Genomic DNA, 115,343 nt, shown 5'->3' with positions numbered 1-115,343 from the left:
CCCGCAACGAAACAAATCATCAATGCAAAGCAACCATCCTCGCTCGCAACACAACCAAATCGTCGCAACACAATCAACTAGCATCACAACACAATCAAAGCCAAACGCAACGCAACCAATTCAGCCGGCAACGCAACCAACGCCCTACGCAACACAACCAACAAACCTTCGGCTCCGAAAAGAGCACTACTCTACAAAACTATTCTCCCGTACCATGTCTTTAATCTAACAAAGTGGGTATAATAACCATAACTACCCGATAACTAGAAAGGAGTCAGCGGCATGAAAAAAATCCATTCCATCTTACTCGCATTCATAACAATCATTTTGCTCGCGCCTCACGCCTCGGCCCAAACAGCATTTACCGCAGAAGCCGAAGCCGCACGCGTCGACGATATCAAGTTCTTCGTCGAAAACTTCTACTATGGAGACATTCCGGAAAACCTTCATGCCATGACGACCATTGACGAAATCATGGGCGCGCTCGACGAATACTCGCGCTACATGTCAGCAGACGAATATATGGATTATGTTGCAGCAGTCGGTGCCGACGACGTAGCCCTACATAACCTAACAGAGCCCGCTGTCACATCCGCCATGCTCTACGGCGACATCGGCTATATAAAGATCAATACCTTCTCGAACAACATGGACAAAGCCGTCACAAAACACTACTCGAACCTAAAAAAACAAGGCGCTGACAAACTCATCATCGACCTTCGCTACAACGGCGGCGGCTACGTCGAAAGCGCCGAAGAACTCCTCGGTCACTTCGAAGGCGTCAAAACAGCGTACGAAATGAAAACGAGAGAAGGCACGACAACCGTTAAACCCGTACAATCGAAAATAAAATTCCCGAAACAAACTTATGTACTCGTCAACCGCTACTCGGCATCCGCATCTGAAATCGTGGCGGCATCCCTCCAAGACCAAAATGCCGGAATCATCGTCGGCGAAAGGACAAAAGGGAAGGGCACCATCCAATCGTTCTTCGAATTCGAAGACGGATCAGCACTCAAACTGACAATCGGCGAATTCACTGGACCAAAGAAATCCAAAATCCATAAAAAAGGTATCGCGCCTACGATCGACTGCGAACACGATCAAGAGCTTTCGATCATCCATGCGCGGTTGCTAAAAGACTCGCTCGCACAGAAAAAGTATAAACAAGTCGACGATCTACAAGGCGTTGCAGCAGACAAAACATTCCACATCCATTTCACACAAAAAATGAACCTTAATGAAGCAAACACGTCCAATAAAGTAGAACTCATTAAAGTGGGAGGTGTCGCAGTCCCGATTTCACTTAAACCAAATGGTACGGATATGCTCGACATCAAGCCGCTGAAACAAATGCAAAAAGGCGGTTCCTATTTCCTCGTCATCCATCCCGGCTTCGCAAACGACACCGGCCGGACGACAAAGCACGGCATCTTCACACCGATAACGGTGAAATGAATCCAGCAAAAGAGGAAATATGTACAACCGATTCAACTATGCTATAATCAACGAATGTAAATTCAATAAAGCAGGGGTCTGGCACCATCGGACCCCTGCGTAAGCATTTCAATTTAATCTCAAGCACTACCTAATAAAAGCACTCCCATTCAGAAAGGAACATTACCTATGAATAACAAAATGTGCGTCGTCGGTCTTGGCTACATCGGCCTCCCGACAGCAGTCATGTTCGCCAACAGTGGCCTCGAAGTCCACGGCGTCGACGTCAACGAAAAAGCAGTCAATATGATCGCCAACAAGCAACTACATATAGAAGAAAATGGACTCCAAGAACGTCTTGACCAAGCGATCGACAGCGGTAACCTTACTGTTTCCACAACTCCAGTCGAAGCAGACGTCTACATCGTCGCCGTTCCGTCGCCGATCAATCCCGACAACACGGCAAACTTGGAATACATCCGCCAAGCGACAGCATCGATCGTGCCATATTTAAAACCAGGCGCACTCGTCATTCTTGAATCGACGGTTCCACCGAAAACAGTCGAAAACGTTATGTTACCTGAGCTTCGCAAATCTGATCTAATTCTCGGCGAAAACCTCTTCGTCTCTCACTCGCCTGAACGCGTCATCCCAGGCAAAATCTTCGAAGAGCTCGTCAACAACGACCGCATCGTCGGCGGTATCACACCGGAATCCGCCGAAAAAACGAAAGCGCTCTACAAAACATTCGTTCAAGGTGAAATCCACTTGACGGACGCAACAACAGCTGAACTCGTTAAAGTAATGGAAAACACATACCGTGACGTCAACATCGCGTTCGCGAACGAACTTGCGAAAATTGCAGAAACAATCGGCGTCGACATTTGGGAAGCGATCCGCTTTGCAAACTTCCACCCGCGCGTCAACATCCATATGCCGGGACCTGGAGTGGGCGGACACTGTATCGCTGTAGATCCATGGTTCCTAGTCGAACTCAACCCGGCTAACGCTGAAATCATACACAAAGCCCGTCTCACAAACGACGGCATGCCGCAATTCGTCGCTCAAAAAGCGCAATTCCTTCTTGACGCGAAAGGCATTACAGACGGTAAAGTCGCAGTACTCGGACTCGCATTCAAAGGCGACGTCGACGACATGCGCGAAAGCCCGTCCCTTAAAGTGATTGAAGCATTGCAAGAGAAGGGGCTGGAAGTGAAATCATTCGACCCACACATTAAAGAATTGCAGCACACGACTCAACAAGCGACACTCGAAGAAGCAACACAAGACGCTGACCTGATCATCTTGACGACGGATCATACCGACTTCAAACAGCTCAGCCCGAACACACTCACAACAAAACAACCGAAACCATTCATCCTCGACACGAAAAACGCACTCTCTCGAGATAAATGGGAACAAGCCGGATTCCACTACTTCAAACTTGGAGACGGCTCACCAGTAGGAGTCATGAGCTAAATGAAAGAAACCATACTCGGCGTCGACGTCAACACAGAGAACTACGATGAACTCATCCCAAAGCTCTTTCAAAACATCGACGCCAAAAAGAAATCACTCATCGTCGCCATCAACCCTGAAAAGTTGATGAAGGCAAAAGACGACCCAGCATTGAAAGCCTTGCTGAACCGTGCGGAATTCCAAATTCCGGACGGCATTGGCGTCATTATCGCGTCCAAGATCCAAAAAGGCAACATAACATCCCGCGTAACCGGTGTAGATATGATGGACCGAATTGTGAGGGAAGCAGCCCGAACAGGAAAGTCCATTTTCCTCTACGGCGCGAAGCCGGGAGTGGCGGATCGAGCAGCTGCTAAACTGATCGACACATACCCAGATCTCAAAGTCGCCGGCACACAGGACGGCTATGAAAAGGATACGTCAAAAGTGATTGCGAAAATCAACGCCGCACAACCTGATATACTATTCGTCGCAATGGGATCCCCGAAACAGGAACTATGGATTGAAGAGCATCGCGATAACCTGCATCCGATCCTCTACCAAGGAGTCGGCGGCTCATTTGACGTTCTTGCAGGCAATATTAAACGCGCACCTGCCGCATTTCAAAAAGTTGGCGCTGAATGGCTATATCGGTTATTATTGGAACCGAGCCGCATTAAACGGCAAATGAACTTGCCAAAATTCCTTTTTGAAATAATTCGCCGAAAATAAACAATCATACTTGTAATCTAGTAAAACTGGTGATAGAATACGTAAGTGTAAGGATAATTTCCTCTGTAGCATATATTATTAAACGCCACGCAGGACGAAAACGGTTGGTTGACCGCACAAAAGGCCTTGAACAGCTCCCATCTGTTCAAGGCCTTTTGCCTTTCTAAGACTGTTGATCGCTATTCAATATGAACCTTGCTAGAAGAACAGTATTTCTTCTAGTAAGGTTCTATTTTATTCATAGGTATAATAGATTCAGTAAGCTTCACTTATATTTGCAGAATAATAGATTCAAGGGGAGTCAAAGAGGGACAATCAACCATATTTAAAACAATTTTTTCCTATTACGGTTCTATTTCTTTTATTGCGGTAGTAGATTCTAAAGCATGGCCAAGCTATAAAAAAATTACTAATATATCCAAGGAGAGAACTTCCAAGAGGTCCGTACCTCTTGGTGTACGGGACAAACAGAAACAGTAAGATAATTAGGATGATTTAAGACTTTTGTTGAAATATGATAGAAATACTTGATATATTTTTAAGATAAGGTAGAATAGTAGAAGCAGCGGAAAATTACATAGGGTTTGGGACTTGCAATCTAGCAAAATACCAATAAGTAATTGACATCCCTGCTGCTAGTATCTATACTTTATTGTGTAATGGCTTCTACTTCCATTTTGCCGTGGGGTAGATGACAAATTTTATTTCTTATTAGAGGAGGAAATTATTCAATGGCTAACCAACCAACGAAGTATCGCAAGTTTGTAGTTGGCGCTGCATCAGCTGCATTAGTAGCATCTGCAGTAGCACCAGTAGCAAGCGCGAAAGATTTCTCAGACACAAAAGGCAACACACACGAACCAGCAATCGATGCACTATCTGATGCTGGCATCATCACGGGTTACCAAGATGGAACATTCAAGCCTAACAAAACGTTGACTCGTTCTGACGTAGTTAAATTGATGGGTAAATGGCTTGTATCTGAAGGCTACGAAGTACCTTCTGACTACAAAACTAACCCACGTTTCACAGATTTGACATCTGCTTCAAACGATGAGCTTCTAAAATATGCTGCAGTTGTTAAAGACAACGGCGTATTCAACGGAAGCAACGGTCGTCTTCTAGCAGGCGACAACATCACTCGTGAAAACATGGCAGTTGTACTTGTTCGCGCGTTTGATACAGTAAACGACTTCAACCTAGTTGAATATGTTCAAGGTCAAGACTTCAAACAAGAAGTAACAGACCGTAACGCTGCTAAAGCTGAAGCTCGCACAGCGATCGATGTCCTAGACTTCTTCGACATCACAACTGTTGCAACTTTCAACCCGAAAGATACAACAACTCGCGGTCATTTCGCATCATTCCTACACCGCGCACTTAACACTGACTTCTCAAAAGTTACTGGAGTGGTAACTGGTGTTGAGTCAATTAAGGCTGTTAATGCAACAACTGTTGAAGTGAAATTTGTCGAAGGCGTAAAAGACATTAACTCACTTAAATTTGCAATTGAAGGTTTGACAGTTTCAAACGCAGTAGTGAAACAATCAGATGCTAAAACAGTTATTCTTACAACTTCTGCTCAAGAAGGCGGAAAGAAATACGATGTTACTTTGAACGGTGACAAGCTTGGATCATTTGAAGGAATCTCTGCACTAATTCCGACATCAATTAAAATGAACACTACTTCTGTCCAATCAAAAGTTGGTAACGAAGTAATTCTTAAAGCTGATATCGGTGTGAAAGAAGCTAATGTTCCTGTAACATTCAACGTAACTCCAAATGCTGCTTTGAATAAAGCTCAAGTTGAAGAAGTTTACACGGATGCAAATGGTATCGCAACATTCTCATACACTCAATATACTAACGGTGAAGATTTCGTAACTGCTTACCCAACAGGCGCACCAACGAAGCGTGATTTCGCAACAGTATACTGGGGTGTTGATACTATCCTGACTATCGAAGAAGATAAAGCAGGAGCTTCAGTTGCTAACGGAACGAAAAAAGTATACACAGTTACTTACCTTGATCCACAAACAGGACGCCCAGTGGTGAATCAAGATCTAAATGTTTCTTTCTTGGAGAACATTGATGTTGATTATTCAGCGGTCGCTAAAGCAACTGTTACTAACCCGAAAACAGGAGTGACTAAAACTCCATACCAAGCAAAGTCAGGTGCTAAAGAAGAGCTTGTAATCACAACTGACTCAACTGGTAAAGCTACATTTGTAGTTTCAGGAACTAACGTTGCTGTAACTCCATTCGTATTTGTTGATAAGAAAACATCAACTGTAAACAATAACAGAGGCAATGGCATCTTCGATAAAGAAGAGTTGATGCAAGCAGCTTCAAAAGTAACGTTTGCAGGTGCACAAGTGAACTATGCATTGACAGTTACACCAGTAGGTGACGCTGAAGCAGCTGCTGGTTCTGATAACGGTCGTGTATATAAAGTAGCAGTTACTAACCCGAACGATAGCAACAAACCATATGCTGGTGGTGTAATCAACGTATCACTTGATGAGTTGATGGAGCGCAATATGAGTACAAATTCAAAAGCGCAATTTGAAAATGTTGGTAACAGCAAAGCTGTAACTCGTACTGTTTCTAAGTACGGTGGTGACTTTGGACAACAGGCTACTATCAAGTTGGATGCTAAAGGTGAAGCTTCTTTCTTACTTTATGGCAACAACAATGATCAAGGAACTCCAGTAGTTTGGATCGACCAAAACAACTCTCTAAACACACAAAGTGGTGTGCTTGAAGATGGAGAGCCATCTACAAAAGCAGCTACAACTTACTTCCAACTTTCCCGTGTTATTGGAGCAGACTTGTATGCTCTAAACAATGCAGGTAAAGCAGTAAAAGATTTCCCACGTGGAGACAGTGCAACATTCACTTTTGATTTGACTAACCAAAGTGACAGCGCGTTTGGAAATTACACTGGTAAAGTAACATTTGAAATCCGAAATACTGGTGCAAACGCTCTTACACTACAAGAAACTGATGATGTTCTTTATGACCAAAACGGTCAAAGAATTGCAAACCCAACTACAATTGAAGTGGGCGGAGCAATCACAGTTACTACAAACGTTGTAAACGGTAAAGCTAACCTTAAGCTTTACTCAACTGATGCTACTTCAGCAACAATCTATGCTTCAGCTGTAACTGGTACAAACTGGTCTGGCGATGTTCGCAACGATAATAAATATGTTGCAGCGGAAGTCTTCACTGCTACATTCAGCGGCGAATACGTACCAGCTAACTTCACTGGAACTGTAGTAGGTGTTGACAAAACTAAGCAAGAAGTTACATTGCGTTATGGTTCAACTAACTATACATTATCCTACAAAGGTGCAGAGTACTACTACAATACTTCATCTGTACAAAGTACACTTGCATTCTTTGAAAGCCGTTTAAGCAATGGTGACCTTGTAACATTTACAAAAGGCGATGGCGATAAAATCAAGAATAAATTCGACATCATTAAAGATGAAACTCAAGTTGTCCCAGTAACTGACTTGGCATTCACTGATACAAACCCAGTAGCTGGAACAGTTGCAGGAGAAATCAAATTCACAGCAACAGAAGGTCAAATTTACACAGTTGAGTTAGGAGATACTGTGATTGCAAAAGATGCATCAGGTAAATATACTGTTGCAAACACTCCATATGTAGAAGATATGGTGATTACTGTAACTGCAGATAGCGGAGATTACTCCGAAACAACTACCCTAAAAGTTGTTGATAATAAATCAGCTTCTGAAGCTGAAGCTGCAGCTTTTACAGCAGTTACTAATGCTATCAAAACTAACACTTGGGCTGGCGTAACTCCAGATACTTTTACAGCTGCAGGTATCACGGGTGTTACTCTTGGAAACATCGCTAAAGTTAAAAGTGATTTAGTAGGAGCATATGAGTCACTTGGAAGAGATTTGACTAAAGCTGAGATTCAAGAAATTATTACTCCAGGTGAAAATTCAAATCCTGGAACACCTGAAGAGAGTGTAGTGACTGTGCAAGATTTGAATGCTGACTTGCAAGAACTAGCACCAGGAATTTTCAATGTGGTAGTAACTGAGGCTAATGCAACATCAAAACTTCAAGCCACAAATGAATCTGTATTAGTATTAGAGGTACCTAACAAAGAAACAATTGAATTAACTTATGACGCTGAAAAAGGTAACTTTGTTGAATTTGCTGTACAAGGTTATACTAAAGCGGAATTGTTAGCTGCAAAGGTAACATTGAAAAAATAATAAGCAATAAAACAAGCCGGCCATTGCCGGCTTGTTTTATAACGATTTTTATGAGCAAAACATATAGGAGGCTTGTTTAATGAAACTATCATATAAAGTACTTTCAACTGCGTTTGTCGCTGCGCTGGCTACGGCGTCAATTGTCGCACCAGCACCTTCTTCAGCGGCTGAAGCTTCAGTTGATCAGATTGTTGTTAAAATGGGTGAGAAAAACTACTCTATCTCACTAATTGATTATGCAATTGCACAATACAAAGGTCCTGGTGATCAATTGTATGATTTTATAGCTGATGGTTCGGTATCAGCAATCGCATCAGAAAGTAAATACATCTCTCTTATAGACTATGCAATTGCTGTCTATCAAAATGATGGTAATACCTCTGCAGCGATTGAAGATGCTGCAGCTATTTCTAATGAAACGTTATCGACCTTCGAACTTTTTAAAGGATTTGACGAAGAAGGTAAACCAATAACTGAAGAGATAGTGGGTGACAAAGCTTTTGAAGTTCTATCAATTTCTGCAGTAACCAAATCAAGTATTACAGTAAAGTCTGATGCCCCCCCCTCTTCTACACCAACAGCAAAACAATTTAATGTAACTGTTGGTGGGGAAAAGGTTGAAGTTGCTAAAGTTTCTGAGCAGACTGACGGTTCATTGCTTCTAGAAGTTGATTTAACTGGAAAAAGAGGTACATTAGTTGTTAATGAAGTTACATTTGAAGACTATATTGTTGATTACCTTACAAAACTATCTGTATATGTCGGAAACAATCATGTTTTAACGGTTTCCAATGGATTAAGTACCTCTTTATCTGAAGTGAAGGGCATTTATGCGGAAATACTTAAACCAGCTTTAGAATTTTTCGTCTTACAAGGACTTTCTGTAGATGCTTCATTCATTACTGACGTTGAGACAGCTGTCAAGAAAGAAATTACTGAACTTACTGGAGAGACAGTTATGTCTAACGTAAGACTAGCTGATCTAGATGGTAAAACGATTTCTATTACATTAACAGGTTATGAAGCTGAAAATCCTGAAAATGTAAAAACATATGATTTTGAAATATCCTTTCAAAGTCAATTAGATTGAAATTCTATAGTAAAATTAAGTCAATTTTTTTTGGTCGATATTTAGTGTAAAAGAACTAGCCAATTAGCTGGTTCTTTTTTAGTTCAATATTTAGTTTTTTCACGGAATGTCCACCCCTGTGTTAGAATATAACTATAGATAATATTAAGCAATATGCATTATGGGGGAAGCAAATGAAAAAACAATTTTCACGCCAACAATTATTCAGAGCCACACTTGCCGCAGCTGTCGCAACAGGAACTATTGTAGCAGTAGCACCATTGGAATCCGAAGCATCTAAGTTAGCGATGTCCGACATTACGAACAATCAACATAAAGAAGCTATCAAAAATTTACTAGAAAGAGGTATCGTGAAAGGTTTTCCGGACGGAACATTCAAACCTGGCCAACAAGTGACACGAGGACAAGCAGCTAAAATCATTGCACAAATCCTTAACCTAGATACACAAAACGTAAAAGATCCAGGCCTTATGGATGTGTCCAAGGAAAGTCAATACTATGGAGCGATTGCGGTCCTTGTCAACAAAGGTATTATTTCGGGTTATGAAGACAAAACATTCAAACCAGGAAACCCTTTGACACGCGCCCAAATGGCGAAAATCCTTGCCGTTGGTTTTGGATTCAAAGAAGAACCATTTAGAGAAACACGCCTTGTAGATGTTAAATCAACAAATTGGTATGCAGGCTATGTTCAAGCACTTCTTACACATCAAATTACTAGTGGGACGTCTGCAACAACATTTTCACCCGGTGAATATGTAACGCGTGGGCAATTGGCTTCTTTTGTTATTCGTTGCGAAAAGGAAGCTCTCGGAAAGAACGAAGTACCATCACAACCAAATGAAGAATTGCCAAAGAATGAAGAGACAAAGCCGGAATTGGAACCAAATGAAAATAAGGACACGACCGGGCAACCCAATCAACCAGGTGGTAAGGATAATCAAAACGGTAGCTCACAACCAGACAAAGATGCAGGGCAAAATGGAAGTAATCCATCGGACGGAAAGACTGACCAAAATAGCGGTTCAAAACCAGGTACTCCTGGTGACAATGGATCTGCGAAGCCGAACGGGAACGAAGGGACTTCTTCTAACGAACCTTCCAAAGATAAAGATGCAAAATTAACACAGGCAGAAATTGAACAAAAATATGCGGCATTGTTAGATGATATACAAAATAGTGCAAGCAGTAGCCTTGACAGTCTCGTAGATTCTGCGATAAATGAGTATAATGAATTGAAAAGAAAAGGAGGAGAAATTAAAATTTCTTCATTATATAATTCATATTCAAGTGCTGCCAATAACCTTGAAGCCAGTACAGATGCAGCAATGAATAGTGTTTTACAATCAATGGCTGCAGATCTTATTAGCAATGGCTATTCAACTGAATCCGTAAAGAGTATCTCGGATTCTTACAATGCATCGAAAAAAAGCATTAAAGATAGCTTGCTAAGTGGGATATTAGGGAATTTGTAATTAAATAGGGTGGCATTAGGAAGACCCGCATACGTGGGTCTTTTTTATTTGTTAAATGAATCAACAGTATAGCCGCCATTACACACGTAGTCTATAATTAATGTACTACTAAAAGAGGAGAAAAAAATGAATAGACTTCTATCTTATTTCTTGCCTATTGCTCTACTGTCAATGTTATTGCATCCGGATGGGGTTTTTGCTGAGGGCCAAAAGGTGGATGATTTCGAATATATACCTGATCCTATCGAAACTGGTGACGTTATCGTTAAAGTGATTGATAGGTTTGGAAACTATGAATATGAAGCAATACCGGAAGCTGAATATACACAATTGAAAGCTCTCGAGTCGACGAATCCATATAGGATTTCACCGTTCCCTCGGATTGAGTTTGTTCAAAAAGAATATATCCGGTACGTAGATCCATTCCAGTCGAATAATCCGCCGCTTTCGTGGGGGCCGGACCGTATCGGTTCTTCCGTTCTAGCAAATTCAATATCGGGTTCAAATGAAATTATTGTAGCTGTAGTGGACTCAGGGGTCGATTATAATCATCCTTTTTTAAAAAACAGAATGGTAAGAGGTTACGACTTTGTCTCCAATGATTCTGATCCGATGGACGTCCATGGACATGGCACGCACGTATCCGGGATTGTCGTTGACTCGACATCAGATAATGTGAAAATCATGCCGATCCGCGTTTTGGATGGACAAGGGCGGGGCAGCGATTTAAATATATCTAAAGGGATTCGATATGCTGTCGATCACGGAGCGCATGTTATTAATATGAGCCTAGGTGGTCCAGGGCCATCCCCAATGATGAAAGAAGCGATTGAATATGCGGTAAATAAAGGGGTACAAGTCGTTGTAGCAGCAGGAAACAATAAGGCTGACACAAAGCATTACTATCCTGCAAGTGACGAGAAAGCAATTGTAGTTGCTGCGACGAATCAAAACGATCAACCTGCCTATTTCAGTAATTTTGGAACGAGTATTGATATAGCCGCTCCTGGTGAATCCATAAACAGCTCGATTATCGGCGGCGGTTATGGAGTACAAAGCGGGACGTCGATGGCGGCTCCATTTGTCAGTGGGGTGACTGCATTGCTTTTATCCGTAAACTCGGAGGCTAGTAAAGAGGATATCGAGGATCTCCTTTTTATGTATACGGACGATAAATGGCAGACTGGCCGTGATATTTATTACGGTGAAGGAATAATCAATATAACGAACTACGTGACGTCTACTGAACCTCTTTCTGTCATCAGTCCAAACGCTTATTCTCAACAAGCTGAAAAAGTTGAGCTAAAGGTGATTCTTGAAAACGCTGTAGGGAAGACGTTATATGTAAAAATAGGTGGACAGCAGCTTGCTCAAAGAAAGGTTACACAAAATGGCTTTCAAGCGTTGACCGTTCCATTTGATAAGATTGAAAGTGGAAACTATACAATGGAAGTAGGTATTGATAATGGACAAATTCATAAACAGATTCCTATAACAATTACGAATCATACGAATCAGTTTTCTATAAAGGATACCGGAGGAAGCTCGGATACCTCTTTTGAAATAATCATTTATGGAATAAAAGATGGCGAGGTAGTGAATGAGAACTTACATCCGACTGCTACCCCACTCTATCATTCGGGCTCAATTGGGGATACTGCAGTTATAGACGGTATGGATGTTAACGAACTGAAAGAAAAATTAGATTATATTGTAGCGGTTGCGAAGAGTGCAAATCGGGACACCCCACTATATGTACGAGAGTTAGTTACAAATGGCAACCATATGTTTGAACCGACAACCATTCAAAAGATCGCATTCGAGAATAAGTTGTCAGCTAGTAATCCAAATGCAATGTATAAAAATAATATACAGCTATCATTTAAGGGAACGCTCTTGCCTAAAACACTGTTATTTATGACCCCGAACAGTGAACAGCTTGTTATGTACGTCGAAAGAGGCAATCATTTAGTAAACTTCTTCTCGGAGGATTTCTTCTATAGTGAGTTTACAGGTAATGAGAAAGAGCTTAACTTAGCTGTTACTGAGCAAAATACCTTTGAATATAATTTCATCAGTAATTCAGATGGAGTTGGAGCGGACGGTTTCATGGCAGGTGACTATGCTTATTTACGACTTTATATGTCACTCGATCCATTCATTGAAGTTGGGGATCAGGCACTGGAACAAGGCAGCAATACATTCCGCATTAAAAAAGGGGACTATCGCGCTTTACTATCGCATTACGTAAAAGACAAAAGGGAGCTTGTCGTCTTTCGCGATATTAATGAACAAACAGCACTGAGGAATTCTGTATTCAACTACGGCGGGACAATAAAAGGCGAATTTCTTATCAATTATTTAGCAGACGGATTAAGCGGAAAAATTTTATACAAAGATGGATTTGGAAATACTCTTTACACAAATTCAGGCTACTACGATTATCTCGGCTATGCGATGGAGCAAGGCGAATTCCAGCCAGCATTTGATACGGAGGTATGGAGCCGTGTAACGTTAACGGATGAATATGGTGAGCAGTGGCAGACAACAGTCCAGGGAGATAATGACTTTACATTTTCTCCAGCTGTTCCCGATGGAAAGTATACATTGAGCTTTAATTATGAAAATGATATTTATCCTGTTCAAAATGCAGTAGCTACAGTCTTGGTCGAGAATCGACAATTTGTCAAAGACGATTACTTCCACTTCGAATCAAAGATTGACATCCCTGTCGATAAAGTCTGGACTGTCACAGTTAATCGGGAATTTAAACCTGAAGAGGTTGTCAAAGCTGTCGTCAAAAAAGGAACGACCGTCCATGATACTTGGATAGAACAGAAGAATGAAGCTAAGCAATTGTTAATTCACCCGCTCACTCCTTATGAGTATGGGGAGCACTACGTAATTGAAATTCAGCTTTACAATGGAAAGAAATATAGAATGCGTTTTAATACTGTAACAAAATAGTTTTAATCACATTACTGTGTCAATGCTATTTGTTGTATCTGCTCCATAGGAAACCAACCATATGAAAGCCCATCGCTCGGAAACCCGAGCGATGGGCTTTTTAGCACTGGTGCCTTGGAACGATTAATCTTTAATCGTAAATTTCATTTTAATCGGCTGCTTCAATTCTTGTCCATTCCTTGATCTCACTGATTTATTAATGTATAGAAAATAGGTTTCTCCATTTAAATATCCACCTTCAGGAGCTTCTACTTTCAAGGATTTTTGATCGGCAAGAAGTGATACCTTTAGTGAATCTATTTTTTGCAAATCATACTGTACATAAATATTCGTATCGTTAACAGTCGTTTCATCAAGTTCATGCGTGAAGTGAATTGTCCAATTATGATGAGGATCGATATTCGTTTTTTCCTCCCAATTGTTATAATGTAACCCCTCATCTAACTTTGTTAGGTAAGCTGATGAAATATAATAATCATTTACTTTTCCATCGGTTGTTTTCACCGGATACCATACGAACTGGTTTACGCTATTTGTATTTAGATCATATGTAAAATCTCCTGTGATAATGAGTACCGTATCTTTTGGAAGCATTATACCTGGTTTAGCAGTACTGGGCTCCGGCCGGATATTCACATTAGTCGTCACCATAACTTTGTCTCCACGTTTCAAAGAATACGCTGAAAGATGGGGAGTATCTGGCAAAATATACGACTTCTTTAAGAAATCTATATTTTTATTGCTGTTTGGATCGTATTGAAAATCATCTGGGCTAAATGGAAACTGGGCCAGCTTAATGCTGCTTAGAAAGCTGGATTTTTCAATCAGAGCGAAAACTTTTTCCTGATAAGCATCTATATTTCTTGCACCGGTTAGTTGAATGATTGGACTGTTGACAGGTTTAGTGCCATTGTAAGCCATTACAGGAAAGTACCAATTTTCAATGACTTGTCTACCGGCGCCTTTTATGCTCGGAAGATCTGTTGCTGTGCGGTCATACATGTCGTTCAATATTTGAATGCCGGCGTTGATATTGTAGTATATATCGTTTTTCAACCTTTCTTGATTGAAGGATGGCTGATTGGTAATTTGCATTAAACCAATGCCGTTGTCTGCGGAGATAATTGGTTCACCGTTCTCGGTGAAGTGTTTCCAGCCACCGCTTTCTTTTGCCGCCACCGCTTTCACAACTTCAGGAGGAATTTCCGCATCCAAAGCCGCGTTTGTAAGTAAGCAGTTCATATGTTGATACGAGGGATTTGTATTAGGTTCTATATCCCCATATTTTTCACACTTTGCTGTCCATGTGAACTCCGCATGTGCTTGTCCAGAAAATAAACCGATTACCAAACAAGTGAACACAACAACCCTAAACAAGTGTAGTTTCAATTCTATCAAACTCCCATCGCTTTATTAAACAACTTTGATTATCATACTACTATATTGGTACAAGCGTTGCTAGGAGCTCAGTAATCCAGGAAAAACTATGAAAGTCATATAGTCCCTAGAAATATATTTGTTACTGAACAGTAAATTGAAGTTTGTAGTTTGAATTCAAAAAATCACCAGCCTCATTAGTGATTTTATTTGATAGTACTAAATAGTAATCGCCATATTCCCATGTAGTGCGTGGCTCAACTGTTAGTTTACTATTGTCAGTTAAGTTTAAAGAAACGCTATAAGTTTCGTTTGGAACAATATTGAAGTTTTTATTAAAAATAATAATAGACTCTTCAAAGTTATTATTGCTAGAAAGTGTATCGTTAAATGTAACCGTGAATACTTTATCATTTCCTACAATCATTTTCTTGAACTCGACAGGATTCGTTATAGAGAGTCGTCCAAATATGGTTTTATATCCTAAATGACTACTAACTTGGTTTGCTGCCATTTCCAGATTAATTAATCCCTCTCCGTAATATACATCTTTACCTGCATCGCCGAGATCGACGGTGGATAATTTTAGAAGTTCTTCTCGTTCGGCACTGGTGCTATGTGGAAGAAGTGCTTTAATCATTGCGAGAGAACTAGCAACCATTGGCGCAGAAAAGGAAGTACCGGAGACTGTAGTATAAAGATTATTCAAATCAATTGTAGTAATCATATGGCCAGGTGCTACAAAATCTACTCCTTTATTATATGTTGAAAAGTTAGCAATTTCGTTCTGCTCATTAATCGCTCCCACAGAAATTACATTCAAATAATTCGCAGGATAAATTGGTTCATTCGTACCCAGCGCCGTGTTTCCAGAAGATGCAACGACATTTATATTTGCTTTTACGGCTTTTTGGATGGACATATTTTCTAACATCGAATAACCTGTTCCTCCAAAGCTTAAATTCAATACATCTGCACCATTTTCAATTGCATAGTCAATTGCCCTAATCGAATCATATACGGTGATTGACCCACTGAAGTTTGAAGCTTTGATAGGTAACAGCTTTACATCAAATGGACCAGTTACCCCATCAATCCCAATATTATTATTGTAAGTTGCTCCAATAATGCCGGCAATCATAGTCCCGTGTCCATTGTTATCAGAAACGTCGTTATTATAGTTGATAACATTAAAGCTTGGCAAAATAATTTGTTCCGACAAATCTTCATGTCTTTTTGTTATGCCAGAATCTATAATGGCAATCGTTGGCGTATATACTTGTAGCTTAGATAAAGGCCAGAAAGTCGCGGCTTGTAAGTTTTCAAGCCACCAATGTGAATTGCTTTCCTTATATGGATCGATATCATCTGAATCAAAATAACGATAATAATTATATTCAACGTAAATATTATCCTTTGTTAGCTGTTCCTTTATATTCTCAATATCCACTGATGGTGGAAATGTTAATAATTCCACATTAGTCGTTAAAGTTTCGGTAGTATAGTACGAACTAATATTGAGATTTGAGGCAGTTTCGTCAGTAAAGACTAGTAATTGGTTGGGTGTATAATTTAAATTTTTTTCTGCACTGATTGTATTAAAGGGAATTATTAATAACAATAAACTTATCATTAATATTTTTTTCAATAGCATCCTCTTCTTTCAAAATAGTAATGAAATGACAAAAAGTATACAGAGAAGTAGGATGAAAAAAGGGATCGTTCTACTCTTCATCCTTTTGATGTCAATATTCTCTTTAGGTGAAAAATGTTTAACACGGTCATGAAATAAGGGTTTTGGATCAATATTGCAATGTATTAAGTTCTCTAGAAATTGATAGAATTCCTCGGGTGATTGCAAAAAAACTGAATCAATATAAATATGTGGGGCTTTCATTTTTAGTAAATAGCCAATTTGATAAGCATCTTTTGCAAAAGCTGTATAAGGGATGTCGATTTTTTGACCTTCTTTTGTATAAAGTACGAATGATAAATGTCTCCTTGTTTTACTAGTCTCAGACTTATAAGGAGCACCAACCTTTATTACGAATGCATCTAAATCTTTATAAAAATAATGTTCTGATTGTAGTCTTTTGAGGGTAACTTTATTATCTTCAAAAGAGATAGACCTTAAATTCCCTTTTACGATTAACTGAACAAAAAAGAAATAAATAATCAAAAAAAGAAATATTTTAGATAATAAATCAATCTCTATTAGTTCTCCTAATAGAATTATCATTATAATGGGGCTTATTAATGATAGTAAGACCAGGTGTAATATTTTATCCTTACTGTAAAATAGAGTATTCGTAATAATCCTCTCCTCCTATTAATTTTCCGGAAATAACCACACAAATGAAACTTTTCGTTCAAAACCGACTGTTCAAAAGCTATTCTTTATTATACTATATACCTAGGGGGGGGTAAAATTGGGAAAAAAGATTTTTATCAAATTAGGTGCATTCTTTTTATTCATCACTTTATTCTTGTTTTTAGCTCCATCATTTAGCCAAGCTACTGCGAATGATTGGAAAGAACATCCAGAACAACAAAATGTCTCACTGAATAAGCAATGGACCATTAAGTTCAGAGACAACGTTGATATTTCTTCAATAAAAGAAAGCAGTGTTTACGTTGAGGATAAAAATGGGAACAAGGTGCAAACAGAAGTTTACAGAGTGAACAATGGCGATACACTTATCGTAAATGCGCCTAAGGAAGGGTATGCTCCTAGTGAAAAATATACATTGTATATAAGTGAAGATGTATATTCGGCAAACCAAGTAATGTTAAAACAAAAAACAAAAATGGATTTCTATACTTCTACATCTACTGAAAACAGCGATGAGTTTATAATAAGGCAAGAGAGTAATAATGATGTAGTTTATACAGAAGGTACCGTGGTTATAGATACTCAAGCCTTAGACTCACTAGTACCTACTCCATATGAAGAAAATGAATTTACATTTGTAAATCCATCTTCGAACTTATTAAACATTGGAGTTAATCAAGTTATTATCCTGCCTGCAACAGTAGAATATCCAAACGGCTGGGCGAAAAAAGTAGTGAATATCTCCAGAAATAACAATCAAATTACTATTTCGACAGTCGAGCCTTCTATTGAGGAAGTCTTAGTCGATGTAGATTTTTCTCAAACAATTGATATTACTCAAGAAGATTTAGTTTTAGATCAATCTGTTCATCAAAATATTTTAGGTATGTCAACAACAACGGATGGCAGAGAAATTTATTCACTTCGAAACTTACAAAGCAATACTATAGGTACAATTGAATTTGGTGGTGGTTCGAATCCATACATTTCATTTAGCGATGTTGAAATTTCGATGCCCGATTCAGATAAGACAGTCATAATAGGTGGTAAAATTCAATTAACGGCGCCTAAAATTCATTATGATACAAAATGGTTATCAGTTAATCGTTTAGAATTAACAAGCGGAATTGCGACTAATTTAACAGCTAAATTCCAAACTTCATCTCAGGATTTTATCGATAAAAAAATTCCGTTAGGTCCTTCTATTCCAGTAACAGCGGGTGGTAAAATTGCGGGAGCAAGTGTACAATTCTTCCTTGCTGTCAGTGCTTCCGGTGAAGTATACCTTGAATATGAAGTTTCTAACAGTGCACATTATAATGTCGGTGTTAAAAAAACGGACGGTAAATGGAGCGCTTTCAATAAATCGGTACTTCAAGCTTCATCTAACCTGAGTGCGTTAACAGGTTCTTTAGAAGGCTCAATCGGACCTGGTATTAATCTTGATGCAGAAGTTCTACAATTTACACTAGGCGGTATTGATGTAATTGCTGCTTACAAAATTGGCTTAGAGGGGGAAGTTTCTGCAACGAAGTTCTGTTATCGAATCAGCCATGATATCTCATTGTGGGGAGAAGCCCGAATAGGTGATGAAGACGATGGTTTGTGGAATGTTAATCTTCCATTACTCACAAAAAATCTTGGGTTAGTTTCCAAGTGTGGTTTAAAAGATTTATTAATCAACTCAATTACAGTAGAAGCAGGTCAAGAAAAAACGTTAGCGGTTAAAGGTATCGATCACGGTCAACGTATTAAAACAATTGAATTACCAAGCGACAATATTACATTCGAATCAGAAGATCCAAGCATTGCAGATGTTACTATTTTTGGTAAAGTGATTGCAAAGTCAACGGCAAATGGGAATGATACTACTTACATTAAAGTAACTTATGATAATGGTGAGGATGAAGTCATCACAAAACGTGTAAAAGTAGTTGTAACTGCAGATGAAGATGGAATTCCAACAGCGCTTAAAGGTAAAGTGTTAGAAAGTAAAACTTCAACACCTTTAAATAATGTAAAAATTATTGTCACCGATGAGAATGGTAATTATGTAGCCGACACCTTTACTTCAGCTGAAGGTGACTACAATTTAAGCTTAACACCAGGACAATATAAATTAGCTTTCGTTAAGGATAATTTTAAAAGATTAGTTGTAAATGTTGAAGTTCATGAAGGTTCTGATCAACAAACCATTTCTATTAACACAGTGTACTTAACAGGCTCAAATGAGTTGGACGTAGGTACTGTATCTGGTGTAATTATTGATTCGGTTGACGGCAGCAAAATCGCCGATGCGGATATTTTCTTTAGGGAAGGCAGCAACGATATAGTAGGAGAAATTAGCTTTTCAACTTCAACGGATGCAAATGGCGAATACTTTGCAACATTACCAGCAGGCACTTACACAGCACAAGTATTCAAAGAAGGCTATGTATCTGGACAATTTACAGTAGTGGTTGTTGAGCGTGAAGATAAAACTAATCAAAACTACACAATTAGTAAATTATTAAATGCTTCAGAAATTCGTGTCATACTCACATGGGATCAGTATCCTCGAGACCTAGACTTACATTTATGGGGTCCAGGTAGCAATGACGAAACGTTCCATCTTTATTGGAATAAAATAAATAATGATAGCTTTATTCGGGAAAACGGCGCTTCATTAGACCGAGACGATAGAAGTAGCTATGGCCCAGAAACAATTACAATTAGCGAAATTAAAGATGGAATTTATACGTTCCAAATTCATGATTATTCAAATATGGACTATGGAAATAGTAAAGCCCTATCATTGTCCGGTGCAAAAGTAGCTGTATACTTTGGTGATTCAACAGTACCGGTTCGCGAGTTTTCCGTACCTTATGACGTGCAAGGTACTTATTGGAAAGTGTTTAATCTGATTGGTTTAACAGGTGAAATCATCCCCGTTAACGAAATCACAAATTCACCAGGCTTTTTAAACGAAGTAAAGCATGATAGTTTAAATGAAGTAGAAATAGGCTTCTCAATGCACAGGTAGTTTACCCTTCAAAAATAGACCGTAGACAATCCGCCAAAATCGGAATTTGTCTACGGTCTTTTTATTGATGAAGTTCATAAGTTATAGCTTAATAATCACATAATCCTACCGATAAAATAAAGAGGTACATTACAAAATTCATAAGTAAATAAAGAATCTAGTATACAGGAAGGATGGGAAGTCATGCAGATCGACTCGACTACAAAGAATAATGGAGGTACACAAACGTGAAGAAAAAGAATAGATTGAACATCTTTTCAGTTTTCGCAGTGATTGTTGCGATCGGACTCGTGACATTCGTTTTTAATGCAAAAGCAGCACTGACTTCCGATAGAAAGCCATATGAATATGACTTTAAGGAAAGCGCATCCGTCTACAATAGTTTTACAGGTGCGAAAGAATTAGAGATTACATTCGACAAAAACATTGCGGACGGCGATTTAACAACTCAATACGCTGGGAAAATAGACGTTTTCCAATTGGTCGATGGGGCTCCACAATCCTTGCCGATTATTAGAACAGCAGTCGCATCTGGCAATAAATTAACGATTACTTTTAAAAACCTTGAATACGTCGATTACTCCAAAGGGATGCAATTTAAAGTAGTCATCTCAAGAGGGGCACTCTATTTTGACCAACTAACGGATTATGAATTCCCATTTGAGTTTCATGACCTGCTTCCAGGCTTCAAATCGGTATTTGCTACGCCTGGAAAAACAGAGCTGATTAACACAAATATTTTCAAAAACAATGCACCACGCGATGTCATCCTGTACTTGCCGAAACTACATATTAATAAAATTGAAACGATCCACCGTCGTAATGGCGTGACAGAGGAAGAAACAAACAACCCTGCATTGACAAATATTGACGTTTTGACGGATCCTGCAGCAACAAGGTTAAAGGTAAAGTTTGATGGTTCCTCTCAACACGATCGTGACTTAGATCGCCGAACTGATTTGCAAGGATTTTCTATGGGACAAGCTGGGATTGATGCAATGATCTGTACGGACAGCAAAGAAGGAAAAGTGTGTAATTCTGCCGGTAGGGAATTTGCATTATCTGCATTTGATCAATTTGGCAGAAAGCTGACAGAGCGCTCTTTCAAAGTGAAAGTGAAGCCGACAGCAGAAGGAAGCACCCCTTCGAAAAATGAGTTTACAATGAATGACTATATCAAAACACCGGATAAAGCTTTTGGGCAACAAAAAACTCTCTATGATGTAATGTCAGACGCAAAGCTGTCAAAATCCGTTTTTGAACAGCTGCCGGTTAGTGAGTATAACAAGATTGGGGTCATCTATTCATTAGGAGATACAATCTCCGTCTACAATGAGGAACAGTTGATCATGGCACTCGAACATCCTGGCTTTAAGACAATTAAAATTGAAGGCAGCATGGATCTGAATGGATTGCCAAACGACACACTTACAATCGATCGAAGCATCACCCTGGAAGGTAAGGGACAAGTCGCTAATACATTCATCGGCAATGTCGTTCTAGGGAAAGGACAAGACATTGAAGTACGCCTTCGCAATATGAAAATCGACGGGAACTTGACGGTGGATGTCGGTGACAACGGAACGGCCATTTTGGAAGATACGACGGTTACTGGCACGACAACAATAACAAGTGGCGGCTCCAATTCAATCTATCTGTATGGCTTTACTTCTCCATATGGACTAGCTCTTGAAAACCGTAACCCTGTCCGAATCGTGAACTCGGATACAGTGAAAAAACTCGATGTTCAGCTCAGTGGAACTGGCGAAGTGACATTGGAAGGTGAATATCGTGAAGTCACATTATTCCAAGGAGCACACTTGAACTTTAAAGGAACAACCAAAATTGGTGTATTAAAAACCGCTCCGGGTGTCGCAGCAACAGATATCATATTTACAGGTTCAGGTGGGTCAGTTGAAATCAATGAAACCGGAAAGGAATTGCCTTCAAGCGCACCTGGGGAAATGGAAGTTGTCGAATTGTTATACCCAAGTGCATTGATTAGCAATGCTAGCGACTGGAGTACTCTAGGCGTTCAACTTTACTTTGACACACTGATGGATAGTGCTACGGTTTCTTCCATCACAAATTGGCAGCTAGTAGGAAATGAATTTGCGTCTGAAATCAATGTACGGATTGACACCATCGGCAATCTATTCATTGAAGGATTGCCGCTAGAAGAAGCGACAAAGAATATTGTCATCGAGGGCTCAGTGGCTAACAAAACATACAGAATCACTATGCCGATCACGGTTGAGAATTGATATAGGGGGCAATCCGATTGTTGAATCGATTGAAAGAAAAATACATTGTCATCACGATGATACTGATCCTCCCCTTGCTTTTGCCTTTTGCGCAGCAAGTAGATGCTTATGGGATTATCAATCACGAAAATGTCGTGGATGCAGGAAAGAATCATTTTATCGTTTTGAAGGAAGATGGCAGCGTATGGAGCTGGGGCAATCATACGTATGGCCAATTAGGTGCAAAAGTAAGTGAGGACTCTGTTAACCCGTTACCTGTACAGAAATCAGACGGGAATCGATTGTCGAATATCGTTGCAATTGCAGCTGGAGGAAATCACTCTGTCGCCCTAGATGCATCGGGTAAAGTTTGGACATGGGGAAGCAACTCCTTTGGGCAGTTGGGTCATAGTCCAGCAAATATAAAGAACGCTGCCCCGACTATCGTCATGGATTTGCCTAAAATTGTTGCAATTGCCGCAGGGGATAATCATACATTGGCGGTAGATGAAAGCGGAGTTGTCTGGTCATGGGGCAGGAATGCTTACGGTCAGCTTGGCTATTCAACTAGTGCAATGTCTTCGATTACTCCGAAAGCCATTGCAAATTCGAATGGTTTTTCGGATATCGTAGCAATTGAGGCGGGGGCAGAGCATTCGGTTGCCTTGAAACGGGACGGTACTGTTTTTGCATGGGGTCGCAATACAGTTGGTCAACTAGGAAATGGAGAAACAACTGATGTCAATACGACTCCAATGAAAGTTTCCGGATTGGTCGACATTGCGGAAATTGCCGCAGGCGATAATCATACGCTTGCTTTAAAGCAGGACCGTACGACAGTGTGGGCATGGGGCTCCAACTCTTATGGCCAACTTGGAGACGGAGGACGCGAAACGAAACTTCGACCGATCCAAGTGCAAGGTATCCAAAACGTGACAGCAATCACGGCAGGTGATAACCATACCATCGTCATCAAAGAGGATGGCACTGTCTGGACATGGGGCAGAAACACGTCTGGTTCAGGATCCTATCGGACAACTCCTATCCAAATAAACGGCCTGAATAATGCAGTAGCGATCGGTGGAGGGGGAGAAGCAGACAGCTTCACCCTCGCGGTAGCGGCGGATGGCTCCGTATGGAAATGGAATAAAGCATCATCTGACAGTACGACAAAGCTACCGATCTTCCAGAAAGTATCCGGTATTGATGATGTCATGAAATTGGACGAATTTCCATTCGTCCAAGGCAATCAAGTGTTGTTCCGCTATATCGGGAATTCGGGAACTGGAGATGTCAAAGTAAATGGCAGTTTCAACGACAATATTGACCTTCCGATGATCAATAAAGGCGGGAATGTATGGGAGCTTCAAGTTGAGCTACAGCCGGGCGAATTCCTTTATGGATTCAAAGTAAATGGAACTTGGACAGTCGATCCGTTGAACCGGGACAAGATGATTGATGATTTCGGAAGAACGTTCAGCGTGCTAAAGGTGGACCCGTATGCATCAGTAGGGCCAATCATTGATAATAAAGAAGTGACCTTCACGTATAGCAGCTTCGATGCGATCAATTGGTTAGAATTAGACGCGAAAACGGCATCCGTTTCAGTAGCAGGGAACTTCGGTGAAAATTATCATTGGATTGAAATACCGTTAATCAAACAAAAGAATAATATTTGGAAACTGACTAGAACTCTTGCACCGGGCGATTACTATTATTCCTTCTTTGTAAGAGATTCTCTTACAGGAGCTGTTCCTGAGAAACGAAATGATCCGTTGAATAGCGGACTTCAAACAGATTCACTTACCGGTATATCGCGAAATACATTTACTGTCTCAGAAGAAGTTCTAACTAAAATTCCAGTGTCGGGCATCAGTTTGAACAAAGGTCCTGATCTTGACTTGATGGTAGGGGAACAAGAAACTGTTGCTGCATACATTAGCCCTGCAAATGCGACGAATAAAAACGTAAATTGGGTGTCAAGCAAACCTTCTATTGTAAGTGTGGAAGCAGGCAAATTGACAGCTCACTCCAAAGGGACAGCAGTCATTACGGCATCCGCAGTCGATGGAGGAAAAATGGCCACCTTGACTGTCACTGTTCATCAACAGCCTAACGCAGTTTCATTCCCCCGTGTCGGATTTAAAGAATTTAAAGCAAAAACGGGGGTGGCACCGACGAAGACATGGTATGTAAAGTTTGGCAAAGAGCCGGAAATGAGTTCTATCAATGAAAAAAATGTTTATATTCTAGATGAAGCAGGCAACAAGTTCCCGATCGGTTATCAGTTAGGTGCTAACAGTACGCTTGAAATCCATCCGCTTAGTTCATACACATATAAACGCGGGGCAACGTATTACTTGTTCATCGAACCGACAGTGAAAGCGAAGTATACGAATGAGAACATAAAAGAACCTGTACAAATGAAATTCCAAATCGAACTATAACAAAACAGCCTTTCAATTGGGACATCCAACTGAAAGGCTGTTTATTATTTATCTTACTGAGAATATGAGCTTCGTCGGTTGCTTCAGGAACTCTCTCTTTTTCGTATCGCCTTTTAACTCCTTATCAACCCATAAGGTGTATTGCTTACCCGATTGATACAGTTTGTCTGGCACGACAAAAACGGATTTGCCATCTTCGCTTCGGGAAAGTGAAATCTTGACTTGTTTGCCGGTAGCATCATCTGTCAGTCGGATTGAGTTCGAGTGAAGGGTTTTCGGGTCCACTTTCGCATTGAAAGTAATCTCCCAGATCTTATGGCGCTCCACTTTCTGAATCTCTTTCTTCCAAAGGGTTGCAGGCTCCTGTTCAATTCCTCGAACTAGACTAACCATCTGGTCTTGAACTACGAATGTATACAACTCCTTCGAATCTGTTGTCACCGGAACATTTTCATATTCGCTCCACTCAGATAGTCCAGACAATGCCCCATCAAGTACATAACCACCGGAGGAACTATCGACATTGCTGCTTTGGTCAAAGCGTACGTTCCGGCTGCTAGTAGTATAATAGACAGTTCCAGTGGACATATCAGGTTGAATACTATAAGCAACAGTGCCATTTTGATATACTTCCGAGAAATATGGGCTGTTCAATGATTTCACTAATGCATATGTTCCAGGTTCTGAAATCATGCCAATCATATTATCTTCGCCGTATCTTGTTGGTTGAATAAAAGCGTAAAGTTTTCCGTTAATCCGGCTAATCTTTGCAAAGCTCATCAATTCGACTGCTGGCAATTCGATTTCAATCGGTTGCATAAAGCGTTCCTTTTCCCCGCCCCAGCCGATTTCAATCGCGTATGGCATTTTCTTCGACCATTCGGGATCGTTGAATTTTGATAAAGAGCTAGGATCGACTTTTCGAATAGTAAGGTTTGTCGTCGGGCTTTCCTTCATATTGATGGAGGAAATATGAATAATTTCATCATCCGCCATATAACTGATCCCTTTTTCAACAGCAATCGACTTTTCTGCTGAAGTTAAAATAATTTGTTGGGATTCGCCTGTCAGATGAATATTTTTAATTTGGGTTCCTTTCCAAAATGAAGATCCGTTTCTCGCAACAACAACTTTTACCGTATACGTTTTTGCTTTCTCACTTCCAGTTATAGAAAGCGAATAACGGATAGGGTCAGTGAAATCTTGTGCGCTCACACCGCTAATTTGCTCCTTGTCATCGACTGTAAAGATGGCATTCGAATTTTCGTCCTTCTCAATCTCAAATGAAGCTTGTAAATCGGTAACATCTGTACCTGTAGGAACAGTTACAAGGACTTCGCCAGTAGATTGATTAATGACTCCAAAAGTATTCAAGGACGGGAAACCGAAATTTTTTAGTAAAGCAATTTCTGCCGCATCCCCATAAAGACTGACATTCACAGGGTTGGAAGGTGCGCTTTCGATGCCATTAACAGTTTGTGTCACATAGTAAGCTAAGCCAGCACGCACATCTGTAAATTCTACCGCAGTTTCGTCAGCGGCTTTTTTCGATGCCATTAATTGATCATAAGCGTTGTACAAGTTGACGACAGTAGATGGATGCTTAAAGATTCCTACTTCAGTGTCGGATCCAATCGTTATCGTATTTGTACCGACCTTGCTCATCGGTTGCAAAGGTTTTGGCGGTGAGACGGTAACTGTCCGAATCTTATCATCGGCTGCTGAATTACGGTTTTGTGCTTTTACACTATACGTAATTGTATACGTACCTGGTGAAGGGAATGCGTTTATGCAATCGGGATCAGTGCATATATCCGGATCGATAGTCCGTTCGATTTTCCCTGTCAAATCCCCTTCCAAGTAATCCGATGCAGTCGCGCCTGGATCTTTGAATAAATATAGATCCAAAGTTTTTTCGTATTGATAATAAGGAAGTTGTTCCTCATTCCATACAAATGACAATTTGTCAGGACCTTCTAATGTGATGTGTGGGCGATCGGTATCAATGACTTCTACGATATTTGACGGTCCACTTTCGAACGTATTGACCGTTTGTGTCACGTAGTAGGTACCTGGCTTGACGTTTTTAAAAGTAAACGTCGTTTCGAGAGGTGTCACAAAGGCGGATTCTATTTCCTTTGTATTCTCGGTAACACCAGCAGTAGACAGTTCATACAAAGTCACTTTTGTCCGATTGTTCGCAGTTCCGGGAAAAATGTTTTTCACGCCCACTTCTCCCATATCAGCTGTACTTCCGATTGCGGTCACACTTTTTGGTGACACGATGACCGTACGCTTGTACAATTCTTTTACGACATCCGGATCATTTTCCGTCCAAGCGAAGTTGCCTGCTTGATCTCGTGTATTATAACTAACAACATACAGTCCCGGCTTTGATGTATCGATCACATCTCCGCCGATTAAGATGGGCAAATCTCCAGATGTGTCTACATTATCCGTCGCAGTCGCACCCTCTTCTTTGTATGTGTCACCAACGACTAATTTAATTGTTTTCTCTCCGTTTACCTTCAAACGTGGTGGAGTCGTATCTTTTACTTCATATCGAAGGGAAGGCTTACTCTTCACGTTATTTAATTCTTGGATGACATAATAATTCCGTCCGACGGGCACACCTGAAATCGTATAGATGGCTTCATTCGAATCTGTGATTGTTTTAATTAGAGTATCAGGTTCTTGATAAAGATATAGAGTCGCTTTAGGTATGGCGTTCTTTACAATGATATCTCCTGTTGATCGTTGATTTGGCACAGGAGAGTTTTCTGGTGTCGTATGCACAGCCTGCATTTCAATGACGTTTGGCAGAACAGTGACAATCCGCTCTGCTGTTGATGTATTGCCTTTAGAATCAGTTGCGGTATACGTGATGATATATACACCGGGTGGATTATAATGCTTTCCATCTGCACCCACTTCAGCCGGAATCGTCGTTGCTGCACAAGTGAGATTCTGATCCTCATTATCAGTTACAATACAGCCGGGTTCTACATACAAATTTGGATACGTCACTTCATGATTCGTAGAACCGACGAGCGTAATTGCTGGGGCTTCCTGATCAGCAATTTCAATTACTTCGTCTTGATAATCACTTTCGAGTCCGTTTTCAACTTGCTTAATATAATATTTGCCGGAACTCAATCCTGTAAAAATGTATCGATTCAGATCGGTTACTTTTCCTTCTTTCACTAATGTCGTTCCTTTATATAGAAGTAACGTATTCCCGGCTTTCGTTCCGGTCACTTCCAACTCTCCATCCGTGTTGAAAGGGCCACTATGTTTCAAAACCTTCACAGTCACCTTATTCGGATAGATTGCAAGGCTTTCAGAGAATGCGCTTTCTGCCCCTCTGACAGATTGTTTCAATTGATACCCTTTTGCTACAGGAAGGTCATGGAATACTGCCTGACCAGAATTATTGATTTCTACAGATTGCGGGAATTGCTTCACTGTAGGATTGTAGAGTGTTACTGTAGCACCGACAATCCCTTTTTTAACAGTAATAGAGTTGATGCCTTTAATCGTTTCAATATCTACTGGTGCAGGTGGTAGAATTGTATAATCGGCAGATGTCTTTGCTTCGCCATCTTTTTCAGCTTTTACAAAGTATACTCCTGGTGTCAAATCTGTAAATTCAAAACGTTGATTTGCACTGTCGCTCGTTTTCCTGCTTCCTACTTGTTCACCGTTATCCCGATAATGAAGGGATATATCCAAATTTGCTTCATTGACCGTGACGGCTATAGTTCCATTTGTGGAATCAAGTGAAATGCTGCCAGGGAAGCTTTCGGCTGCCATTATGATAGGGGATGGTTGTATCGTGAACAAAGTTAAAAATAGAATCATCAATATATGAATCGTCTTTTTCATTAGGTGAACCTCCTCATTCTGTCACTTCAAAAACTTGTTCTTCTAATAATTTACCGTTCTTGTCATATGCTTTGATGAAAAGCTCGTCCCCTGCAGCCAATCCTTGGATACCTCTAGAGAAACTAGTCTTCCCAGATCCAATCATCGGCTGTTCAACACCGCCATTCACAGATATTGTTAGCGATGTAACGGTTGCTTCTGTCTGCACCTTTACGTTTGTTGCGAGTGGATTAAGTTCCGCTTGAATGACATGAATATAAATCCCTGTATATATAAAGTCTTTAACAACATCTTCCTTCAAGGGCTTCCCTTCAGCTGAAGTGACTGATTTCGAAACGGTCAACCGATAATTCGTTCCAATGGCATATCTTTTCTCAGGTTTCACTATAATCTTTTCCAAATCGTCCGATATAGTTAAAGAGACAGGATGATTTTCTCCGGAAGGAGTCGTTATGTATACATGATCAGGTCCCATAGATTCTGAATCGATTTTTTGACTGAAACTAATGGTCCAAGGTTTTTCTGGATCATGTGTCGATTCCGATGTAAAACTTACTGCGTGTGAAGAGGCGGTAATCGTAAAGGCGAAAAGTATAGATAGCACTACAATAGTTATTTTTTTCAAGATAGTAGACTCCTTTAAATAGTGTAAATACCTAAATATAAATTTTCAGGGGAGAGGGACGTATGAAAAAGAACAAGGGACTGTACATCTTAATGATGAGCTTACTGTTTATCATATCGGCATTATTCCAGCCAAGTTTAGCTCATATCAATGCGCAAGAGATGAATTCTGATAAGGCATGCAGTCCGAACAGAGGACTCGATATTGTGTTCGTCATCGACAATTCTGGCAGCATGTTGGAGACGGATCCTTCCGATATAAGAATTCAAGCGGCGAAGAATATGGTGAATGAATTACATGAATACGACAGAGTATCGGTCGTCAGCTTTAACGATGCTGCAACTATTCACCAGTCGTTGACGAATAATCGATTCGCAATCGACGCGGCTCTTGACAGTCTTACACCAACCGGTGGCACGGATATTAGTGCGGGATTGGACCTAGCTTTACAAGAACTAAAGATGCAAAGCAGAGACAACCATAAAATCATAGTTCTGCTTTCGGATGGCCATTCCATAAATAATACAATTTCATTGCAATTAGCTGAAAAAGCAAGAAATGAAAACGTACGTACATATACGATTGGATTAGGTGAATCGAGCAAAATTCCAGTATCGTTGTTAACGAGTATCGCAGAAAAGACAGGTGGACAATACTTCCACGCCATTAACGCCAATCAACTGACGACAGTTTTTCAAAAGATCCGTTTAATGATTGAAGATTTACGGGAGCCGAAAATCCCGAGCAATTGGACGTTAACGAAAGACTTGCATATGACAGGTGACCTTGTACTTCAAGAAAATATGAAGCTTGACTTGAATGGATATAATTTGTCAGTTGACGGCAGCCTTGTTCAATTGTCTTGCTCGGAGCTTCGTGCAGTGAGTGGACAAGTGACAGCTGCTAATCTTGAACAAAATGCAGGGGCAAGCATTCAATTGAATAATAGCCAACTACTTGTAAAAAAATCGTTTACGCAAGATGGAATTGTGCGCGTGAACGGAGATTACGATGGAAAGGCTGCTCCAGAAATTCTTATTGAAGGGGCATATAATCAGACTGTCCGTGGATCTCTTGACTTGAACGGATACGCATTAAAGGTCAATGGCGTATTAAATCAAGAAGGAAAAGTTGAAATGGGCGGCGGTGCAATCCATGTAACTGGGAATGTCACACAAAAAGGCCGATTCAATGTACAACAGGGAGAGTTGCTCATTGATGGCAACTTGACGCTTGCAGGCGGCCCGTTGCTTGACGAAGAATTTCTGACAAATAGGTCATTGGATGTCGGTGGCGGAGTTGTGCAAGTCGGGTCTGCCGGCCAAATGCTTGAAACGACAAAGAACGGAAATGTGCTTCAAAAAAGTGGACAACTTTTCGTTAACCACGGCACAGTCCGCATCTTCGGCGACTACACGGTTAAAGACGGTTGGTTGACGATGATCAAAGGGTCGATGGATACGAATGTGGCGGATTATGGCGAAGGTGACGGAGATTATGTATATGTGCACCGTAACTTCAGTATGGAAAGCCCTCGCAATCATGCGGGACGTGTTTATAGTCATCTCGGCACACCGATGAACGATCAAGCTCATTTGACAGACGGTGTTCTACGTGTCGACGGCAATTTCAGCCAGTTAGGTGACAAGCAATTTCATGCGCAATATAGCGATCTCTCGCAAAACTATATGCAAGACTATAGCCGATACAATTTCGGGGCGAAAAACAGACATAAAGTGCTGTTAACCGGCAAAACGCCGATACGTGTTCAAGGGTCTGGTTTCACATTCAACACATTAGAAGTTGGAGGAAGAATAGTAGAGTACCAACCATGGTCCGGTTCAGTGAAATGGAACACCCTTATTGAACAAGACGTTTCTTCAGAGGCGGATTTGAACTATTTGGCGATCAATGATATTCCGGTCAGAGCATTCTCACCATCGGTGCTAAATTATTACAATCATGCAATTCCTTCGGAAACGATAGTAGGTCCTCTTAGGGAATTGAAGGTCGATGCTCGAGCAAAAGATCATTTACACGCAAAAGTAACAGTTATGGGAAATATGCTGAGGGATGATGGAACGGCACAAGTGAAGATCCTTGTCACGGCAAGTGATGGAATTACTAGCAAGTTGTATACCGTGAACGTATTTGCGGGTGGGGCTTCTCCGGATGCTGTTGCCTCATTGGAAGTTGACCAGACAAACCTAGTATTCATCCAGAAGAGCGCAGCGTTCAATCCTGAAAAAGCGACGATCGGCTATCGTGTATTGCCGACAACCGCTCAAAACCAGCAAGTGAACTGGAGAACGCTTGACCCGGCTGTAGCTATCGTCACGAATGGGATTGTAACGCCAATCGGCATCGGTACTACATCGATTATTGCAGAAACTGCAGAAGGTGGTTTCGTCAAGACGATCAACGTAGAAGTGAAGAAAGAAAATGAATTGGTACAAGGCGTTAAGACATTGGCCGATTTTGTGGAAAACAACGACCGCTACAATGAAATTATGGCGTTATATGATCCTGCAAACATCGGTATTGTTGTACCAGGAAAATATATTGGGAAGTTGACCTTTACGACATCCGGTTCGTTAATGAGCGGGAAAATCGAAACGGATTCCGCTGTAAAAAGGGTCAATGTGAGCGTCAATGGCAAAATGTTGCCTGCGACTGCTGTAGAAAACTCTTTCCTTGTAAGTCGCATGGGCATCGAAGTCGGCGATTACGTAGAGGTTATTGCCTATAATGCAACAGGCGATGAACTTGAGCGAATCTATACGTCTTATCCATTAGATTACACGCCGATGAATGATATTCCACCAGGTTTCTATTCCGTGAAACGGTTAATGGAAAGCCCGGCACTGTTCTCGGAAATTCTCAACAAATATGCACCGGAGCATCTGATTTTCGAAGCACATTAAACGACTGAGGAGGTGGAGGGGGAGGAGCAAGAAGTTTCTCCCTCCGAGAGACAGCTATGTTAAAAAAACTAAAGATTTTTCTAGTACTAAGTTTACTACTTATGATACTGCCACCAAAAACGACAAATGCCGAAAGTAAGACGCTTGTCGGAATATCGACAGTATACGAAACGAGAGTGACGACTGTGGAGCTGGCAGTTTTCATTAACAGCAAAGAGAGCATTGCGAGTGGATCCTTCGATGTTGAGTACGATCCTGAATTGCTGAGAATCACGGAGACAAATCTTACAAAAGGATCAATCCTTTCAAATGATCTCACATCAATCGAGGGTGCTACGCCAGGCAACGCATCCCTTGCATTTGCAAATGCAGAAGGTAGACAGTTGGATGGCACGTTGTTATCAATAAAAGCCACAGTACGTAAGTCGAATACTCCGATCGATGTAAAATTGAAAAACGTCCAATTATACAAAGAAGACGGTACGGAAGTAAAAGCGCAATTGGTGGATGGTAGTATAAAGGATTTCAAAGGTAGAATAGAAGCGCATAAAGAAAAAGTGAAGCGCGACAAGCAATGGACAATCACACTAAATGAAGCGTATGATCCTGCTACATTAAACGAACATGCGGTGAACGTAAAGCGCGGTTCAGTAAAAGTGGATGTTATCATTAAACCGTTGAATGCCAAATCGTTTACAGTTACTCCTAAGAACGGCTATTTAAGTGGGGCACATACGATCGAAATAACCGAATTGCTTCATTCAGCCAATGGAACAAAATTGAACAAACCGATCCGAAAAACATTCTCGGTAGAATAAAGGAAGGAAAAATCAAATGAAAAAATATAGAACAACTTTTAAACTTGTTTTCTTCACTGGGCTTTTCTTCTTTTTCTCGGGAATCTTCATGCAAGAAGCATCTGCAGAAATACTAGAAATCGGGGAAGTTCGTTCGCTTGGCACTGAAGTGAAAGTTCCTGTTACACTATACGACTTTACGTATTTGAAGAACCTTAACGTGGAAATTGATATCGAAACCGGTCAAGAAGGTGTATCACTTATAGGTTTTGAAACAGCGAACCCATTCGAAAGTTCTCAATTCCGAACAGTAAAGAATGTAGAGGGAAGTAAATTGAAAATAGACGTTATTTCCCGAACAGGTTCTGAAGTGAAAGTTGAAAAAAGAATGATACTTGGTTATATTACTTACCGTTTAACCTCTTCATTCGAAGACGGGACCGCTATCAAATTGCCGATCGGGAATATTGTAGCGAATGGACGCTATGGCAATGACATCATTGTTTCTCCGCTCGGTGGTAAGATCGAGCGAAAAATGCCGGTTGGTGATGTCGTTGGGAAAAACAAGCCGACAGCTGCTGCTGCAATGCGAATTCTACAACATGTAAGAGGAAATCTAATTACAAACAAAGAAGAGTTCCTATCAGCAGATGTGGATGGTGATAATGTAATCACGCAAAATGATGCCCAACAAATCCTTGATTATGTATCAGGAAAAAGGGTCTCCTTCCTTGCTATCCAAGCGAAAGAACTGGATACAGCAGTCTTGAAAAGTGAATATGTCGACAAAGTCACAGCCGTCCATGGAAGAGCCCCTTACAAATATACTCGGTCTGGCACGCTTCCAAGTGGAATTACATTAGATGCTACAACCGGTGAATTATCTGGTACTCCAAAAATTGCGGGTTCCTATTCATTTACAGTAAAAGTGACAGACGCGGTCGGGAATGAAGCAGAGCGCATATTCAAAATGGAAGTTATCGATTCAAATATCAGTTCAGTAGAAAAATTATTGCCGATCACCGTACAGCTGAATGCTCAGCCTGCTTTACCATCAGAAGTGACAGTTACGTACAGTGATAAGAAAACTGGTAAGGAAAAGGTGAGCTGGGAACCGGTTGATACATCCGTGATAGGAACTACTGTCGCTAAAGGAAAACTAGCAGGCGGCTTCACGGTAACTGTCGACATTAACGTTGTCCATGCTGATTATGTAAAAGATATTCAGATTGATTACATGGAGTTCGTTAACCTCCATACAATTTATATTAACGCATCAGCAGAAGTGTACAGCATTACTGTCGATAATATACCGATGCACTATGAGGGCAATGAACTGTTTAGCTTAGGGACGAATGATCTTTTGCATGGCAAAACAGTCGTCATCCAGTTGAATGATAAGTTCGGAAATGTGCTTGAGTTAAAACAGATTGCATTGCAATAGTGAATAACTTGGACTGTAGACAAATCCAAAGTCTACAGTCCTTTTTGAATCTACTCATTATTACTACACCAATATCTTAAAATCTGTTACACTGTAAAAAAGAATACGAGCATCAAAGGAGAAGACAATGAAGAAATGGAAAATAGCGTTACTTGTTGTAGTTGTTCTCGTTGTAGCAGTCGCAAGTTATCTATTATACATATTTAAATTCAAAGAATACGACGTAGCTGACGATGAAGTTTCACAAATTGTCGAGGATCCATATGAAGTGGAACTGCCGGACGGATCGAAACTAATCATTGGAGAAGATGGATCTGTAACGACAGTAGGCGGCGGAGAGTCAGATAATACTCCTACTGAAACAGAGAACCCTGACACGGAAGAAGGCAGCGAAGATTCCGGAACGACTGGAAATTCAACAGCTGGCGTGACGCCTCCAAGTAATAATAGTTCAAAACCATCTACATCTAACAAGGAAGATTCCTCAACTGAGGAAAACTCTTCAGAAGGAAACAATGAATCTAGTAATACAACAAAAAAACCTACTGTAGCGACTATTAAAGCAAAGTATGAGCCGGTCTTCGCAAAATTGGAAGGACAAGCAGACCAAAAGATCAATGCTTTGATTGGTCGTGCGAAAAAGGAATACTCCGATAAAAAGGCGAACGGTGAAAAAATCAGCTACGGGTATTTCTACAATAAATATATGGGGGCAGCAACAAGCTTAGAGGCAAGCACTGACTCTGTATTCCATGGAGTGGTAAAGGCGGTTGAGGCTGAACTAGAGGCGAATGGCTATAGCAAATCATATGCACAAACCTTTGTCGATCAATACGAAGCGACAAAGAAAGCGCGTCGGGATAGTATCATTAGCAAAGCAACAGGAAACTAAAAAACGATCCAGTAGACTAGATGCTGCTGGATCGCTTTTTATGTACAGTGAATCGCATGATGATAACGAGAAATAGCAAGCAGATGACAGCGCCTGACATATCAAGGATGACATCGTGGTATGTCGCCGTCCTTCCTCCAGTTAGCGATTGATGGTACTCATCAGCTGCCGCAAACAGAAAAGTAACGAACAGAGCAGTCAGTTTCCGGAACGAATGCTTAGGCAGCAATAAATAAATGACGCAAGCTAAAGCCCCGAAAACAAAGAAATGAGCACTTTTTCGAAGCAGAAACTCGATAAAATGATAATAGCCTCTTTCCTCGATGGAGATCATTCGTCCCCAATAAGGGATTTCTAGATGGGCTAGCCATGCTTCAAATGGTTTTCCAGGAAGCCATTGTTGTAATGTAGGAATGAGTGATTGCTGTTCGTACGTTTGTGCAGAGGAAATAAACAATCCGACAACAAAACAGAGAAATAGACAAAATAAGAGTAAGTTTTTCATACCCATGAGTATAGCATAACTTGAAATTGAGTAAAAAAGGAAACTGTTTATAGTGTAATTATGCCTAAAGGAACATTAAAAGTTTATGCAAAATAGTAATGTTGTATGGTATACTAATTTAGGTTAAGAATGCGCAGCAAAGGGGCAACTAGCACTCATGGAAGAGACTATTAGTTTACAAGATTTGTTCAAAACATTGAGAAGACGTATGGGGCTTATTATTAGTACAACGATCCTTGCAGTTATTATTGCGGGAGTCGTTAGTTACTTTTTCCTTACTCCGATTTACCAAGCTTCGACACAAATCTTGGTAAATCAACAAAAAGCAGAACAACAGCAACAATTCAATTCACAAGATATTCAGATGAATCTCCAGCTTATCAATACATATAACGTCATTATTACGAGTCCTGCTATTTTAGCGAAAGTGATTGAGAACTTAGACTTGGACATAACGCCAGCAGCGTTGAAAAATCAAATTACAGTCAATAGCGCACAAAACTCCCAAGTCGTAAACGTCAGTGTACAAGATCCTGAGCCGCATAAAGCGGTTGACATCGCCAATACAACGGCAGAGGTATTCCAAGAGGAAGTACAAAAGTTAATGAATGTTGACAACGTCAATATCCTTTCACCTGCTGTGCATGTGGAGAACCCATCGCCGATCAAACCGAATAAAATGTTGAACATGGCCATTGCGGCAGTAATCGGTTTAATGATCGGAGTTGGTTTGGCATTTTTACTAGAATACTTGGATACGACAGTGAAAACCGAACAGGATGTTGAGGAACTGCTTGAATTGCCAATTCTCGGTCTTGTAAGTACGATTGCAGACAAGGACATGTTTGCGAGCAAAGACGCTGGACAAATGGGCCAGAATAAGGGGTAAAGACTATGTTTAAAAAGAAAAAAAAGAAATCACTTCAGTCGGTTGCCAGAAAACTGATAACAGTTGCCAACCCGAAAGCGATTGTTTCAGAACAATTTCGTACAGTCCGTACGAATATCAATTTTTCTGTGACAGACGAGGAATTAAAAACATTGTTGGTCACTTCTTCAGCGCCAAGTGAAGGGAAATCGACAAGCGCTGCCAATATTGCTGTAGTGTTTGCGCAAGCTAAAAAGAAGGTTGTCCTCATTGACGCCGATTTACGAAAGCCGACAATCCATCATACGTTTCATAAGACGAATGGCATTGGGTTATCCAATCTATTGACACGTCAAGCTGTGTTAACGGAAGTCATTCAACCAACAGAAGTAGAAGGATTACATATTATGACAAGCGGACCGATTCCGCCAAACCCTGCAGAGTTATTAGGATCAAAGACAATGGATGCTCTTATTGAAGAATTGAAGGAAACGTTCGATATGATCATTTTTGACGTCCCCCCAGTATTATCGGTGGCGGATGCTCAGATCCTAGCAAATAAATGCGACGGAACAATTCTCGTATTAAGCTCAGGCTCTACGGAGAAGGATAGTGCACTGAAGGCGAAGGAAGCACTTGAAACTTCAAAAGCCCGGATCCTAGGAACAATCTTAAATAACTTTGTAATGGGGAAAGACCATTACTATTATCAATATTACGGAGAACAAGAGTGAAGACAATCATTTGTCTTTCGCTCTTTTTTGTAGGAGGGAATAAACATGCTAGATATGCATAGCCATATTTTATTCGGAGTAGATGATGGACCTAAAACAATGGATGAGACGATGATGATGCTTGAAAAAGCTGTAGGGGAGGGCGTAACGCATATAATCGCAACATCACATTCTTTCCATCCCCAATTCCATGTGAGCCAAGAAACAATCCAGTCTCAACTCTATGAACTTCAAGAAGAGATTCAATCTCGCAACATCCCTATTTCAATCCTCCCAGGCCAGGAAGTGCGTTTGCATGAAAACATTCTCGAGTCAATCGAAAAGAATGAAGTGCTGACACTTGCGAACTCCAGGTATCTCTTGTTGGAATTGCCATCTCAAACTGTCCCGGCTTATACGGTCAACATCATCCAATCACTACTTGCTGAAAACATTATCCCAATCATTGCACATCCTGAGCGGAACAAAGCGATAGCGGAGAAGCCGGAGCGTTTGGAAAGGCTAATTCGGCATGGGGCGTTAGCACAAATAACAGCCGGAAGTGTCGCAGGATATTTCGGCAAGCACATACAAAAACTGTCCATACAGCTGATCGAGTCGAATTTAATACACACATATGGGTCGGATATGCACAATCCGACTACACGACCGATGTTATTCAAAGAGGGGCTACAATACTTGGAAAAGAAGAAGTTAGATGAATATATGAGTATCCTTTTGCAAAATAACATGAGCATCTTAAAAGATGATAATCTATTTATTTTAGAGCCTGATATGCAGAAAAAGAAAAAATGGTGGAATTTCATCGGGTAAGGGGGTCGTCGTATTAAATAGTTGGCGAAAAAATAGCCCCCACATTCCGAGAGAAGTGGAGGCTTACAAGTTATTATTCCGCTGGGATGAATACGCGTAGATTTACATTTACATCTTCAGAGAATTGAAGACCGTCTTTTTCACCATAAATAGTGACAGTAATATTGTCAGCGACTAAATCGCCCTTCGCTTGATCAGTGGATGGAGCTAACAAAGAGGCAAGTTGCTTTTGCAATTGCTCTTTCGCGGCAGCACGATCGCTGTTCACAGTTACGATAGGACCGTCAGCGATACGAACGCCTGTAACGCCAGCATCAAGAATTTTCTCGGAGAAGAGGCCAGTGGAACCTTGAACCGCCTTAATTCCTTCATCCATGTCGTATGCTGTCAAAGTTAAAGTGTTCGTTGTCGGATCAAAAGAAGCTTCCGCCAATTTTTTACCGTCTTTTTCAACAACTCCATGCTCTTGTACAATCGCACGCAATTTTGCTTTTGCCTCTGCAACCGCGTCTACTACTTTAACGGCAGTTTCAGTGCGGATGACGAAAGATGCCATTTGAGCACGTGTCACGTTCGCATTAGGTTCGAAAGTAGTTGGAGTCTTTCCTTTAGTAATATTGTTCTCGACTAAAGAGAGGACATGTCCGATATACCAAGAATCGCTTCTCACATCCGTAAATGGATTGGAAGCATCCCCTTCAGGCAAACCATAGCTCAAGTCAAGAATCTTAGCAGTGTGCGCGCGAGTCATCGGATCGTTCGGACGGAAAGTGCCGTCTTCAAATCCTTGAATGTAACCCGCATTCGCAAGTGCAGCTACATATTCATAATGCCATTGATTCGGATTGAGGTCTTTAAAACCAGGATCCTTTACATTTTTCGTATCGAGTCCAAGTGACAAAGCTAAAACTTTGGAAGCGTGAGCGCGAGTTAACTTCGCGTCCGGTCTGAACGTGCCATCTTCGTAGCCTTTTACGATGCCTCTTTCAGCTAAATTCATGATTGCATCATAATGATCCAAAGTGGGTTTTACATCTTTGAACGAACTGACTGCTGCATCTGCGTGTGTTGGTGCTCCGACAACAATTGCGCCTGCTGCCAAGGATAAAGAGAGTGCGGATAAGTAAGTTTTTCTCATGGGGTTCCTCCAATATCATAATTGTCCCACCTACTATACCACAAAAGATTAAAAGACTAACACTAATTTAGCTGAAATATGGTGAAATATTACAAAATTTTATCAAAATCGCGTTTCTCAACAATATGAAAGGGGAAATCGTTACAATAGTATGTGAGAAAAATGGAAGGAAGAAGATATGCTAATAAATATAAAATTTTTGACGAAAATGGTATCTATCGTCGAATTATGCTATTTTAGGAAAAAGGATGTGGAAAGTCCTCTTGTTAATAAGTAGGAAAAGGTAGAAGTGTGTAAAAAGTTGTAGTTTTTTCTGTTGTTACTGCTATAATGAAAGATATAAAAGTTAAACAGTTTACTAGAATAATTTTATGTGGAAAGGTAGTGAGTCACATTACTGTTAAAAAGAGAATGACATTATTGTTTCTAGTGGACTCTACTATAGTATTATTCTCGCTTTACATAGGTTATTTCATGCTTGCACCAAATTCCAATCTATTAACGAATAAAGTGCTGCTCGTAAGCGCAGTAACGATCCAAGTAGCACATCATCTCTTCGCATGGCATTACGGCCTGTACAGAAAGGCTTGGACGTATGCATCCATCGGAGAGCTAAAGTCAATTTTTAAGGCTGTGACACTGACGATTATTGTAGTAGCGCTTGTCCAGCTTGCTGTAGTCCAAGATATTTACTTCCGCGCATTAACAATCGCATGGATGCTTCATATATTGCTCATTGGAGGCTCACGTCTCTCTTGGAGAATCATGCGTGATTCGTTCTTGCAAAATAAGGACGATAAAGCGAAGCGTACGATGATCATCGGTGCAGGACAGGCCGGCAGCATGATTGTTAGGCAGATCCTTCAAAATCCAGACTGTGGCATGAAGCCAATCTTGTTCCTTGACGATGATAAGAAAAGGCAAGGGCTTGAAATGTACGGAGTAAAAATCGCTGGGGGTACGGAGAATATCCCGGCATTCGTTGAAGATAATGATATAGAAAAAATCATCATTACAATTCCCTCGATGGGGCGCCAGCAAATGGCTGAACTTTTAAAGGTATGCGTCGATACGGGAGTGCGTACACAAACGATTCCTAAAATCGAAGATCTTATGACCGGTAAGGTATCCGTAACCGATATGCAGGACGTTAAAATTGAAGACTTGCTCGGTCGCGATGAAGTACAACTTGATATGGAAGCCATCGCAAACAAGCTGACAGGCAAGACGATCCTGATCACCGGCGCAGGGGGATCAATCGGATCGGAAATTTGCCGTCAAGTGAATCGGTTCACACCGAAAAAGCTAGTATTGCTTGACAATGTAAAAAAACTTTATCTCTAAGTAGAACGCTAACCTGTGGTAAAAAGTTTCAACCAAATCAAGATTTGTTTATGTTTTGTTAGTTGTATATCTAAACTTATTAAGAGTTTATTCTATCGATTTCTTGATGCATAACATCTATAAGTTAATCTATAAAATAAACTGGTTCGGCAGTTTTTTTGTTGTTAACTGTTATTTATAAAAAAATGATAGTTATATAGAGTTTAAAGTGTTCCAATTGAATATTAATTTTTGGAGGGAGTATGTTGCGGAGTAACACAAGCCCGAATAACTTTTATGAAGAATATGCTTCGACCTTAAAAGATGAAGAAACTGCTTCGACATTAGAAGTTAGAGTAACAGACTCTTTAAGTGGAGATTATTGTTTACTCTGGAAAAGATTATTAGACCTGGGATTTGCTTTTTTACTTTTACCATTCGCAATTATATTGATTTTTACTTTTTTAATAATAATCAAACTCGAATCACGTGGTCCTGCTTTTTATTTTCAACAAAGAGTAGGTTTGAACGGTCAATACTTTAAAGTTATCAAATTAAGATCCATGAGAAATGATGCAGAAAAAAATGGAGCTGTTTGGGCTGAAAATAATGATCCACGGATTACAAGGGTTGGAAAGTTCATAAGAAAAACGAGAATTGATGAACTTCCTCAGCTGATTAATGTGATAAAGGGTGACATGAGTGTTGTCGGACCAAGACCAGAACGCCCAATGTTTACAGCGGAGTTTGAAAAGGAACACCCCGGCTTTACTAGAAGACTATCAGTCAAACCGGGTCTAACTGGTTGGGCGCAAGTGAACGGTGGATATGAGATAACACCTCTAGAAAAGGTAGAACTAGACGTGCATTATATAAATAATATGAACTTAAAAACAGACATAATGATATTGTTACTGACAATAAAAATTGTACTAACAGGTCACGGAGCAAGATAGATTAAGTGAGAATAGGGGAGATCTGGATGAGTATTCTGGTAACTGGTGGTACGGGATATATAGGCAGTCACACTATAGTTGAATTACTTGAAGCCGGGTTTGATGTTATCGTCGTTGATAATCTAAGCAATAGTTCAGAAGATGTAATTGATCGTATTGAAAAAATAACTGGTAAAGATTTATCTTTTTATAACATAGACTTGTTAAATAAAAAGGCATTGGATTTAATTTTTCATGAAAACTCAATTGAAGCAGTTATACATTTTGCTGGATATAAAGCAGTTGGTGAGTCTGTACAACTACCTTTGAAATATTATCAAAATAACATAATAAGTACTTTAAACATGTGTGAAGTAATGGAAAAATACGGTGTGTATAATCTGATTTTCAGTTCATCAGCTACTGTTTATGGATATCCTGAAAGATTGCCTTTAGATGAAACTTGTTCTACCAGCGCATTAAATCCCTATGGAAGAACAAAGTTAATGATTGAGGAAATTCTAACAGATTTATCTAACTCAAATCGAAAATGGAGAATAGCTCTTCTGAGGTATTTCAACCCAGTAGGGGCACACAATAGTGGTTTGATAGGGGAAAAACCTAATGGTACTCCCAATAACCTGATGCCCTATATCACACAAGTTGCTTCTGGAAAATTGGAAAAGCTATATGTCTTTGGTGGAGATTATCCCTCAAAGGATGGTACTGGGGTTAGGGATTATATTCATGTTGTTGATTTAGCTTTGGGACATTTAAAAGCCTTGAAGAAAATCGATATATTAAGTGGAATAGAAGCTTTTAATTTAGGAACTGGAATAGGATATAGTGTTTTAGAGGTAATTGAAACATTCGAGGAAGCATCCAAGGTAAAAATACCTTACGAAATAGTTAGCAGAAGATTTGGGGATACGGGTATTTGTTATGCAAATCCTGTTAAAGCCAATAAACACTTAAATTGGTATGCAGAGAGAGATTTGTTTGAAATGTGTAAATCGGCGTGGGATTGGGAGAACACGCGAGAATTTATTTCAATTTAAAGTTTTATAGAAAGGACAATTAAATGAAAAAGGTATTATTTGTAGCAACTGTTGTAAAAAAACATATTATGGTGTTTCATCTTCCGTATTTGAAATGGTTTAAAGAAAATGGATATGAAGTACATGTTTGCGCTCATAATGACTATGAAGATAAAGAGGATTGTAAAATTCCTTTCTGCGATAAATATTATAATTTACCCTTTAGTAGATCTCCTTCAAACCTTTCAAATATAAGGTCTTATAAGTTATTAAAGGATATTATTGAAGATAATTGTTATTCTATAATCCATTGTCACACTCCAGTTGGAGGTGCCTTGGCAAGGCTAGCTGCAAGAAAATCACGAAGAAAAGAAACTAAAGTAGTTTATACGGCGCACGGCTTTCATTTTTATAAAGGAGCCCCTATTAAGCATTGGATACTATTTTATCCTGTTGAACTTTTTTTATCTAAATTTACAGACATTATTATTACAATTAACAATGAAGACTACTTGATAGCAGATAAATTTAAAAAAAATACAAGGGTTGAGTATATTCCAGGTGTCGGTATAAATACAAAAAAATTCAGACCTGATTTAAAGGATAGAAAAGATCTGGTAGAAGACTTAAATATCCCTGTAGGATCAGTAGTAATTTTGTCTGTTGGAGAGTTAAATCGTAATAAAAATCACCAAGTAATGATTAGAGCTTTAAAAAGCATAAATAAAGAAAATGTTTATTACCTTATTTCTGGTGTTGGAGAAGAATTAGAAAATCTAAGGAGTTTAGCAATAAAGTTAGGGGTTCATAATAGAGTGAAATTTTTAGGCTATAGACATGACCTAGCAGATATATATAGTCAAGTGGATATTTTTGTGTTTCCGTCATATAGAGAAGGACTATCACTTTCATTAATGGAAGCAATGTCTTCAGGATTACCGATTATTTGTTCCAATATTCGAGGCAATAATGAACTAATTATAGATGGGATAGGTGGTTACTTGTTAAATCCAAACGATGTAAATGGATTTAAAAGTAAGTTAATCAAACTAGTTGATGATTCGACATTACGCAAAAAAATGGGGCAGTACAATATTAATAAGATTAAAGAATATGACATAAATAATGTTAGGGGCCAGTTGATTAACCTTTATCAATCACTTATAACGTCAAAAAAAATTAAATCAGGACAAACAGAACAATGGACAGATGAATAAAAATAATAGAAGAGAGGAAATTTTTTTTATTATCAACAGATTGATTTCCAAATAGTAAGAATTCGAAAGTTTTTTTACCTGTAATAAAAATATCATGGGGAAATATTATAGAGCATGTATTTATTGAAAATAAGCTGTTTGGAAATATTGTTTATAAGTAATTTGCTTATCCATGTGAGAAATGAAACTTATAACACGACTGGTTATCTTTAAGGAGTACGTATGGACAAAAAAATTACTATTATTATACCCGTATATAATAAAGAAAAATTTCTATCAAAAACAATAGAGAGTGTCTTAAGCCAAAGTTATAAAAATTTTGAATTAATAATCATTGATGATGGTTCTACTGATTTAAGTTTAAAAGTAATTAATGAGTTTGCTAGAAGAGATACTAGAATCCATGTTTACACCCAACGAAATTCTGGAGTGTCAGCAGCCAGAAATAATGGAATAATGAAAGCTACTGGTACTTATATAACGTTTTTGGATGCCGACGATTTTTATGATGAGCATTTTTTACAAAAAATGCTTTTAGCTGTACAAGGGTATTATGCAGCCTTTTGTGGACATGTTTATCATTATCCTAATGGGAAAAAAATAAAAGCAAACATGAATTGGAAAGGTGAATTACTAAAGAATTATATAAATAATAAATGTACGCCTAATACTAATTCATGGATCATCGATAAGAAGTGGCTTATTGACAATCAATTATTTTTTAGTGAAGATTTAAATTGGGGAGAAGATATGCTTTTTTTTGGTACAATATTTACCAAAACTAAAAACATTAATTATTGTAAAGAATATTTAAGTAATTATAGGCTAGAAATTAGTAATTCATTAAGTGAAAATGATTTCTCAAAGATTAATAAAGAAAAAGTTTGGATTAATAGATTAGTAAAGATAATTGAAAATGAACCCCCAAGAACCAAAACAACTCAGCGGAATATTAACCTCTTATTAGAATATAGACTTCCAGCTTTAATTATATATAGATTATATAATCATAAAACATTAACAAATAAAGACGAGTTCCTATCTCTTTTCGAGGAAAACATAGAGATAATTAAAAAAGTTTCATATATAAATGGTATTAGAAGTATAAAATTAATTGTTTATCAAAGAAAATTATTTAAGTTCTATGAAAAACTTAAAGGAGAATAAACATAAGAATGTATATTTTTATAAGAAGTAATGATGTTAGTCCCGATCCTAGATTACAGAAATATATTGATTATGCTCGTGAATATAAATTGAAATATAAAATAATTGCTTGGAATAGATTGGGGCTGAATATACATAAGGAACATACAGTTTATTATAATCGAAAAGCACCTTTTGGCAGGGGCATAAAAAATATCCCATCAAAACTTGCTTGGTTTATATTTATTGTGTTCAGTTTAATTAAACATAAAAACGAATATAGTATAATACATGCTTGTGATTTAGACACAGCAATCCCTTCGTATTTTTGCAAAAAATTACTTAGAAAAAAAATGAATTTTGATGTTTTTGATTGGACAAGCTCAGATAAGAAAAAGGGCATTAATCAACTTTTAGTTTTGATTGAAAATTTTATATTTAAAAACTCTGATAACGTTATAATCTGTGAAAAATTCCGTATAAATCAAGTGCAGCAAAATAATAGACGAGATTATATGGTTTTACCGAATATACCAAGTATCAATTTTATTGAAGATAACACTTATAAATACTATGTAAATAATCTGAAGAAAGATTATAAGCTAGTCCTTAGTTATGTAGGCGTATTTGATAAAAATAGAGGTATTGAAGATCTATTAGATTTTATTAGTGAAAAACCAAAAATTTTTCTTAATATAGCTGGATTTGGATTGCTTCAACAACTGGTTGCGGAATATTCCGATAAGTATCCAAATATAAATTATGTTGGTAAAGTAGATTATAATACGGGGCTAAATATTATGTCTAATTCCGATATGATTATTGGTTTATATTATATGACAAATAAAGTACATAAATATGCTGCCCCAAATAAATATTATGAGAGTCTTTATTTAGGTGTCCCTTTAGTAACAAATGAAGGACCAGATTTTGCGAAAAAGATTATTGAAGAAGAAACGGGTTTCGTTATTAAGGAAGGTAAAGATGGATTCAAAGAAATATCAATGATCAGTAATGAGGAACGTTTAAAAAAATCACAGAAGGCTAGGAGTTGTTGGGAAAGTAAGTACTCGGACTATACAGAGAACTTTATGAAAGAGTATTTTGAAATCAAAAAGAGAACTGATTTAAATTTCAATTTTAACAAAGTATCGTATAAAACCAAATAGGAATGGTCTATGAATGTATAATTTATTTTTCTTTTTACTCTTATATATAATCTTGTTTATTTTTATTATTAGAAGTCAAAATAATATAGTGTTTAAAATATTTAATATATTACTTTTGATATTTTTAACTATTATGTCTGGCTTTAGATATAATGTTGGCACAGATTATGAAACATATAATACATGGTATTATAATTGGAATCAAATAAATATTGAGTGGGTTTACACAGGCTTAAGTTCTTTCTTTTTAAATACTAATCTCGAATTCTTTCATTTTACTTTTTTTATAGCTGCTTTTTCTAATCTAATTTTATACATAGCACTTAAAAAGTGGGATCTAACAGATAAACAAATTTCTTTAGCATTGATTCTATATAGCACAATATATATATTTTTATTTATGAATGCGATTAGGCAAGGCGTTGCTATTATATTATTATTATTAGCATTAGCTTATTTCACTCAAAAAAAACCCTTTAAATTTGGAGTGACAATGGTAATTGCAATGGGGTTTCATACTTCTGTGTTGCTTGTTCTCCCATTTATCTATCTTCTAAGAAGAAAAACAATATCATTTACTACTTTTATTATAGGAATAATTACAAGTTATTTAGTTATTATTTTTGGATTTGGGCACCAAATTATAATAACCTTATTAAATTTAACATTTTATGAAAGTAAATATCAAAATTCAGATCTTTTATTCAATACAAGTTCTAGCATATTTAGTTTAGGAGTTACATTTAAAACATTATTAGCAATTGCAGTAATTTACTATGTAAAAGAAATAAAATTCGAAAGAAAATTTGTCATTGCAATTAATTTTTACGCTATTGGTGCCATTTTCAGAATTTTTGCACTATCGACCTATTTGGTCAATAGGGTAGGATTATATTTTCAGTTTTTAGAGCTAATAGTTATTTGCTTAGTTATTAAGAAATTAAAAAACAAAAAAACTAAATACTTACTACTTTTTGTAATTATTTCAGTTAATATATTTTTATTGTATAAATCAATAGTAATTGATTCTATTAAAAATGACTACAAATATTATTGGGTGTTTGATTTTATGTAATAGAATGGCATTGACCCATTCTGAAAAGCACATATCTAATAGATTCGATAGAACCTGTAAAAATAAGTATTAAGTAGGGGGAACAATGGTAAAAGTAAGTATTATAGTGCCTATTTATAATGTAGAAAAATATCTTAAACGCTGTTTAATAAGTATTCAAAATCAAAGACTTAAAGATATACAAATCATTTTAGTGAATGATGGTTCCAAGGATAACAGTCTGGAAATTTGTAGGGAATTTGAAGCTATAGATGATAGAGTTGTGTTAATTGATAAACCAAATGGTGGTGTATCATCTGCTAGAAATGCAGGTATTATGGTTGCTGAAGGTGAATATATCGGTTTTATTGATCCAGATGACTGGATAGAACCCGAAATGTTTGAAGCTCTTTATCAACAAGGTTTGAAAAATAATGCTGATATTTGTATTTGTAACTATGTGATTGAGCAAAATGAAAAATCTATTCCTGTTATAATGGATATTGAGAAGGAGATTCTCGAAGGTAAAGAAATTATTGAAAACATTGTTGTCAATATGATTGGAAGTTCTAATTTGAACAGCGGAAGTCAAACTGTTATGGGGAGCGCGTGTAGATTAATTATTAAAAAAGATTTAATTGAAAAATATAGTTTGAGTTTTAATGTTAATATTCCACTCATGGAAGATTTGCTTTTTTGTGTAGCTGCATTTTCAAAAGCGCGAAGAGTTCAAATAATTAATGGGACATATTATCATTATTTTCAAAAAGCCAGTTCTGCGATAAGAATATATAGAAAAAATATGTTTGAGATACAATCTAATGTATTTCAAGAATTGGAAAAAATAATAAAAGATAATGGGAATACTATTATGTATAAGGAGAGATTAGATATTAGATACGTAAATTTGGTATTAGATTCTATATCAAATGAGGTTAAAAAAGGAAATCGTAAGCGAATAAAAGAAAGAATTATAACTATAAAAAGACTATGTGAAAATCAAAAACTAAAAATCATTATAAATAAAATTAATAGTAAAGGATATACAATAAGAAAAAAGATTGTATTAAATGCAATTAAAAAAGAATACGCTTTATTTTTATATTTTTATTACAGCGCTTTATTAAAAATTACTGATATAAAGAATTAAAGATATAAGATTTATTTCGTATCTAGTATTAAAAGTATCTTGTCCTTAATTATAGACCATGGAGGATTATATGAGTGAACTTGTTTCAATAATAATACCTATATATAATGTTGAAGATTATCTACATCGATGTGTTAATTCTATATTAGATCAAACATATAAGAACCTTGAAGTTATCTTAGTTAATGATGGTTCTCCTGACCGGTGCGGGGAAATCTGTGAAGAATACGCAAAATTAGATAAAAGAGTGAAAGTATTACATAAAAAAAATGGTGGGCTATCAGATGCTCGGAATGCAGGGATTGAAATTGCTCAGGGTGAATATATCTCGTTTGTCGATAGCGATGATTGGGTCCATAAGGAATATATTGAGAAGCTATATCAGTTACTAAAAACAACAGACTCAGATATTTCAGTATCCAACTTCATCAGAACTTCAACAGAAAATACTCAAGGTGAAATTTCGAAAGAAATAATTTATGAGTATTCTAATAATGAAGCACTAGAGCAATTTTTAGATAAATTCTATGTTCAGATGGTTATAGCATGTGGGAAATTATATAAAAGAAAATTATTTGAAGATGTACGCTTTCCTGTAGGAAGGATACATGAAGATGAATTTACAACGCACAAATTGATTCATAAGGCAAAAAAAATCATACTCACTTCAGCTCAATTATTATACTACTGGCAAAGAAACGATAGTATTATGGGAAGTGGTTTTAATATTAAAAACAGACTTCATGCTATAGATGCCTTTAGGGAAAGAGCGGAGTTCTTTGAAAAGGTAGGGCTTACGGACTTAAGTAATAAAACTTATAAAGAGTTATTTTTTATTTATATGGATGTTAATAAACGAAAAAACCTATTTGAAGATAAAATAATGAAAGAAAATTTTAACAGAAATTTCATCGATTTTAAAAAAAAACTTCGAAATATCAATCAGAATGTGAAATTCAAATTATTTTATGAGTCTTATTTTATAGTGCCAAAAACAATGGAATTGATCTATAGATTATACGTTAAATTAAGACTCCGGTGAGTATTCCGGTAAGTTATTTGTCAATTAACCACAATGAAATAGATAATTATTATCTAAAAAGAAGGTATCTTTTTTTATGTTTAAGAAGCAACTTAGTATTAATTTAATAGCAAATGCTATGTCTTTTTCTATAAGCGTTGGTATTAGTTTTGTACTGACTCCTTTTTTAATTAAATATATTGGAAAAGAAGCATTTGGATTCTTTCCACTGGCTAATAACTTTGTAACATATATTAATTTATTAGTAATTGCATTAAATTCGATGGCTGCAAGATTTATTATGTTAGAAATTATGAAGAAAGATAAGCATCGAGCAAACATATATTTCAACTCGGTTTTATATTCAAATATCGTCATGGTAATAGTGTTGATCATACCACTTTCTTTAATTATTATTTTCATAGACCACATTTTAAATACTCCGATTGATTTGGTTAATGAAATCCGAATTCTTTTTGGATTAATATTTTTAACATTTTTGATATCTGTATTAGGGTCTGTGTTTAATGTCGCTACTTTAGCAACAAATCGAATTGATTTGCGGTCATATCAAGAAATTATTCAAAATGGATTAAAGGCCTCATTATTTATTATCCTATTTACATTATTAACTCCTTCTATTATTTATGTGGGGGTTGTCAGTCTGAGTGTTAGTATTATAGGTATTGCTATTTCATTGTACTTTACTAAAAGACTTCTACCTGAGATAAAGTTTTCAACGTCTTATTTTGATTTAAAAGCAGTTAAAGAACTTTTAAGTTCTGGAATTTGGGGTTCTTTTAATCAGCTAAGTGTTATTTTATTGACTGGGTTAGATCTTTTATTAGCAAATATCTTTTTTGGAGCTGCAAAAGGGGGAGAGTTTTCAATTTCTCAGACCGTTCCCTTATTTATTAGTTCTTTAATAGGAATGCTAGTAGGTGTGTTCATTCCCCCTATAGCAGCTCATTACGCTAAAGAAGACACTAATGGAATGCTAAAAGAGATTGATTTTTCAGGGAAAGTCTTGCTCATATTAATAAGTGTTCCAATTGCCGGTTTCATTGTTTTTGGTGAGGAATTTTACCAACTTTGGGTTCCGAGTGAAAACTCCAGTTTTCTTCATTTTTTGTCGATTATTATAATCTCACCATTTTTTATCAGCGGGGCAATCAATGTATTATTTAATGTAAATACGATCTTAAATAAAGTGAAGATCCCTTCAATTATTTTATTTTGTACGGGAGTTTTGAATATATTATTAGTACTTATTCTAATAAATTTTACAGATTTAGGTCTTTTAGCAATTCCAATTTCAAGTGTAATACTAAGTTGTATTCGAAACCTAACTTTTACACCAATTTATACAGCGAAATGTTTAAAAGTAAAATGGTATACTTTTTACGGATTAATAGCAAGGAATCTTATAACAATTATCATTTTGGTAGTAGTTTTTTACTCAATTAAACAGTTATTAGCTATAGATACGTGGATGAAATTAATTACTACAGCAGTGATTTGTGGCTGTCTAGGGATTATAATCAGCTTGGTTTTAGTGCTTAATAAATCACATTTTAAAATGCTGTTAAATTTAGTGAATAGTAAATTAAGATGAAGTGAAAGGTGTATGTTTGGTAGTCTTAAATTGTTTTTTAATTCCTACTACTGAGTTTTTGATTATCAGACCTTATAAATGATGTGCAGATGATGTGGTTCTTATGTTTGAGTTACAATAATATTTAACATTTCTATTGCTTTCAAATAGCGAAGGGAGAAAAAATGAAAAATAATCGTGTTTATATTTGTTTTACTTACTACCATGTACTAGTCACTCTAGTCAAAGAAATTTCTAATATCGGTGAGGCGGATATTGTGATTTGTGATACCATTCCCGGATATATGAAGTTATTTCATTCCCTTAAAGGAACGCGGAGTTTTAAAAATGTGTACACATTTAGTGAGAAAAAATATAGAAAAAGTAATGTAGAGAAAAGAAGATTTAGTAAAATAGAGTTAGTATTTACAAATTATAAATATAAAAAAATGATTAAACCTAATTTTGAATTAAAAAAGAATACCTATAAAGAAGTTAATATATATAATGATTGGACATACTTAGGCTATTATCTAAGAGCAAATAGAATATATTATAATTTATTAGAAGATGCAATGGATTCTTACAAGGTTTTAAAAAATTATATAGAAATTGATTATAAAAAATCTTTAAGAAATAGAATATTTGGTTTTGTATATGAAACTTTATATTTTCACGGTAAATCTAAATACTCTAAAATTGTAGAAGTTAATAATGAAAAAGATCTCGAAATACCTAGAGAAAAGATTAGGGTAAAAGATAAAAAAGAAATGTTTAGCAAATTGACAGAGGAACAAAAAAAACAAATATATATGATTTTTACAATGGACGATGATGAAGAGTCATCATTGCATGGAGACAGTGTTCTCATTCTGAGTCAACCCTTGTTTGAGGATGGAATTGTCCAAACTAAAGAGATTCAAAGAAAAGTTTATCAAGATATAATTGACGCCTACTGCGATGATCTAAATATTTTTATAAAACCGCATCCCAGAGATAATTTTAATTATCGAGATAATTTCATTAACGTTCGTGTAATGAATAAAGATTTACCTTCGGAAATTTTAAACTTCAATCCAAATATTAAATATAAAAAAGCAATTACTGTTACTTCTACGTCATTAAATAGTATTGATTTTGTGGATGATAAGGTTTATTTTGGATTTGAATGGCTTAGAAAATATCAATAGAAATAATTCATATTCATAGAAGTTTACCTGTTAAGAATATGTGGATCTATGCTATGTCAATATCCTGGACATAAAAATGATTAGTTCTTGTCAGAAGCTACATCTATATATGGAGAATCGTTCTGTAGCGAAACTACCAATAACTAATTGATCGTGGTGGCTTAGCATTCTTGTTACAGAGGTTGTCACGCGCTTCTATTTTGGTAGCCGTAAAGCAGGACCATATTTCTTTGTGGTTGTGGATTGATCTCTTCTGCTTTCATGATGCGCTGAACATGTATTTAGCTAACAGAAAAACCATACTTTTTGAGAATGTGATGAATTTTAGGTAAGCTCTAGCACCTTTACTCTCCTCATGAATGTGTTTTTATCCTCTCTAAAATAACTTCGTATATACGAAGCTATTACTTTTATGGAAGGATTGATAATAAGTAATTCTGTACACTTCGAGTTCTTCACATAAAACTTGAACAGGATAGTATTCCTTCTCCTGTTTAATATGGACGATAATCTTTTGGCAGATCAATTTTTAGTGAATATAATTATAGGCTATTTTAAGATGTCTACCTCCTGATGAAAGCGAATATCCCTTTGAATTTCGGATGTTTCAGCCGGTTAAAATCAGCCTCTAATTTCAATGGGAAAGTGATCCATATTCCAAATTTTTGTTTCATACTGGCCACACAATTCTCTATTTATTAGAATGAGACTTAACTAACTTGGTCCTTTCATTTACTAGTCCACTGAGTTATCTTTAGAATGCATTTACCTATTGAATGAGATGAAATATTTAATGTCGAGCAATGCTGGTAAAATAAAATAAAAGAAAGAGAAAGAGGATGTTTTATGAAAACTGTAGCTTTTGTACCTATAAAGCTTAATAATGAGCGTTTACCTAACAAGAATATTAAACCTTTCGAAAATGGGGAGCCTCTATTAAATTATATCTTAAAAACTTTAGTGAATATAACAGATATCGACGAGGTTTATGTTTATTGTAGTAATGAAAAGGTATGTGACTTTTTACCACCGGGGGTTAATTTCCTTAAAAGAAGTGAAAATCTTGACAGATCAGAAACAAAAATAAATGAAGTTATCAGTTCATTTATTAATGATGTGGATGCGGATATATATATATTATCACATGTCACAGCTCCCTTCGTAAAAGAAGAAAGTATAAAAATTGGAATACAAAAAGTCTTAAATGAGGGTTATGATTCAGCCTTTGCAGTTCAGAAGATACAAGAATTTTTGTGGAAAGATAATAAACCCTTAAATTATAATCCTAGTAGTATTGCTAGAACACAAGACTTAGAACCATACTATTCCGAAACATGTGGATTTTATGTTTTTGAAAAAGAAATTTTTGAAAATCACAACAGAAGAATAGGGTTTAACCCTTATTTAGTAGAGGTTAGCAAAATTGAAAGTATAGATATTGATGTTAAAGAAGACTTTGATATAGCAAACGCTATTCACAACTTTTTCTTAAGAAGATAAATTATGGAGGGTTTACATAATGGCGAAAATTAAAATTCTTGATTGTACTCTTCGTGACGGAGGATATATTAACGATTGGAATTTCGGTGAAAAAACAATAAAAAAGATTATTTCGAAATTATCACAGTCAAATATTGATATTATTGAATGTGGTTTCATAACTAGCGTGGAATTCGATCAGAATAAATCGTTATTCGACAGTATAGAAAGAATACGTAATTATATTGAACCAAAAAATGAAGATATTTCTTATGTTGGAATGATAGCACAACCTTACCCACCAATCGAATCAATTTCAATTTGTGATGGTAATTCAATTGATGGTATACGTGTTACTTTCCATGAAGATGAAATAGAAGAAGCACTAATTTACGGTAAACATTTAATGCAAAAAGGGTATAAAGTGTATATTCAACCAGTAGGGACAACCAGTTACTCTGATTCAGCCCTATTGGAATTAATACACAAAGTGAATGATTTGAAGCCATATGCTTTCTATTTAGTAGATACACTTGGTATTATGTATAAGAATGATCTGTTAAGAATGTTTCATCTTCTTGATAATAATCTGGAGGAATCAATATCTATAGGTTTTCATTCTCATAATAATTTACAATTATCTTTTTCTAATGCACAAGAACTTTTAATGTTGCTTACAAAGAGAAATATAATAATAGACTCTTCTGTTTTTGGTATGGGTAGAGGAGCAGGTAATTTATGTACAGAGTTAATAACTCACTACGTAAATAAAAATATAGAGGAAAAATATAATACAATTCCGTTATTGGAAATTTACGATGAACACCTAAGCAAAATATCAACTGATATACAATGGGGCTATTCCATGCCATATTATATTGCAGCGGTGAATAATTGTCATCCTAATTATGCATCACATTTGTTAAATAAGCAGACGATTTCAATAAAGTTAATAAACACTATTCTAAAACAACTTCCAGATGAGAAAAGGGATTTGTTCGACAAAAATTATATTGAAGATTTGTATATTAGTAATCAAATTCATTTTGTAAACGATTCACATAGTCTGGAAACTATTAAGAACTTAGTTGACAAAAAGAAAATACTTATCCTTGCACCCGGAAGGTCTATTGAAACGCACATGGATAAAATAAATAATTTTATAAAGGAACACAATCCTTTTGTTATCAGTGTTAATTTTATTCCTGATTCTTATAAATGTGATGCTCTATTCATTAGCAACTTAAAACGATTTGAAAATATGTCTGACACGATTAATGAAAGGTCTAGTAAGACTACAATTATTACAACTTCAAATATCATTACTTCTGATAAATATTCATCATTAGTAGTGAATTATTCTGATTTACTTGTTGATAACTCAGCAATATCAGACAACGCAGGTTTAATGTTAATAAACCTATTGCAAAATATCTCCATTAATAGTATAAATCTAGCTGGGTTTGATGGTTTCAGTCTGGATAAATCATCCAATTATTATTCTGCAGAAATAGTTAATAACGCAGAATCAGAAAATCTTGTAAAGAAAAACGAAGCTATTACCAATTATTTAATTAATATTAACAAAAATATGGAAGTTTGTTTTTTGACAGATTCAGTATATACAAATATTTAAAAGGTCCAAATAAGGAATATTTTTGAGGTGAAGTTTATGACAGAAAATGAAGTCCGTATTTTTTTAAACGGAGTTTGTGATTTAATTACGACCAACCTAAATCAAATTGAAAAAACTAGATATGACATTACATTCAAATCAGATGATACACCTGTTACTAAGTCAGATATTTTTATTGAAGAATTAGTACATAATTATGTACGAAAAAAAATACCTAATGTAGTATTTATTGGAGAAGAATCATTTAATAATGAAACTGTATTAACTGATGGGTATGTAGTTTTATTGGATCCGATTGACGGTACGGAGAATTTTTGTTCCGGCATGAAGGAGTGGGGAGTATCCTTTGGGTTATGGAAAGGAGATTCTTTTCTAGGAAGTTTCTTATTATTGCCTGAGTTGGGAGTTAAACTTTTGTCCGGTGATAAGGTGGAACCAATTCAGTCTCGTATAACTGGCTTATCATCATCAATTTCTGATTCAGTTAGAAATATTATGAATGAGCCTGGTGAATATCGAATTATGGGGTGTGCAGTATATAATCTTTATAATGTTATTCGTGGTTCTTACTGTAGATTTATTAATCCTGAAGGTGCATATGCTTGGGATCTTTTGCCGGGAATTATGCTTGCTTTAGAACAGGGGTGTCGTGTTATTCTTGATGGTGAAGCGTATAATGGTGAATTTCTTGATCCCAAAAACAAATATATAGTTGATATACAGCGTTAATGTTATACCATTTAGTTTTGTTTCAAATGAAATAAAACGGAACAAATTTTAATGATTATCTTAGTAACTGGCGGTGCTGGGTACATAGGTTCACATACGTGTGTTACATTGCTTGCACTGGACATACGGTGATTGTAACTGATAATCCTTGCAATAGTAAGGCAAATCAATTGATAATATACACTTCCCTCTAAAAAAATTTCAAATCAACGGTTTAATCGGTAAATTTTGCTATCCACTGTGTAACCGAATTGTCGGTAAATAGAATATTCAATTAGGTCAGGTGCGCTACGCAGTCACCGCTGGAACCTGGTCATCATTGATGACATTATGTATATGGCCATGGATCAGCGAGAAGCCACTCTCTTCTTTCAATTGATCCATCAACTCAATGAGCAGAGCTCTTTGATCTTGATGTCCAATCGAAGCCCTGACGAGTGGACGGAAGTTGTTGGTAACCAAGGAATGATGACTGCAATTTTAGACCGCTTATTACTTGGTGTTGAGGCCATTCACATGAACAATGAAAGCCATCGATTATAATATCAACAAAGTATCTTTAAAGATTAAAAAGTGATCCAGAGTTAATAAGCAAAAAGTGTCCAATGGGGATTGACGATTACAGTTGTCAGTTGACATAGAACCCCGGCGAGCATTGCATCTTAGTTGTTATACTGCACGGAGATAACGGTAGTGAAGCTATAAACAATATATTGATGAAACACACTAACCAACCATCTGCGTACATCAGTCCATAATTATTACATTTGCAATTCCATCAAATGAATACTTTTTTGGGGAATTAATAATATCCATGTACGCTGCTTTTAATTATAAGAGGCAGAGAGGTCAAAGTGGGTACTGGACGGCGAAATGGTGTTATAGGATGTCTAATTGTCCAATTCCCTTCAAATCTTACATAACTTTCCCAATTTGTAATCGTGATGATCCGCATCCCATTCATGAATTCTTCTGTTAAAAACACTAGCAAGGCAAACTTTTTTATAATTAACCGGAGTTTTGCGACCAGCATATGTGTCCCTAACACTTGGACAAGTGAGTGAAAAGAAATCACCATTTGTCCAGGCCGTATCGTATACAATTTACCATCGTACTCCTACTGGTTTTCTTCGGTATTTGCCAACAGTAGCAATTTCACCAAGATTTCTCTCTCCTCAACTGTTGCCTCTGGCCAAATCTTCTCTTGTTGTAGTGCTGAAATTAATTCTACCCATTCCTTAATCATTGTTATTCCCCTTTCTATTATGAACAGTCCCTTCACTCTTTATATAGAGTGAAGTTTTGAAAAGGGATACTTTCGGGGAAAGGAAAAATGATCAATGCAAACTGACTGATTGGAAAGTATTGTAATTGGGGCTGACGTTAGTGGTATAATAGTAATTAATAAAACTGGAGGTAAATAAATCTGGGGAGTTGCTATGAAGATATTCCGTACCAATGGTAAGGGGAACAACCAAATTGGCGGTGGAATTGCCAAGGAAGGCGTACATATCGCTAGTTCGATTGTGTTCATGCAATTTAATACGGTATGATATTTGCATGCATGCATTAATATCCAGCAATGAACGTATAGCGTATCTCAGGCTTTATGAGTATTCGAATATCAGATCACTAATGTTAAACGTTGACTTTAAATAAATGTGCTTTTCAATACTCAACACATAGTGAGTCTGATTTAATGTTTTAAACTTGTTGGAGGTTAATAATGAAAGCACATACACTAAAATGTACTAATTGTAATGCTGCTCTCGAAATCGAAGACGGTATTGATACTTTTTTTTGTAAATATTGCGGTCATAAAATGATCTTAGAAGAATTAAGTGAAGCATCTATTAACGCAAAAGTTCAAATAAAAAAATGGAATATAAAGAGCGAATGAGAGATAAACAGTACGAACAGGAGCGTTATAAAATTAATAACAAGGAAAAATATAAAAGTAATGAGAACATGAGAAAACTAATAAGTAGTGTTATTGCTATGTTAGTAGTTATTGTGTTATGTGTGCTGGTATTTGGGTCTGCATATGTTAGATCCATAAAGGAAGAAGAAAAACTCGAGGCTAAGATTGATGAAATAATGATAGATATTGATAATCGGAATTACGATGAAGCGTATATCAAAGCAAATTCATTGCACTATACTTCAGATTGGTCGAATGAAATTGAGGACAAATGGGATAATACCAGGAAAGCATTATTAGAAAAAATTGAACAGGCAGAGAAATAAAGTTTTGAAAATCACGTTCATGGCAATTTCTTAAATCGGTTAAATAATAAATGAAGCTTCTGAACCAGCATTGATAGGATTATAGCAGATCAATAGAGCCATTTATAAAGAAGGCAATAACGTCAAATATATTATTTAGGAGAATTTCTGTTAGAGGTTTTTTCGGGGACTTGAACAAAATGAGCCCTCTTGGTATGATGCGGGTTGTCAAATCTGCACGAATTAACCCCTAATTTAAATACCAAGGAGGACTCATCATGAATTTTACGCAAAACGCTAAAATTAATCAAGTCCTGATAAAACACTGGTAATAGGAATGGACATCGCCAAGCGCACGCATTACGCCTGCATGGTCGATGAACGGGGCCTGATCCTTAAGAAGTCGTTCCCTGTCCATCAATCAAGATAAGGATTTAAATACTTCCACAAGTGCATTCTCACCGCCAAGAAACAATTCGGTAAAACCAATGTCATCATCGGCATCGAGCCAACCGGCCACTACTGACTCAACTTGGCCTACTTTTTAGACGATCCTACATATACGCTTCATTAAATATGATAGTGTGCCTTTTTGTGAAGCCTTTTGACAATTGCTCTCCTAACTCATCGGACGTAATAAACAGGGCGTTATAGCCTTTGGCTAACACTTCAAATCCAAACCCGATGGAGAGATGTGTCTTTCCCAACCCCGGTGGGCCTAGTATGTTGCGGTTATCTCCATTTGAAATAAAGCGGCAGGTACATATCTCTCTGACGCGTTGCTCACTAACAATAGAACTTATTACCTGTATTTGATAAAAATAAAATGATGTTTACAAGCCCCCATCTATTTTAAGGCGGGGGCTATTTTACGTTTTTGGAAAATGTCGTGTTGTTTTAGGGTTAAATAAAGGAGCGTGCATTGATCGAAAGATTGTAAGTCAATATTCAATAATTGCTGTAGCTGCTGGAGTCTGTAAATAAGGGTGTTCCGGTGAACGTAGAGCTTCTTTGAAGCTTGGCTCATATTCAATTGTTCTTCACAATAAACAATGAAGCTCTCGATGAGGGCTGGACCGTTTGGATGAATATTTAGCTTTTCAATGTGTTTTTCAAGTACTTGTCCTAGAGGGAGTTTTATTTCTTGGACAAGAGCAAGGGATAATAATTCCCAGTTATCAATGGAAACAATAGGCTTTTTCCAATTATTACGTTTTGCGATGGTTAAGGTTTTTATTAAATGTTCACAGGACTGACTAAGCCCCTCAAGTGTTGAATAGCAATCACTATAAAGCATTACAACTTCACCTTTTAACTTTCTGCTTTTTAAAAAAACTTGCAAAGATTCATAGGCAAATTCTAATTTCTTATTTATTCCGTTTGTGTCATTACTGGTAACATGCTTCAGAATAATCCACTGATCCGTATTCACCGGAGCAACAATATCCTTCTCATTATCAACGAAAAGAGTTGTTAAATAAATAAATAGATCACGTTCCGTTTTGTTAAATGTCCGCTCCTGTTTAGTACAAAGCAACCAATTAAACGATAATGGAATCTCCAATAAGATGCAGCGCCTTGATAGATCTAGCGGAAATCCAAGCGTTTTTGAGAAATTTAAAATTTCTTGGGAATTTTCTTCTTTATTGTAGCTTAATAGCCGATGAATAAAATCTCTCATTGTTTCCATTTGCATGGCTACTGTATTAGAGCGAAAGCTTTCCATAAGAAGCATTTCAATGTGCGCCTGCACGAACTGTACATATCGCTCAATTAACAAAGGATCCCCTATGAGGCCGAGCATCCCTACTGTTTGTTGTTGGAAATGCAATGGTATAGCAATTCCAGGCAATACATCATTAAACAGGGCAACTCGTTCTTTTGAGAAAAACATTGTTTTGCCCGACTTTGTTACTTGCACACCTACATCGTGGCGAGAACCGAGGCGCTTGATATCTGTACTACCAATAATAATTCCAGACTTATCCGTTAAGATGATTGGAATATTCAAGATTGAAGAGACCTGCTCGACAACTGATTGAGCAATTTGCTCAAAATACTGCATATTATCCCTCCCTATAGTATTTTTTCTCGTTAATAAATACGTTCAGAATATTTCTACTAGATATAATATACTGTGTTCTCATCCTAATTGGAATGCCAATTTTTTTATTTTGAGGTAAAAAGTTATAAATATTTTTCCTGACTGAATAATTTTCACAAAAAGAACTGTCGTTAATCAATTATGCAACCTGCCTAGTGTATTAGTAACTGACTAACACACCATAGATTATCAGATATTATGAATCCTATTCATTGCAATTCACTATAATTAACAAATAATTTTGTGCATAATGAACATTCAGTTATTTTGTTGTTAAAAGTATACTATGTGAAAGATCAGATTGATTGATCGAGTGTTTCTATTGATAGATAAAGCTAGGGGGGCATCGAGGCTTATGCCGAAGGATAACAAATTATAATTATTTTTATTTTTTACTTTTTGCCTTAAGAATTTTCCCTTAAACAAGATGTTTCCTGTGTTCGAGTCAATGATAAGTATTCAGAGGAGGAAAGTTATGATTAAATACACGTTAAAAAGATTTTTAATAGGGATGCTAACGGTGTTCTTTTTAATCACTTTAGTCTTCTTTTTAATGAAAATACTGCCGGGTGGACCGTTTGATTCTGAACGTGTAACAGACGATAAGGTTATTCGAATTCTCGAAGAAAAATATAATCTTGACAAACCTATAGGGGTTCAGTATGTCCTTTATCTAAAAAATGTTGCCGTCGGAGATTTGGGTGAGTCCTTCAAAAAGATTGGAACAACGGTAACCAGTATCATTGTGAAATTGTCTCCAATTACAATGAAACTCGGGGTTGTCTCATTCTTTTTATCAATAATATTGGGGGTTGGTCTTGGAATCATTTCAGCCTTGACGAAAAAAAAGTGGCTGCAAAGCTTAATAATTGCTATTTCTACAGCTGGAATATCTATTCCCGGTTTCCTATTAGCTTTGTTTTTCATTTACTTTTTTGCTCTTCAATTAAATTTACTACCAATTATAGGGTTGAGCACATGGAAACATTATATTATGCCATCACTGGCTTTAAGTTTTTTTCCGATAGCCTATATATCACGTCTGATTCGCTCATCCTTAAGTGAGGTTATGCTCCAAGACTTTGTCATAATGGCGCGGTCAAAAGGAGTTACGCGGAATACCGTGATCGTTAAACATGCGATGAAGAACGCGATTATTCCAACTGTAACTTATATGGGACCAATGATAGCGTACCTCATGACAGGAAGCTTTATTGTAGAAACAATCTTTGCAATCCCGGGAATTGGAAGGGAGTTTGTCTACTCGATAAGTGGAAGGGATTATCCAGTAATCCTTGGTTTAACAATATTTATTGGTACATTTATTGTCCTTATGAATTTCATCGTAGATATAATTATTGCATTTATTGATCCTCGAATAAAACTTGAGTAGTGATAAGGAGGGTGTTCAATGGTTGTTACAAAGGGAGTCAAGGCTAATGAGGAATTAGAGCTTACTAAAGATCTCTTCGGGAAACTACCAGATAAGGAAAAGAACTCAGAGTTTATAGCAGTAGAAAGTAAGTCCTATTTGGCGGATGCGTGGACCAGGTTTAGGCAAAACAAAGTGGCTACAATTAGCTTGACTGTGTTAGCTATAATAATCCTGCTCGCGATTTTCGGACCGATATTATCGCCGTACACATATGATGGACAGGACCTTGAGAACACCAATTCACCGCCATCTTCTGAACATATATTTGGGACTGATAAATTTGGTCGCGATATATTTGTGCGAGTGATGTACGGAGCCAGAATCAGCCTTACAGTTGGGTTTGTTTCAGCTTTTATAAATCTGGTTGTAGGTATAGTATACGGTGGAATATCAGGGTATACGGGTGGAAGAACTGACATGATAATGATGAGAATAATTGACATTTTATATGCAATTCCATCAATTTTATATGTTATTTTAATCATGTTACTCTTTGGTCCAAATATTATATCAGTATTAGTTGGAATTTGTCTATCCTCATGGGTAGGTATGGCAAGAATTGTAAGGGGGCAGGTCCTCTCCCTAAAACAGCAAGAATTTGCAATGGCGGCGCAAGTTATCGGAGCGAGCAAAATCCGTATTTTACTAAAACACCTCATTTTAAACAGTATGGGACCAATCTTAGTAACGATGACATTTATCATTCCAGATGCAATATTTACTGAGGCATATTTAAGCTTTTTAGGTGTCGGTATAGCTGCACCTATGGCTAGCTGGGGGACACTCGCACAAGATGCCCGTAATGTTCTTGACAGTTACCCAATTCAAATGTTCTGGCCAGTAGCTGCTATTTGTATAACGATGTTTGCTTTAAACTTTATCGGTGATACATTGAACGATGCCTTGGACCCAAAGAAAAAGTGAGGAATAGCAACCACTGAGTGCTAAATACAAAGTTAATAGGGGAGAAAAGTATGCCAATCCTGGAAGTTGAAAATCTCAGTACGGAATTTAATATTCAGAATGGTGTCGTCAAGGCTGTACGTGGCATAAGTTTTCATGTTGATAAGGGGGAAACCATAGGAATAGTTGGCGAATCCGGTTCTGGAAAAAGCGTATCAATGTTATCGATAATGGGCTTATTAGCAGATAGCGGAAGGGTTGTAGATGGGAAAATAAGATTTGATGGGAAAAATATATCAAGTTCTAATTGTAATACAAAGAAAAAAAGGAAAGATTATGAGAAAAAGATGCAATCGATACGTTGCAATGAGATTAGTATGATCTTTCAGGACCCGATGACTTACTTAAACCCCCTTCTTCGCATAGACACACAAATAGTGGAGCCTATTAAATTGCATTTAAAACTTTCCCATAAAGATGCAATTCAAAAAGCGGTTAGTCTTTTGGAACTTGTTGGCATTCCGAGTCCCGAAGAACGCTTAAAACAATATCCCCATGAACTGTCCGGGGGAATGCGTCAACGAATCATTATTGCAATTGCTTTAAGTTGCAACCCCAAACTAATTATTGCAGATGAACCAACCACTGCATTGGATGTAACAATCCAAGCACAAGTATTAGATTTAATCAAAGACTTAAAAGCGAAACTCAATACATCAGTCATTATGATTACTCACGATCTTGGCGTTGTGGCGTCGATGTGCACAAGAATAATGATCATGTATGGAGGACAAATTGTTGAACAAGGAACGGATAGAGAGATCTTCTATTCCCCCAAACATCCCTATACAAAAGGTTTATTAAATAGTATCAATAACCCGACAGATACTAAGAAGAAAAAATTAATTCCCATTCCGGGATCACCACCGGATCTACTTAAACCGCCTATAGGATGTCCATTTGTCGATCGCTGTACAGAGGCAATGTATATATGTAAGAGTCACCCGCCACGGGTAGAAGCATTTTCGGATACACATCAGATTGCTTGTTGGTTACACCATCCAATGAGTAATAAAGGCGGTGAATCCCTTGTCTGAAAATATTTTAGAAGTTAGAAATCTAAAGAAGTACTTTGATATTACAAAGGGAATATTCTCTCCTAAAAGGGAAGTAAAAGCTGTCGATAATGTAACATTACATTTGAAAGAAAAAGAAACTCTAGGGCTTGTAGGAGAGTCAGGGTGTGGGAAAAGCACCTTGGGCAGAACTATCATAAGAATTTATGAGCCTACCGAGGGACAGATTTTATATAAAGGTGAAGATATATTGAAAATGAAAAGAGAGAGATTTCTACAGTATCGAAAGAGAATGCAGATGGTTTTCCAGGATCCATATGCCTCTTTAAACCCTAGATTAACTATAGGAGAAATAATTAGGGAGCCCATGGACATTTTTAAACTTTACAACAAAAAGGAGCGTGAAGAAAAAGTACAAGAGCTAATTAACGTTGTTGGTTTAAAACCTGATCACATTCGAAGGTTTCCTCATGAATTTTCTGGTGGACAGCGTCAAAGAATTGGAATTGCTCGGGCGTTGGCCCTTGAACCTGAATTGATAATATGCGATGAGCCTATTTCTGCACTTGACGTATCCATCCAGGCACAAATCATAAACTTACTTGAAAAACTTAGGGAGGAAAGGGGACTATCCTATTTATTTATAGCACATGACTTAAATATGGTTAACTACATTAGCCATAAGATTAGTGTGATGTATCTTGGAAATATTGTTGAATCAGGCAGTAGTGACGATATTTACAATACACCTATGCATCCTTACACTCAAGCGCTATTATCGGCGGTTCTGATACCAGATCCTGATATTTGTAAGACTAGAAATCGGATACATCTACAAGGAGAAATCCCTTCGGCAATGAACAAGCATACAGGATGCCCTTTTAGTTCACGTTGTCCATATGTAATGGGAAAATGCCTGAACATAAATCCATCTTTAATTGAAGTGGATGGGCGACAAATCGCTTGTCATCTTTTTGAGAATTAAACCCTTAAAAGTATGACCAACTATTGCAGCTGTTAAAGAGATTTTGAATTCATATAAGCTGTTAACCGTTTAAGTATTAAAAAAATGGAGGATTCAGTTTAACCTTTGACCTTTGATATATCTTCTCTTTTGGAGTTGTCGTTCCAATGTAATCAGGTAACATAAGGCGGCAAAAATAATAAAAATAAGGGGAATTATACAATGAGAAAAGTTTGGTATTTCATGACTATTATCGCAGCCCTTTCTATTATTCTTACGTTGATAGGATGTTCAGATACATCAGAAAAAGTTGAAGATGGGAATGAAGTGGGAAGTAAAGACACTGGAACAGCTACAGGGAAAAAAGAACAGGTTCTTAAGGTGGGATTAGCAGGGGACCAAGGGGGGTTCGACCCTGCAACAGGGACCACAGATACACCACAGCAGGTTATTGGTAACGTTTATAAAGGTTTATTCAGTATAGCGGAAGATGGAACGATGAAGAATGAAATAGCGGAAAGTTATGATGTAAGTCCAGATGGAATGGTGTACACTTTCAAGCTTCGTAGTGATGCAAAGTGGAGCGATGGTGTGCCGGTAACAGCTGAGGACTTCGTATATGGATGGACACGCAATTTGGTTCCCGAATTAAAAGCTAGTTATGCAGATTTGATGGACAGTATAAAGAACTTTTCCAGCGTTATGGCCGGTGAAATGGACCATTCTGAATTTGGGGTTAAAGCGCTAAATGATACGACGTTTGAGGTGACATTAAGCCGTATCCAGCCCTATTTTGTTCAATTGACAACGTTCAGTCCGTTCTACCCAGTACGTGAGGATAAAGTTCCGATGGATTCGTCAGCATGGTCAGCAGAGAATGTTAGCGACATTGTAACAAATGGACCCTTCAAGTTTCAAGAATACAATGTGAATGACAAAGTAGTTCTTGTTCCAAACAAAGAATATTATAATTCCTCAGAAGTAGTACTTGATCGCCTTGAATTTTATTTTATCCCAGATCCGCAAGTAAGCGCTGCTGCATTCAAGAATGGTGAAATAGATATGGCGTTCTCTGTACCTCAGGATGTAAATGATACACATAAAGAAAAAAATGAAGTTAAAAGATTTCCATACCTTTCTAATATGATCATTAATTTTAATGTTAATCATGAAGCGTTTTCTGATAAGAAAGTTCGAGAAGCTTTTAATATTGGGATAAACCGTAAACAGCTTACGGATATTATTGGCGGAACTACCCAGCCCCTTTACGCACTGGTTCCTGCGGGATTAACAAATCCTTCAACCGGTAAGGATTTTAGGGAAGAGGGCGGGGATTTAATTATCGAAGATATAGAAAAGGCAAAAAATCTTTTAGCTGAGGCAGGATATCCAAATGGTGAAGGATTTCCTGTAACTACTTATCTTTATAATAATGATAACCAGATGCATATCGATATTGCACAAGGTTTACAAGGAATGCTTAAAAAGAACTTGAATGTTGATATCGAGTTAAAAGGAATGGAATTTGCGACATTTAGAATAGATCGTAATTCTGGAAACCATGATTTTGTTCGCCATGGAACCTCAGCGGATTATGCTGATCCTACTACATGGTTAAAACTGTATATGTCATCTACACAATATATCCAGGACCTTTCTGGCTATAGCACCCCTGAGTATGATGAACTGGTGGAGGAATCAGAATTAACACTTGACCCGGCAAAGAGGTTCAAAATATTGCATGAAGCTGAAGAAATTATTGTAAACGAATTTGTTTGGTTACCAATACTAACCAATGACAAGTTGCTGTTAGCTAAAGATTATGTGAAGAATTTCTATGCAACTTCCAGTGGGGCAATCGTTATTTCTGAAGCAAACGTTACTGATAAATAATTTATAGGAGAATAAACAGATGAAAAATCTTACATGGATAGGTACTGGGGTGATGGGAAGCCCCATGGTTGGGCATTTGATAGACAATGGATATTCCGTTAGAGTATTCAATAATACATTCTCAAAAGCTAAAAGATTAGAGGATGAGAAAGGTGCGATTGCTTGCAAATCAATCGCGGAGGCTGTTAATGATTCTGATTACATTTTTACAATGGTCGGATATCCAAGAGATGTGGAAAAGATATATCTGGGTGATGGAGGAATATTTGAATCAGCAAAAAAGGGAGCAGTGGTCATCGACATGACCACTTCTTCTCCGGAATTGGCAAACAGACTTTATAAAACAGGTAAAGAAATAGGAATAAGAGTATTGGACGCGCCAGTTTCTGGTGGTGATTTAGGAGCGAAAAATGCTTCTTTGTCTATCATGGTTGGTGGAGATTTTGAAGACTATATAGAAATTAGATCATTATTTGAGCATTTAGGGAAAAATATTAACTATCTAGGTTCAGCGGGGAATGGCCAACACGCAAAGGCTGCAAATCAAATTGCTGTGGCGGGTGCAACTGCATCAATGATAGAAGCTATATTTTACGCGGAATCAGTGGGTCTTGATCCTGAAAAAATGTTTACTGCAATCGGTTCAGGGGCGGCAGGAAGTTGGCAAATAAGCAATATGGCTCCACGGGTACTAAAAGGAGATCTAGCCCCGGGATTCTTTATAAAACATTTTCTGAAAGATATGTCTATAGTTAAAAAGGAAATCGAATCCCGTGGTTATTCTCTTGAGATGCTGAATGCTGTTTACAATTTGTACAAAGAGATGGTGAATATGGGACTCGAAAATGACGGAACCCAGGCGTTGATAAAGTACTACAGAGGTTAATGCTTATTTAGATTCCAAGGGAGAGAGATACTAGATGAAAAAAAGTTTTCGTGAAATCGCTAATTATGTATCTGGCGACCGAATATTTATGAATTTGAAAGAGATATCAAACTTTCATAGAATCCAAGCTTCTACTGGATATAGGATGGCTGCAAACTTTTGTAAAAACAAATTGGTCGCAGAAGGATTTAAAACCACCCTTCGAACTTTTAAAGCTGACGGTAGTACTTGGTACTTAACCTCAAAATCGTTTAAGGAATGGGATTGTAAGAAGGCGTATTGCGATTTAATTTCACCTGAATTTAAAAGGATAGCTGATTTCGATGCTGACAATATATCCATAATCCAGAGAAGTTATCCATGCGATTATCGCAAGAAACCCCTGGAGATTGTATATCTTGATAAAGGAAATTGTAAAGACAATTACAGGGATATAGAGCTTAATGGAAAGATCATATTCGTAAGAGATCACTTTCAATCTTATGTCGATTGGGCAATAAAAGAGCAGGGTGCACTAGGAATTATTACTGACTATATCCCAGAATTGAAAGATGTAAGAACGAGATATGACTTATTAGATATTCGGGCCTATACCTCATTCTGGTGGAAGCATACAGATGATGAACCCAAAACCTTTGGATTTGTTCTTACCCCAAGACAGGGCGATGAATTGGCTAAAGTCTGTATAACAATGAAAGCAGAAGGACGTTATCCAAAGATGAATTGCTATATAGAGTCAAGTTTATATGAAGGGGAAATAGAAGCGGTTGAAACAGTGATGCCCGGTACAATAGATGAAGAAATATTAATAATTTCACACCTCTGCCATCCACGTACATGTGCCAATGATAATTCAAGCGGTGTTTCATCTTCAATGGAAGCCTTAAAGTCAATAAAAGATTTAATTGAGAAGGGTAGACTTCTACCACTTAAAAGAACGATTAGAATGGTGTTTATACCTGAATTCACTGGAACGTATGCGTATTTAAATAGTTTGGGAGATAACATCTCAAAGATAAAAGCAGGCATAAATATGGATATGGTTGGGGGACGTCAGGATAAAGGCCATGGTCCTTTGACGATAAGCGGTCTTCCTCATTCAACTCCTTCATTTGTTGCCGACCTTGCTGCATTAGCGCTCGATGAAGTAAAAAAGGATGTAATATCCCACAATAAGGATAATTATGTAAGTATGTTCAACAGTGTTGTTAGTGAGTTTCAAGCAGGCAGTGATCATATCATTCTATCGGATCCAACTATAAATATTCCCACAATTATGCTAGGACAATGGCCGGATAAGTACTACCATACGAGTGGAGACACAATTGATGAAGTAGATCCCTTCATACTTCAAAAGTCAGCTAGTATTGCCGCTAGTTATCTGTATTCTCTTGCAAATTTAAAGGTAGCAGATGTTCCTATTATATTAAATAAATCCAGAGAAAGACTTGTAACGATTCTAACCAAACTAATTGATAGTGCATTTGATGAAAAGATTAACAACAATCAGTTGCAATACAAAATTAACTGCATTGAAAAGTCATATATATTGTATTGTGATGATTATAAACGGTTCTTCCAATTCGATGAAACTGAGAGTGTAGACCGTATAGTTGAAAATGAAAAGATTGTTATTAAAGAGTTAATAAATTCCCTATTTACTGCATATTTGAATAGCATCGGAAAAGTCGATCTTAACTATGAACCGCCCCTAGGAAAGCCCGAATACGATTATATACCGGTAAGGAAATACAAGGCACCAATTTTACATCATGACGATTATGCTCTAAATGATGTTGAACTAATGGAGGCTTTTAAAGATTATTCACGGATGCAAAAGCCTAAGGTGTTAAGCCCCCACTTAATGGAAACTATTACCCAGTACTATATAAATGGAGAACTGACTGTAAATGAGATTGCACAACAGGTAACTACAGAAATCAGGGATGGAGATGTGGAATATGTACATGAATATGTTCAACTTTTAGTGAAATACGGGCTAGTAGAGATTAAGTAATGCAACGCGGAAATTGGATTTTCAAGCTTGAAAAATAGAGCAAAGGGAGAGATTTTTATGCTGAAAAAGGAAGAATTAGATTTAGCGCGCATTAAGGCGGTCACCGAAGCTGGTGGAACATCCGGAAACGAATTTAGAGTTACAAGACTTATGAAATCAGCGCTTGAGGGCTATGCAGAAGAATTTGACTATGATAATTTGGGATCGTTGATTTGTTTGAAAAAAGGAAAGGGGAATGGACCGCGAGTAATGGTATCTTCCCATACCGATGAAATTGGGTTCATAGTACAAAAGATTGAGGAAAGCGGGTTGATTAGAGTCATGTCACTCAACCGCTGGTGGACCCATACACTTCTTGGACAGGAAGTCTTAATTCATACTAGCTCTGGAAAAGATGTTCCTGGACTATTTGGAGTACATTTCCCAGACGAGGATAAAAACCCGGATCGAATTCGGGAAATGAGTGAATTATATATAGATACTGGTGTTAGAGGAAGGGAAAATGTTCTGGAATTAGGTATTCAACGAGGAGACTCAGTCACAATTCGTGTTGACTTTAGGGAAATGGCTGATCCAGATGTAATGATGGCAAAAGCTTGGGATGACAGAATTGGCGTCAACATCATAATAGATGTAATGAAACAGCTAAAGGGGCATGAACATGAAAGTGATGTATTTGTTTGCGGAACTGTACAAGAAGAAGTCGGGTATAGGGGAGGAAAAACGGCTGGTTACAAAGTAAAACCCGATATTTCAATAACGGTTGACGTAGCCAAATGTGACGATTTTCCTGGAAGTGATCCAGATGGGCATAAACTAAAAGGTGGGGTTGTAATTCGGCATTACGATAGTAAAATAATCGGAAATAGAGAGCTTAGTAAATTTATCCAAGAAGCAGGAAGAGACTTGGGCTACCCAGTAGACATTATCGTGCAAAACTATGGTGGTGGGGAAGCACATGAAATTCACAGGTTGTTTGATGGTATTGTAACAATATCCTTATCAATACCATCATTATATATTCTGTCGCCACGCGCATTCGTCCATAAGGACAGATATATCGCCACAGTAAATACACTTGTTGAAGTGATTAAACGTTTAACAAATGATGATTTACAAAGATTTAAAGAAAGTAATAGATAATAAAATAATTGAGAAAAGAGGAGATCATATTAAAAGGATCTCCTTCTTTCTTAGACATTGTGATGATTGATGATTCCAAACAATAATGAGGTGGCATAAGTGGATTGGATAGGACTGGCAAATGCAAAGAGAGAACAAATTATTAATGAAACAATAGCATTGATAAAAATTGATTCCACAGAAGATAAATCTACAGCTGATGAATCAATAAATGCTCCTTATGGTAAAGGACCTAGGGAGGCATTGAATCTTTTTTTAGCCCAGTCATCAAGAAAGGGTTTTACGACCGTAGATTTTAATGGGCATGTCATCAGAGTTGAGTATGGAGAGGGGGATGAAATAGTTGGGATACTAGCCCATCTTGATGTTGTACCTGCGGGTGAAGGATGGAATACAAATCCTTTTGAAGGAGTGATTGAAAACGGTAGAATCCACGGCCGTGGGAGTATTGATAATAAGGGACCCGCCGTAGCGGTATTAGCGGCGATGGAAATTGTGCGTTCGATAATCGATGAACCAAAGCGAAAAGTTCATTTCATACTTGGATGCAATGAAGAAACTGGCATGGGCTGTCTTAAGTATTATGCAGAAAAAGTAAATGAACATCCAACCTTTGGAATGACGCCGGACAATTCATTTCCAGTAGTCTATGGAGAAAAAGGAATAATGCAATTTATAATAAAGGGAAGTCATTATAGTGTTATAAAAAAACTAAATGCCGGTTTACGTGGAAACATTGTACCCAATAGAGCAAGTGCCTTAGTCGATGTCAGTGGAAAAGACCAAGCATCGATAATAAAATCCTTCATGGCCTATAATGAAAGAAATAGGACATCCGGAAAAATCAGCTATGACGGTACCCTTGCTACAGTTAGTTTAGAAGGGGTTTCAACCCATGCTCAAATGCCAATGTTTGGAATAAATGCAATTACACATTTACTAGATTGGATTGGGCAAGAATTTAATGACAAATTTGCTATAGAAATAACTGATTTATGTAAAGAATGGGATGGAAGTGGATTTGGAGTTAACTACTATGATAAATATTTTAAAAATTTAACTATGAATCTTGGAGTCATTAATATTAATGAAACAGATTTTGATCTCCTTATTGACATGAGGTATCCAAAAAGTATAAATCAAGAAGAACTAATAAGGAAGTTGAGAACTAAAGTTAGTATTGACAGGTCATGGATGTTTGAAATCACATCAAATACACTACCACTTTTTGTAGACCCCAATAGTGAATTTGTTAAAACATTAGAAAGAATATACAGGGAAATAACAGGTGATACAACAACTCCACTTCAAACAACAGGCGGCGGAACCTATGCCCGTATCTTTAAAAATCATGTTGCCTATGGCCCACTTCCACCCGAAGGGACAGTAGAACTTCCTAAAGGAGTCGGGACACTTCATCAAGCAAATGAAGCAATTGAAATTGAACAACTAGTAAATTTATGTGCAATCTATGCCAAAGCAATATATGAATTTTTAAGTTCTGCAGAAGATGTAATATGATGTCCTACCGATAAGTTGGTCATTATAAAAAGTACCTATTAAACTTCCAGACAATAAAACACCTCCACCGTCACATCAAACAGCATAAACATATCCTGGAAGTACGCCTCGTCGACTAACTTGTCCAACACACCTTTGAAGTACCTCTGTAAATTACGGATTGCTTTCTTCTTCGTTGCCATGACAGTGATCATCAGCGCACGATAGGCAAGGCCTTGGAAACATGCTTGTCGTCTCTAACTTCAACATACGTCCGTCCAGAGATGGCCCTGTGAATTTCGTAGAATACAAGGGATAGTTGTGTATCATCAATTGTTCCGGCAAGTAGATCTATTATTCGACTGAACAGACTTGTGGATAACTTTTACAATTCCTGTGGAGACGTGTAGTTGAGATCTTGAGATGCTAATATAGATTTAATAGGAAAAGCTTTTGCTTGGAAAATTTTCCTAGTTGTCATGACGTTTGTCATTCTTGTCCCGGTCGTCCATTTTCCTCTGGTCATCGAAGAGGAAAATGATATAAATGTTGGCGCGTAGCCCGCTCATGAGGAGGAAGTAGTGGACTTTTTTAATGATTTCTAGTTTGATGAGTTTGCGGATGGCGCGACAAACAGTTACGTTTGATTTTCCCGTAGCGTCTTCGATTCTTCCATGTTTCAAATGAGCCGCACCATATTTCACCGAATAGCGACGGATGACGTCGAGTACTTGGCGATCCGATTTCGTCAAGTTGTCCCGATGAAGTGAAAGCTGCTGTTCTGCAACTGCGTCCATTTCTTCAATTGTGCTGAATTTTGAGTGGGCTTTCTAAGCACATATTATTTGGGGGAACTATCCGGAATCGAAGGAGTTAATTAAGAAATTACAACAAGATGATGAATTAGATATAATAACTGTTATCGAACTTGATGATTACGGCCACTAAAATGTATCACCTCTGCCATCTTTCTTACCACCAGTTGATAACGAATGTACCAGCGAATGACAGGCGATTACCGATTCATACCTTTGTATAATGAATGAGCACACCTTTGGGAGTGACATTTTTTATATCGAAGGTATTTTTTTTATGATTCATTATCGTGAAATCTTGGACCTAAATGGGGAGGGAATCAGTCTCAGGGGCATTAACGTAAGGACGAAAATAAAACTAAAGTAGAGTGCCTATGCGACAAACTATTCAGTTTGTTAACTATAATTGAATGAGAAAGAGAAAGTATTGAAAGGCCAGCCGTCTTAAGGAAACGGCTAACTTTTCTATGAATGTTCATACAGTTAGTTGAATTGTCATAAGCGTGTACTGCGCAGGCATTATAAAATATGGTATGCAATTCATTAATTAATTGAATATTCCGCATTATATATAATGTGTGGATTTAGTATTTAGGCTAGTGTATATTGATAATAATTAGTAAAGGAGAAATATTATGATAAGTTCAAGAAGCGTTAAAGGCTTAAAAATGGAGGTTTATTTTAAGCTGAAGGAAGACATAACAAATGGAACATTAAAAGATCATGTATCAATCACTCAAAAGAAAGCACTTGAACTCTATGGAGTGAGTGGAACCCCCTTTCGGGAGGCTGTTCAAATTCTAGAAGCAGAAGGCTGGGTTTATTCCCTTCCTAATAAAGGTGTATATGTTAGCCCATTGACGATTAAAGAGATTGAAGAGATTTTTGAGATTAGGAATATTATTGAATGCGCAATCGCAAAAAAAGTATCTCAATCCTTTGATGACAATAAAAGAAGCGAACTACAAGATTTGATTGATCTAATGAATCCAGACTCCAGCGTGCAAACTGATTTGGAATTCACAAATCTAGATTATCTGTTTCACAAAACCTTGAATGAGTACTCGGATAACAAGAGATTGTTTGTTATGACGGAACAATTATACGACATGATGAAAAGGATAGGAAATATAGTTTTGAAAAAACCATCTAGAAGAGAAGAGGTAATAAGAGAGCATAAAGATATTCTACAAGGAATTATAGATGGGAATCCTGAAAGCGCTATCAAAAATCATTTTAATAATGTCGAAAAAACTATTAAACTGAATTATTGAAAAGACGGCTTGCGTTGGCCAAAGTGTATTTTTAATTAAAGGGGGTGGTTGCAAAAAAAAGTGCGTAAGGGTTATGGGAATAATAAAAAACATTGGGGGCTAGAAAATGAAAAGTATGAGGAAAGCATTCGTTGGTATATTATTTGGGGTGTTGTTAGTTGTGTTAGCTGCATGTGGCGGTGGAGATTCAACGGGCAGTGCAGACGATGGTGTGCAAAAAATTACAATCAAGCTTTCCCATGAAGTGGCGGAGAATACCTCGCAGCATGCTGGATCAATTGCTTTTAAAGAATATATTGAAAAAGAGTCTGATGGAAAAATTAAAGTGCAGGTATATCCTAATGGGCAACTATTTGGAGATAAAGATGTTTATCAAAATTTAGTTGCAAACAATGTTCAGTTTACACAACAAGATATGTCGAAATTGGTTGGGGATGATCCTCGTTTTAATCTTGTATCGTTGCCTTTCTTATTCGAAGATAACGATGAGGCTACAAAGTTTTGGGACAGTGAAAAAGGAATGGAAATTCTTTCATCATTGGAAAAAGACGGAGTTTACGGCTTGGCTATGTGGCCTAACGGACCTAAACACTTTACAAACGACAAGAGAGCATTGAAATCTCCCGAGGATTTTAAAGGATTAAAATTCCGAACTCAAGGTGGACAAGTTCTGGAAGATGTATTTAAAGCAGTTGGCGCAAGCTCAGCTACAATACCTTTTACGGAATTGTATACAGCATTACAGCAAGGAACGGTTGATGGACAAACAAATACATTCGTAAATATCAATTCCAAAAAGTTTGATGAAGTTCAAAAGTACATGACGATTATTGGAGATACACGTGTCGATCTTGCTTTTTTTGCAAACAAGGAATTCTTAGATGGTCTGAATGAGGAAACGAGAGAAATTGTAGATGGTGGTATTAAAGCTGGAACTGATGCCGCCCGGAAAGCTGCAAATGAAATGGCGGTTGAAGCACTTGAAAAAATCAAGGAACGTGGGAATATCGAGATTTATGAACTTTCGGAAGAGGATATTAATGAATTCAAAGAACTTTGGGCTCCTATTTATGAGAAGTATACGCCAATAATTGGTGAAGAGTATATTAAAGCCGCTCAAGAAATCGGTAAATAATTTCAGGTTAACTATTAGTGAACGACAAGATGACTCCTTATATAAGAATCTTGTCGTTCACTTAATAGAAAGGAGTGTAATTATGAAGGGGAGAATACTTGCAAAGTTAGAAGTGGTTGAGGAATTCATTACTTCTTTCTTTTTCATTGTAGGATCGATTATTTGTCTATTCGGTATCTTTATGCGTTATGTAATGAACCATCCGATCATCTGGACGAATGAACTATTTGAAATATTTATGGTGACAGCTATATTTATTGGATTCGGAATTGCTTTAAAAGAGAATCACCATATTAAAGTGGATTTGGTTTATGAGAAATTGCCTCCATTTATGAAAAGAGTCGTTGATATTGTAAGTAATCTACTTGGTGCAGGATTTAGTATTTTTCTAGCGGTCATGGGCGTAGAAATGGTAAATGTTGCACGCGAACAGGGAGGGGTTAGTATAGATTTAGGTATCCCACATTGGATTACATATTTGGCGATGCCAGTAGGTATGGGATTGTTAGGATTATACTTTATTGTTAAAACCTTTAATGCAATTCGTGGAAAAGACTTAGATGTCGAAAATAGCAATGATGATGTTCAAAATATCTTTTAAAGAAAGGGGGAGAAGGACGTGAATACAACCATAATATTAATCGTTTTATTTTTTGTCCTATGTTTAATTAGGGTGCCCATTGCGGTAGCTTTAGGACTATCAAGTTTAGTTGCACTTAGTATAATTGATTTTACAATGTATCCGGTAATATATAAAATGTTCATCTCTTCAAGCTCCTCTGCCTTGATGGCAATTCCGGGTTTTGTGTTTGCAGGAATTATTATGGCAAGGGGCGGAATCTCATACCACTTAATCGAAGCGCTAAAATCCTGGATAGGCCATTTAAGAGGTGGATTGGCACTCGTAACGATTGCGGCATGTATGATTTTTGCAGCGATTTCGGGTTCTAGCCCAGCAACTGCCGCAGCTGTTGGAGGTGTAATGATTCCTGGAATGGTAGAAGCGGGATATAGTAAACGTTATTCAATGGGGCTCGTAGCAGCAGCAGGTACTCTAGGAATCTTATTACCACCTTCAATTCCACTTATCATCTATGGGGTTGTTTCCGAAGAGTCAATTGGTAAACTTTTTGCGGCGGGAATATTGCCTGGTATATTGCTTGGGGTTATTTTAATGATTTCCGCTGTTATTAATGCAAGAAAAAACAATTACGGTCAGCTGCCAAAGCAGGATATGTCTCAAAGATGGGGTAAAACGCGCAAAGCATTATGGGGATTTTTCCTGCCACTTCTAATCCTAGGGGGGATCTATTCAGGTGCAATGACACCAACAGAAGCTTCATTTGTGGCAGTGTTGTATTCATTTTTCATCTCCGTGTTCATATATAAAGAAATGAAAATGCCTGTCTTTAGAAAGGTTATCAGAGAATCGATTAATATTACCGCGATGATTTTTCTGATCATTTCGGCAGCAACTATTTTCGGTATGTTTTTGACAACTGAACAAGTTCCGCAAAATTTAGCGTATTGGATAGAATCGACTAGTACAAATAAATGGGCATTCATTATTGGTGTAAACTTATTGTTTTTTGTTTTAGGTATGTTCTTAGACGCTGTGTCGATTATTCTAATAACATTGCCGATCCTACTCCCGATCCTACTCTTATTTGATATTAATTTAATTCACTTTGCAATTATTATGACGATAAATATGGAACTTGGAATGATTACGCCTCCGGTTGGTTTAAATTTATTTGTCGTAAGTGGAATTTCAAAAGAGAAGATTGGGGAAGTGGTTTATGGTGTTTTACCGTTTTTCGGACTCTTATTTATTGGACTAGTTTTGGTTATTTTATTCCCGGAAATCTCACTCTTCTTAACTCGTTAAAAATAGCAATAATGGAGGTAAGTTTCGTATGAAGAATAAAGATATATTGACATATGATTTGTTTGAAATTGCCGAGCTTATAAGAGAGAAAAAGGTCTCCCCTGTCGAAGTGGTGAATCAGCTGTTAGATCGTATAGATTCAGTAGATGCTTCCCTCAATTCATTCATAACCGTACTTGACAAGGAAGAGGCATTGGCACAAGCCTTGAAAGCGGAAAAGGAAATCGAGTCGGGTGTCTATAAGGGGCCTCTTCACGGCGTACCGATTGGCGTTAAAGATATGATTTATACAAAAGATATGAAAACGACAATGGGCTCGGAGATCTATCAGGATTTTATTCCAACTTATGATGCATTTGTCGTCGAGAAACTTCGAGAAGCAGGTGCCATTATTATTGGTAAACAAAATACCCACCAATTTGCGTATGGACCTACGGGGGACCGTTCTCATTACGGACCTGTACATAATCCGCATAATACTGAAAAAATGACTGGTGGTTCAAGTAGTGGTTCGGCAGCTGCTGTAGCAGCTAATTTATCTTATGGTTCTTTGGGAACTGATACTGGTGGATCTGTTAGAATTCCGGCATCGTTTTGCGGAGTTGTCGGAATGAAACCGACGTTCGGGAGGGTGAGTAAACGAGGCGTTTATCCACTATCTTGGAACCTTGATCATGTTGGACCAATCACACGATCCGTTTTGGATAATGCTTTATTATTGAATGCAATTGTGGCTTATGATGAACAAGATCCAAACGCTGTAAAAAGCGAAGTTGAAGATTTTACAGAAGGTATTGAAAATGGCATAGAGGGTTTAACAATTGGACTGCCAACAAAATTCTTTTTTGATGACATGAATGAGGATGTAAGACGGAGTGTAGAAAATAGTATCAATGTTTTACGTGAAATGGGTGTAGTGTTTAAAGATGTAGAGTTACCTGATATGAATGAAATAACGGAATCGCATAGAGTGATACTCAGAAGTGATGCTTATGAACTTCATGAAGAGCATTTGAAAGACCATCCAAATAAATGGGACGACGAAGTGAAAGAACGGCTCTTAACAGGGGTAGAAGAAAAGGGATCTTCTTATTCTAGAGCATTGAAAGCGAGACAGAATGCAAAAGCGCAATTTAATAAGGTGTTTGAAGAAGTGGATGCTATATTAACACCTACAGTACCAATTTTGCCGCCAAAAATCAATGAACGCCATGTTGAATTAAATCAGGATAAAGAACAGCATATACGATGGACGATTATAAAATTGACGGCACCAACTAATTTTACAGGTTTGCCAAGTTTGTCTGTACCATGCGGTTTTTCTAAGGATGGAATGCCAATTGGAGTCCAGTTTATTGGTAAGGACTTTAACGAAGCATTACTGTATAAGATTGGATATGCTTTGGAGAAGGAGCTATCAATTAATAAAAGGGAAGTATTGCTTGGTTAAAAGAGAAGTCGCCAAAATAGCAGTCAAATTAAATGGCTTATTGAGAAGTTAAAAGGGGAAAATATGAAAAATTACAACATAGCTTTGATTCCAGGTGATGGGATCGGGCCAGAAGTAGTAGCTGAAGGTGTAAAAGTATTAAAAATGATTGAAGAAATGGATTCTAGATTATCTTTTTCTTTCAATGAATTTAATTGGGGTTGTGAAAACTATATAGAGACTGGGAAAATGATGCCTGATGATGGAATTGAGCAGTTGAAAGGATATGATGCGATTTATTTGGGGGCTGTTGGTTATCCTGGTGTGCCTGACCATATATCATTAAGGGAACTGCTAATTAAAATCCGGAGGTCATTCGACCAATATGTTAATCTACGCCCGGTTACCTTGCTGAATAATTCTTTGACACCGTTAAAAGGAAAGTCTGAAAAAGATATTGATTTTCTGGTTATCCGTGAAAATAGTGAGGGAGAGTATTCAGGGGCAGGCGAATGGCTATTTAAAGGAAAGCCGGAAGAAGTGGTATTGCAAACAGGAGTGTTTACGAGAAAAGGGACGGAGCGTATCATCCGTTATGCCTTTGCCGAAGCTCGAAAAATGAAAAAAACATTAACCAGTGTTAGTAAGGCGAATGCACTGAATTATTCCATGGTTTTTTGGGATGAAGTTTTTGAAGAGGTGGGCAAGGAATACCCAGATGTGACCACATATTCGTATCTTGTGGATGCTGCTAGTTTATATTTTGTAACTCAACCGGAACGATTTGAGATTGTTGTAACTTCCAATCTATTTGGTGATATTTTGACGGATATCGGAGCAGGGATTACGGGAGGAATGGGTCTGGCGACAGGGGCTAACATTAACCCAGAGCGAACATTCCCATCCATGTTTGAACCGGTACATGGATCAGCCCCGGATATTGCCGGAAAAGGCATAGCGAATCCAATTGCAGCTATATGGTCTATTAGTCAGATGATGGACTTTTTGGGGTATCCCGACTGGTGTACAAGAATTCTGACAACAATCAAAACCATTGTAACAGAAAAAGACGTACTCACGCCTGATATGGGTGGTAATTCCTCCACACAACAAGTTGGAGATAGGGTCATCGAACTTCTTAAGAACCCGTCCACTGGGTTTCAACAAATTGGGGATGAGTAAACGGTATTTTGTTACTGGAATAAGCCGAAACACAATCAAACCAGCGCGCAACGAAACAATCAACCACGCAAATAAAAAAGAAAGCGACCATTCAATTAATCTGGTCGCTTTCTCTCACTTCTTATTTCTCAGCTTATCAAGCAACTACTAACCTTATCCTTTATCCTTTCTGTTTCATCCCCCAAAACTGCGGCACGTTGAATGTAATGTACGAAAAAAAGCGACATAAACATATTTGGTGAAGTGAACCCCAGTGGTATTTGATTTTGTCGCTCTTCTATTTAAGGATTGCACGACTTCAATACGGTTTCTGAAAAACGTGTCTCTGTACGATGCGGTTCGATGTTCCATGGCACTTTACTATCTCTCGCAAAATAAACATGGCACTCATATTGCATCCTCATTGAATCAGTATTGTTCCACTTTTCATCTTGTCCGAATTCGCTCTCAATGATATAAAAAGAATGTTTAATATGCTGTTCATCCAGTTTCCCATCTTCCTTTTTGAAGACAGAGAATTTCGGATAGATACTTAATGATAATGTACCTTTTCTGTCAATCCACTCGATCTTTTCAAAGTAATCATCATAATCCATCATGCCAATTTCCTCATCCGTCTCTAGCTCTCCAACCGCAATCACCTTATCTTTATTGCTGAAACTTCCTTTTGTCATGACATCAGGAAAATTCCATTTACTATTATGAAATTCAATCGGCGTCACTTCAACGCCATATTTATCTGCATTTTGTTTTGTGTTTGTGAACCCTATTACATAAGGAATGAGACCAGGAGCTACTTTATATTTTTCCACGAGCTCCCAAAACCTCTTATCTTCTTTCTTTTTATGTTTTATTCCAGCTGCGTGACCAAAGTTTGTGATATACTGATTTCCACTTTGGAGATGTTTTTCAATCAATGCACCGTAATAGAACTTATTCTTTTCAAATCGCCCATCCACAACATCGTAAAATGCAGGTCGGATCATCGCATCGATAGCATGGAAAAGACTCATATCCCCAGTCTTCAAGCCGTACTCCATTAATCCTTTTTTAGATTTGTCTCCATTGTACCCGTCTAACGCTTTGAGAACATCCTCCTGCGTATAAACATGCTCCTTCTGATATTTGTTAAGAGCCTTCACTCTTTCTTCGGCGGATACTTCCCCTATGTACCCTGAAAATTCGATTGACAGTACCAACCCTGCAGATAATATCCATACACCTGCAATTCTTCTTACTCCCTTAAGAGCCGTCAATATTCCATCCTTATCTGTTTATTTTCAGTTGGCGAGCAATAGTTATCAGAAAAAATAATTTTTGTGTGGTATAATAGACATAAAAAAATAGAAGGAGTGTTACCTAATGACTAAAACACATATTATTTGGGGGGACTATCCGGAAACAAAGGACTTAATTAAAAAATTACAACAAGACGATGAACTGGATATAATAACGGTCATCGAACTTGAAGCGAAAAATAGTTTTTTGAGGAGAAAAGGTGATATTATTTATGCCTCAAAGGATTATGTGGAACATGCGCGGAATATCGAAGTAACCGAGTTCCACTATTATTATATCCCCCCATCCAAACGAATAGATGGAGACGCTTGGAAGGTTAACAAGATGAATGTAATGATCCATTGATTTTTTTTGCTTACATAAGGATGATCTCTTTACCCATGTCGAATTAGGGCCATCAGCTTTACTGACCATTCTACTATGGTCAACAAAGCTGATTGGCTCTTTTTTTTGTTATATATCCAAACTCTTAGTAATTCAATAAGGACAATAAAACCCCTCAACCTGTGCGTCAAACAGCATGAACATATCCTTGAAATACGTATCATCGACCAACTTGTCCAATACACCTTTGAAGTATCCCGGCAAATTGCGGATCGCTTTCTTTTTTGTAGCCACCACAGTGATCATAAGCGCACGATAGGCAAGGTCTTCGAAGATGTGCTTGTCGCCTTTATAGATTTCATATTTCAACATGCGTCCAGAAATGGCCCGGTGAATTCCGTAGAATTCACGGGCTAATTTTGTGTCTCCGATTGTTCCTGCAAGCAGTTCTTTCATCCGACTGAACAGACTTGTGGATAACTTTTGCGATTCCGCAGGAGACGTGTAGTTAATATCTTTAAATCTTAATAGAGATTTAGAAAGTAGAGCTTCATCCTTTGAAACTTGCTTGTCATCCTCGTTCTGATGCGGTTTGTCGTCATCATCCCGGTCGTTCATTTTCCCCTGGTCATCGAACGGTAAAATGATGTAAATGTTGGCGCCGAGACCGCTCATTACGGGACGGATGTAGTGAACCTTTTCAATGATTTCTAGTTTGACGAGTTTGCGGATGGCGCGACGGACAGTGATGTTTGATTTCCCCGTAGCGTCTTCGATCGTTCCATGTTTTAAATGGGCTGCACCGTATTTCACCGAATAGCGGCGGATGACGTCGAGCACTTGTCGATCCGATTTCGTCAAGTTGTCCCAGTGAAGTGAAAGGTGCTGTTCTGCAGCTGTGTCCATTTCTTCGATAGTGTTGAATTTCGAGTAGTCTTTTAGGTAGTGTGTCATTTCATTTTCCCCTTTTCTTTTTATATAGAGGGGAGTGGTCGAAAAGGATACTCGAGTGGAAAATATTTTTTTATGAGCGGTGAACAAAAATCTAGCAATAATTGAAGTTTGAAAGCGAATAACAATAAAAAGTGATATGAAACTTTACGTTTGTGCTCCAATAATTGAAGTTTGGGCATTCAGAATGAATTTTCTCGAACTGTGAACAATTCAATCCCAGCTTACGATGAAATCACCCGGGAATACGATGTGTCGTGCACGATCGGAAAGGTTTCGTCGTGTTGGAATTTGAAGATGTGTTAGTGCAGTATGAACCGATGATTTCGCATTCGCTTAGAAAGTTGAATATTTACCGTGATCATGAACAGTACAGGCAGGCGGGGAGGGTGGCGTTATGGCAGGCGTGGACAAGGTTTGATGATGAAAAAGGAGATTTTACGCCTTTTGCTTACCGGAGCATCCGCGGAGCGATGTTGGACGAGTTGAAGCGGGAGAGCCGTTTTGAAGAAAACGTCATGCCGACTGAAGATGATGTGCTCGTTTACGTTATTGGGGGTGCGGGAGAAGATGATGGATTTGACCGTCTCCATGACGCGATTGAACGGCTAAGCCCTTCCGAAAAACGCTTATCCAATCGATTTTTGTCGAAGGGTGCAGCTTGGCGGAATGTGCCGATCGTTTCGGTATTTCAGTCGCCGGGGTGAAGAAAAGGCGGCAGAGGATGTTGAAGAAGCTGAAGGAGTTGATAGAGGAAGAGGTGTAGGATATGGTCAAGACAAGGGTTTTCTGCGGATGCGGAAAACCCTTTTTAGGTGTATTTTATCTACACTTAGACAAAACACTACAAAATAATTATAAAAATCCCATAATTGGTTGATTATTTATTTCTTTCGAACTATAATGAAAGCAATGATAAATGGGAGGTGGATTCTATTTATTGTTTGGATAAAAAAGAATTAAATACGCTAGCAGTTTGCTCCATAAATCATTGCACTACGACCGCCTATTAATAGAAGGTACGAGTTTTTGATTCGCGGGATCATATTGGATAGTGTAAGCAAATAGATGAATGTATAACAATCAACGCCATATATAAGGAAGTCATGAAGACTATATATTGTTTTTGAGAGATGGCACGAAATGATTGAAAGCGCTTACTGACGTCAACACAATGATTGCGAATCCTTCAGGCTGGACAGTGCAGGAATGGCTGCAGCTTTTGGGAGGTGATCACGAAAATTGGAAAGTCCCCGAGTGTCTGAGTCTGCGGAGACCCACTCGAGGACTTGCTAGCCGGAGTGTACCGACCTATAGGTCAGTATACTCCTTTTTTAACAACAAAGTAAGGGTTAACTAAAAAAGGGGGATTTGAAAATGGAAATGAAAGAAAAATATATAGTAAACGATAAAACAAGCATTATTTTACCAGAGTTTGACGAGAACGGTAACTTGCTTTCGGTAGTGATGGAAGAGACTGATATGTTTAAAGTGAATATCGAGCCGACGGATTTGATCGATTTTAGCCTTCGCCGCTACGGTTCCAGCCTAAGGGGAGCGAGAGACGGAGCACGCACGCTTTTAGGGGAAATCTCCATGCCGCCGATTGTGTTGAATTTGTCGAAGAGCGTCTACTGGTTTCCGAGCATGTCTCCAGACAAGAAGGACTGTGTTTGGCTTGCTGCGAACCATGTCAAGGAGTACGAGGCGATTGATAAAAAGCAGATGAAGGTCGTATTGAATCACGGCAGCGAAGTCATTCTAGATTGGAGTCAATATTCATTTGAGAAGAGGTATTTGCGAGCTTTCATGCTGAAGCATAAGATTGAGGGACAGACTCCGTACGGCGCTGTTTCCGAGTCGAAGGCGGGCTATTTCATTCGGAAGAAAGGCAAGGATAGGAATTATCGTAAGTTTGATAAGTGAGGGGTGTGTAGGGAAGGAGAAGTCAACTGGGTGATCTGGTTGACTTTTTTTGGTGTTTTCAAGTGGCTGAATTGTGCCTGTTGGTTATGCAAAAGAAGCGTGAAGGTGCAAGGCTGATTGCAACGAAACGAATGCGGGTCGTAACGCAATGAACGTGCCGCGCAACGAAACGAATGCGAGTCGTAACGCAAAGAACGTGCTTTGCAACGAAACGAATGGGGGTCGTAACACAAGGAATGTGCTGCACAACGAAACGAATGTGGGTCGCAACGCAAGGAAAGTGAATATAGTGCTTTGGATGGCGCGACGGCACCTTGTAAAGTTTAAATAAAATAGTACAATTTCCCCCTCTACAGCGGCACGCTAAAAAATGCTATGATAGGAACAATATTTTTTCAAGTAACGATGGAGAGGTGGGGGAGATGTGGATGTTAGAGAAGCCCTAAAGATTGGTGAATTGGCGAATAGTACGATTGTGGCCGGGCATGAGGGGGTTGGGCGTCCGATCACCTCTATAGAAGTCATGGAGGTTCCCGAAGTGATTAGTTGGGTGACGCCAGGCATCCTCGTTATGACGACGTTTTATTCCATTCGGCATGATGAACGGAAGCAAGTGGAGATTGTGCGAACGTTAATTGATAAGGAAGCTGCCGGAATTGTGATTAAGCTTGGCCGTTTTGTCGATTCGATTCCAATTGATATGATAGCAATTGCGAATGAGAAGGATTTTCCGATTATCATTATTCCGAAGAGCGTTTCGTATATCAATGTGCTTACCCCGTTATATGAGAAGCTCTATGAAGAAAAACAATTAGTGGATAGTGTGAACAATCCTTTTTCTGAATTTGAGTCCAAAAGCTACACATCCCTTTCGGAAGCATTGAATGAAATTAATGATATCGTTGGAAGCCCTGTTTATATAGAGGATATGTCAGGAGCGCTTATGTATTCTTCAAAAGAATTTCTTCCGAACGGCTGGAGAAAGTCCGATGCTCTTTTCGCAAAGCCAGTATATCCTTCTTATTCTGAAGTGCTGGATGATTGGAAGACGAGTTTAGTGACACGTGACCGGACCATTCTTAAAATAGATGGCTTCCGTGATTGTCTTATTTTGCCGCTCGTATCCAACCAGCAAGTTTTTGCTACGATCCACATTCCATATGTTGAAAGACTGCATTCGATTCACATGTCGTCTAGTCAATTGAAGAAGTTGATTGCGAAGCTGATTGAACTGTTCATGAATGAACAGTTGTATTTGCAGAAAAAGCGGATTGAGCATTTGGAACATTTGGAGGAGTTTTCGTCTCGTGGGCAGGAAGAAGCAGAGTATTTTGTCATGCGTTTTCAAGCAAATTGGACAGAGAAACTCTTCTCTTCCTCTCCCTATTTAATTGATCCTTCTTGCCTCGTTTTAAAAGAACTGCATGGCTTGCTAGAACCATTATCGGATCGTTCAATCATTGTCTTTGAAAAATATTACCACTTCTATGCAGTTGTGCAGTGTAGATCCGACGAGTATTCGATGATACTGGGCCAGTTAGAAAAACGGATGAACGAGCTATACGACGACCTGTATGTTGCAGCGGGACCGCTGCTGGGACATAGCCGACTATTGGACGATGCCATCCGTTTGGTTGATAAAACGATGGAAATCGGTCGGAAATTGCGGAAGGATGAGACGTTTTATACGTACGATAAATTAGGGATTTATGAAATTCTAATTGGGTTAACGGCCGATGAGCATGTGCAAAGCTATGCTTATACATTGTTAAGCCCATTATTGCAAAGCAATAATAAAGAACTATTGGATACGCTGCAAATGTATTTAAGTGAGAATGGGAATATGACCAAGACTTCTGAAAAACTGTTCATACATCGGCGAACACTTACGTATCGGTTGCAGAAGATACAGGAATTACTGAATATGAATATGGATGATGCAGAAATTCGATTTATTCTTCATTTCTGTTTGAAGATTAAACAATTATCAGGATGAATGCTTGTACAAGTCAATACATTTATGATTTTTAAAAGGTCGATGAGAAGGTGACTATCTTCTCATCGGCTTTTTTATATAAATTTGGCAACCCGTCATTCACCAATTCTGAAAAGATGTGCAAAAAAATGAACTGAGCTTTTCACATTTCTTGCATTACGAAGAATAGTTTAAATATTTATAATCAGTTGAAAGGGGTGGTTGAAATGTTGGGAATAATTCGAGTGCTTACAACAGATGACGATAATGTGTTGCTCGAACACGGAAAACGAATGTGGGAAACCCATCAAGTTGAGACAATTACAAAATGTATTAAAGACCAACCAAACGGTATTTACGATAATGAGTCGGAAATGATTGCCATTCCTAAAATCATCGCTCTCGCTAATGAGTTTATGCAACGGGATGAGATTGATGCGATCACAATTAGTTGCGCTGCCGACCCAGGACTTGACGAATTAAGGCGTTTGACCGATTTTCCGATATTGGGTGCGGGTGCCTGTGGTGCCAGGGCGGCTTGTCTCGTTGGCCAGCGCATTGCTGTTATTGGGATTACGGACCACATCCCACTAACGATTGAAAAGGGATTAGGGAATCAATTCCATTCGTATCGCTATGATCCAACGTTACGAAAAACAACTGATTTGCTATCGCCTGATGCAAAAGAGAGGTTGCTTGTGATTGCTCAGGAAGCCATTGCTGAGGGGGCAGACGTTGTTTTATTCGCTTGTACAGGATTTTCCACAATCAGGTTGAAAGATTACTTGGTTACACATATCGATATTCCTGTTATTGATTTAGTGGAAGCACAAGCTACAGTATACGAGCTCATAAAGAGAGGGGAGGAGATAAGATGAACACTAAAACATTTGATTTTCCATTCATTATTTTTTCAATCATCATTTCCGTCTTTGGCGCAATTATCGGTATGCAATTGATTACCTCATTAGGAATCACGCCAAACACATCCATTATCGGGGCGTTGATAGCAATGTTGATCGCTCGGATTCCGATGAAGATGTTTTACAAATACCGCTCGATCGAAAACCAAAACTTAATTCAAACATCTATTTCAGCTGCAACGTTTGGAGCGGCGAACAGTTTGTTGATCCCTATCGGAATTCCTTTTGTTATGGGAATGCCGGAACTTATTGTTCCAATGTTAATTGGTTCGGGACTTGCCCTATTAGTAGATGTTTTCATCCTTTATAAAGTATTTGACTCTAAATTGTTTTCCGCAGCTGAGACATGGCCACCGGGTGTTGCGACGGCTGAGGCACTAAAGGCGGGAGATGAAGGTGGATCCAAAGCTAAATTCTTAGGTATCGGGATTGTAGGCGGGCTTGTCGGTTCGCATTTTGGAATTGCCATGTCAGCATTCGGAGTCGCCTTTATCGGAAACATATGGGCATTGCTTATGTTCGGAATCGGTTTGTTGCTTCGAGGCTACTCAGATTCATTGTTCGGTGTTGACTTGAATGCGTATTATATCCCCCACGGCATGATGATTGGGGCAGGAACCGTTGCCCTATTACAATTCATCTTAGTGCTAGTTAAGTCAAAGAAAGAAAAGAACCCCGGCGACGTTCAAGAAGGAGAGCATATCAATTCACGTACTGACGCTGATATCAAGAAAGGGTTTGGGATTGGATTTGTTCTTTATTTGATAGCGGCTGCCATTTTAGCTGTCATAAGCGGAATTATAGGCGACATGTCTGCGTTCCAAATTGTCATGTTTGTTGTTTTTGCTGCCTTTGCTGCACTTGCCAGTGAGATTATTGTCGGGATTGCTGCCATGCATTCCGGCTGGTTTCCAGCATTTGCTGTCACGCTCATTGCGCTGCTCCTCGGAATGATGCTTGGCTTCCCGCCTGTTGCTCTAGCATTATTAACAGGTTTTACAGCAGCAACCGGACCGGCGTTTGCAGATTTGGGGTATGACTTCAAATCCGGCGCTATTTTACGGAAAGACCAAAAGACTGCGATGGAACTATTTGGCCGAAGACAGCAATTGAAAAGTTCATTAATCGGTTTTGGAGTCGCTATTGCAATGGTTTCTTTGTTCCATAATTCCTTTTTCTCACAAAATCTCGTTCCTCCTGTCGATCATGTGTATGCTGCGACTATCGACAGTGGGTTGAGTGGAAACATTGGTATGCTCTTGCTGTTATGGGCCATTCCTGGAGCAATCATTCAGTTAATAGGTGGACCTAAGCGTCAGATGGGAATTTTGTTTGCGACGGGGCTATTAATAGTAAATCCGATTGCCGGATGGGCTGTTATTGCGGGGATAGTAATCCGTTTCATCGTTTTGAAAGTAAAAGGCCAGGAAGCGGAAAATGCGATGTACACGATGGCTGCTGGGTTTATCGCAGGAGATGCAATTTACAGCTTCTTCACTTCTTTATGGAAAGCGAAATAATGGAGGTTTTAGTATGACAAAACGAAGACTGACAAAAGAAGATGCAAAGAAAGCCGTTTATGGCGGCTGTATATTAGGCGGAGGAGGGGGTGGCTGGATTCATGATGGACTTGCGAAGACCGAGCAGGCATTTGCAATCGGGGCACCTGAGCTCATCACAGTAGACGAATTGCAGGATACGGATTATGTGGCATGTGTCTCTCTTGTCGGAGCCCCATCTGCAACGGCAGCGCATACAGACCGTCTTCAACTCATTTCAACAGTGCAGCGGATGCAAAAGGAATTTGATCAGCCGATCCAGGCGTTGATGACAAATGAAAATGGGGCTGCAACGACTGTTAATGGTTGGCTACAAGCCGCTGCAACAGGACTTCCGTTCCTCGATGCACCGTGTAATGGAAGAGCGCATCCGACCGGTTCCATGGGCTCCTTAAATTTGTCGGAAGTCGAAGGGTATAAATCGATTCAGGCCTTCGCTGGTGGAAAAGGGTCAATGGAAGTGGAAGGGGTAGTGACGAGTACGCTCGATATTTCTTCCAATACAGTTCGTTCCGTTTCCGTCGAGGCGGGTGGTATGGTTGCCGTTTGCCGGAACCCCGTGTCCGTAGAGTATGTGAAAGAGCATGCTGCTGTGGGAGGAATAACACAAGCAATAGAACTCGGAGACGTTTTCTTTTCTGTACCTGAAGGACCGGAACGAATTGAAGCTGTTGCATCCCACTTGCATGGCCGCGTCATTCATTCTGGAACCATTAGCAATTTTGAATTAAAGGCTATCAAAGGGTTTGACGTAGGATTCGTTCAAGTCGACAGTCTAGAGTTGACATTTTGGAACGAATATATGACAGCCGAAATGAATGGAGAACGGAAAGGGACATTTCCGGATCTCATCATGACTTTCGATGCGGAAACTGGCATGCCTTTAGTAAGTGCGGAGCTAAAAGAAGGTCTTGCAATCGCAGTCATCTCCGTTCCGAAAGAATACTTGAAACTAAGTTCAACGATGTCGAATAAGAAACTGCTGCAAGCAATTGAACCAATTGTGAATAAAAGTATTATTTGAAAAGGATGATGAAAAATGTCGTTGAAATATACAATGGAAGTTATTGAATTGCTAGATGACGTGAATGCAAACGGAGAATCAGTAGTGCGTCTATTCGATGGTTTTGAACATTGTACAGCAACATATGAAACCGTTGCGGGACAAGAGGGTTCTACCGACTTTGTCAAAGTTGTCATTAAAGGGACGGAAGGCAAGTCAAGTGGAGGAGACGCGCGTACATTAGGTATTGTCGGCCGTTTGGGTGGACTAGGTGCCCGCCCGCAGCGTATTGGCTTTGTGTCGGACGGTGACGGAGCTGCCGCAGCGGTAGCCATCGCATTGAAACTTGCGAACATGTCTGTCAAAGGGGATCGGTTGCCTGGAGATGTGATCGTCACGACTCATATTTGTCCGACCGCCCCGACGCAGCCGCATGAGCCGGTCGATTTTATGGGATCGCCAGTTGATATCTTAACGATGAATCAGTATGAAGTGGTTCCTGAAATGGATGCAGTCGTTTCGATTGATACGACGAAAGGGAATCGTGTATTTAATCATCGAGGAATTGCTCTTTCTCCAACAGTGAAGTCAGGATATGTCTTGAAATTTGCTGACGAATTGCTGCGCATTATGGAGATGACAACGGGAGATCTACCGGTGACATTTACGGTAACAACCCAAGATATTACACCGTATGGCAATGATGTATATCATATCAATAGCATTCTTCAACCAGCCGTGGCGACGGATGCTCCCGTTGTTGGTGTGGCCATTACGGCAAAAACGGCTGTACCGGGAAGTGGAACCGGGGCAAGTCATGAAGTGGATATTGCGCAAGCTGTCCGATTCTCTATTGAAATTGCGAAAGAGTTTACAAGAGGTCAAATCGAATTCTATGACGCGGAGGAATTCGACCGGTTGCAAAAACTGTATGGTTCTATGAAGCATTTACAAACATTAGGGATTGATAAGTAATGCCAAGTAGAAGTGTAGGTGTTTTGACAATTGGACAATCTCCGCGTACGGATGTAACACCTTCCATAGAAGCGATTCTTGAAAATAGTGTGTCGATTGTTGAGAGTGGTGGTCTAGACAGCTTAACTAATGAAACCGTACATTCTGTTGAACCGGATAAATTTGATACAACTTATATTTCAAGGATGCGTGACGGAAAATCTGTAAAAATAGGCAAAAGCAAATTGTTGCCTTTATTACAAGCGGAGTTGAGTGCGCTTGAAGAGACAGTTGATATCGTGCTTATGCTCTGCACAGGAGATTTCCCGACTTTGCAAACGAAAAAACCGATTGTGTATCCCGATAAAGTGCTAAATCATATCGTCAGCGCACTTCTGCCTTCGGGGTCTCTTGGACTCATCATTCCACTTGAAGAGCAGCGTGAGACATTGATTTCGAAATGGCAACAGGAAGAGTTGAAGATATTTACCGAGGTTGCTTCGCCATATGAGGAAAGTGATATTGCTGGAGCAGCTCGTGCACTACAAATGCAAGGCGTTGATCTGATCGTGTTGGATTGTATGGGATACAATGAACAACATAAATCGGAGGCTGTAAAAGGAAGCGGGCTGCCTGTCCTTCTACCTCGTACACTCGTTTCAAGGGTTATTGCCGAGTATATCGCTGAATAAAACATACTATCAGAATATAAATATCAGCAAAACAGCAGGGACGGCAGTAGACGCGCAAATAGCGAGGAGTCCTGCTGTTTTGCTTGTTTTAGGATTCTATAGCATTTGAGAAAAATCCTATGGATGGGGGGAGTAGTTTGCCAACGATCGCATTACTCGTTCTTAGTTTGTTATGGGGATCTACGTTTTATTTCACCAAATTACTTTTGCCCGAATTCCATCCTATATCCATCGTCTTTTTTCGATGTCTTTTCGGAGCTATCCTGTTAATGCCGCTTTTATTTATCGGGAAAGGCTACAAGGAACTATCACGGAAGAAGATCTACTTGTTAGCGGGAATCCCTCTGCTAAGTGCGGGTGTACCTTGGATAATTATGAGCAGTAGTTTACGCCACTTAGATACGACGGTCAGCGCTGTTTTAAATGCGACTGGACCTATTTTTGGTGTGCTGCTTACGTTGTTTGTAATGAAAGGACATGTAGAAAAGCAGGAAAAAGTAAGTGTAGCGGTTGGATTCACTGGCATATTCATTGCATTCCTCTTTGGTCCTTCTTCAGTGGGTGACGTTCAATTCACCAGTGCGCTTATGTTGCTTTTGGCTGTTAGTTTATACGCATTGTCTGCGGTTTTAACAAATCGATTCCTACACGGCTATTCTGTCGTAACGCTCTCATTTGTTACAATGGTCATGGGGACATTATTTGCAGCCCCTCTAATGTTGTTCATGGAACCTGCAAGCTATAGAGGATTAGGTGAATTTCGAAATGTTTTCTTGTTCTTTATGTTAGGTGCAATCAATTCAGGTGTGGGTAATCTCCTCTATTATTATATTGTGAAATCAAGGGGCGCCATCTTTGCCCTGTCGATTACATATTTAATGCCGATAACGACGATTCTTTTAGGTTTCTTTCTATTGCATGAACCGGTTGGTATTGGAACCCTCATTGCGTTATTGTTAGTTTTATACAGTGTGTTTTTATCGAAACGAAAGGATGTTGAACAATGAATGACTTCCGACAAACAGTTGCTGCGTTAATGGTGAACAACTTTTCACTGGAAAAGAATGTGCGTATTTTAGTGTTGATGGATAGGAGTACAGAAAAAGTAGGGAGGAAATTTGCAGAAGCCTTGAAGGATGACGGCTGGCAAGTCAGCAATCACTGCATGGAGGATCGTGAAAAATCGGGTGAAGAGCCTCCGGAAGAAACAGCAAATGAAATGCTGAATTATGAACTCGTCTTCTGTTTAACGAAGCACTCCTTAACACATACGGTGGCACGTAAAAATGCAAACGCTAAAGGAATAAGCGTGATCACAATGCCCGGCATTACCGAAGATATGTTTTTACATGGTGCGATGTCAGCAGATTACAGCAAAGTAGAAGCAGAAACGAATGAAGTGACGCTAAAACTAACAGAGGCTAAAACGGTTACCATTCGTACTGGAAAGAATTATGAGCTCGTCATTCCAGTACAAGGTAGAAACGGTGTACCAAGCACAGGCGTGTTCAGGGAACCTGGTGCATCAGGAAATCTTCCATCTGGCGAAGCTTACATAGCTCCTCCTGAAGGCGAAGCAGAAGGAAGAATTGAAATCAACGGTTCGATTGCCAGCATTGGCTTACTTGAACATCCAGTTGTCTTGACGATTGAAAAAGGCCGTCTCGTGAATGCAACGGGAACAGATGGAGAAACGTTGCTCACACTGTTAGGCGATGGAGATGGAAGGTATCTTTGTGAACTCGGCATCGGGACAAACCATGCAGCCCGCTTGACTGGTAATATACTTGAAGATGAAAAAGCGTACAATACCATTCACATCGCATTCGGCTCCAATCACACATTTGGAGGTACCATTAAGACAAACGTGCACATTGATTGTGTTACCAAAAATCCAACCGTACTTTGGAATTAACATGTACAATATACTAGTATAATACGAGCCGGCCAATATCTTTTGGTCGGCCTTTTGACATATTAATTGAATGAGCAACTGCCGACTGCAATGCAATAGTTATACAGTGTCCTACACATGAAAATTGAAATTAAATTGTACAAGCTACTCCCTCCATTATATAATATAATAGTTTTTTACTATTTATTAGGAGGGGTAATGTGAAAAAATACTAACAGTCTTCATGTTATTACTATCATTCTTAGTACCTACTATCATTGCATCAGCTGAAACGGTTACTCCGACATTTGATCTGTGGGTCAATAATAAACAGGCGGAGTCGATGCCATTTTACAGCGCCGGCACTTTGTATGTTCCGTTCGGGGAAATTGCAAACAAAATGGGAGAAGAGGTTACAGTTCTACCATCACGAAGAAAACATGTTTCGTTCTTCAGGAGCGGTTTCTCCTCAAGTGTAACAGACGGTTATACCATAGGCATTGTCAATGGCAGCATCGTTCCTTTGAGAACGATAGAAGTGAATGGGCAAACCAAGAACGCTGAGGTGAAGGCGGTTTATAAAGATGAGGAAGTGTATGTCCCTCTAGAGTTCATTGAAGCTGGAGAAGGTTTGACATATCCAGTGGAAGTAATCAAAGAGGGGAACTTAACGACAATTTATGTTGGGGAACTACCTAAGTCTGTAAAGGACTTGAGTCGGAAAAGAACACTTGAAGTAAAAGTGAACAATAAGTTACTCTCAGGTAAATTAAGTCCGTTTGTAAGTGATAGTACTACATATGTCCCGATTCTGGAAATTGCCAAACTGATGGGTAGTGAACCATATGCGATTAAAAATCAAGTTATGGTCCCGTTAAGTGGAATGAAAAGAGCGACGGTAACGGTTGGAAAATCGATTGCCTCCATCTATGATCCCCATGAGAATCGGCAGTCTAATACATGGACGGTTCCGTTGAAAGAAATAATGGTTCATGCAAATCCTGTCATTGTAAACGCGAAAGCAATTCAAAAAAATGGTCACGTTTTCGTTCCCTTAGAATTCATCTCTTCTACGAGTGGTTTGAATTATGAAGTGAAAACAGTTAAAGATCAAAGGAAGACAACCATCTACATTGGAGCGCTTCCTAATTCTTTACAGGAACCGATCAATCAAGTCGGCTATGCTACTCAAAGGGTCGGTATGGTCTCGGCGCCTGGGAAAATTTATAGTATGAACGCAGTCGTTAAGAATCAACAGATTCATATTGACGGAGCTCAAGGAAATTGGTATAAGATCAAAATGGGCAAGCATGTCGGATACGTAAAAAAAGATCATATCCAACTTGGGAAAACAGCGGCAAAAGGAAAAATGTTTGCCGACGGATGGGTTGCACCTACGTTGAAATCTAAATGGAGTAAAGACCCGGAAGTCAATCGAAGAACACTTGAAAATGAATTGGGCTTTACTCATGATGGCGCTGTTTTTGACGTGTACGGGATGGTCCGGGCAATTGAAGTCATCCAAAATAGCAGCAAATCGCAAGAGGTCGGTATTCAATTTTATGGCTGGCAGTCCCCCGATGCGGAACAATCGTATCGCATCCCGATTGTCTCAAAAGAGTTGTTTAAACTGTATTTCGGAAAAGATGCAGACCGCGTGTGGAATTACTTCAATCGAAATGATATCCCTGACAAATTCACAGCCAACGGAAGAACCGTGAAAGCGCAATTTATTAAAGCAACCGGCTCGATTTATTTGGAAGTGGGTCATAAAAAGTAATACTGACAACATAATGGAGTAGAGATAAATAGAAACAGCCAACTGTCAAAATCCAGTTGGCTGTTTTGTTGAAAATGTGGCAGCTCGAACTACCAGTATTCATTATCTGCTCAATCTATTATCTGGCGTCACCAAGCGTTATGGAACATAACAAAACACTTTCAAATAAGATGATAGTTTGACCAATCATGCATATCTGCTTTTAAAGTATTTATTTTCATTCAAGATTGTTTAGTCTTACTAACTCTTTTTTTAAGTGGATACCCATTTTGTTTACCGTATACTGTATTGTTGGCCATACCGGGCATAGTTGCCGATATAATCTTTCGCAGGTGTATAGGAATCTTGGATAAGTCTTACAGTAAGGCTTGATACATAATGCCCGTACAAATTTACCGGAACTGAGTCATATAAGTTATGCCCGTCAACAACCTCGAGAACTAATTCCCCGAGATCATATTCTCCGTTGCCGTCTAGATCTAAGTAAATGCTATGCTCATCGTTACCATTTGCATTCGTATAATTTTTAACTGACGCTGTTATGCCGGTAGTGAATGTCATGTAATCATAACTGTACAAAGGCGTTATCAAGTGAGATGGTATACTGTATCCGTTTAATATGATTTCAAAATCGTTTGCATCTACTGTATTCCCATCCATTGTCTTACTAAAAGTGAGTATAAGTGAACTGTTGTCATAGCCGCTGACTGAAGCAGAGGTGAATTCTGGTTGATTATAAAAGTCGTTTCCGAGTGTAATGTATTCGCTTACGGCATGGACCATACCATTTCCGGCATTATCTCGAATATGGTTCACTGTAAATGCAGCTGTTTTAGTTGAAATACTATTAATGGGTATATGGACTATTACAGCGACAGATGTCGCTTTATCGGACGAACCAGACAAGATGGATGTCGATACATAGGAGTTTGACGGTAATGAACGGCCATCCCATGTATAGTTATAGATGTCTTTCACGCTGTCCAGGTTAACACCGCTATTTTCATCGGATATTGTAAATGTAACAGTTTGCATGTCCCATTGTACCTGACCGCTTGCAATCCCGTACACTCTCGGGGGAATTGTGTCCTGATTGAAGTTCAGGTTCGTTGAGTATAGAGCTGTACTATAGCCAGCCGTGTCTTTCACGTCAGCATCAATATAGAGTACGCTATTGTACATATTATTGTAGATGGATGACTCGCCCGATAAGATCACTGTTCTGGCATTCCAGCCTGCTGATGCCGTGAGCTGGGTGACTGAGCCATTTGCATGGACGATTCTAGCTTTGCCTGCGAATGAAGAGATGTCCATGTCTTTATCGTATGTTACTTCGATCTTATGGTCAGCTGTGACTTTTGCATTTGTTACAGTTGGAGCATTCTTATCAGCGACAACTGTAATAGTTGTTTCCACCGGATTTGGAGATGTCGAATTGCTGTTATAATCCTTCACATTTGTCACGGAAATTCTTGCGGTCGCGCCTACTTGAACTGCTGTACGTGTTGTAATGTCTAAACGTTTAGGGTCTGTCGGATTGTTCGTAATCGTAGCAACGGTATTGTTGACATAAGCGGTAGCACCTGTTGCATTCACAGGCTCATCGAAAAATAGAGAAAACGAAGTCGTCGATGTTTTTGCCGAGGCAGAGCCGGACACTAATCTAGGTGCTATCGTGTCATGTAACTTCACGGTTGCCGTGTACTTATCAAGCGGTTCGTTTGTTGTAGATTTAATAGAGTCTGTTGCCGAGAATGTATACTCGCCATTGAAAGTCCCACTTGCTGTAATCGTTAATGTTTTCCCGTCTGTTGATAAAACACCCGTAAGTTGTCCGGGATTCGAAGCCGACCCGGTGTTTGTTGAGAACGTGATATTCTGAACGACGTTCCGACCATCCACGACAGTTGACTTCGAAATTGGGGTTGCAAACGTCACTTCAACCTGTTTAGCGTTAAGCGCTTTCACTTCCTTAATGTAATGGGTGCCTGCTTTTGATTCGAATTTAATAGTGATGGTTTTTTCTACTTTCGCTCCACCTTTTGTCAAGGTCACTACATAAAGCCCCGCTCGTTTGCCCTTGGTCACCTTTGCAACAACACCTTGTTCCTTGATGAGGGAAGTTGCATACGTTTGGACAGCGGCTAATTTTTGCTCATCCGTTGCATTGTCTCCATATGAAATCTCTAATGTACCACCTGTAACTTGGAAGTAGGCTGCATCTAATGCTTTCTGGTTTGGATTGGATACTTCCGGGACAGGCTCTGGTTCCGGCATTGGTTTCGATCCTTGTGTCGCAGCTTCACTTCTAAAAAGGAAGGAAGCCAATTGTCCGCGTGTTACAAATGCATTTGGCGAGAAGGTTGTTGGCGTAGTTCCGGACGTAATATTGTTAGTGTACAATACTTGAACGAAGCTTTTATTCCAGTTACTAGCACTGATATCATTAAACGGGTTGTTCTGTTCACCTTGTGACTTAAGATTAAACCCGAGGACAAGCATTTTAGCCATCTGTGTTCTTGTCAAGTTGTCATTAGGCTTGAATGTGTTATCTGCATAACCTGAAATGATTCCCGCTTCAACCAGCGCTGCAATGGCTCCATAGTATGGGTTATTTTTGTTGACGTCTTTGAACCCTGGATCCTTCACATTTACTGTGTCTAGTCCGAGTGTCAGCGCTAAGAATTTTGCTGCATGCTGCCGACTGATACTTTGGCCCGGTTTGAATGTACCATCTGGGTAACCACCAATAATACCCCGTGAAGACAAATCCATAACGGCCTCATAAAAGTGGTGGCTCGGGATATCCTTAACATCCGAGAATGTTCGTGTCGCAGCTTCCGTATTGGCTGGTGCAACCGCAACGATAGCTCCTCCTGCTACTGCTGTCACCAGCGTCGCCTTGAATAGTTTTCTGTGATTTAACTTTTTCATTTTAAGCCCCCTATAGTGTTGTGGTACTACTTATATATGTTTTTGTGGGTAAAAAGTGGAAAAACGATCTATATTTCTAGTATAGTTCTTCTGGTAGATTAATTCAACAATTCTGTAAATCGGAGATTTTACATCGATATTGAAGAATACCATGGTGTTTTTGGCGGTGCGTTATGATTCGAAAAATAAAGCGACAAAACCAGCTATGTAGTTGATTTTGTCGCTTTTTATGAAAATGCTTTTATGGATTGCACGACTTCAATACTGTTTCCAAAAAACGTGACTCTGTGCGGTGTGGTTCAATATTCCACGGCACTTTACCCTCTCCCGCAAAATATACATGGCACTCATATTGCATCCTCATCGAATTAGTATTGTTCCACTTTTCATCTATGCCGTATTCGCTCTCAATTACATCAAAAGAATGTTGAATGCGCTGTTCATCCAGTTTCCCATTCTCTTTTTTGAACGCCGGGAATTTTGGATAAATACTCAATGAAATTGTGCCTTGTCTATCAATCCACTCAATCTTTTCAAAGTAATGGTCTTTGCCAAACTTTGAATCAATCCCGCCGATTTGCTCATCCGTCTCTTGATCCCCGATACTCTCATCTTCAGTTACGTCTTTTTCTCCCTCTGCCCCATCTCCATTATCCACTTCAGGCTGTTCGGGGATGATTTCATCTTCTTCTAGTGGGGATTCCTCTATAGGAGCAGATTTTTCATAAATAAAATCCGAATTTCCTTCTAATTCTTTTAAACCTTCTTCTCTTTTATTTTCAGTAATCACATTGTCTTTATTACTAAATCTTCCTTTTGTCATGACATCAGGATGATTCCACTTACTATTGAAAAAATCAATTGGTGTCTCTTCAACGCCATATTTATCGGCATTTTGTTTTGTATTTGTAAACCCTATTACATAAGGAATGAGCCCAGGAGCTTTTTTATACTTTTCCACTAGCTCCCATAACCTCTTGTCTTCTTTCTCTTTAAGTTGTATTCCTGTTGCATAACTAAAGTCCACGAAGTATTGATCAATGCTTTGAATATGCTTATCAATCAATGCACCATAATAGAATTTATTCTTTACAAACTTTCCATTCACAATATCGTAAAATGCAGGTCGGTACATCGCATCTACAGCATGGAAAAGACTCATATCTCCAGTCTTCAAGCCATACTCCATTAACCCATTTCTAGATCTGTCCCCGGTGTATCCTTCTAATGCTTTGAGAACATCTTTCCGCGTAATATGTGCCTCCTGATACTTGTTCAGAACCTTTACACTTTCTTCGGCTGATACTTCTACCACATTTCCCGAAAGCCCAGTCGACAGTACCAACCCTGCTGAAAGTATCCATATACTCGCAATTCCTCTTACTCCCTTAAGACCCGTCAATATTCCATCCTTTTCTCTTATTATTCTCAGTTATCGTGGCATAATCGAAACATGACTATCATAGGGATATGATTGGAAATAGTACTGCTTTTAGGCACTTCTCACGATTTTGAACAAATTATGGGTACATGTGAAGACATCATCTATACCTGATTTCACCATAGTAGCAATAGATTTAGAATACCTAGTACGTTTATGAGAATGGAGCGGTAAAATTAGTTAAAGTAGTACCAATTGAAATGGTCGGCGGGGTATTCGATTGTTCTATAATAATGTCTAGTGGAGAAAAAGAGGGGTAAGCGAACATGTGGAATCATCGGGTGCTGAAGTTTGGTCCTTAGAATTTCATGTCGTTACCCATGGGGAGAAGAAAAAGAACCATTGCATTCTGGCATTGACTACCTTTTAGGAAGGGGCTTTGTGGTGTTGGCAGCAAAAGCATAGGTGAAAGTGAATATTAAAAACAACATTGTAAAAGAAAATAACCTCAATCTCTTCAAATTTATTCAGCTCTCAATATTTGATAACCTTCTAGTATTATAAGCATAATTATTGATACGATATATTTCTGAATTACACCAAATCTATTTATATTATAGGTATTTTGGGTAGTTTTTCGAATCTAGGTTACTGCATTGGTGATATGGAAGGGTATTTTGATGTCGACGTTCCCTTCTTCATGTAGTTCAGTAGTTCAAAACTTATTATCATGGAAAGGAACGCCTTTTATTTTTTCTATTCACAAGCAATTTTTTATTGAAATATCTAATCAACCAATCAATCTACTCATTCATGATATGATGATAGAAAAAGAGAGGATGGTACCTATGAAAAAGATGAAGTCTATATATTTCCTGCTGATAATGTTTATTGCTTTTCTAACTGTATCGCCCATTACATCAGCAAACGAGATAGCGCCGTTTCCGAAAACACCAAGCCAGGAACCCACACCGATTACCGAACTTACGAATAAAAGTGCAAGTGGTATATCTTGGCAGTATGCACTTGAGGGGAAACCGAATGGCCTTACCGGCATCTCATCGCCTTTTATTTCCTATTACATAAAGATCACTGGGGATGCAGACTATGACCTACGTATGTTGGTGGATGGTGTTCAGGTTGGCGCTACGTACGATAAAGCATCAGGCAATTTAACTTATCAAACTAGTAACCTCACCGGGTCCCATGAAGTTGCAGTCCAGTTATATGTCTATGGGCAAAGGTACGATATCACAAAATGGTCATTTACTGTGGATCCTAACCCGGTAAATCCGTTCGAAGCAAAAAATCGAAACTTGCTCAATGCTGTCCAAGATGAGTCGATTTTAAGGTTGAATAAATATCGTGCCGCCCTTTCCTTACGATATTATACTGTCTCAGTGAACTTACAAAAAGCGGCACAAGCACATACCAACTATTTGGCATCCAATAATGTTACAGGTCATGGAGAACAACCGAATGGAGTTGGATTTACAGGCAGTCATCCATGGGACCGTGCAAGCTATTTCGGTTTTGACGGGAATGCTGGAGAAGGTATCACATATCAAAAGAAAACGGGAGCAATGGGCGTTGATGATTTGATGGATGCACCATATCACCGATTAAGCATCATTGATCCACGTAATCGTCTGGCAGGTACAGGCTATAATAATCGCGGGGATATCGTCATCAATTATGGTAGCTATACTGAGCCGGACCAAAAGGCAGAAGTCGTCGTCTATCCATATGACAAGCAAAAGGATGCAAAAGCCTCTTGGTATGTTGCGGAAAATCCGAACCCTTTGCGCTTTTGGGGAATAGACAGAGTGCATGTTGGCTATCCAATCAGCTACGCTTACTTTACGAATGAAAGCAGCGATCAGTTGATCGTAGATAGTCTATCATTAAAAGACGGGAATAACCGGAATATCTCGTTTTACGACGTTACACCGGATAAGGATAATGAAGGGAAACATCATGTATTTCTAATACCAAAATCACCGCTTGTACCTGGCCAGACATATTATGTAGATGTGAACGCGCACGTAAAAGATAAAATGGGTGAAAATAAGGACGTTTCCCGTTCTTGGTCCTTTACGACAGCTAATTCCATTGCAGTGCAAGATATTTATTTTACAAAATATCAAGGGACTAATTTCATAGGCGTAAATTTAGATAGTGGAGAAGATCCAGATTCAATAGTGACGATAGAGAAAGATAGCCAACTGTTTCTTAAGTATGAAGGCCGTATGCAATGGACATATCAATCGATTGTGGCGGGTGACTATATCTTAACGATAGAAAGTCCGCTATTCCAAGAGAAAAAGAAAATACCGATCACCATTCAGAAAAACAATGAAATTCGGTTTGATGGAGATGGAGATTGGCAAGTACTGTTCACAGAAGAGCAACCAGGGACGATTGATACAATGCCGCCCCAGTTAACTGGAATTGAAGATGTGACCATTGGACTCCATGAACCATTCGATGCAAGAAAGAACATTACAGCGTATGATGATATTGATGGTGATTTGACAAAATCCATCGTTATAGAGGGCGTAGTCGATACAAGTAAAGTCGGAATCTATAAATTGACTTATAAAGTTTCAGACCAGGCAGGGAACGAAACTGTGAAAGTCCGAATAGTTACTGTAGTAGAGCCTAATGATGGTTACACTTTCTGGGAATCTGAGAAACCTGTCCCGTCCAATAAAGATTGGACGATCCAATTTAGCAAAGAAGTCGATTCAACGACCATCGATTTAAATACGATCTATGTTCATCATAATCAACAAGAAGTGTCAGGCATTAAAGTCATGGTGAACGAAAATCGGAACTCGGTAACTGTCAAAGCTCCTGAAGCGGGGTATAGTAAAGGGCAAACCTATTACTTGTATATTGAAGGTAAAGTGAAATCTAGTTCGGGTGATACATTGAGCAAACCGATAAAATATAAGTTTACTATAGAATAATGGAGTAAATTGTAATCCGATACAAAGAAGCCCGGCAACCAATTGTAGTAGGTTGCCGGGTATTTCTTTGTTTAAATTCCTATTTTTACTCGCGAGCAACCCTGCTTTATAACTAAAGATTAATCAATACTTGAGATTTGAAGTACAAAAACAAAAATAACGACAATGAATGCAGAAGAAGCTTTTGAAGAGGTCTATGGGATGAGATATTTTGATCTTCAGAGGTATCTAGTAGAAAGAATCGTCTTTAAGTTGGGAAAGTATAAAAACACTTGAAGATGGACGGTAGTTCGTGGAGCAAAGAGATACTACTCATCAGTTTACTAGTATGAGATACATTGATTTGTGGGCATTAGTAAAGACCTTGAAAACAATTAACAAATGTAATTAAACAAGGTATCTTAGCGACATTAATGATTACGGAGTAACTTATTATTAAACTCTGCCTTCAGATCAGGGAGTCTGGGTTTATTTCGATTAGGAAGTAGTCATTAGTCGGAAAAAAGAATGATAAACCTTTGTAAAGGTATATGGTACAATGAAACTATTAATTTGTATTTGAATTCCAGTCATGAGACTTTGGTGATAGAGTAGTTCTACTATTCAATCCTTATAGAATGTTCATATAGGCAACTTACATATGGTAAAATTGAGTCTAGTGAAATACCTTTTTTAATTTAGACTGAAAGAGTTCGTTATTCTATCGACAATTTCAGATTCCCTCGGACATTTGACGTGGAAAAGCAGAGTGGAGGATACAACATGCTTGATAAGTTTCTTTGGAAAAAATCGGAGCCAATGATACTTGATGATTTTTCAGATAGATTGGATATAGCTTTGCAGAAGGAGATGCCGGATCACGTGGCCATCATAATGGATGGAAATGGTCGTTGGGCGAAGCAACGCAATCTTCCTCGGGTTGCTGGCCATCATGAAGGTATGAAGACAGTCCGTAAAATTACCCGTTTTGCGAATGAACTCGGCATTAAAGTATTGACCCTTTATGCGTTTTCCACGGAAAATTGGAAGAGGCCGAGATTTGAAGTCGATTTCCTAATGAAGCTCCCGGGAGAGTTTCTAACTACATACTTACCCGAGTTAATAGAAGAGAATGTTAAAGTGGAGATGATCGGCAATTTTGATGCGCTGCCGACGCATACCCAGCAAGCAATTGAAAATGCAAGGAAAGCAACGGAGCATAATGATGGTCTCATATTGAATTTTGCCATGAACTATGGAAGTCGATTGGAACTCGTAAATGTTGTAAAACGTATAGGTGAGTTGGCGATGACAAATCAGATTGAATTGGAGGATATAGACGAATCCTTGATTGAGTCATGTCTCATGACATCCCATTTGCCTGAGCCGGATCTATTGATTCGTACGAGTGGTGAAATTAGGCTTTCGAATTTTATGCTTTGGCAGCTTGCTTACGCAGAATTCACGTTTACCGATGTCTATTGGCCAGACTATAACGAGCAATGCCTCTTGGAAGCAATTGAAGACTTCCAACTGCGCAATCGTCGGTTTGGGTGTGTAGATGAAGAAAAAAAGGGGATAAATCGAAAAATTAGATAAGAATAGTAGAGGGCTGTCCTTATTGGACATCCCTTTTATTTATCTACAGGTAGTAGAAAAACATGAAACAACTTCCTTTTTGCTGATTGATAATACCTAATCGATAGATTACTATTAGGATTAATGGCTTGATTATATAGTCACGCCTACATAAAGGAGGTTGAGTAGATTTGGGGAAATTAAAAGGTGGCATTTTTCGCCTATTGTGTGCAATATTGCTCGTGTTCACAACAATTGCACCATCTCTTGCTGTAGCTAATAGTGAACCTATTGAGTACAGCATTATTGTTCATCCAGGATCAGATAGTAGGACTATCAACTGGGCTGAAGGGAGGATGATATCAGATTATGAAACAACATATTTCAACTCTGTATCTCTGGATAACGGAAGCGTCCTGCTAACTGGGAAAGCCTATACCGTTAGTTCAGATCCTTACCGAAAAGTATTAATATCACTCGATTATATTGATAATGGTGAACACTATCATTTGATAGAAGAGATTGCGGTTTCTGATGAAACGGCTGAATTTACAATTCCGGCTCATGACATTTTATATGAAAGTAATATTTTACCGGATATTGAAGCTTTTTCGGATATTAACGTGCAAATGTTCTATTATAACGATCAAAAAACTCAGAGTTCTAGTTTATATCTTGATAACAACGTACGATTAGTGTCATCAGGTCCATTTACAGCTCCTTTGTCGATACAAGGAAAATTGGATGGAAAGAAGTATCTTCTAAAAAGCCAACTGATATTGGGACAAGATGTAACTCTTTCAAGTTTGCTAGGAGATAGCTCCGAGCTAACAATTGAGGGTGATTATGAGTCCTTACTTTTCTATCAAAGTGAAACTCAAACTCATTTCAATTTGTTTAAAGATGAACAAGAAACAGTTGTCATTGCCAATGGAACCTATGAAGTATCATCCTATATAAATGGCATCCGCTGGACCAGCACTTTTGACGTTAATGGTAATAATACAATTATCTTACCGACTGAGCCAGATAGTTTAGACTTCGAAAACGTAAATCATCATGCCTATGATACTACAGTGAATTTAAACTATAATCTGCAAATGAAGTCTGGAGATTTCCAAGCTGACTCATATAACTCTAGTAGTCCAGTATCCTTTGTTTTACGTAACGATGAAGGTGTGGTTACTGAATGGGAAAGTTCATATTTGCACGGGGATAAAGAATTAGATGCAATCAAATCCGGTTCTTATATACTCGAGGCGGCTCTTCAACTAAATGGCAAGACGCTGACAGCATCTAAAGAATTACATATCAATTCCGCACTAAACACGTTAAAGGGAACTGTCATTACAGCTGAAAACGCGACAGGTTCTCCGTTGGAATCAGGAAAAGTTGTGCTCTATGAAATTCGAAGTTATTCCGGATACAAACAGGTGCAGCCGGTAAAAACAGCAGAAGTTCAGTTGGATAATGGTATTTATGAAACATTTATTCCGGATGCATACGTGCTTGATGGGAAAGAGTATTTGCTCACCCTTGTCAATGATAAGGAAAAGATTGCGTATACAAAGAAATTTATTGGTCAATCAGATAAGAATATTCATTTCTCGGCCGAGGATCTAAAACCAATTGGAGTGAATGCGGGAGTTCTTGAGACTGTTAATACAAAAATTAACCTTGGTGAATCAGATGAGAACTATTATTCGCGCTTAATAGAACTGGATGGAAATGAATGGAGTATTTCCAGTGATCTTCAGATTCAAATGACATGGATCGGGAAAGACGCTAATAATAATGGGTATATTTGGTCGGATATCGTAGATGAAAATCTAGGGAATGTTGATCTTACGAATGAGGAATGGCAATCATTAAAACCGCTTTCAAGCTACCCTAATGCAACGTTAGGATTTATATCTGAAAAAGAGCAGTATAACGAGTTGCGGCTGGGCGGAAGTGAGAAAGAGGCTGCACGGACTGTCCGTTTAGTTGTATATGATGAGGAATTCTTTTATTCGAGCAATGTATTAGTGTGGAGTGGCTCAACTGAAGAAGTACAATTCACTCCGAGTATAGGAACAGCTAGCTTCGATGAAAAGAACAACATATTCTATATTCAATACATGAACCAGGCACATCAACAAATGGTGATTAACAGCGGTCAAAATGGCGAAGTGCTTAAGCTTGTTTACGGAATCTTCGATGAGTCAAATGAGCAAGTCGGGGAGTCAATCAATACTGATCAACTGAATAGCCTACCGTTGACATCACCGTTGCCAAAGGGTACTTATACACTAAAATTATTACGTGCAAACTTTGACCAAGACATTGCAGCCCTATCTTTAGATATTCCATTTGTTGTTTTAGGAGAGGGAGCTCAAGAACCACAACAATCTCTTCTATCGAAATTATTCTTCGATACGAACACAGCATATGGAAAATTCGAAGGGCATAGCGGTTCTATTAGGGTGAGAGAGAAGCCGCAAGCAGGCAATTTTACACCATATACTTATTTTTATCCGAATTACCCTGCGGGTGATTTTACTGCCTATAACAACCTTATCATTAATCCATCCGCGGAATACGAAGTACAAATGAGATTGTCTAATAATGAACAGTCGACTTTTGTTGTAGATGATGTAGTAATGACTGGAAAAGAGCTATTGGAGAATCGCAAAGATAACCCATTAAGAATCTCAGAAGACCTTCAGCATTTGAAAGTGGTCAATTCTAGCGAGCGCTCGAATTTGCAAATGGAGCTCCGAAATGTTGACCAAATGGGTGACACGATTCATACCTATTCTAATAGTGGGGCTGGATTCAATATATACTTACCGAATGCCACTTACGTTGGCAGCTTTATATTGTTTGACGAAAAAAATAATGTCAGCATCGTGCCTTTGGAAGAGTTTACAATAGAGCAAGACGAAGAAATTGTTTTTAATGATGAACTATTTACAAAATACACGATTATGGCGGATAAGAAAAACCAATCTATTTTTGGTTTTCAAACAACCGAAGGTCATTCATTCCTATTTTCACCGGATCGTATTTTCAACTCTGTTTCCTACCCACAAAATATGAAAGGGAGTATACAGCTATACGTAGCAGATAAAGAACAGTATTCAACCTTATGGGGTTATAGGGTAGTATTGCCCGAAGGAGATTATGGAGCAGAGAAACAATTCTCATTCTCCAATCAAATTCAAGGGAAAATCCATGATGTAAGAGTTGAGTCTGTCCCGAATGGTTATATGATACGTCCGATTTATTCCCTGATGGCGGGTGAGTTAAACGTTCGCACTATCTATCAAGCAGTGGAAGGTGATAGGTTAAGTGCATTAGGAGAAAATGAACCTATTCGAGATTACATTGGCCTATTTAATAGTTGGAATCAAGTATCCGCTACAATCTCACTCATTGATGAAGCTGGAAAAGTCATTTGGAAATCCGAAGAAACTTCTGGATATGGGCAAAACCATTATTTACAGTCTGTTGAACCAGGTACCTATACAATCCAAATCCATATTCCGACATCGTCAGGAAAGTCGATCAAGTTGACTGAAACAGTCGTATTAGATGCTGATGGTTCTCCATTCATCCAACTGACGACTCCGAAATATGGAACAGTGACTGATGAGGAAAGTGTTACTGTAGCAGGATCAACGAATCAGAATGCTACCGTAATGTTGGAATTGCATAAAGACGGTACAGTAATTGACAATGTTGAAGTTGTTGCAAATGACAAAGGTTCATTCTCATATAACTTCAATGAACTTGACGAAGGAAGTTATAAAGTAATTGCTAAATCAGCTGGAAAAATAGCTGAAACAGCATTTACGATTGACCGGACGCCACCAGATGCTGTAGCCAAAATTAGTTTGGAGGATAAACGTGTAAATGGTGGACTCCTTCAAATTGGAAGCAAGTTGAAAGTCTTGATGGAAGGTTCCTATGAAGCAGGATTCAAAGCAACTGCTACAGTAGTTGTAGATGGAGCCGAAAAAGAGATTGCGCTTACTTATAACGAAGAAAGCAAATCCTATGAAGGCGAGTTTCTCGTTGAAGAAGGCATGAAACTTGTTGAAAGCATCACTGGTTTTATCACGGACGGAACGGGAAAAACAGACGAACTGACACAGGAGTATAAATGGGCAGTCGGATCTACCGTTCAAGGTAGTGTAAATGATGGAAATGCTGTTGGACATGCAACCGTCAGATTAATTTCTAGTCGAACATATTCTGCAGAGACCGACGCGTCAGGGAATTTCAAAGTAAAAGGGTTACCGGCAGGTACGTATAAGGTAACTGTATCAATCGGTGGAAAGTCGTATGCTAAGGAATCAATTGTCGTAGGGGATGCCGTTATTATGAATCCTTTAAATTTGGAGATTCCAGCTACGTCAAATGCCGTTTTCTCTTTAGTAGACAAAGGAACGGAGAGTGCCATAAAGGACGGTTTAAATCTCCGATTGACAGGCCCTAATGGCTTTATTGCCTACGGTACTTCGGTTAATGGGAAATTCAAGACATATGATGGAAAAACCGAGTTCGCAAATCTTCAGGCGGGTGAGTATAGACTGACTGTTTATGGTCAAGGTGCCTACTTGACAACGAACTCAACAATTAATCTGAATCAAGATTTGAATGACTATCTTGTCGAAGTAGAAAAGCTAGATGTTATTGAAAAGGATATAACAATTTCACTTCCTAATGATGTCGATGAAGTGAGCTCAATTTCACTTCAGAGCTACACAACTTATAAACAACATCAATATAGTGGGATAGGAAACTATTATTTCTATAATATAAAGAAAGACATGAATGGAAATATCGTTCTGAAAAACGTGGCAATCGCGGAGGATTATGAGTTGCATATCGATACTGAGGGCTATATGTCCTTCAATCAACAGGTCGATTTGACGAAAACACAGAACTTTGCGGTTGAGCTCGAAAAAGGACGTGTTATTTCTGGTATCGTGACGGATAGTCAAGGGAATCCTGTTCCGAACATAGATGTTTATGCGTACAGTGAAAATAGTTACCGTTCAGCTAAGACGGATATGGATGGAAAATATGAATTGATTGGTCTGCCGAAAACGGCTGCCATTCAAGTTAACATATATTCACAGATCTATCTTGCTTATAATGACACGATTAAAGCGGGTACAGAAAATGCGGAATTAGATATCCAATTAGCTAAGTCTGCATCGATTACTGGTAAAGTTGTGGATAGGAATGGGTCACCACTTAGCGGCGTTTCCGTTTCTGCTAGTAGCCCGAACTCCTATGGCTGGGGAAGAACCGCGGATGACGGTACTTTCACGATTACTGGATTGGTAGATACGAAAGTATACGATCTCACATTTACTTCATATGGTTATCCTTCTGTTACAGTAGAAGGAAGAGACGCTGGCGATGTGGGGACAGTTTATTTACAAGCTGAAGGAGACGGAGATTTTGAAGGCGCAGGCAACTTCTTAGCTGCTGCTAAATCAGCAGTCGTTCCTGCTGAGGAAGTACAGTTCACTTTGTCTTATCGCAATAATGGGTCTACAGAAGCTAAAAATGTTCCAGTGCATATTCAGTTGCCAAACGGCTTGTCGTTAATTTCAAATTCTACGACTTTAAACGGTAAGGGTGTAGATATTTCGAGTGATACGATTATTATCCCGACTATAAAGGCCGGCGAATCAGGTAAAATTACCTTTACCGGTAAAGTTGCCGATGATATTGCTGATCCTTCACTGACGACGACTGCACAAATAACGGAAAACGGTTCAATTATAAGTGTGAATACTTCAGTAGTATTCGTAACGCTTGAGGCACCAGCACAAACCGGAACTAGCAAACTAAAAGTGTATGGTAACGCAAAATATGGTTCTAATGTGGAAGTTTACGCCAATAATCAATTAGTTGGTCAGACGAAAGTGGATGGCAAGTGGTGGTTCATGGACATCAAACTGCCTGTGAAAAGTTCTACAAATGCTCAAGATTTCACGTTATCCGCAAAAGTTACTGATGGAGACATTTCAACGATGTCAAAACCGGTTTCTGTAAAGTTTGTGCCTGACGTTCCGACAATAAAAGACGTGACGGTTTACGCTGGCTGGAATGGCGATGTGAAATTGAATCCTTACACCGGAATCGCGACTTTCGCTATTACTGAACATACACCCTTGCACACGGAAATTGTGTTTGATAAAGAAGTGGACAGCGCGAAAATCACTTTCCTAGGAAAAGAATATGATCTTAAGAAAGGACAGGACAATAAGTTTACGTTTGATGGAAATAGGCTTGGCCGATGGACGTCTTACGGTGAACAACTGCTTCAAGTTACATTCAAAAAAGGCGACATGGAAGTAACTCTTCCATTGATGAATATTATCGTACTTATTGACCCATCCGGCTTTGTATTCGAAGGCAGCATGGAAAATCCTTTGGAAGGTGTTCAAGCAGTCGTCGAAACAAAAGTTGGAGATAACTGGGTACAATGGGATGCTGAGAAATACGGTCAAGTGAATCCCCAAGTAACAGATGAAGCCGGTCGATATGGCTGGGACGTTATTACGGGTGAATGGCGAGTTATCTTCACGAAGGATGGCTATGAGCCATATATCTCACGTGTGATGAATGTTCCACCACCGGAAACTGAGTTGAATATCCCGATGGTACGGATTACTGACCCAGCGGTTACGACAGCAACAGTTTCCGAAAACGATATGACAGTTAAATTTGATCGCTTTATGAAAGTAGGTAAACAAACTGTCCAATTGTTTGAAGCGGGAAGCGATGTGCCAGTCGAAGGAATGGTTCAAGCGCAATCGCTAGCTGGCTATAAATCTATTTCAACGCCTGCTGATAAACAAGCAGGATTCATTGGAAAAGACTCCAAGGGGGAAGATGGATTCTTCTCGGTTGATTCCGATACAAATGTTGCTTCTACTTTCACCTTTATACCGGCAGTTGCATTGAAAGCAAATACAACTTACCAGTTGGTTGTAAGTGGAGAAGCGGAAGACTATGCAGGAAAGTTATTGGGAGAAAGTACAATCTTTGAATTTACAACTTCGGGAGATCCGAATGGTGGAACTGTCGTAACGAAAATGGAAGAGTTAATTGACCAATTGGATGAGTACTCACCGCAATTTGAGCAGGAGCTTATCGGAGCTAATGCAATGTACAAAGACTTGAGTGATGAGGCAAAATTACTCGTTACAAATAGTGGGAAATTAACTCAAATGAATGAGCTGTTCACAAAGCGTGATGAACTTCAAACAACTTACAATATGTATAAATCATGGAAGCCTCATCTAACTGATAAGAATGTGTTGAAACCATGGACCATTACGTTTAGTGCAGATGTTGACTCCAAGAAGACAGACATCCCGGTTTATGTATACGATCGATACGGTAGGAAAGTAGAAGGTGTCAAAGCAGAAGTAAATGCAGATAAAATTGTTCTGACACCTTCCACCCCTTATCGAAAAGATCACGTGTATTATATTGTAGTGAGCAAAGACATTAAGAGTGCAACTGGAGCCACCTTAAAAGAAGGCGTATTGGCAACTTTTACAATTGAATAAAACGATGAAATGGCCCTGCTTCCCAACTTGGGAGGCGGGTTTTTTTATTCCCATGTATAAGTATCGACCTTACAAAACAGACAACAGCATCTACCTGACCAACCCCGTTTGATTTGCATAAAGCGCAGCTTGTGTGCGATCGCCCAGGTTTAACTTCGTTAAAACATGGCTGACATGCTTCTTCACCGTATTCTCAGAAATGAATAGACTCTCGGATATTTGTCTGTTTGAGAATCCCAAACCAAGTTTTTGCAATACTTCCCTTTCCTTAGAAGTAAGTTTTTCCGCAAGATGGTCATCCACTTGTGGCTTCTTCTGTGTTTGCATCAGTAAGTCTATGATGTCAGGGTCGTAATACTTCCTTCCCCTTTGAATCACTTGGATGGCATAGACGAGTTCTTCGGGTTGTGCATTCAGTGAAATATAACCATCTATGTCTAATTCCTTTGCGCGCTCGAAGGACAAGGGGTCATTGGAATAGGTAAGGATGGCGAATTTACAAGTGGAATCTGTTTGTCTTGCTTCACTTATGACATTCAAACCGCTATCTTTTCCTAAATGGAAGTTAACGATAGCCAAATCGGGCTTTGCATTTTGAATTAATAGTAACGCTTCTTTCTTGGTCCCAGCCTCACCGGATACTTCCCATTTGTCTTGCAATAGAAGAATTGAAATCACCCCTTTACGGATGAGTGTTTGATCATCCACTACTACAATTCTCATTTCAATATAGCCCCCTCGCCAATAATAAAAAGCGTTCCGCGTACTGGATCTTTACCGTTAAACTCATGCAAACGAATTAGTACAAATATTCTACCAAAAGAACGATTAAATGGAATGACACAAAAGTGCATTAGATAAATCATCCTAAAGTAGAATGCCAAGGTCGAAAAAATCACCCCTTAGAGGGGAGTTGAATCGATTTTCTCTGTTTATACTAACTATAGTTCCATCTTCATAGTGGATAAAGCGAAGCAAAAGGAGGAGATGATGGGCGTAGTTTCACTTTCATCTGGAAATGAGTTTCTTATGTAACAGCACTCAATATCTTAATCTAAACTTCTTCGACTAACTGTATGAAATCATTCCAGACAAAGGTGAAACAGTGGAAGCAAAACAACTGCCAGACTATGAAAATGGTGCATTGATCCACATTTGCTTCACAAAGCAAAAGAAAAACTGATTCAAAACGCAATACCGCAAGTCAAAAAAACTAAAATAATTGGAGGAATTTAAAATGAGTCTTAAAAAGAAACTAGCAATGGGTGTCGCAACTGGTGCATTGGCTGTAAGTATGATCGGTGGAGGAACGTATGCTTATTTCAATGACGTTGAAACAAGCACGAACTCATTTGCTGCTGGTACATTGGATTTGGCAGTGAACCCTGAAACAATCATCGATGTAGGTAACTTGAAGCCTGGTGACTGGATGTATCGTGGTTTCCACTTGGAAAATAATGGTTCACTCGATATTTCTAAAGTGCTCTTAACTACTGAGTACACAGAATCGGTAGCTGGTTTTGGGGATCACATTGTAGTTGAGTTCCTTATTAACGAAGATAAAAGCAGTATTCTTGGACCGAGCAACGTAATTGACTCTATGACGTTAAGCGAATTGGCAAATATGACAGAGGATGCCGTTAAAAATGAATCACCTAGATGGTTTGGATGGCAAGGTGGAGAAAAGAGCGGTCTCAAAGCGGGTACAAAAGATAAATTGCACGTAATGTTTAGATTCAATGACAATGGCGAAGATCAAAACGCTTACCAAGGCGCAGATTTACAACTGAAATGGACATTTGATGCAAAACAGACAGCTGGAACATCCAGATAATTTATAACCTGGGAGGAGAGCCCTTCTCCTCCCTACTTCTATTTTTAGTAAGCCGCCAGAATTTATTCTTATATTTATTTCTCAACATATAACTCTTTTTATGTCTTGAGGAATATATTTAAGAAAATTCCAGTGAAGAAAATTAGAAAGGCGGAATTGAATTGAGAAGAAAGCGTATACGCGTATATAGAAAAAGGAAACAAGGACTTTTTCTTACTTTAAAATTGGCACTCATAGGTTATTTAATTATTTTTAGCACTAGTTATATGACGTCTGGCACGTCTGCTTATCTGAGCAGCCAAGCGGAAGTTTCCGATATGATTATAGCTGGCGTATGGGATCCCGTAAAGAAAGCATGCAGTGATGTGGAGGATACAGAAAAGGATGAGGAAACTGCTGTCGACAACGAAGACAAGGCAGGTATTCCTCTGGATGAAAGTGAAGTAGGCGAAGTGCCAAATGAAGAATCTATTATCGATGGCGAAGCACAAGCTGACACGTCCCAAGAAGAAAAAGAAAGCGTTGATGCACCAGATGAAGGGAAAGTCGTTGACGGCGGGGCCCAAATGGAAATACCAAGTGAGGAAAATGTTGGCGATGTATCGTCTGGCGAAGGAGAAGTAGATACACCTCAGGAGCAAGTCGAAGCTGACGTCACGTCAGATAACGAAACAACTGGCAGCAACGAAGAAGAAGTTGAAGTACCCCAAGAAGAAACTGATAACAATGTTTCACCAGTTGACGAAACGACTGTTGAGGTTGAAGTAGAAGAGATTCAAGAAGAAATCCCAAATGATATCTCAGCAGGCAACGAAGATCAAGTAGAAACGCCTCAGGAGGAAACTCAAAATGATATACCATCAAGCGACGAAACAAGTGTTGTTGAGGAAGTTGAAGTAGAGGCTCCTCAGGAAGAAATCCAAAATGACATACCATCAAGTGACGAAACAAATGCAGGTAATGAAGATGCAATAGAAACGCCTCAGGAAGATACTAATAATGATTCATCATCTGGCGATGAAAATATAATTGGCGATGAAAATCAAGTAGACGCACCTCAGGAAGAAGCAGGAACTGATGTGGTTGATGGCAAGTCTGAAGAGGGAGACTGTGAGGAAATCGATGCAGATTCCGAGAATGAAGCCGGGAACGTTGATGAACTAAAAGATGAACAGGCAACTGAACCGGAAAATAAAGAGCCAAGTGATTCAGACGATTTAGTAGGCGATGATTTGGATATCAACAGAGAAGAAGAGCAAGAAAATCCTGAAGAAGATGTTCAAACACAACCGAAAGAAGATGAATCTAAAAATGGAACTGAGGAAAATCCTCCTATAGAAAGTGATTATGACAAAGAGATGAGTATACCTGAAAAACCAGAACAAAACACAATGAAAGCAGAGGGGGATACAAATGAAAACGAAGAAAATAATGAAATGGATTAATAGCATCGTCTCTACAATACTGATGATCTTGTTGATCGGGGTGGCTTCCGTTGTGGTCATCACGAAAGCGTCTGGCGGGGAGCCACAACTTTTCGGCTACCAATTTAAATCAGTGCTATCAGGTTCCATGGAGCCGGGAATTCAAACCGGCTCGATCATCTCCGTAAAATTGGTCGAAGATAAAACCAATTTTAAAGAAGGCGACGTCATTACATTCATGGAAGAAGATATTTTGATTACGCATAGAATTACCGAAGTAGTAAAAAGTGGTGATAATGTACTTTACCGCACAAAAGGTGACAACAATAATGCGGAAGACATGAATCCGGTCTTAGCAGATAAT

At 38.5% G+C, this 115,343-nt stretch carries 84 protein-coding genes and 2 pseudogenes (1 of these 86 cut by a window edge); 70 read left to right on the top strand and 16 right to left on the bottom strand.

Annotated elements, in window-relative coordinates:
- The first annotated feature begins 282 nt into the window (after nucleotides 1–282).
- The 7 genes from ACR65H_RS00975 to ACR65H_RS00945 all read left to right on the top strand — a co-directional run bounded on the left by ACR65H_RS00975 (nucleotide 283) and on the right by ACR65H_RS00945 (nucleotide 13,418).
- Entirely contained in the window at nucleotides 283–1,458 is a 1,176-nt protein-coding gene (locus tag ACR65H_RS00975) for a S41 family peptidase (RefSeq protein WP_440498187.1), read from the top strand.
- Between the two features lie 168 nt (nucleotides 1,459–1,626).
- Complete coding sequence (locus tag ACR65H_RS00970) at nucleotides 1,627–2,916, top strand: nucleotide sugar dehydrogenase (protein ID WP_440498186.1); 1,290 nt, start codon at nucleotides 1,627–1,629, stop codon at nucleotides 2,914–2,916.
- Nucleotides 2,917–3,627 carry a WecB/TagA/CpsF family glycosyltransferase gene (locus tag ACR65H_RS00965; protein WP_440498185.1) on the top strand — a complete coding sequence of 237 codons (711 nt, stop codon included), beginning with the start codon at nucleotides 2,917–2,919 and terminating at the stop codon, nucleotides 3,625–3,627.
- A 731-nt stretch (nucleotides 3,628–4,358) separates the two neighbouring features.
- Nucleotides 4,359–7,886: an S-layer homology domain-containing protein gene (locus ACR65H_RS00960; RefSeq protein ID WP_440498184.1), complete on the top strand. Its 3,528-nt coding sequence runs from the start codon at nucleotides 4,359–4,361 to the stop codon at nucleotides 7,884–7,886.
- Between the two features lie 79 nt (nucleotides 7,887–7,965).
- Nucleotides 7,966–8,976, top strand: coding sequence for a hypothetical protein (locus ACR65H_RS00955; RefSeq protein WP_440498183.1), 1,011 nt, complete (start codon nucleotides 7,966–7,968; stop codon nucleotides 8,974–8,976).
- Between the two features lie 173 nt (nucleotides 8,977–9,149).
- Nucleotides 9,150–10,451: an S-layer homology domain-containing protein gene (locus ACR65H_RS00950; RefSeq protein WP_440498182.1), complete on the top strand. Its 1,302-nt coding sequence runs from the start codon at nucleotides 9,150–9,152 to the stop codon at nucleotides 10,449–10,451.
- A gap of 126 nt (nucleotides 10,452–10,577) precedes the next feature.
- Nucleotides 10,578–13,418 (top strand): S8 family peptidase, encoded by a 2,841-nt coding sequence (locus tag ACR65H_RS00945; protein WP_440498181.1) that lies wholly within the window; start codon nucleotides 10,578–10,580, stop codon nucleotides 13,416–13,418.
- Nucleotides 13,419–13,541: 123 nt separating this feature from the next.
- On the opposite strand, the gene ACR65H_RS00940 is transcribed toward ACR65H_RS00945, so the two are convergent.
- Nucleotides 13,542–14,807 (bottom strand): transglycosylase SLT domain-containing protein, encoded by a 1,266-nt coding sequence (locus ACR65H_RS00940; RefSeq protein WP_440498180.1) that lies wholly within the window; start codon nucleotides 14,805–14,807, stop codon nucleotides 13,542–13,544.
- Between the two features lie 130 nt (nucleotides 14,808–14,937).
- Nucleotides 14,938–16,443, bottom strand: coding sequence for a S8 family serine peptidase (locus ACR65H_RS00935; RefSeq protein WP_440498179.1), 1,506 nt, complete (start codon nucleotides 16,441–16,443; stop codon nucleotides 14,938–14,940).
- Between the two features lie 781 nt (nucleotides 16,444–17,224).
- Here ACR65H_RS00935 and ACR65H_RS00930 point away from each other — a divergent pair.
- The 3 genes from ACR65H_RS00930 (at nucleotide 17,225) to ACR65H_RS00920 (ending at nucleotide 24,839) form a co-directional block, all read left to right on the top strand.
- Nucleotides 17,225–20,149, top strand: a complete 2,925-nt coding sequence (locus tag ACR65H_RS00930; protein WP_440498178.1) for a carboxypeptidase regulatory-like domain-containing protein — start codon at nucleotides 17,225–17,227, stop codon at nucleotides 20,147–20,149.
- Between the two features lie 227 nt (nucleotides 20,150–20,376).
- Nucleotides 20,377–22,413: a hypothetical protein gene (locus ACR65H_RS00925; RefSeq protein ID WP_440498177.1), complete on the top strand. Its 2,037-nt coding sequence runs from the start codon at nucleotides 20,377–20,379 to the stop codon at nucleotides 22,411–22,413.
- Between the two features lie 17 nt (nucleotides 22,414–22,430).
- The gene (locus ACR65H_RS00920) at nucleotides 22,431–24,839 is read left to right on the top strand and encodes an RCC1 domain-containing protein (RefSeq protein ID WP_440498176.1); all 2,409 of its coding nucleotides are present in this window, start codon (nucleotides 22,431–22,433) and stop codon (nucleotides 24,837–24,839) included.
- A 48-nt stretch (nucleotides 24,840–24,887) separates the two neighbouring features.
- Here the strand turns inward: ACR65H_RS00920 and ACR65H_RS00915 are convergent, their stop codons facing one another.
- Together ACR65H_RS00915 and ACR65H_RS00910 are read right to left on the bottom strand one after the other, a co-directional pair.
- Nucleotides 24,888–28,724, bottom strand: a complete 3,837-nt coding sequence (locus tag ACR65H_RS00915) for an immunoglobulin-like domain-containing protein (protein ID WP_440498175.1) — start codon at nucleotides 28,722–28,724, stop codon at nucleotides 24,888–24,890.
- Between the two features lie 13 nt (nucleotides 28,725–28,737).
- Nucleotides 28,738–29,349, bottom strand: coding sequence for an Ig-like domain-containing domain (locus ACR65H_RS00910; protein ID WP_440498174.1), 612 nt, complete (start codon nucleotides 29,347–29,349; stop codon nucleotides 28,738–28,740).
- A gap of 62 nt (nucleotides 29,350–29,411) precedes the next feature.
- Here ACR65H_RS00910 and ACR65H_RS00905 point away from each other — a divergent pair, with 62 nt between their 5' ends.
- The 4 genes from ACR65H_RS00905 to ACR65H_RS00890 all read left to right on the top strand — a co-directional run bounded on the left by ACR65H_RS00905 (nucleotide 29,412) and on the right by ACR65H_RS00890 (nucleotide 35,406).
- The gene (locus ACR65H_RS00905) at nucleotides 29,412–32,273 is read left to right on the top strand and encodes a VWA domain-containing protein (RefSeq protein WP_440498173.1); all 2,862 of its coding nucleotides are present in this window, start codon (nucleotides 29,412–29,414) and stop codon (nucleotides 32,271–32,273) included.
- 56 nt (nucleotides 32,274–32,329) lie between these two features.
- The gene (locus tag ACR65H_RS00900) at nucleotides 32,330–33,091 is read left to right on the top strand and encodes a cohesin domain-containing protein (RefSeq protein WP_440498172.1); all 762 of its coding nucleotides are present in this window, start codon (nucleotides 32,330–32,332) and stop codon (nucleotides 33,089–33,091) included.
- A gap of 16 nt (nucleotides 33,092–33,107) precedes the next feature.
- A complete protein-coding gene (locus ACR65H_RS00895; RefSeq protein WP_440498171.1) occupies nucleotides 33,108–34,514 on the top strand; it encodes a putative Ig domain-containing protein in 1,407 nt (468 codons plus the stop codon).
- Nucleotides 34,515–34,641: 127 nt separating this feature from the next.
- Nucleotides 34,642–35,406, top strand: coding sequence for a hypothetical protein (locus ACR65H_RS00890; RefSeq protein WP_440498170.1), 765 nt, complete (start codon nucleotides 34,642–34,644; stop codon nucleotides 35,404–35,406).
- Between the two features lie 16 nt (nucleotides 35,407–35,422).
- On the opposite strand, the gene ACR65H_RS00885 is transcribed toward ACR65H_RS00890, so the two are convergent.
- Entirely contained in the window at nucleotides 35,423–35,911 is a 489-nt protein-coding gene (locus ACR65H_RS00885) for a VanZ family protein (RefSeq protein WP_440498169.1), read from the bottom strand.
- A 157-nt stretch (nucleotides 35,912–36,068) separates the two neighbouring features.
- Between ACR65H_RS00885 and ACR65H_RS00880 the strand changes: the two genes are divergently transcribed.
- From ACR65H_RS00880 to ACR65H_RS00870, 3 genes are read left to right on the top strand one after another with little or no spacing between them, the layout of a single operon-like run.
- Nucleotides 36,069–36,800, top strand: coding sequence for a YveK family protein (locus tag ACR65H_RS00880; protein ID WP_440498168.1), 732 nt, complete (start codon nucleotides 36,069–36,071; stop codon nucleotides 36,798–36,800).
- A 5-nt stretch (nucleotides 36,801–36,805) separates the two neighbouring features.
- Entirely contained in the window at nucleotides 36,806–37,513 is a 708-nt protein-coding gene (locus ACR65H_RS00875; RefSeq protein WP_440498167.1) for a CpsD/CapB family tyrosine-protein kinase, read from the top strand.
- Nucleotides 37,514–37,558: 45 nt separating this feature from the next.
- Entirely contained in the window at nucleotides 37,559–38,326 is a 768-nt protein-coding gene (locus ACR65H_RS00870) for a tyrosine-protein phosphatase (RefSeq protein WP_440498166.1), read from the top strand.
- 73 nt (nucleotides 38,327–38,399) lie between these two features.
- Here ACR65H_RS00870 and ACR65H_RS00865 read toward each other — a convergent pair whose 3' ends face one another.
- Nucleotides 38,400–39,464, bottom strand: a complete 1,065-nt coding sequence (locus tag ACR65H_RS00865) for an S-layer homology domain-containing protein (protein WP_440498165.1) — start codon at nucleotides 39,462–39,464, stop codon at nucleotides 38,400–38,402.
- 429 nt (nucleotides 39,465–39,893) lie between these two features.
- On the opposite strand from ACR65H_RS00865, the gene ACR65H_RS00860 reads away from it, so the two are divergent.
- The 16 genes and pseudogenes from ACR65H_RS00860 (at nucleotide 39,894) to ACR65H_RS00785 (ending at nucleotide 56,687) form a co-directional block, all read left to right on the top strand.
- The gene (locus ACR65H_RS00860; RefSeq protein ID WP_440498579.1) at nucleotides 39,894–40,808 is read left to right on the top strand and encodes a nucleoside-diphosphate sugar epimerase/dehydratase; all 915 of its coding nucleotides are present in this window, start codon (nucleotides 39,894–39,896) and stop codon (nucleotides 40,806–40,808) included.
- A gap of 245 nt (nucleotides 40,809–41,053) precedes the next feature.
- Nucleotides 41,054–41,743 (top strand): sugar transferase, encoded by a 690-nt coding sequence (locus tag ACR65H_RS00855; protein WP_440498164.1) that lies wholly within the window; start codon nucleotides 41,054–41,056, stop codon nucleotides 41,741–41,743.
- A 26-nt stretch (nucleotides 41,744–41,769) separates the two neighbouring features.
- Entirely contained in the window at nucleotides 41,770–42,780 is a 1,011-nt protein-coding gene (gene galE, locus ACR65H_RS00850) for a UDP-glucose 4-epimerase GalE (protein ID WP_440498163.1), read from the top strand.
- 23 nt (nucleotides 42,781–42,803) lie between these two features.
- Nucleotides 42,804–43,976 (top strand): glycosyltransferase family 4 protein, encoded by a 1,173-nt coding sequence (locus ACR65H_RS00845; RefSeq protein WP_440498162.1) that lies wholly within the window; start codon nucleotides 42,804–42,806, stop codon nucleotides 43,974–43,976.
- Between the two features lie 222 nt (nucleotides 43,977–44,198).
- Nucleotides 44,199–45,143 (top strand): glycosyltransferase family 2 protein, encoded by a 945-nt coding sequence (locus ACR65H_RS00840; protein WP_440498161.1) that lies wholly within the window; start codon nucleotides 44,199–44,201, stop codon nucleotides 45,141–45,143.
- A gap of 8 nt (nucleotides 45,144–45,151) precedes the next feature.
- Nucleotides 45,152–46,291, top strand: coding sequence for a glycosyltransferase (locus tag ACR65H_RS00835; protein WP_440498160.1), 1,140 nt, complete (start codon nucleotides 45,152–45,154; stop codon nucleotides 46,289–46,291).
- Nucleotides 46,292–46,304: 13 nt separating this feature from the next.
- Complete coding sequence (locus tag ACR65H_RS00830; RefSeq protein ID WP_440498159.1) at nucleotides 46,305–47,366, top strand: EpsG family protein; 1,062 nt, start codon at nucleotides 46,305–46,307, stop codon at nucleotides 47,364–47,366.
- An 85-nt stretch (nucleotides 47,367–47,451) separates the two neighbouring features.
- Nucleotides 47,452–48,495 (top strand): glycosyltransferase, encoded by a 1,044-nt coding sequence (locus tag ACR65H_RS00825; RefSeq protein ID WP_440498158.1) that lies wholly within the window; start codon nucleotides 47,452–47,454, stop codon nucleotides 48,493–48,495.
- A gap of 70 nt (nucleotides 48,496–48,565) precedes the next feature.
- On the top strand, nucleotides 48,566–49,537 hold the full coding sequence (locus ACR65H_RS00820; RefSeq protein ID WP_440498157.1) for a glycosyltransferase family 2 protein: 972 nt from the start codon (nucleotides 48,566–48,568) through the stop codon (nucleotides 49,535–49,537).
- A gap of 76 nt (nucleotides 49,538–49,613) precedes the next feature.
- The gene (locus tag ACR65H_RS00815) at nucleotides 49,614–51,131 is read left to right on the top strand and encodes an oligosaccharide flippase family protein (RefSeq protein ID WP_440498156.1); all 1,518 of its coding nucleotides are present in this window, start codon (nucleotides 49,614–49,616) and stop codon (nucleotides 51,129–51,131) included.
- 164 nt (nucleotides 51,132–51,295) lie between these two features.
- On the top strand, nucleotides 51,296–52,300 hold the full coding sequence (locus ACR65H_RS00810) for a polysialyltransferase family glycosyltransferase (protein ID WP_440498155.1): 1,005 nt from the start codon (nucleotides 51,296–51,298) through the stop codon (nucleotides 52,298–52,300).
- Nucleotides 52,301–53,146: 846 nt separating this feature from the next.
- On the top strand, nucleotides 53,147–53,800 hold the full coding sequence (locus tag ACR65H_RS00805) for an acylneuraminate cytidylyltransferase family protein (protein ID WP_440498154.1): 654 nt from the start codon (nucleotides 53,147–53,149) through the stop codon (nucleotides 53,798–53,800).
- A gap of 19 nt (nucleotides 53,801–53,819) precedes the next feature.
- On the top strand, nucleotides 53,820–55,415 hold the full coding sequence (locus ACR65H_RS00800; protein WP_440498153.1) for an aldolase catalytic domain-containing protein: 1,596 nt from the start codon (nucleotides 53,820–53,822) through the stop codon (nucleotides 55,413–55,415).
- Nucleotides 55,416–55,451: 36 nt separating this feature from the next.
- Entirely contained in the window at nucleotides 55,452–56,144 is a 693-nt protein-coding gene (locus tag ACR65H_RS00795) for an inositol monophosphatase family protein (protein WP_440498152.1), read from the top strand.
- A gap of 51 nt (nucleotides 56,145–56,195) precedes the next feature.
- Nucleotides 56,196–56,317: pseudogene (locus tag ACR65H_RS00790) on the top strand (NAD-dependent epimerase/dehydratase family protein); the annotation flags it as partial.
- Between the two features lie 88 nt (nucleotides 56,318–56,405).
- The gene (locus ACR65H_RS00785) at nucleotides 56,406–56,687 is read left to right on the top strand and encodes an ATP-binding protein (RefSeq protein WP_440498578.1); all 282 of its coding nucleotides are present in this window, start codon (nucleotides 56,406–56,408) and stop codon (nucleotides 56,685–56,687) included.
- 574 nt (nucleotides 56,688–57,261) lie between these two features.
- On the opposite strand, the gene ACR65H_RS00780 is transcribed toward ACR65H_RS00785, so the two are convergent.
- Complete coding sequence (locus ACR65H_RS00780) at nucleotides 57,262–57,390, bottom strand: hypothetical protein (protein WP_440498151.1); 129 nt, start codon at nucleotides 57,388–57,390, stop codon at nucleotides 57,262–57,264.
- Nucleotides 57,391–57,870: 480 nt separating this feature from the next.
- Between ACR65H_RS00780 and ACR65H_RS00775 the strand changes: the two genes are divergently transcribed.
- The 3 genes and pseudogenes from ACR65H_RS00775 to ACR65H_RS00765 form a co-directional block, all read left to right on the top strand.
- On the top strand, nucleotides 57,871–58,044 hold the full coding sequence (locus tag ACR65H_RS00775) for a TFIIB-type zinc ribbon-containing protein (protein ID WP_440498150.1): 174 nt from the start codon (nucleotides 57,871–57,873) through the stop codon (nucleotides 58,042–58,044).
- Nucleotides 58,041–58,391, top strand: a complete 351-nt coding sequence (locus ACR65H_RS00770) for a hypothetical protein (protein WP_440498149.1) — start codon at nucleotides 58,041–58,043, stop codon at nucleotides 58,389–58,391. The genes ACR65H_RS00775 and ACR65H_RS00770 overlap by 4 nt, the downstream gene beginning before the upstream one ends.
- 257 nt (nucleotides 58,392–58,648) lie before the next feature.
- A pseudogene (locus ACR65H_RS00765) lies at nucleotides 58,649–58,893 on the top strand (IS110 family transposase); the annotation flags it as partial.
- 31 nt (nucleotides 58,894–58,924) lie between these two features.
- On the opposite strand, the gene ACR65H_RS00760 reads toward ACR65H_RS00765, so the two are convergent.
- Nucleotides 58,925–59,164 (bottom strand): ATP-binding protein, encoded by a 240-nt coding sequence (locus ACR65H_RS00760; protein WP_440498577.1) that lies wholly within the window; start codon nucleotides 59,162–59,164, stop codon nucleotides 58,925–58,927.
- A 53-nt stretch (nucleotides 59,165–59,217) separates the two neighbouring features.
- The gene (locus ACR65H_RS00755) at nucleotides 59,218–60,435 is read right to left on the bottom strand and encodes a sugar diacid recognition domain-containing protein (RefSeq protein ID WP_440498148.1); all 1,218 of its coding nucleotides are present in this window, start codon (nucleotides 60,433–60,435) and stop codon (nucleotides 59,218–59,220) included.
- 514 nt (nucleotides 60,436–60,949) lie between these two features.
- Here ACR65H_RS00755 and ACR65H_RS00750 point away from each other — a divergent pair.
- The 9 genes from ACR65H_RS00750 (at nucleotide 60,950) to ACR65H_RS00710 (ending at nucleotide 72,312) form a co-directional block, all read left to right on the top strand.
- Complete coding sequence (locus ACR65H_RS00750; protein ID WP_440498147.1) at nucleotides 60,950–61,867, top strand: ABC transporter permease; 918 nt, start codon at nucleotides 60,950–60,952, stop codon at nucleotides 61,865–61,867.
- Between the two features lie 18 nt (nucleotides 61,868–61,885).
- Nucleotides 61,886–62,833, top strand: coding sequence for an ABC transporter permease (locus ACR65H_RS00745; RefSeq protein WP_440498146.1), 948 nt, complete (start codon nucleotides 61,886–61,888; stop codon nucleotides 62,831–62,833).
- 50 nt (nucleotides 62,834–62,883) lie between these two features.
- A complete protein-coding gene (locus ACR65H_RS00740) occupies nucleotides 62,884–63,909 on the top strand; it encodes an ABC transporter ATP-binding protein (protein ID WP_440498145.1) in 1,026 nt (341 codons plus the stop codon).
- Nucleotides 63,902–64,873: an ABC transporter ATP-binding protein gene (locus ACR65H_RS00735; protein WP_440498144.1), complete on the top strand. Its 972-nt coding sequence runs from the start codon at nucleotides 63,902–63,904 to the stop codon at nucleotides 64,871–64,873. Before ACR65H_RS00740 ends, ACR65H_RS00735 begins: the two co-directional genes overlap by 8 nt.
- Before the next feature lie 201 nt (nucleotides 64,874–65,074).
- Complete coding sequence (locus ACR65H_RS00730) at nucleotides 65,075–66,745, top strand: peptide ABC transporter substrate-binding protein (protein WP_440498143.1); 1,671 nt, start codon at nucleotides 65,075–65,077, stop codon at nucleotides 66,743–66,745.
- Between the two features lie 19 nt (nucleotides 66,746–66,764).
- Nucleotides 66,765–67,631 (top strand): NAD(P)-dependent oxidoreductase, encoded by an 867-nt coding sequence (locus ACR65H_RS00725; RefSeq protein ID WP_440498142.1) that lies wholly within the window; start codon nucleotides 66,765–66,767, stop codon nucleotides 67,629–67,631.
- Nucleotides 67,632–67,665: 34 nt separating this feature from the next.
- Nucleotides 67,666–69,648: a DUF4910 domain-containing protein gene (locus ACR65H_RS00720; RefSeq protein WP_440498141.1), complete on the top strand. Its 1,983-nt coding sequence runs from the start codon at nucleotides 67,666–67,668 to the stop codon at nucleotides 69,646–69,648.
- A gap of 57 nt (nucleotides 69,649–69,705) precedes the next feature.
- Nucleotides 69,706–70,791 (top strand): M42 family metallopeptidase, encoded by a 1,086-nt coding sequence (locus tag ACR65H_RS00715; protein ID WP_440498140.1) that lies wholly within the window; start codon nucleotides 69,706–69,708, stop codon nucleotides 70,789–70,791.
- Nucleotides 70,792–70,890: 99 nt separating this feature from the next.
- Nucleotides 70,891–72,312: a Sapep family Mn(2+)-dependent dipeptidase gene (locus ACR65H_RS00710; RefSeq protein WP_440498139.1), complete on the top strand. Its 1,422-nt coding sequence runs from the start codon at nucleotides 70,891–70,893 to the stop codon at nucleotides 72,310–72,312.
- Nucleotides 72,313–72,350: 38 nt separating this feature from the next.
- Here the strand turns inward: ACR65H_RS00710 and ACR65H_RS00705 are convergent, their stop codons facing one another.
- Together ACR65H_RS00705 and ACR65H_RS00700 are read right to left on the bottom strand one after the other, a co-directional pair.
- Nucleotides 72,351–72,494: a hypothetical protein gene (locus ACR65H_RS00705; protein WP_440498138.1), complete on the bottom strand. Its 144-nt coding sequence runs from the start codon at nucleotides 72,492–72,494 to the stop codon at nucleotides 72,351–72,353.
- A gap of 267 nt (nucleotides 72,495–72,761) precedes the next feature.
- Nucleotides 72,762–73,088, bottom strand: coding sequence for a hypothetical protein (locus ACR65H_RS00700; RefSeq protein WP_440498137.1), 327 nt, complete (start codon nucleotides 73,086–73,088; stop codon nucleotides 72,762–72,764).
- Nucleotides 73,089–73,741: 653 nt separating this feature from the next.
- On the opposite strand from ACR65H_RS00700, the gene ACR65H_RS00695 reads away from it, so the two are divergent.
- The 6 genes from ACR65H_RS00695 (at nucleotide 73,742) to ACR65H_RS00670 (ending at nucleotide 80,014) form a co-directional block, all read left to right on the top strand.
- Nucleotides 73,742–74,380, top strand: coding sequence for a GntR family transcriptional regulator (locus tag ACR65H_RS00695; protein WP_440498136.1), 639 nt, complete (start codon nucleotides 73,742–73,744; stop codon nucleotides 74,378–74,380).
- A gap of 106 nt (nucleotides 74,381–74,486) precedes the next feature.
- Nucleotides 74,487–75,515 carry a TRAP transporter substrate-binding protein gene (locus tag ACR65H_RS00690; protein WP_440498135.1) on the top strand — a complete coding sequence of 343 codons (1,029 nt, stop codon included), beginning with the start codon at nucleotides 74,487–74,489 and terminating at the stop codon, nucleotides 75,513–75,515.
- 82 nt (nucleotides 75,516–75,597) lie between these two features.
- Nucleotides 75,598–76,116 (top strand): TRAP transporter small permease, encoded by a 519-nt coding sequence (locus tag ACR65H_RS00685; RefSeq protein WP_440498134.1) that lies wholly within the window; start codon nucleotides 75,598–75,600, stop codon nucleotides 76,114–76,116.
- A gap of 18 nt (nucleotides 76,117–76,134) precedes the next feature.
- Entirely contained in the window at nucleotides 76,135–77,403 is a 1,269-nt protein-coding gene (locus ACR65H_RS00680; RefSeq protein WP_440498133.1) for a TRAP transporter large permease, read from the top strand.
- 28 nt (nucleotides 77,404–77,431) lie between these two features.
- Nucleotides 77,432–78,853: an amidase gene (locus tag ACR65H_RS00675; protein ID WP_440498132.1), complete on the top strand. Its 1,422-nt coding sequence runs from the start codon at nucleotides 77,432–77,434 to the stop codon at nucleotides 78,851–78,853.
- A gap of 63 nt (nucleotides 78,854–78,916) precedes the next feature.
- The gene (locus ACR65H_RS00670; RefSeq protein WP_440498131.1) at nucleotides 78,917–80,014 is read left to right on the top strand and encodes a tartrate dehydrogenase; all 1,098 of its coding nucleotides are present in this window, start codon (nucleotides 78,917–78,919) and stop codon (nucleotides 80,012–80,014) included.
- A gap of 281 nt (nucleotides 80,015–80,295) precedes the next feature.
- Here the strand turns inward: ACR65H_RS00670 and ACR65H_RS00665 are convergent, their stop codons facing one another.
- Nucleotides 80,296–81,270, bottom strand: a complete 975-nt coding sequence (locus ACR65H_RS00665; RefSeq protein WP_440498130.1) for a DUF2599 domain-containing protein — start codon at nucleotides 81,268–81,270, stop codon at nucleotides 80,296–80,298.
- Between the two features lie 106 nt (nucleotides 81,271–81,376).
- Here ACR65H_RS00665 and ACR65H_RS00660 point away from each other — a divergent pair, with 106 nt between their 5' ends.
- Complete coding sequence (locus tag ACR65H_RS00660) at nucleotides 81,377–81,658, top strand: hypothetical protein (RefSeq protein WP_440498129.1); 282 nt, start codon at nucleotides 81,377–81,379, stop codon at nucleotides 81,656–81,658.
- A 132-nt stretch (nucleotides 81,659–81,790) separates the two neighbouring features.
- Here ACR65H_RS00660 and ACR65H_RS00655 read toward each other — a convergent pair whose 3' ends face one another.
- Complete coding sequence (locus ACR65H_RS00655; RefSeq protein WP_440498128.1) at nucleotides 81,791–82,591, bottom strand: hypothetical protein; 801 nt, start codon at nucleotides 82,589–82,591, stop codon at nucleotides 81,791–81,793.
- Nucleotides 82,592–82,845: 254 nt separating this feature from the next.
- Between ACR65H_RS00655 and ACR65H_RS00650 the strand changes: the two genes are divergently transcribed.
- The 12 genes from ACR65H_RS00650 to ACR65H_RS00595 all read left to right on the top strand — a co-directional run bounded on the left by ACR65H_RS00650 (nucleotide 82,846) and on the right by ACR65H_RS00595 (nucleotide 95,294).
- Entirely contained in the window at nucleotides 82,846–83,295 is a 450-nt protein-coding gene (locus tag ACR65H_RS00650; protein WP_440498127.1) for a sigma factor, read from the top strand.
- A complete protein-coding gene (locus tag ACR65H_RS00645) occupies nucleotides 83,250–83,354 on the top strand; it encodes a hypothetical protein (protein ID WP_440498126.1) in 105 nt (34 codons plus the stop codon). The genes ACR65H_RS00650 and ACR65H_RS00645 overlap by 46 nt, the downstream gene beginning before the upstream one ends.
- Before the next feature lie 611 nt (nucleotides 83,355–83,965).
- Nucleotides 83,966–84,514, top strand: coding sequence for a competence protein ComK (locus tag ACR65H_RS00640; protein ID WP_440498125.1), 549 nt, complete (start codon nucleotides 83,966–83,968; stop codon nucleotides 84,512–84,514).
- Nucleotides 84,515–84,938: 424 nt separating this feature from the next.
- Entirely contained in the window at nucleotides 84,939–86,510 is a 1,572-nt protein-coding gene (locus ACR65H_RS00635) for a PucR family transcriptional regulator (RefSeq protein ID WP_440498124.1), read from the top strand.
- A 206-nt stretch (nucleotides 86,511–86,716) separates the two neighbouring features.
- Nucleotides 86,717–87,367, top strand: a complete 651-nt coding sequence (locus tag ACR65H_RS00630; protein WP_440498123.1) for an aspartate/glutamate racemase family protein — start codon at nucleotides 86,717–86,719, stop codon at nucleotides 87,365–87,367.
- Complete coding sequence (locus ACR65H_RS00625; protein WP_440498122.1) at nucleotides 87,364–88,932, top strand: OPT/YSL family transporter; 1,569 nt, start codon at nucleotides 87,364–87,366, stop codon at nucleotides 88,930–88,932. The genes ACR65H_RS00630 and ACR65H_RS00625 overlap by 4 nt, the downstream gene beginning before the upstream one ends.
- A gap of 13 nt (nucleotides 88,933–88,945) precedes the next feature.
- Nucleotides 88,946–89,995 (top strand): S-methyl thiohydantoin desulfurase family protein, encoded by a 1,050-nt coding sequence (locus ACR65H_RS00620; protein WP_440498121.1) that lies wholly within the window; start codon nucleotides 88,946–88,948, stop codon nucleotides 89,993–89,995.
- Nucleotides 89,996–90,010: 15 nt separating this feature from the next.
- Nucleotides 90,011–90,949, top strand: coding sequence for a DUF1177 domain-containing protein (locus ACR65H_RS00615; protein WP_440498120.1), 939 nt, complete (start codon nucleotides 90,011–90,013; stop codon nucleotides 90,947–90,949).
- Nucleotides 90,949–91,620 (top strand): AroM family protein, encoded by a 672-nt coding sequence (locus ACR65H_RS00610; RefSeq protein WP_440498119.1) that lies wholly within the window; start codon nucleotides 90,949–90,951, stop codon nucleotides 91,618–91,620. The genes ACR65H_RS00615 and ACR65H_RS00610 overlap by 1 nt, the downstream gene beginning before the upstream one ends.
- A gap of 137 nt (nucleotides 91,621–91,757) precedes the next feature.
- Entirely contained in the window at nucleotides 91,758–92,627 is an 870-nt protein-coding gene (locus tag ACR65H_RS00605) for a DMT family transporter (RefSeq protein WP_440498118.1), read from the top strand.
- Entirely contained in the window at nucleotides 92,624–93,535 is a 912-nt protein-coding gene (locus tag ACR65H_RS00600; RefSeq protein WP_440498117.1) for an aminopeptidase, read from the top strand. The genes ACR65H_RS00605 and ACR65H_RS00600 overlap by 4 nt, the downstream gene beginning before the upstream one ends.
- Nucleotides 93,536–93,758: 223 nt before the next feature.
- Nucleotides 93,759–95,294: a stalk domain-containing protein gene (locus ACR65H_RS00595; RefSeq protein ID WP_440498116.1), complete on the top strand. Its 1,536-nt coding sequence runs from the start codon at nucleotides 93,759–93,761 to the stop codon at nucleotides 95,292–95,294.
- A 273-nt stretch (nucleotides 95,295–95,567) separates the two neighbouring features.
- Here ACR65H_RS00595 and ACR65H_RS00590 read toward each other — a convergent pair whose 3' ends face one another.
- Together ACR65H_RS00590 and ACR65H_RS00585 are read right to left on the bottom strand one after the other, a co-directional pair.
- The gene (locus tag ACR65H_RS00590; RefSeq protein WP_440498115.1) at nucleotides 95,568–98,228 is read right to left on the bottom strand and encodes an S-layer homology domain-containing protein; all 2,661 of its coding nucleotides are present in this window, start codon (nucleotides 98,226–98,228) and stop codon (nucleotides 95,568–95,570) included.
- A 241-nt stretch (nucleotides 98,229–98,469) separates the two neighbouring features.
- Nucleotides 98,470–99,630: a DUF2599 domain-containing protein gene (locus tag ACR65H_RS00585; RefSeq protein WP_440498114.1), complete on the bottom strand. Its 1,161-nt coding sequence runs from the start codon at nucleotides 99,628–99,630 to the stop codon at nucleotides 98,470–98,472.
- Between the two features lie 827 nt (nucleotides 99,631–100,457).
- Here ACR65H_RS00585 and ACR65H_RS00580 point away from each other — a divergent pair.
- The 3 genes from ACR65H_RS00580 to ACR65H_RS00570 all read left to right on the top strand — a co-directional run bounded on the left by ACR65H_RS00580 (nucleotide 100,458) and on the right by ACR65H_RS00570 (nucleotide 111,721).
- Entirely contained in the window at nucleotides 100,458–102,581 is a 2,124-nt protein-coding gene (locus ACR65H_RS00580; protein ID WP_440498113.1) for an immunoglobulin-like domain-containing protein, read from the top strand.
- 798 nt (nucleotides 102,582–103,379) lie between these two features.
- A complete protein-coding gene (uppS, locus tag ACR65H_RS00575; protein WP_440498576.1) occupies nucleotides 103,380–104,159 on the top strand; it encodes an undecaprenyl pyrophosphate synthase in 780 nt (259 codons plus the stop codon).
- 170 nt (nucleotides 104,160–104,329) lie between these two features.
- A complete protein-coding gene (locus tag ACR65H_RS00570) occupies nucleotides 104,330–111,721 on the top strand; it encodes a carboxypeptidase regulatory-like domain-containing protein (RefSeq protein ID WP_440498112.1) in 7,392 nt (2,463 codons plus the stop codon).
- A 90-nt stretch (nucleotides 111,722–111,811) separates the two neighbouring features.
- On the opposite strand, the gene ACR65H_RS00565 is transcribed toward ACR65H_RS00570, so the two are convergent.
- On the bottom strand, nucleotides 111,812–112,444 hold the full coding sequence (locus tag ACR65H_RS00565) for a LuxR C-terminal-related transcriptional regulator (RefSeq protein ID WP_440498111.1): 633 nt from the start codon (nucleotides 112,442–112,444) through the stop codon (nucleotides 111,812–111,814).
- 514 nt (nucleotides 112,445–112,958) lie between these two features.
- On the opposite strand from ACR65H_RS00565, the gene ACR65H_RS00560 reads away from it, so the two are divergent.
- The 3 genes from ACR65H_RS00560 to sipW form a co-directional block, all read left to right on the top strand.
- A complete protein-coding gene (locus tag ACR65H_RS00560) occupies nucleotides 112,959–113,555 on the top strand; it encodes a TasA family protein (RefSeq protein WP_440498110.1) in 597 nt (198 codons plus the stop codon).
- Nucleotides 113,556–113,716: 161 nt separating this feature from the next.
- On the top strand, nucleotides 113,717–115,000 hold the full coding sequence (locus ACR65H_RS00555; protein ID WP_440498109.1) for a hypothetical protein: 1,284 nt from the start codon (nucleotides 113,717–113,719) through the stop codon (nucleotides 114,998–115,000).
- On the top strand, nucleotides 114,969–115,343 hold the 5' portion of the coding sequence (gene sipW / locus ACR65H_RS00550) for a signal peptidase I SipW (RefSeq protein ID WP_440498108.1). Its footprint extends 186 nt past the window's final position; only the first 375 of its 561 coding nucleotides appear in the window; its start codon is at nucleotides 114,969–114,971; the stop codon falls past the right edge of the window. Before ACR65H_RS00555 ends, sipW begins: the two co-directional genes overlap by 32 nt.

It is taken from the genome of Sporosarcina sp. SAFN-015 (assembly GCF_059415085.1).
This window is presented reverse-complemented; position numbering and strand designations above follow the sequence as displayed.

Excerpts from the sequence above, each read along its gene's own strand:
- ACR65H_RS00600 (WP_440498117.1), top strand. The coding sequence starts at position 92,624 with ATGAATGACTTCCGACAAACAGTTGCTGCGTTAATGGTGAACAACTTT.
- ACR65H_RS00810 (WP_440498155.1), top strand. The coding sequence starts at position 51,296 with ATGAAAAATAATCGTGTTTATATTTGTTTTACTTACTACCATGTACTA.
- ACR65H_RS00625 (WP_440498122.1), top strand. The coding sequence starts at position 87,364 with ATGAACACTAAAACATTTGATTTTCCATTCATTATTTTTTCAATCATC.
- uppS (WP_440498576.1), top strand. The coding sequence starts at position 103,380 with ATGATACTTGATGATTTTTCAGATAGATTGGATATAGCTTTGCAGAAG.
- ACR65H_RS00955 (WP_440498183.1), top strand. The coding sequence starts at position 7,966 with ATGAAACTATCATATAAAGTACTTTCAACTGCGTTTGTCGCTGCGCTG.
- ACR65H_RS00825 (WP_440498158.1), top strand. The coding sequence starts at position 47,452 with ATGGTAAAAGTAAGTATTATAGTGCCTATTTATAATGTAGAAAAATAT.
- ACR65H_RS00875 (WP_440498167.1), top strand. The coding sequence starts at position 36,806 with ATGTTTAAAAAGAAAAAAAAGAAATCACTTCAGTCGGTTGCCAGAAAA.
- ACR65H_RS00580 (WP_440498113.1), top strand. The coding sequence starts at position 100,458 with ATGAAAAAGATGAAGTCTATATATTTCCTGCTGATAATGTTTATTGCT.
- ACR65H_RS00740 (WP_440498145.1), top strand. The coding sequence starts at position 62,884 with ATGCCAATCCTGGAAGTTGAAAATCTCAGTACGGAATTTAATATTCAG.
- ACR65H_RS00750 (WP_440498147.1), top strand. The coding sequence starts at position 60,950 with ATGATTAAATACACGTTAAAAAGATTTTTAATAGGGATGCTAACGGTG.
- ACR65H_RS00655 (WP_440498128.1), bottom strand. The coding sequence starts at position 82,591 with ATGACACACTACCTAAAAGACTACTCGAAATTCAACACTATCGAAGAA.
- ACR65H_RS00970 (WP_440498186.1), top strand. The coding sequence starts at position 1,627 with ATGAATAACAAAATGTGCGTCGTCGGTCTTGGCTACATCGGCCTCCCG.
- ACR65H_RS00705 (WP_440498138.1), bottom strand. The coding sequence starts at position 72,494 with ATGGCAACGAAGAAGAAAGCAATCCGTAATTTACAGAGGTACTTCAAA.
- ACR65H_RS00950 (WP_440498182.1), top strand. The coding sequence starts at position 9,150 with ATGAAAAAACAATTTTCACGCCAACAATTATTCAGAGCCACACTTGCC.
- ACR65H_RS00690 (WP_440498135.1), top strand. The coding sequence starts at position 74,487 with ATGAAAAGTATGAGGAAAGCATTCGTTGGTATATTATTTGGGGTGTTG.
- ACR65H_RS00795 (WP_440498152.1), top strand. The coding sequence starts at position 55,452 with ATGACAGAAAATGAAGTCCGTATTTTTTTAAACGGAGTTTGTGATTTA.
- ACR65H_RS00815 (WP_440498156.1), top strand. The coding sequence starts at position 49,614 with ATGTTTAAGAAGCAACTTAGTATTAATTTAATAGCAAATGCTATGTCT.
- ACR65H_RS00885 (WP_440498169.1), bottom strand. The coding sequence starts at position 35,911 with ATGAAAAACTTACTCTTATTTTGTCTATTTCTCTGTTTTGTTGTCGGA.
- ACR65H_RS00610 (WP_440498119.1), top strand. The coding sequence starts at position 90,949 with ATGCCAAGTAGAAGTGTAGGTGTTTTGACAATTGGACAATCTCCGCGT.
- ACR65H_RS00590 (WP_440498115.1), bottom strand. The coding sequence starts at position 98,228 with ATGAAAAAGTTAAATCACAGAAAACTATTCAAGGCGACGCTGGTGACA.
- ACR65H_RS00840 (WP_440498161.1), top strand. The coding sequence starts at position 44,199 with ATGGACAAAAAAATTACTATTATTATACCCGTATATAATAAAGAAAAA.
- ACR65H_RS00880 (WP_440498168.1), top strand. The coding sequence starts at position 36,069 with ATGGAAGAGACTATTAGTTTACAAGATTTGTTCAAAACATTGAGAAGA.
- ACR65H_RS00820 (WP_440498157.1), top strand. The coding sequence starts at position 48,566 with ATGAGTGAACTTGTTTCAATAATAATACCTATATATAATGTTGAAGAT.
- ACR65H_RS00915 (WP_440498175.1), bottom strand. The coding sequence starts at position 28,724 with ATGAAAAAGACGATTCATATATTGATGATTCTATTTTTAACTTTGTTC.
- ACR65H_RS00560 (WP_440498110.1), top strand. The coding sequence starts at position 112,959 with ATGAGTCTTAAAAAGAAACTAGCAATGGGTGTCGCAACTGGTGCATTG.
- ACR65H_RS00805 (WP_440498154.1), top strand. The coding sequence starts at position 53,147 with ATGAAAACTGTAGCTTTTGTACCTATAAAGCTTAATAATGAGCGTTTA.
- ACR65H_RS00720 (WP_440498141.1), top strand. The coding sequence starts at position 67,666 with ATGAAAAAAAGTTTTCGTGAAATCGCTAATTATGTATCTGGCGACCGA.
- ACR65H_RS00565 (WP_440498111.1), bottom strand. The coding sequence starts at position 112,444 with ATGAGAATTGTAGTAGTGGATGATCAAACACTCATCCGTAAAGGGGTG.
- ACR65H_RS00865 (WP_440498165.1), bottom strand. The coding sequence starts at position 39,464 with ATGAGAAAAACTTACTTATCCGCACTCTCTTTATCCTTGGCAGCAGGC.
- ACR65H_RS00695 (WP_440498136.1), top strand. The coding sequence starts at position 73,742 with ATGATAAGTTCAAGAAGCGTTAAAGGCTTAAAAATGGAGGTTTATTTT.
- ACR65H_RS00700 (WP_440498137.1), bottom strand. The coding sequence starts at position 73,088 with ATGGACGCAGTTGCAGAACAGCAGCTTTCACTTCATCGGGACAACTTG.
- ACR65H_RS00960 (WP_440498184.1), top strand. The coding sequence starts at position 4,359 with ATGGCTAACCAACCAACGAAGTATCGCAAGTTTGTAGTTGGCGCTGCA.
- ACR65H_RS00670 (WP_440498131.1), top strand. The coding sequence starts at position 78,917 with ATGAAAAATTACAACATAGCTTTGATTCCAGGTGATGGGATCGGGCCA.
- ACR65H_RS00800 (WP_440498153.1), top strand. The coding sequence starts at position 53,820 with ATGGCGAAAATTAAAATTCTTGATTGTACTCTTCGTGACGGAGGATAT.
- ACR65H_RS00725 (WP_440498142.1), top strand. The coding sequence starts at position 66,765 with ATGAAAAATCTTACATGGATAGGTACTGGGGTGATGGGAAGCCCCATG.
- ACR65H_RS00640 (WP_440498125.1), top strand. The coding sequence starts at position 83,966 with ATGGAAATGAAAGAAAAATATATAGTAAACGATAAAACAAGCATTATT.
- ACR65H_RS00595 (WP_440498116.1), top strand. The coding sequence starts at position 93,759 with ATGTTATTACTATCATTCTTAGTACCTACTATCATTGCATCAGCTGAA.
- ACR65H_RS00835 (WP_440498160.1), top strand. The coding sequence starts at position 45,152 with ATGTATATTTTTATAAGAAGTAATGATGTTAGTCCCGATCCTAGATTA.
- ACR65H_RS00615 (WP_440498120.1), top strand. The coding sequence starts at position 90,011 with ATGTCGTTGAAATATACAATGGAAGTTATTGAATTGCTAGATGACGTG.
- ACR65H_RS00745 (WP_440498146.1), top strand. The coding sequence starts at position 61,886 with ATGGTTGTTACAAAGGGAGTCAAGGCTAATGAGGAATTAGAGCTTACT.
- ACR65H_RS00890 (WP_440498170.1), top strand. The coding sequence starts at position 34,642 with ATGAAGAAATGGAAAATAGCGTTACTTGTTGTAGTTGTTCTCGTTGTA.
- ACR65H_RS00870 (WP_440498166.1), top strand. The coding sequence starts at position 37,559 with ATGCTAGATATGCATAGCCATATTTTATTCGGAGTAGATGATGGACCT.
- ACR65H_RS00660 (WP_440498129.1), top strand. The coding sequence starts at position 81,377 with ATGACTAAAACACATATTATTTGGGGGGACTATCCGGAAACAAAGGAC.
- ACR65H_RS00905 (WP_440498173.1), top strand. The coding sequence starts at position 29,412 with ATGAAAAAGAACAAGGGACTGTACATCTTAATGATGAGCTTACTGTTT.
- galE (WP_440498163.1), top strand. The coding sequence starts at position 41,770 with ATGAGTATTCTGGTAACTGGTGGTACGGGATATATAGGCAGTCACACT.
- ACR65H_RS00965 (WP_440498185.1), top strand. The coding sequence starts at position 2,917 with ATGAAAGAAACCATACTCGGCGTCGACGTCAACACAGAGAACTACGAT.
- ACR65H_RS00975 (WP_440498187.1), top strand. The coding sequence starts at position 283 with ATGAAAAAAATCCATTCCATCTTACTCGCATTCATAACAATCATTTTG.
- ACR65H_RS00755 (WP_440498148.1), bottom strand. The coding sequence starts at position 60,435 with ATGCAGTATTTTGAGCAAATTGCTCAATCAGTTGTCGAGCAGGTCTCT.
- ACR65H_RS00770 (WP_440498149.1), top strand. The coding sequence starts at position 58,041 with ATGAGAGATAAACAGTACGAACAGGAGCGTTATAAAATTAATAACAAG.
- ACR65H_RS00895 (WP_440498171.1), top strand. The coding sequence starts at position 33,108 with ATGAAAAAATATAGAACAACTTTTAAACTTGTTTTCTTCACTGGGCTT.
- ACR65H_RS00830 (WP_440498159.1), top strand. The coding sequence starts at position 46,305 with ATGTATAATTTATTTTTCTTTTTACTCTTATATATAATCTTGTTTATT.
- ACR65H_RS00845 (WP_440498162.1), top strand. The coding sequence starts at position 42,804 with ATGAAAAAGGTATTATTTGTAGCAACTGTTGTAAAAAAACATATTATG.
- ACR65H_RS00900 (WP_440498172.1), top strand. The coding sequence starts at position 32,330 with ATGTTAAAAAAACTAAAGATTTTTCTAGTACTAAGTTTACTACTTATG.
- ACR65H_RS00630 (WP_440498123.1), top strand. The coding sequence starts at position 86,717 with ATGTTGGGAATAATTCGAGTGCTTACAACAGATGACGATAATGTGTTG.
- ACR65H_RS00685 (WP_440498134.1), top strand. The coding sequence starts at position 75,598 with ATGAAGGGGAGAATACTTGCAAAGTTAGAAGTGGTTGAGGAATTCATT.
- ACR65H_RS00675 (WP_440498132.1), top strand. The coding sequence starts at position 77,432 with ATGAAGAATAAAGATATATTGACATATGATTTGTTTGAAATTGCCGAG.
- ACR65H_RS00620 (WP_440498121.1), top strand. The coding sequence starts at position 88,946 with ATGACAAAACGAAGACTGACAAAAGAAGATGCAAAGAAAGCCGTTTAT.
- ACR65H_RS00780 (WP_440498151.1), bottom strand. The coding sequence starts at position 57,390 with ATGATTAAGGAATGGGTAGAATTAATTTCAGCACTACAACAAGAGAAG.
- ACR65H_RS00775 (WP_440498150.1), top strand. The coding sequence starts at position 57,871 with ATGAAAGCACATACACTAAAATGTACTAATTGTAATGCTGCTCTCGAA.
- ACR65H_RS00730 (WP_440498143.1), top strand. The coding sequence starts at position 65,075 with ATGAGAAAAGTTTGGTATTTCATGACTATTATCGCAGCCCTTTCTATT.
- ACR65H_RS00715 (WP_440498140.1), top strand. The coding sequence starts at position 69,706 with ATGCTGAAAAAGGAAGAATTAGATTTAGCGCGCATTAAGGCGGTCACC.
- ACR65H_RS00945 (WP_440498181.1), top strand. The coding sequence starts at position 10,578 with ATGAATAGACTTCTATCTTATTTCTTGCCTATTGCTCTACTGTCAATG.